Consider the following 115,343-nt stretch of genomic DNA (forward strand, 5'->3'; position numbering starts at 1 on the left):
CTTTCCGACGCTGCCGTCTTCGTTAACCCAATATTTCGGTACAATATACAGCCCTAAACCAGCTGATCCTTTACAGCCCTGAGGGGGTCGCGCTAACACCAAATGGATAATATTGTTACATATGGAGCCATCACCAGCGGTGATAAACATCTTAGTCCCTTTAATCTTATATACCCTAGGGTCATCTGTTGGATAGGACTTCGCTAAAGCATCTCCCACGTCTGAACCTGCAGAAGGTTCTGTGAGGTTCATAGTCCCTTGCCATTCACCATTCAACATTTTGGGAATAAACCTTTTCTTATCATCCTCCGTACCATAATTCAGAATCACATTAGCAGCACCCGAAGTTAATTTTATGTTCGAACCCATTGCCGGACAGGCCGCCGCAATCATCTCGAATACTGCTTTGTAAATGATTAAGGGCATGCCTCCTTCAACTTCAATACACTCACTACTGGAACCCCACCCGTTTTGCTGGATAAATTGAAATACTTCCTTATATCCTGGAGGAGATGTTACTACCCCATTTTCAAAGCGCACAGGGTTTTTGTCACCTGCAGCGTTAATTGGACTTATTACTTCACGGCAAACTTTATATCCTTCTGTTATAATTTGATCAATATCCTCAATGCTATAAAATTCCTTAAAACGGTCACATTCCAGGACTTCCTCAGTAGGCAACCATTCTTTTAAGATGAACTTTAAATCCCGAGTGTTGTATTTAAATTCCATGCAAATTCCTCCAATTCTAGTAAGCCTTCGCCCTTAGCAAAGGCAAACAATAAATGATTATATTACAAGAACCGTGCCAACCTTGGATAACGCATAGAAAATACTTTGTGCAATCTGGGAATCAGACTAAACCTAAGCCCCACAAAAAAGCATAAAAGGCTTGGCCTTCATAGCCTATGGAAACTTTAGAGAGACTCACTCTTTCTGTAATCTCGGCTTAATAAGGCCACTTTATTTTACAAATTTTTCTGCAGAGGGGTCTATCTTGTATAGAATTGGGACAGATATGCTAACTAATAGCCTTGTATTGTATATAAAACATACAGTATGCGGGGTATTTGTTATAATCGAAGTCATGATAAAATAGTCGTAATCTCAAATCAGTAGATGTGAAATGGACAACACTAATGACTCATTAAGGAGCGGAGATACCAATGGAAAAGCTGATAGTTTTAGGAACCGGTCATGCAGCAGTAACTAAATGTTATAATACCTGTTTTGCAATTACGAACGGGACTGACCATATTTTAGTGGATGCTGGGGGTGGCAATGGAATATTGGGAGTTTTAGAGAAGGCTCAGATCCCTTATCATAAAATTCATAACGCCTTTGTCACACATAAGCACACTGATCATTTGCTGGGTATGGTGTGGATTATTCGTAGAATTGCTATGTCAATTCTCGAGGAGCAGTATGATGGGAGCTTCAATATTTACTGCCATCCAGAGTTAATTGGCAATATAAGTGCCATAACAGCAGCGACCCTCGATAAGGTCATTACTGACTTTATCGGCAAAAGAATCCTCCTAATTCCTGTGGCAGATGGGCAGATTAAAAACCTAGCTGGTTACGATTTCACCTTTTTTGATATACACTCCACAAAGGCAAAACAATTTGGCTTCACTGTTAAACTGAACAATAGTAAAACTCTTACCTGCTTGGGTGATGAACCCTATAATCCGTTATGTCAGAAGTATGTAGAAAACAGTGATTGGCTATTATGCGAAGCCTTTTGTCTTCATCGGGATCGAGAAATATACAAACCATATGAGAAACACCACAGCACAGTGAAGGACGCTTGTGAACTTGCCCAAACGTTAAGCATCAAGAACCTAGTTCTATGGCATACAGAGGATCAGACGATAACACATCGCAAGGAATTGTATACCGCCGAGGGAAAAGAGTATTATGACGGCAATCTTTACGTTCCTGATGACCTTGAAGAGCTTTACCTTTGAAGTATGACAGGGGGACGGTCCTTTTTGACACACATGTGTGTCAAAAAGGACCGTCCCCCTGTCACGTATTGCCCTGGTCACGCCAAGGCTCGTCCCACGGCTTTTGCCACGGGTTCGATTCTTTCCATGAGTTCAGCAAAGTTTTTGAAGTTCAGGGATTGATCTCCATCGCTTAAAGCCAGATCCGGTTGGGGGTGTACTTCGATCATTAACCCATCTGCCCCTGCGGCAACCCCCGCTAACGCTACTGGGCTGACGAGTGACCATTTTCCTGTTCCATGACTAGGATCCAAAAATACCGGTAAATGAGTTAATTCTTTCAAGGCAGGAATTGCAGTAATATCTACCGTGTTTCGAGTATACGTTTCAAAGGTTCTGATCCCACGTTCACATAAAACGACCTGATCGTTTCCTTCGGCCATAATGTATTCTGCGGCATAGATCCATTCCTCTAGGGTTGAGGCCAAACCACGTTTTAGGAAAACTGGGAGTTTAGTTTTCCCCACTTCCGTTAGCAGGGTGTAGTTTTGCATATTACGAGATCCGATCTGAAACATATCAGCCACTTTCGCAACCTGCTCGATGTCACGAGCATCCATAACTTCCGTTACCACTGGAAGCCCTGTTAGGGCCTTAACCTGGGATATTGTTTCTAAGCCGATTTCCCTTTTGCCTCGAAAAGAATAGGGAGAAGTTCTTGGTTTATAGGCACCCCCTCTGAGCATTGTGGCTCCTAAACGTTGAACTTCCAGAGCGGTACTTAATAACTGCTCATAGCTTTCGATAGCACAAGGACCTGCAATAACGACCAACTCAGAGCCTCCGATGATAACATCTCCCACTCGAACCTTAGTGGTTTCCTGTTGTTCATCCTTCCGCCGAGCGATAAGTTTCATCGCGCTCCCCTTCTTCCTTACTAAAGCTTTCATCAACCTTACTAATTATCAGCATCTACCAGATCTTTGCGTAATATCACAGCATTACGCAAAAAGATGTGTCGGATTTCCCGTTGGCTACGAGTAGTATTAGCGTGTAAAAGTACACGTATGCAAAATGGAAGTGCACCCGGCACTGGAATTTCCGTCGAACAAAGAAGCGGTACTAACTGCCAGCCAATGGCTCTTGCACTTGAAGCAGGAAAATCCGCATTTAAATCTGGGGTAACCGTAAAAATAGCACTCACTAAATCGTCTGTACAAAGTGAGTTTTCCTTTAGAATCATTTGTAAAAGTTCTTGGGTTGCTTCCCGAATCTCCTCCGCATCGTTGCGACTGACGGTTGTCGCACCTCGTATACCTCGTTGCATATTCTCCCCCCTTATTCTTTGGGAGCCACGCGATGTCCCAATCCAACAGCTACTTCATCTAAATGTAAGAGCCCGATTCCAAAAAATACTGCCACACTTAAATGATCGTTCTGACGAGCGATTCCAATTTTTCCACCTATATTCAAGCCTATGGCTTTGTTCATTATTTGAGTTAAAGCTTCACGAGTAGCACCAGCTACCGCCCCTTCATCCCCATGGATCTCTTGAATTACCCCTTCTCGTTTCGAGGCTACTATAGCGCGCTCTACAATTTTACGAATCGAAGCCACATACTCACCACCGTAATCCACTGCGGCAGTCTTAACCCCATTCCTTAAATAGGACTCTTTTAAATGCATCTCTTCATCTCGGCTTTCTGTCATAGCCATCTTTAACGCAGCAAGTGCAATTTTTTTACTTTGTGCCATAATTATTCTTCCTCTCCTCTAAAATAAACTTGTTAACTCTAGCAAGAAAAAGACACCTCTCAGTGTCTTTGATTTCTTAAAAACCATCCCACCATTCTTCAACTATTAAGTTGCAAATTAATTGAATGGGGAAAATTCACAAGCATCCTGCATTAACTATAACTCATCCTACCATACTACCCTCCATTTCTCATCTATATTGTATGAGAAAACAGCCAAACACAATATTTACCAACAATTATAGTACGACATAGAGCGCTTTGCAACATTACGGTTTGACGATTAGATTCTGAATGTTCCCTTGCAATATGAACGTCTGATTTTGACGTGGTTCAAGCAATTGGGCATCTTTTCTTATAACCTGAACCTTAACGGTCTGGGCAATTCCTATACCATCCAATTGGATCTGCCCAGATTTAACTCCTATCTGTTGTTCTCCTTTTGTTAGGGTAGCAATGACTGTCCCATTTTGAACGACACGAATAGGAGCGGCTGGCGTCGCTTTCAACGTTATCTGCCAAGTCTTAACGGATTCTCCTAGCTCAGGTTTAGCGAGTGCCGGTAATTCCATAGCAGGAGCTTCAACCTCAGCTGCTACGGTCATATAGAAATCAAGGGGATCCCTTACAGCACTTAACTGCATTAATAAGAGTATAACAGATGCCAGAACCAAAACTCTGATAATTCGACGCTCTCCATGCTGAACCACATTCCAGAACCACTCTAATAGGCTTCCTCTTCGACGCACGTACATCACCTCGAGAAGAGTTTATGCAGGAAGCTTATCAATCAGACCATCTAATCTACAACATTCCCGACAGCTTGGCCTGCTCTGTAACCCATGGCAAAAGCGGCCTGAAGGTTATAACCACCCGTAATGCCGTCTACATCAACAACTTCCCCCGCCCAGTAAAGCCCTTCGACACATTTGGAGGCCATAGTTTTAGGGTTGATTTCCTTGACATTTACTCCCCCAGCCGTAACAATCGCAGTCTCAATGGAAAGGGTTTCGGTAATCGTGAGAGGTAATTCCTGAAATAATCGTATCAAACCCTTGCGTTCTTCACGGCTAATTTGATGCACTACCCCTTCAGGATTTATTCCACTTAGACGGATTAAAACTGGAATCAGACTTTGAGGCAAGAGTTCATCTAGAGCGTTCTTAAACTGCTTATTGCTAAATTTCTGGAAATCCCGTTGTACTCGAATGTCAAACTGTTCCGCCGAAAGAGCCGGTTTCAGATTAATCCTAAGCTCAACTTGTTTGTCTTCCCGAAGAGCATCCCCCGCTTGACGGCTCAACGTCAAAATAATTGGACCGGATACTCCAAAATGGGTGAACAGCATTTCTCCAAATTCTGCAGCCTTCTTCTTGCCCTCGATCCATAGCGAGCATTCGACGTTTCGCAGGGCAAGTCCCTGCAGCTCTTTCACCCACTCCTCGGCTGTTTTAAGGGGAACCAAGGCCGGCCGAGGAGTAATCACGCTATGGCCCAGTTTTCGGGCAAAACGGAACCCATCCCCGTTTGACCCGGTTGCTGGATAAGAGGATCCACCAGTACAAAGAATTACAGAGGGTGCATAATATTTTTTTGAACCACTTCCTCGTACCCCTACGACATGTCCATCCTCCACTAACACTTCTTCCACCGTGACTCCGGATTGTACCTTGACTCCCATATCCGACAGAAAGGTTGAAAGAGCCTCTACGATCTTCTCTGCATCATCAGATACCGGAAAAACTCGTCCTCCACGTTCGACTTTCGTCTCAACTCCATAACTCGAGAAAAATTCCCGTAAGGCTACGTTATCAAAACCTCGCAAAATGCCGTGTAAGAAGCGCCCATTTCCAGGATAATGACTAATAAAATCCGACACATTTTCTACATTTGTTATATTACAGCGTCCCTTGCCTGAAATTGCGATTTTCCTGCCTAGGCGTTCCTTCTTTTCTAGTAGAAGGACTTTTGCCCCTGCTTTTGCAGCTTGCCCTGCAGCCATCATCCCAGCGGCCCCGCCACCAACAACTATTACTTGATATTCGTTCATTATACATCCCTTTCTTACTGAACTTAACCCAGCCTTCTAATCTTATAGTTAGTATTAACCCTCCGGTCAAGCTTCTAATCTTGGCACTGATTACGGAGTATTTTTGCCCAAAAATCCAATCTGTGCTAAGATTGAGAGTAATCTATCACAGTTCAAAAATTTAGTTCAGGGGGAATATACTATGAGTCTTGATCATCGAACGACTATTGTAGCCCAGATTTCGGCTGCAGTAGCCTGTAATGCCCTAGCAGCGCTCCGTCTTGCCATTACTGAGGGATTAGATGCAGGTTTAACTAAAGCAGAAATCCAAGAAGTTATCAGCTTAGCTAAGGATGTTCAGCAACAACCTATTTCACATGTGAGCCATTTAACCAATCAAATTCTACGTGAGCCGCAGAAAAAAACCCACGAGCATAGTGCCCATTGTGGGTGTGGCGGACACCATGCTTAAAGGGAGAAAAATCCCCTGCTCTCCGGATCGCTAGTTGCACAAACTAAACATAACTCTCCATTATCAAAAATTCGCTTGCCGCATTGACTACAATATTTAGGACTGCCTTCATGGATTAATATTTTGCCCGTGAGGAGCCGATGCGTCAATGGCTTATAATTGAATTCCAAGGCTTGTGAACGACAAGTTTCCAGACAACGATGGCATTGTACACACTTCTGAGGTTCATAAATGAGCCGCAGGGATGTGATCTTTTCTTCTTTAGTAGGATCTAACCTTATCGGATCCGGGTTCCTTTCCTCCCGCTTTTGCAAAGCACCCTGGGGACAAATTGCTGCACAAACCCCACAGTTTGTACATGAATCAGCAATAGATATAGTGTGAAAAGGAATCTTCTCTTCCGAGGAAGCCTCGAAAGCTTCGATTAACCATTGCCGTGACTTTGGTATAGCATAGGCTTCATCTGCAGCCATACTGGGCAGCCATTCCTCGATTTTCTCTCGACTTTTCTGCCTCCAGCCAATTTGCGAATTCGTTTGACCAACAGAGTTTTGAGCTACACCTTCAGAGTTCCCTGACTCAATTGTATCCCCTTTATCAGGTCGGACTTGAATTTGTATTACAGGATGCTCCGGCCAGTCCGAATGAATTTGTTTAAAGGTCTCAACACTGGAAGCACATGCTTGTCGATCCGTGCAATCTGCACAAACTCCTGTAATGATTTTAGCTGGTTTGTCCTTAGCTAAGAGCATCAGAGTCATCCAACTATCTCGATCCAGCATTCCTATACAGGGAATCTCGAAACCGAGAGGGATTGCCTTTGGACAGCTTAAGATAACATCTTCCGCATGAAAAAGATAATCATGGAGCTTATCCATTGTCTGATCGGCAAAACCATCACTCGGACAGACCGCCATACAAACTCCACATTCTGTGCATTGTCTAGTATTTAGCTCTCGAAATTCGGAGATCGCTTGATGAGGACATCCCTCTATACATAGTTTACATGAACGGGCATAGGGTTTTTTTGTATTTAAACAATTGCCGTTATGGAAGACCATTTGACATGTCATATTAATATCCTCACTTATCGAGTACTTGTACTTGACTATTCGCTTTCAATCTCAGATTACCTTCCTATAGGATTACCTTTCACTATCACCCTCATTCGTAACCTTCAGTGTTTAGAAAACTTGGCTGGCGCCAAAGCCTTCAGGCGTAGGCGGCAGCCTTAGTTGCACTTATGCTTCAGACGAAGACACTGTCTTCGCACGTATTAGCCTTCTTGCAGTATCAACGAAAAGTTATACTTTCTGTCTAGTTCAAAAGAGGCAGGAGACACTTTAACAAAGTGTTTCCGCCTCTTTAATTCAATGGTAAGGCCCATTACTTCTACAAATTAGAGTGGTGCCACCCTACTAGGGTTTACCTATTATTTTAGAAGAAGTGCCTTGGCAAGATGGTTCTCAACGCCCACTAAGTGATCTAACATAAGCTTCTGAGCTTGCTCCGCATCACGGTTTTTAATAGCTTGAAAAATCGCTAAATGCTCTTGAAATAACTTTTCAGGGGTGTCTTCATGTTCATAGAGTTTGCTTCTACTACTCTTTAAGGCCTTTTTCATGGTATCCGAAAGGGTGTTCATGAGGCGGAAGAGGATCTTATTATGGGTTGCTCTGGCAATTGCGTAATGAAAATGATGATCTGCCTCTTCCCCTAGGTGATGGGATTCCAAATCTTTCCGCATGATTTCTAAAGCCTCAAACATCTCACTAATCTCATCTTCATCCGCTCGTTCAGCAGCTAAGCCAGCAGCCTGCACCTCTAGGATCTTACGTGCTTCATAAAGTTCTAGATCCGTATCCTTCTCTATAAATAACATCCAGGCTAAGGGAGTCACTACTGATTCTATATTAACCTGCCTGATGAACGTACCTTCACCAGAACGAACTTCGATTAATCCCATCATTTCCAGAGCACTAATAGCTTCACGTATTGATGCCCGACTGACTTGAAACCGTTCAACCAATTCCCGCTCTGAGGGTAGTCGGTCACCGGGTTTTAGCTGCCCTTGAGCGACCAGTTGACCAATCTGATCAACAATCTGCTCGTAGATTTTGCGGGTTCTAATGGGTTTTAATAACACCCTATTTCACTCCTTGCAAACGGTTGTATGGATTAAGTGTATCATAGGTCTCCGATATATGAAATATGGGAACACTTTATTATTAAAAGTGCTCCCATATTTTCAATGCTCTGTACTATTTCTTTTTACCATTTTTATAAGATTCCGCTAAGATCTGGATTGTATGCACAACCTCTTCTTCGATCCCGGCATTTTCTACTCCGCTTTTCAATTGTAAGCGACAAGCAGGACAACCAGTCGCTACTGTATCTGTATGGGTTAGCTCAATATCCGCTGTTTTTCGATCTGAAATCTGTACTGAGAGATCCGGATGCACTAGACTGAAGGAACCAGCCATTCCACAACAGCGGCCAGGCTCTTTCATTTCAATTAGTTCAACCCCGGGGATACTCTTTAAAATTTCTCGAGGTTCAGTATTAACCCCCTGCCCACGATTTAAATGGCAAGGATCATGATAGGTTACTTTCCGTTCAACCCGACCTAAGCCTTCTTTTTTAAAGGGAACTTTTTTAATCAGGAATTCCGAAATATCATAGGATTTACCAGCCCATTTATCCGCTAAGGCTTTAAATTCCGGCTCATTATCGAGCAATTCACCGAAAACATGCTTCCAAGCGGTTCCTCCAGATGAACAAGCCACAACTAACGCGTCTGCACCAAGCTTCTCAAAGGCTCTTAAATTTCGTTTTGCTAAGGCTGCAGCAGAGTGAACATCACCATTCACCGAGGCTGGAATACCACAACATCCCTGACCTTTAGGAATCACTACTTCAATGTCGTTTTCTTTGAGTACCTCGACGACAGCTTTTCCGATATCCGTATAGAAATAGTTAATCATACATCCAGTAAAGAAGGCCACTCTCATCTTCGGATTTTTTACTTTAACTACTTCCGGAAATTCAGAACGTAAGGTCCTACTAGCTAACATCGGGAATACTTTATCTGTACCTATACCAATGTCAAAACGCATCCTAGCAATACGGTCACTTTTGTGGGGTACATGCTTCAAGGCCATGCCCTGAAAAATGCTTCCGGTCTTCATCCCAAAATCAAACATGCGCTGCATCTTAAGTGCTGTAAAAGCTATCTTTTTGACTGGGTGTAAACCCTTTTTTCGAACCGCTTCTGCCCTTGCAGCCAGGATTATTTTATCGAATCGAACTCCACATGGACAGTTCGTGTTACAAGCCATACAGGTTGTACACAAGGAAAAGCGATCAGCCAGCTTTTCTGTCATTTCAAGCTCGCCTGAAAGGAGATACTGAACTAAGCTGATTTTCCCTCTTGCAACTCCTACCTCTTGGCGAGTTTCCTTGTATATAGGACAAACCTCCATGCAGTTTCCACATTTCATACAGTTATGGAGTTCTTCAGTAATCGAATCCAGCGAATTATATACGGACACGATTAGTCCCTCCTTACTATCTTCCCAGGGTTCAACAAATAGTTGGGATCCAGGGCTTCTTTCATTCTTCGCATTGCTGCGACTCCAGCTTCTCCAAACTCCCAATCAAGATATCCCATTTTAGCAATCCCAATCCCGTGCTCTCCTGAAAGAGTTCCTCCCAAGGATATTGCAGTTTTGAAGATTTCATCGACTGCAAGGTGAACACGCTTCATTTCATCCTCATCTCGCTCATCGGTTAAAATTGTAGGGTGAAGATTCCCGTCTCCTGCATGTCCAAATGTGGCAATCTGGAGATTGTGTTTTTCAGCAATCTTGCGAATTGCTTTAATCATATCGGGAATTTTACTTCTAGGAACCGTAGCATCCTCGAGTACTGTGGTTGGCCTCTTCTGGGCGAGAGCAGGAAGTGCCCTACGACGAGCTAACCATAGAAGATCGCGTTCTTGATCATTCTTAGCGATTTTTATTTCCACAGCCTGTTCTTCTTGCAAAATTTGTTCGACCAAAACGGCTTCCCGTTCGACAACTTCTTTATATCCGTCTACTTCAATCAGGAGGACTGCTTGAGCATCCATAGGGAGTCCTGCATGAACAAAGTTTTCAACGGTTTGAATCGTTACATTATCCATAATTTCCAGGGTTGCTGGAATAATCTTATTACGGATGATTGAAGCGATAGCCTTTCCTGCCTTATCAACGTCATCAAAAACAGCTAAAATACTCTTACGGGCTTCTGGAGCAGGAATTAGTTTGACGATAATTTCCGTAATAATCCCAAGGGTTCCTTCGGCTCCTGTAAAGAGTGCCACCAAATCATATCCGGTGACATTTTTAACGGTTTTTCCACCCCAACGGATAACTTCCCCATTGGCTAAGACAATTTGTAATCCCATAATATAATGCTTGGTTACCCCGTATTTCAGGCCACGTAATCCGCCCGAACACTCTGAAAGAGATCCACCCATGGTTGCTGTTTTGACTGTACCAGGATCCGGTGGGTATAACAAACCATGTTTTACCACTTCATCATTGAGTGTCTGAATGATTACCCCAGGTTGAACTGTAGCCGTTAAGTTATCTTGGTCAACTTCTATAATTTTATTGAGATTGAGCATTGAAAGAACAATGCCTCCACTTATGGGAATAGTTCCTCCACTAAGATTTGTGCCAGAACCGCGTGGATAGATCGGAATATTGTTCTTTGCAGCTATTTTGACGACTTCTGCCACTTGTTCAGTAGAATTGGGCGAAACTACAACATCTGGCTTATGATGTTTCATCGCGGCTGTCGCGTCATAAGCATAGGTCATTAAGTCTTCCTGCTCAGTGAGAACATTCTCCGCACCCAGCACTTGAATCAGTTCTTGTAAGACTTCACGAGCTAACATCCATCTACCCCCTATATGTTTGTGAAAATTATAATTATGCCTGACTGTCAGACCACCTAACCCATATATTAATGCAATTATCATTAAATTTCAACATGTAAAACAGTTTCTTCTTAATTTTAATGGGAAGGGTTAATTAAGTTATTAACCCTTCCCTCAATATTTCCCTAGATACCTAATTTATGGAGTAATTACTGAATTGTATAAGTTAACGTGAATATTTTTGTTCAAGTAATCTCAGTTCTTGTTGAAAGGATTGACTAAGCCGAAAGAGTAATCTCTCCATATCCAAACGATGAAGAGATATATTTTCAGGACTTAGAAACTCAATTTTACGAAACTCTGGTTTGATTAAAAGAGGCAGCAAATCGTCTACATTCTCAATACGCAGGGTTAAAATTATCGGAGCATAAGCTGCTTCATGGTTTCGTCGGCCATTCTCTTCTGTCACTGTATAAACGTCTAGACTCAAATCGACGTCTTCAATGATGATTCCTTGAAGGGGTACATTGCGCAGTAAGGCGACTTGTTGCTCTCGCATTGTTTCAGCCATTAGCTCCTTGCTCTTACCTCCAAAGAAAAAGCGTCCACTTTTGGATTCACCACGATAATCCACTCGGATCCGTACGCGAATGTGTTCTGTAAGGAGCTCATTCCCAATTCGAATCTTCATCTCTGGTTCTCTCCGTTTCCTCAATTCGATCATTTCTATCGTTTATTGTTGTCTTAATATTCTTCACAGGTTCAAATTTCTCCTGCAAGCCTTGCTTTAGGGTTGGAATTTATGGACATACTAAGAAAACTGCAAAAGGTAATTAATGTTTGCTTTAAAAGGAGGATCAGAACATGTCCATGTTAAGAACAGCCGTTGCAATTTTTAAAGGACCTCAACAGACGAAAGAGGCAATCGAAGAAATCCAAGGGGAATCCTTGGCAAATAGTAAAATATCCGTGGTGGTTCGCAGTGAATACCTCCATCAAGGAGAATTCCGTGAAGAAATCGCGCATGAATTAGCCTATTACCCCAGCGAAATCAACTTAGACCAATTTGACGCTTGGCTCGTTCAAGCTCCGCCCTTCATCGTACCAAATATTGGAGAAGTAGTAGCCGCTGGTCCACTAGCCAGTCAACTCATGCATCAACCTAAAGGACGTGGGCTTGTTGAAGAACTTTTCACCTACGGCCTTTCAGAAATACGAGCACGACATTACGAACATGAGGTACGCACAGGACATTGGTTTGTTCTGATCCAGACTGAACATGAAAAAATCAATTCCGTCTGTAATACTTTACGGAATTACGGCGGCAAAGACATCGAGATATGGAATAAGGAACTTGACCATCCGATCTATCCCCACTCATAATCCCACACTGTTGCGTAATTCCTTGATTTCCTCCTTCGTCAAGGCTCTATATGCTCCTGAGGAAAGGGTATTCCCCTGACTTAACGATCCAAACCGGACACGTTCCAGCTTTAGAACTGGATACCCCACCGCTGTAAACATTCGACGAATTTGGCGATTTCGTCCCTCATGAATGGTTGCTTCTAGGATTTCTAACTTCGTGTCCTTAGGTTGACTATTCGTTGTTCTTGAAACACCGCTCACGCGTACGACCTTGGCGGGAGCGGTGTTTCCATCTTCCAGTAAGACTCCTTGGCGCAAAGTTTCAAGAGCATTAATTCCTATTGGACCTTGTATCCAGACTCGGTAAGTCTTCTCAACTCCATAGGAAGGATGCATCAAGCGATGGGCTAATTCTCCATCATTGGTCAGCAATAATGCGCCGGATGTATCGTAATCCAACCGACCAACGGGATAAACCCGAACTGGAATGTCTTTCATTAAATCAATGACCGTAGGGCGCCCTTGTGGGTCAGACACACTAGTTATTGTGCCAACAGGTTTATTCAGCAAATAATAGTGTAACGATTCGGGATGTTCTACAGGCTTTCCATCGACTTCTATATAATCTTGTGTTTCGACTTTATGTCCTAAAGCACAGATCTTAGTTCCATTGACACTTACTCGACCTTCTAGAATAAGTTGCTCAGCACGTCGTCGTGAAGCTACTCCAGCTTTCGCCAGCACCTTTTGCAAACGTTCTCCACTCTCTTTTTCTTGAGTCACAGTCCTTTTCTCCCCTTCCTAATTGAGCAACTACATGGCAATTTAGGTACTTTGTCATTAAGCACGGCGAATAATCTTATTCACCCCAGTTTTCGGTTAAATCCGGATAGATTCTTCACAACTTTTCGTAGGGGCAATTCATGTTGCCCCTACCGCAAATCAAAAACTCCTGGTCCGATCTCAGGATAACTTTCCTCAACCTTTTTCCAAAACTGTTCGTTCTGACCGCTTCTCGGAAGATGCACAAGGTAATCTCCCTGAAATTTTTCCAGAACTTTAGAAGGAGTTTCCTGGTTGATTTTATTGATTAGACGAAATCCAACCCTTTGCGCATAGTAAAAGGTCATTGGCGGTGGATCGCTTAAAACCAAAATACTAGACGTTGGGGTATGCTCCTTAATCCAACGAGCTTGGGTGAGGTATTCCTGATTCCACTGATATTTCGGGGTTAAATCAGCATATGAACTCTTGTAGATGAGTACCAAGATCACTATTCCAAGCACGGTTCCAGGTAAAGAAGCCATCCAGTCAAGGGCATATGCACTTAATAAGGCGACTAAGGGTAAAACAGGTACTAAATAATAATCCAAGGGAATACTAGCACAAACCAATCCAATATATAAACTACCTATTGCTCCCCAAGTTAAGAGGGCGAAACGAACAGGGGAGGGAGAAAAGAAGAGGCGCAGCAGGCCCCCTCCCGAGAGGACTAAAACTAATACGGTAAATCCTCGTTGAATATTCCTAGTTAATAACTTCCAGTCTAAATTTGTAGAATTAGCAACTTGTCCAGTCAAAATTCCCGAGACAAATTGACTGGAAGAAGAGACGTTATAATGTACCCATAAATAATATACTATTGGAGGAATTAGTACAATTATACTATACTGGATAAGTTGCCTTACCCGTCCATTCTTCAAAGGCCAAAAACCAAGCAAGACAGCCACCGGAAAAAGCATAAGCTGGGGAAGTTTAGCTAAGACTGCGGCCGCCATTAACAAGGCTATTTTCCAGATTCCCTTTTCCTCTTGCTTAATCCTCCACCGCCAAGCCATAGCCAGTGCCCAAATGCTCCAGGCTTGGGCCATAGGTTCAGGCATTACAACTCGTCCATAATAAATTGATAAAGGCATTATGGAATATATAGCCGCTGCAAATAATCCCGCGCGGTGGTTAAACATATTCCGACCTAAATCATAGATTCCTACTATTGTAACCAAAGACAAAGTGACAGACCATAAACGCCCCCACAAATCTGACCAACCTAAAATTGTCCAGGTCCAAGCTAAAAGATATGGCAAAAAAGGAAACTCTAACTCGACATTCTGGGGTATAACTCCATCGTAATTAAGCTTAGGTAAGAAAACATTAGGAAAATTCAAGAGATGACCCATCATATGAGTCGCCATACTGGCGGTATCTGCCTGCCGCCAGGCTTGATCATCTAATAACGGGTTTGCAATTCCACGTAGACGTAGCAGCAAGGCAATCGAGAGAATTAAGGCCAAAGGGATGTATCGTTTTACGTTGCTTTCAGCGGGGCTTATTCTTCGGCCCATTCAACTGTACTCCACTTTTGGCGTTTTAACTGATAAATGAGTTGAATATACCCCCAAATTGTTGCCCCAATTCTCATTTTGCTGGCACCTTTTTTGAGTTCATAGTGAAGTTTTAAAGGGACTTCGGAAACGCGCTCTGCATAGGGAGCCAATTTTAGTAACAGTTCAACCATCCCTGAGAAGTTCCGGCTTTTAATAATATTTGGTCCATATTGCCGGGTTCCTTCAGCTAATAACTTAAGTCGATAGGCACGATAGCCGCATGAATAATCTCGAACTCCCTGAATAGGCGCAAAAAAACGCATAAATTTTCCCGCTCCCCAAGAAAGTCCCCTGCGCCCTAAAGACAACCCATGCTGTTCCCCGCCTTGAACATAACGAGAAGCGATAACAAGGTCAGCTCCGAAACAAATCTCCTCATACAGCAAGGGAATACAGTCTGCTGGTTGAGTGTTATCCGCATCCATTGTAATAACCACATCGGGCGCTTCACGAATCGTTTGATCAAGATTGCCAGGAAGATTCTCTAGCGAGTATTCCTCCCTGTACCTTGCCTCCGCGGGGCTAGATTCCTTCCTCATCGAAGTCTCGAGGTTGAACTTTAGTTGGGCAAGCTCATTTTGATATAAAACGTATTGAAAGCCGCTATTGATAGCTGCCCCAAGCCCTTGGTTCTGTTCATGATTCACTCCATGCACATTCTTGTGTGTCTGGGCATAGTTCTGGATGATATCAAAGGTATGATCTGTACTTCCATCATTGACAACAATGATTTGATGAGGAATAGCTGCACATTTGGTTTCGATATCTTCGAGCAAAGCAGGAAGTGCAGCATCTTCATTATAGGCAGGTAAAACAATATATAGCATACTAACAATGCCCCCTTTCGGTTCACTGTTAGTATGCACAAAGTAAGGTTCAATAAAACACTTTAGTGACAATCCAAATTGAAACTATCAAGCCTATGATATCTGCCAGTAACCCGATTTTAAGTGCGTAGCGATACTTCCTAATGCCAACAGAACCAAAATAAACTGTTAACACAAAGAATGTCGTATCAGTACTCCCTTGTAAAGTGGACGCTAAACGTCCTATGAAGGAATCAGGCCCGTATTCGTTAATAAGCTGGGTAGCTACTCCTAAGGCACCGGAGCCACTCAATGGCCGCATGATTGCTAAGGGAATAATTGCCGCAAAATTTTCTTCAAAGCCAAAGAACGAAAAGATTGGCTGCAACCAATAGGAAACAATATTCAGGGCCCCGGAATCCACGAACACTCGAATGGAAACCAGCATCCCAATTAAGAAAGGGAGAATTCGTACACCTGTTTTGAAACCTTCCTCTGCACCAGCTACAAAGGATTCATAAACAGGAACTTTGCGAAAATATGCTACTACCGGGACTAGCAATAAAATTAAGGGAATTGCCCAACGAGAAATCTCGGCAATTACGTTCATGTTTTCCTCCTGCGACGAATAAAGTAATCAACAAAAATCGCCACGAACATGGCAGATCCTGTCGCCACAATGGTCGTTCCGATAATCTCGGTTGGATTAGCAGAATTGGCGTTTAAGCGCACCCCAATAATCGTTGCCGGAATTAGGGTTATACACGAGGTATTAAGTGCCAGAAACGTGATCATTGCAGGGCTTGCTTCATCCGGTGTGGAGTTTTCTTTTTGGAGTTCTTGCATGGCCTTAAGTCCAAAGGGAGTTGCCGCATTACCCAGACCGAGTATATTAGCGCTTAGATTCATAATGATAGCTCCTAAGGCTGGACTATCCTGTCTAAGGGTTGGAAATAAACGACGAATTGCGGGCCCAAAGATCCGAGCGATCCCCCTAACAAGACCAGCTTCCTCAGCTAGGCGCATGATACCTAACCATAAACTCATAACTCCAATGAGTTCAATGGCGACCTGAACTCCAAGTTCTGCCGCTTTCATCGCTGATGTTGTCACGATTTCTATGTGTCCGTTTAAGGCAGAGACGATTATTCCGATCGCTAACATTAAAAGCCAGATGAGATTAACCATTTCCCACCCCCTGCCTAAATGTATGAAAAGGACAAACAAAAAAGAACGAGATCTTTCCCGTTCTTTCTGCTTGGTCTATATTCTTTAATCACGATCCGTTATTCGTGGGCAATAATTATTTCGTCAGACGCTCTTTTTTTCTTCTGAAACATTCCCGTGATTCTTTCCAGAAGATCTGGAACAGTGTCAATGAGCCTATCAACGACCACATTACTATCGACTGGAAGAAGTCGTATAGACCCGTTACCAACAACTAAAAAGGCGACCGGTTGGACTGAAACTCCCGCTCCAGCACCACCGCCGAAAGGAAGAGATGGTCCTTGACCCGGCGTACCGCCTCCGGAATTCCCAATCTCCTTGTCCTCCGGTGGAGCAAATTCACTACCGCCGGCTGCAAAACCACAAGAAACCTTAGAAATTGGAATAATTACAGAGCCATCGTGGGTTTCGACAGGATCCCCCACAATAGTATTTACATCGACAATTTGTTGGATGCTTTCCATGGCTGTTTTCATTAAGGATTCAATAGGATGATTCCCCACATTGTCTACCCCCTTCTACCCCGCTTAAACGTTCGTAATAGTGTCAATCCTACGAGAATAATATGACCTATTCTTAGATGGAATATGCATTGCACATCACAAAAGAAACCCTCTTTTTTAAACTGAGGTATAACCTCAATAACCGGGGATTTTACCTCCATTGTTACCTGTTTATAAAGATACGCAAGGGCATAGCCAAACATGGCCCAAAAAGAACCCGCTGCGATGGCTGTATGACATGCATCTTTATAGCCTATTTCAACTTTCCAATGGATCTTCTTACAATGAATCCCTCTGTAGAATTTCCTTTTAACACGATTGAAGTGTTTCAATAGGTAAGGTATATTAAGCCAAAGTCGACTTAACCATTCCAATCGTAAATAGCGAACTCGCGCTTTGGTCGTTGTTTTACGTACTCCGCCTTTTGATTCTGCAACTTGCTCGAATTCAAGCTGGGGACCCTTTTCCCACTCTAATTGCAGGGTAGGAATTTGATAGTTTGCTTGCCATAGTCCGTTAAACCCACGAAAACTAATATCAATATGGTCTTCCTCTTGGATTCGACGATATCGAAAGTCAACTTGAATTTTAAATACAAAGCTGATTAGTATTAGTAGAACCATAGCGAGGAAAAACGCTAAAACCCGCACCCAAACCCCTCCGTACTCCATACATCCTCATAGTGACTGACCCTAAATAAGTAAGATGTCCTATTTAATGCAGAATTATTCAATCGGGCTCTTCAACGAATTTCCTTAATAAACAAAATTCTGCAAGTATTTCCTGGTTGTAATCCGTATTTTAACCTGAAAGGTACAGAAACTAAACTTGATCATTAATTAGGAAGATGGAGGGTTTAGTTATGATGAAAATGAGAAAAGTTGATCCCGGTACATTTAGTTTTTTAGAGCCAGGCTGGTTTGTCTTACATGTCTTTGCTATATTTGGTATGATTATGCTCGGCATGTCCTTAGAACGAAGAAATTGATCCTAGGCATGGTTGATTAGGGTCGAAAAGATAATGGGCTGTAACAATCAGATTTGTTTGTTACAACCCATTTATCGCTTATGGATAGGATTTTAGATTATATCTTTCGCAGCATGTTATTTTTGTGTTTCAAGCGCTTTATCAGGTACTTGATGATGACCACTATACCTATACTCCCAAGAATAACGAAGGTATAGACAACCAGAGCAATACTATTTGGCTTACTTAGCAAAGCAAGGACATTGTTATTATGCTCGACTAGTTTCCTGCCCTGTATCTCCTTATAATACTGTGGAATCTGTGCTACTCCGGCCACTTTATCAAAGGACTTAAGATACTCAGCCGTTGCCAACCACTCTTTGATTTCATTGTTTCGTCCATTGACCTTATCCGTTATGATCTGTGCTTCAAAATCAGTTATCGGGTTACCATCCTTTATTTTGGGTACAATGGATAACAGTCCCAAGGATTTGTCCCCCACAACGGAAAGCATCTGGGCCGTGTATAAACTAGCAACAACACGGTATAGTTCTTGGTCGTCAATCTCTTGAACCATGCCATCCGGTTTTTGCAAGGTTGCCTGTGTAACTTTATTAAAAATTAAACGATTAGGATTAAACGAAAAATTCAAACCTGACATATAAAGTTGAGCATCATCCATAATGGGGGCAATCGATGCATCAACTTCACAAGCTGTTTTAAGCTCCTTGCCAGTCAAATAGACAGCTATCAGAGGATAACCTGAGATGCCATCCTTTCCTACCCCTAAAGAGCTCACCGCAAAGGTATCGGCAACCGTGATATCTCCTTGCAGAAAAGAGGACCGTAGGGTTCCTGAAGGTACAATTGCCACTGCAATTGGATCATAGTCAGCGCCTTCAGCTTGCTTTACCGCATGAATGAAAGCATCACTTATGAGGTTACCCAGTGTATCTTCAGCGTGTTTGCTCCCGATTTCCGAAGTAGCTACAAAATCAAAAGGTGAATTGGCTAAAACCTCATTAAACTTCATACCAAAGTTATCCAAGTACGTTTCTTGAACTTTATCTTGAAAATCATCTATCATCTTCGTAATATCCGGGTCAAGATTAAAACCCTTATCAATTTGCTTAAGAGTATAGCGATCTAATTTCCAAGCCGACTGGGAGTCCTGGGAAATTTTAAGCACTCCTAGATTCTCCCCATATTCTCCCGTCGAACCGATGATGGTTTTACCAACCAAAATCGGTTCAGTTAACTTCGAATGGGTATGAGCACTAATGATGACATTGATCTCCGGTACTTTCTCAGCTAGGATTTCATCTTCTGAATCCGATTTATCTGCCCATGTACCCAGATGGGAAAGACATACTACAAGATCGACCTGCTCTTCTTTTTTTAATTGATTGGCAACCCGTTTTGCATTTTCAATAGTATCCGTGAATTCAACCTCCGACATAGGTGCTTTGGAGGCAGCATCCCTACCCAACAAACCAAAAACTCCAACTTTTACACCGTTTCGTTCAATTACTGTATAGTCTTTCACACCATAATCGAGGGCTGATTGCTTAAGGTTGCTCAGAGACTCAGATAAATTGCCCTCTTTATCACTTGGATAGGAAAGATTCGAGATAACTATTTGGGGTAGTTTATCCCCGCTCTTTTTAGCTGCCTTTAGACTCTCTGCTAAACCGTTGGCTCTGAAGTCAAATTCATGGTTTCCCAGGGTTACTACGTCATATCCCAACTGACCCATTATTCTAAGTTGAGGTGCATCGCTGGCGTAGATCGATTGGAAGAGAGTACCCATGGAAAAATCTCCGCCATCAACCAAGAGCAACTCAGGTTCAAGTTCCTTTTCTTGATTAATTGCCGTCTGTAACCGTGAATATCCTCCGAATTCTTTGACTGTCCCATTATGATTTATCCTAAAGGGCCTGAAATGATCATGCAGGTCATGTGTGAAAAGTAGGGTCATGGTTTTACCGGTTTCTGCGGTATCTGCGGCTGTCAATTTATGAGTGGATCCTAGAAGTAATGAAATAGTTATGACGAAAAAAACAAAGCGAAGTTTCGTTTTCATTCTAAACGACCTCATTCCGGTGAAGTGCTAAAACTTCATAATACAGTACCTGACATGATTATTAGGATAGTTCCCATAAATATAATGACGCGACTGAGCCATAAGGAGAATATCGTTTTCGATATCCCTCAAATTTTTCCTTGGGAAGATCTTTGAGTCCGTATAGGTTCATCATACCTCTACAGATAGCTAAATCCTTGTAACTTACAACGTTAGGACGAGTCAATGAAAAGATAAGTAACATTTCTGCGGTCCAAACTCCCACACCATGCAGGGAGGAAAGGGTTTCAATAATCTCCTGATCCGGTAAGTTGTGAAGTCCTTTAAAATCTACCCTGCCCGTTATAGCAGAATCAGCAATCCCCTTGATGTATCCCGCTTTTCTCTCCGACATACCGCAGCTTTGAATTACAGACAGATCTTTTTCAGCGATGCTTTCCGGTGTAATCTGTCCCAGCAAGGTAACTAATCTGTTCCAGACAGTTTCCGCAGCCTTTTTCGAAATTTGCTGACTCACTACGCTTGATATAAGCGCAATAAAGGGGTCCGGTGTGATTCCACGTTTTATCACTCCTATCCTATCGATAGCTGCGCCTAGTTTTTTATCTTTAGCTTTTAGGTAATCCATTTCCTTTTGTCCATAGGGGAATGTTTGCATCATTGTCCTCCCAGATTCATGTCTAATAAAAACCAGTTAAAGTCATCTGTCCCTGTAGCCATGGACGGCGAGAAGGGACCTTAAAAAGTAAATAACGCAAGTAAATACTTTCTACTCTGAAAAAACTTAAGGACATGCAGAAGAATCCCTAGACCAGCAAGCAGGGCAGCTTCGTCCACAGAAGCGAACCCATTGCATGGAGAGGCGGTAAAAGTCCACAAGACGGTGCGGGGAGACGGAGCCACGGGTTCACATCAGGTACTACCCGGAGGTTTGGCGAAGTCCCGCACCGGCGAGTGGGCGAGCCTCGGAATGTTGGGTGAACGGATGTGGCGAAGCTGCCCGACCTAAGGGACCTTTTTCATCTTTTGCTGGTACCGCAGTAGCGGCATGAGGGTCTGAAAGTATAAGATAAACTATTCTACGTAGGTTTAACAAATCCTTCACAGTGTCATAAGCTAAAACTACTACAACCAAATTTGACAATTTATGCACCGTACAATGCATAGCCCCAATAATATGTAATAGGGGGTGGGATATGTATGTCCGTTCAGACAGGATCTCAAGACGAAATGAACATCATAAAAAAGGATGACGACTTAGGATTCTTATCTCAGGATATGGATAGTGAGGAACTGGAAAAACTAATCGAAATAGCTGGCTATTCATATGATTCTCTACAAGATATTTTCTATTCTACGTTGGATCCCTGGCAGAGAAAGGTTGGTTACTGTCGTTTGTATGATGAGGCGGCAGCTCCTATGGGGATGATCATAGATTGTGAACCAATTTACTTTGAATACAACGACAAAAAATGGATGATTGGCTTATGGAAAGGACAGTATGACTTAGTAACTGGTGCCGAAATAGGGGTCTATATTGGTGCATTAGATCTTAAGATACCCGGTGTTTTTATTGGTACCTTTTACAGTTGCGCAAGTGATACGGATCTCTTGCAAATGTCCTATACTTTAACGAAGAATGGTAAGACACTCTTTACAAGACAAGGAAAACACTGGTGGCTTACAGGTTTTAAGTTGGGTGAGTTTTCAGAGCCTTCAGAGCTTGTCATGAACATTAATATTACCTTAAAAGATGTACTCATGCGCGACGCCTTTGTGGTGGGTCTAAAAAATGCCGGTTATGCTGATGAGGACCTAATAATCTATTGTAATACGGTAAGCTTTAGGTTTGATATTCCACATACACCACAACCAGTGACAAGAAGACCTTCAACGGATCGACTTATACAAAAGAAAAACAAACTCTTATGCGATAAGTACCAAGAATTGACAAAGACCTTTGATAATCTGCAAGATAAACTGGGAGCCCTTGAAAAAGAGTCACCTGAAATGTATCGAAAAATTATGAATATCGGAAAGGCTAAGCCATTAGCTGAGATCTATGATTCGTTACTGAGTGTTGTGTTAGTTATGCTCGCCGTGTATCTTTCCTATAGGGTACTAAATAGTGGTGGTGAATAATCATAGTAACGAAACAGGAGCCGCCTTCATCCCACGACTTAAACCGTGGGCCTTCGGCTTCGTTTCTGTAAAGTAAAAGCAATCTCCATCATGCCTCGATGGAGATTGCTTTAATTTGAATCTTCTGTGCTTGCCGCCTCAGCCTCACTGAGGGAGGCCATTTCTAAGCTAGGCATATCATCTAGGGATCTTAAGCCAAAATGCAGTAGAAACTGTTCCGTTGTGGCGTAAAGAATTGGGCGACCCGGCCCCTCCTTGCGACCTACCTCTTTCACTAAACCCTTTTCTACTAAGGTGGCTAAAGCACGATCAGATTGCACCCCTCTGATGAAGTCCACTTCTCCCCGGGTCACCGGTTGTTTATAAGCAATAATTGACAATACTTCGAGAGCAGCATTGGAAAGAGCTTGGGCAGGCTGCTTATAAAGAGTCTCAATATAACGAGCTACTTCAGGCTTAGTCCCTAATTTATAACCGCCATTGATTTCTAGAAGGGTTAATCCACAGGAATCTATGGCGTAGCGATTGCGCAGCTCATAAAGAAGCTCTTCGATTTTCGCTAAGTCCAACTCCAGTAGTTCAACAAGCAATTCTGGAGTTAACGGGTCCTTGGCAACAAATAAAAGCGCTTCTAAGGCGGCCGTTTCCGGTTCCCTAAACAGCAATTCTATCTACTCCTCCTCTACCGTGAATTCCCACGCCTTCTTAGTTGGAAACAGCATAATATCACTTAATAAGGTAGTTTGTTCAGCTCGCACCTTTCCGGATTTCAAAAGTTCAAGCAAGGCCAGAAAAGAGACAATCATCTCCATGCGCGAGCCACTTCTCATAAGCTGACTAAAACGCATCCCTTTCGGATGAAGCACAACCCGACGCAACACATCCGCAAGCATCAGATCGATAGCAATTTCGTCCGGCTCAACATAGCGGATTTCGTCTCCACGCTCTGCGCGTTCTATGACTTTACAAAATGCTTGCCAAAGATCATCAAACTCAATCCCTTTAAGGGGATCTTCCGGTTTGACATTGGCCAATAGCCCTTCGACATTAACTTCATGATAATAGGATCGTCCTGAAGAAGTCTCTAATCCTTCTAATACTTTTGCCACTTGTTTGAAGGCTCGATAGGCAACTAACCGCTCAACGAGTTCTTGGCGTAGATCCTCCTCCTCAGCGGGATCTTGTTCGCTTTTAGGAGGTTTTGGCAAAAGTTCTCTAGACTTAATATAAAGTAGTTGGGCTGCAAGAACGAGGAATTCTGTAGTGACTTCCATGTCCATAGATTCCATCTGACGTACAACGTCCACAAACTGGTCAGCTATTCGCGCAATAGGAATATCATAAATATCTACCTTTTCTTGTTGAATAAGGGTTAACAACAAGTCAAGAGGACCCTGGTAGGCAGGAAGTTCAACTTGAGGGCTGGTGCTTTCATGCTCCATTTACAAACCCATGACGCAGCGTACTTCTTTCATGGTCTCCGAGGTTGTCACCCGCGCACGCTGGGCACCTTCTTCTAGGACTTTTTCTACCCGTCCTGGTTCTTCCCAATACGCACGTCGCTCCCTAAAGGGGCTGATCAGTTTCTCTAGATTCTCTGCAAGGTGACGTTTGCAGGCTACACAACCGATTTTTCCTGCGCGACATTTTTCTTCCACTTCAGCAACTTCTGGGGTGTAGATTTTATGAAATTTATGCACAACGCAAACTTCAGGATGCCCCGGGTCATCTTTCCGCAGTCTCTCGGGATCTGTAACCATTTGTTGTACGCGAGTCTTAATCTCTTCAGCAGAAGCTGCAAGGGAGATAGCATTATGATAGCTTTTACTCATTTTTCGTCCATCAACTCCAGGCAAGAGAGGTACTTTACCCACAAGTGCTTGGGGCTCGGGAAAGACGGTTCCGAAGAGGTGATTGAAACGACGGGCAACTTCCCGGCAAAGCTCAATGTGCGGAAGCTGATCTTCTCCAACGGGTACTACATTTGCTTTATATACTAAAATATCAGCAGCTTGTAAAAGGGGATATCCTAGAAAACCATAGGTCCCTAAGTCTTTGCCCTGCAGACTTAATTGTTGAATTTGATCCTTATAGGTTGGAACACGTTCCAACCAAGACAAGGGTGTAAACATAGAAAATAGCAAATGAAGTTCCGCGTGCTCTTTAATATCAGATTGTAAAAAGATAGCACTTTTCTGGGGGTCAATTCCCACACTAAGCCAATCTAGAGCAATTTCTCTTCTTAAACTAGGAAAGTTCAACTTATCTTCATATGCTGTTGTCAAGGCATGCAAATCAACAATTGAAAAGAAACTTTCATAATCATTCTGTAAGTTTACCCAGTTCTGAATTACACTTAGATGTCCAATATGCAACGCCCCTGTTGGACGCATTCCACTAAATATTCTACCTTTCACTATAAACAACCCCTTTAAACAATTTAGAGACACCTCTACTCCGAAAATAGGTTTATGTTGATGTCATCCCGAGCGATAGCGAAGGATCTAGGGCTTAAGATTCTTCACTTCGTTCAGAATGACAAGAGCGTACTGGATCTTTCCTTCATCAGTGGTCCCGCACAGCGGCATGGGGTCTGATAGCACTAGAAAAACGGGGTCAATATCAGCGATATGATTTTCTGATAAGCGTAAAATATCCCAATGACCGCGGGAGAAAGGATTTTCCCTAAAATATCAGTAAAGAGAAGTACAATTAAGATAATCATACCATATTGTTCAATCACCCGTAACTGAGGAGCAAATCGTTCAGGCAATAACCCCCCGAAAACAGTAAAACCGTCAAGAGGAGGGATCGGTAAGAGATTGAAAACTCCTAAGCCAAGATTCATAAGTACTGCCGACTGAAATACAAGAGAAATAATTCCGCTCCATTCGGAACCTTGAATCCCAAGCATGGTTATAAACCATAACAGCATTAGCACAAAAGCAATGACCAAATTCATGATCGAACCTGCTAAAGCAACTAATATTTGCCCTCGTCTTTTGTCTCCCCGGTAATAATGGGGATTCGTTATAACAGGCTTAGCCCAACCAAACCGATATAAAAGAGCCATGATCGTTCCAAACAGATCTAAGTGTACGAAAGGGTTTAAGGTTAAACGCCCCTGACTTCGTGGAGTTGGATCTCCTAAACGATCAGCAACCCAAGCATGGGCAAATTCATGAAAGGCAAATCCGATCATTAATGCGGGAATATTTGCAATAATGGTCGTTAAATTAAAATCGAACAAATCCCTACCCCCTTCTAACGCCGGTTATTAACCCACTGACGAGCCATTCCCTGCTCTTCCTCTGAGGAACTGATCCTACCCTCGAGCCAAGCCATGCGTACCTGATCCAGAATTTCTCCGATCTCTGGACCTTGCTTTACTCCCATCTGTATAAGAGCCTTTCCATCAAGGGACATTTTAATCCTTTGACCAGCCTCAAGGCATTCTCTTATTCGCTTATTAAACCGTTCATCCCGCGCTAAAGCGAGGACAACTCTCTTGGGGGCCTTGTTTAATAAGCGATCCATTTCACTTAAAGTTAAGGGTTCCTGTAACGACTCACGCAAGTGTACGAAGGCATTTGTTTCATCTCTAAGGGATTTATTTAGACTTACTCGTTCAAGCAGCCTTTGAATTTGGTTGGTTTCCATTTTGGAAACAGAGACTAACCACCTCATATTTAGTGACCAATCGAGACTCACCTCAGCATCATCTAGGTCAAAATTCCAAGCCAATTCCTCGCCAAACCACGCTTTGAACAAACCACTCTGAACTAGGCATTGGCCCATTGCCAGATAATTCATTTCTTTAAAAATAAGCATGATTTCCTCAGTAAAACGTTCAACACTGAGCTTGGAAAGAACGCCCGTCTCAATGGCTGTATGTAAGGCATCAAGAGTTTCTTTTGCAAAATTAAACTTATATCGTTCTGCAAATCGGATAGCTCTCAACATACGGGTTGGGTCATCAATAAAACTAATATTATGCAAAAAGCGAATCTTCCTTTGTTGTAAATCCTGCCTGCCGCCATAGTAATCGACAAGTTCTCCAAATCGCTCAGCATTAAGACAAATCGCCATAGAATTAACCGTAAAGTCCCGCCGAAACAGATCATCCCGTAGACAAGATTCCTCCACCTGGGGAAGGGCTCCCGGGAAAGAATAATGTTCCCATCTGGTACTGGCAATGTCAAGATGGCTTCCATCAGGAAAAATAATCTGGGCAGTTCCAAACTTTACATGATGAGTTAACTTTCCATTCGGTATACGACGCATCAAGGCTTGGGCAAATTGACCACCGCTGCCCTCAACGACAAAATCCAAATCTTGGGTTGGAACGGAAAGTAATAAATCTCGGACAAACCCCCCTACCAGATAGACTGAACACTCTTCTTCTCCTGCAGTATCTCTCACCGCTTCAAGAAGACTTCGTACTTCTTCGGGTAGACGGCCTATCAAATCCAAAATATCCTGACGCACAGCAGCACTGCGTTCCCGAGCAAGTTGTGCTTCAATCGGAACGGATCCACCATGAACAAGGCGTAATACATCTGACCTAGAAACAATGCCAACGAGATTGCCTTCTTCTACAACGGGCAAACGTCCGATATCATGCTGAATCATGAGTCGCTGAACTTCATCCCAAGGTGCCTCTACATCTACTGTTGCGACCCTAGTGGTCATAAAACCTTTTACAGGAGCATGTTGTAAGCCGTGTTTAATTGCCTTATCAACATCACGCCTGGAAATAATCCCTATTATATTTTGGCCTTCTGTAACCGGAACTCCTGTATGCCCATAGCGCAATAGAATTTGTTCAACCTCACCTAGCCGCGTCTCAGGAGATACGGTCTTAACTGGAAAGCTCATGATATCTCTCACAAGATGCGGTCGTTTTGCACGAGTCCGAATAGCTGAACGCAATTCTTTCAGGATCTCGGAAAGCTTAGCATCTTTGATGGTGGCAGACGCAGCTCTCTCATGTCCTGCACCTCCAAATAACTGAACTAATCCATTAACAGGCAAACCACGACCTCGAGAGCGGCCTACAATATAGACCCTGTTCTCCATCTTAACCAGCAAAAACCAAGTATCTGCGCCTTCAAGTTCTCCTACTCGATGAGCTAATAGAGCAAGTCCACCAACATACTCCTCGATCTCAGCATAGGATATATACACAGGTAGTCCATCAAAGACCTCTGTTTGTCCCTGATCTAATAACTGTTGCAAGAGTTCTTTCTGTTCCTCAGTGAGCGGGCGACGCAAATTTTTGGAGATTACCCCTAAATTCGCACCTTGTTCTAATAAATAAGCCACAGCGTGAACATCACGTACTGTGGTATTATCAAACAATAAGCTTCCGGTATCATCATAGATTCCTATAGCAATTAGTGTAGCTTCAAAGCTACTCAACGGTAACCCCATCTCCGCTAGTTTTTCAACTAGGAGGGTTGCGCAAGCCCCAACGGGTTCGATAACCATGCCTTGTTTAAGTTTTCCTGCATAAGGATGATGGTCGTAGATTTCCACCTCCACTCCAGGAAGCTTTGCTACCTTTTCCCCTAAGAATCCTACTCTATGAAGTTCATGAGTATCAACTAATATAACCCGAGAGACTTCTTCTAAATTAATATCTTGGGCCCTGCGAAACCTCAATTGATCTCTTGATAACGCCAAAAAGTCTTGAACAAAGACGCTCGGTTTCCCGTCCATGACCAAAACACTGTTTGGATAAATTTTTTGAGCAGCCACCATAGAAGCTAGCGCATCAAAATCGATTTGGCGATGTGCCAAAATGATATCCATATCTACATCCTCAAACTCCTATCCTCTTGGACTCAATCCACTTTAGGTCAATATTTAAAATTATACCATCTTTAGGTTACTTACAGCAACTTAGAAGGTTTCATTTCTATATTGAGCATTCGGAAAATGGTGTTTAAGCTGCCCTGTCGATGGTTTATCTCCCACAACCATCGAATAGACTACCATAGACAATAGAAAAATTAACAAAACAGTACTTATGGGTATCCGCTGGTTAAATAATAATCCGATTCCAGCCAATATAAGAATTAGAGGCCATAAATCGATGACATGTGTCCATAGCCCCCAGGATAAGTAGCCATAATTGAGCAGAAAGAAGATAATCCCTAACGCAATTAAGAGTAATCCTCGACTAAGGCTATCTGAGATTCTTCTCATTTTCTTCCCCCCCTCACAATTATGACGAGACCTAGGAAAATGAGAATGATCGGCCACATCTTACTCATATCAAACCAATAGGGAAACCAGCGCTCAAGCAAAAACACGATCCCCAAGACGACCAAAATTCCACCGGCAATTTTCGTGCGGTTTTCGTGATTCTCACGATTGTCAGGATACTCAGGCCTTCCAAACTCCTTAGCCGTCTCGTCGCCATTAGAAACTAGTTCCTTGACCTCAGCCCCGGCCTCACGTCTATAGGGATACCGTTCTTGTTCTGCAGGATCAATAGGTATAATCACCCAAGCTGCTAAATAGGCCAAAAAACCCACGCCCCCAGCAAATAAGGCAACTAGGGCAATAATTCGTACTAGGGTGACGTCAACTCTGAAATATTCAGCAAGACCTCCACAAACCCCTCCAATCATCTTGTCTCGCACCGACCTATAGACTCTCTCAGGCATGTTCGCTCCTCCATATCTTAGTCAAAATTTTACCTACACGTTTATTACGTATGAATGAGTGGGTTGAAATGTTTCCGATAAACTAAAAAAATAGAAGAAAACTTTTACCTGTGTAGGTAATACTTCTTCTATCTATCCTATCTTGCAGCGCCCACTTCTTCAAGTGGTATTATTATGATCCTCTTCGGTAACGTAAGTCTCCATTGGAGACTTACGTCTTATAGTCTGGTCTTCAACTTTAACCAACAATTCATTTGGATAATCGATTAATCAAATGTTCTCATTAATTTCTTCTGTCGCTTTTTCAATCTCCTCAGGAGACATTCCACTTTTGCCTAAGTTGAACTTAATAGCATCTGCCCAAAATCCGCTTTTGGCACTCATTTTTTTGAAAGCCTTGGCATTGACTTTACTCTCTTTTGCTCGTGCTTCCGCATTAGACTGCACGATGGAACAAATATAGAGAGCCTTTACGCGAGCATCATTATCCAGGTCATTAAACGTTAGGTTTAGTTCAGCAATTAGTTTCTGATAATACTGGGAAAACTCCTCAAAGGGAATTTCCGTCTCCATGTGTAAGTATTCTTTCAACTTCTCAAGCAGCTTATCCAATGTCCACCCTCCAAAAATTTACCTTCAAAATGAATCCTATATAGTATATAACCGTTTAACTAAAATGACAAGGGACTGTATTGGGGGAAAATTTGTGGATTGCCCTACTGAAAAAATACTGAAGCTGTTTTCCCCTCTTCTATTAACCGCTTTACAAGGGCAGGTGCCTTCCGAGGATTTACTTTCCAATAACTAACATCCTCTTCAATAAGAAAATTACCCGGTAAGGTCTGAGAGTTAATGTCTGGATTTTTAAAGCGCAGCAAAATATTTGACAGTGACCAAAGTTGCCCTACGGAAAGGTTGGTTTCTGTACATTTGGTAATCTGTGAAATCAGCCCCGGCAATTTTGGCAAGGTCTTAACTTGCAGAAACTCCTTCTGAACTGCTTTTAGAACGGATTGTTGCCGTGCAGTTCTTGAAATATCTGCCAAAGCATCTTGACGGAACCTTGCATATTGTAAGGCCTGAGTGCCATTTACACGCTGAGTACCCTTTTTCAAGTTGATAATACCATCTTCCTTGTCTCCTGTAACATAATACATGTCTTTATCAATCGTAAGAGTGATTCCTCCAAGAGTATCAATAATTGACTTGAATCCTGTGAAATTCGTTAGAACATAGCCATCGATAGGTTGGCCTATTAGTTCTTCAACTAGGGCTTCAGTTGTCTTAAGACCTTTACCTAATCGTGCAGCAGCATTGATTTTCCCCTTCCCATAACCAGGAATATTAACCTGTGTATCTCGGGGGATAGAGAGAAGAGTGACTTGACCATTCTCAGTATTGATACTGGCTACCAAAAGAGTATCCGTGTTACTGATGGTTGTTTCATTAGGTCGTTGATCTACACCTACTAAGAGTACTGAAAAGTGCTTTTTATTATAGGCGAGGATTGTCTCTTCAACGTCATCATTAGTATTATGAAGCATCGGATCTGGACTATCATTAGACCTGGAAGCTTCTGTCTCAAGGTCTTCTATATCTTGGGCTTCTTCTGTTATTTGGTTGTAGTTTGTCTCACCTTGATCGACTAAACTTGTTTCGATTGGGTTTTCCTTTTCCAGTCGGTTTGATTCTTCCCTCATCTTGGCGAGAGTAAGAGGGGTTTTTTCATTTCCAATAACCTGATTTGCCAGGAAAAACCCTAATACTAAGCTCATTCCTAAAAAGAATCCCAGCAGTAAGGGTTTTGTGTAGACTTCAATGACCCGGAAAAGCGTTTTAGCAGAGTTTTTAGTTTCTTTCATCCGAGTCCACTCCATTCTAACTCTTTTCCTTTAGCATCAAACAATCTCCTCGTAAATATTCCTGATCTGTAGCAAAAAAAAGAGAATAATCTTGGAAACCCTTATTGTTACGATCTTGATTTTGAATTCTTTACAAAAGGTAGCAGTTTGGAAAATATATACATATAATACCAATACAAGAGCTTCAGTCTTGATTTCTTAATCTTGGTATTTACAAAACCGATGTTCAATTAGAAAGGGGAGACGTGAATTGAATCATGGATACTCCCGTGTCAATACACCTGTTCTAAGGAATCCATGCCTCTTTCATCATTACTCAACTCGATCCACACCCACATATTATCCCCCGCAACAAGTCAATGCTAATAGAAGCAACGCCTATCACCCTACACCCTCTCTCTATACTCCTCAATCTTCCTACAGAGTTCAATCTCCTTACAGCGTTCTATCACCCAAGCCCTATGCCCCGCAACCTTATCCTTATTATCCTGCCCCATCCGGATACCCAAGCCCTTCCCCTATTCCCCTCTCCTCTTATTCTGTTCCCGCCTTTTCTTATGCACCAACGGTTTCCTCTAAAGGATTGGTCATTGTTCTGATCGCAACCCTTATCTTGGTTGCCCTCGATCTTGTCATTGTTCGTCCACAAAAAAGGACGTATTACGTTAATTAAACGTGCATACGTCCTTTTCTGTGCCATCCCGGTTCTGTCATAACCTTACTTGTTTAAGTTTTCTAACTGGACTCCTTCAACTAAAGATCAAGAAGTTATCTGCTTGCTATTTGCACTTGCTTTAACCGTTCAGGCAAAACATCGTTTCTCAACAAATCCGAGTGAGTTTCACGTTTTACAATGACATCCCCATGACCGTCCTTTACCAGGATAACCTCCGGTCGTGGAAGCAGATTGTAATTGGAGGACATAGAATAGTTATAGGCCCCCGTTGATAAAACGGCAAGCAGGTCCCCCGAGTTTATCTTTGGCAAATCGATATCCCAAATTAACATATCTCCGGACTCACAACACTTTCCTGTAATAGAAACAGTCTCCGTTGCTTCTTCATTCGATCGGTTCGCAACAACTGCCTCATAACGGGCTTGATAAAGTGAAGGACGAGGATTATCTGTCATACCTCCATCAACGGCAACATATTTACGAATCCCTGGAATTTCTTTGATTGAACCTATTGAATAAAGGGTTATTCCAGCTGTTCCCACGATTGAACGCCCCGGCTCAACTATAATTTTAGGGCGTGGGAAATTCAAACTTTGGCAAGCCTCCTCTACAGCAGCTTGAACCGTTCTAGCATAATCCGATATTTTAGCGGGTTCATCACCAGAGGCATAGTATATCCCAAATCCCCCACCTAGGTTCAATTCCTGTAGAAGGCAATTCCTGCGCGCATAAACACTTGCCATATACTTGATCATAATCCGAACTTCATGCCGATAGGAATCTAATTCAAAGATCTGCGACCCGATATGAGCATGAAGCCCTTTAACCACGAGATTGGAGTAATCTAACACTAAATCGAGTGCTTGGTCTGCAGTACCGTCCGATAACGTAAAACCGAATTTAGAATCGATTTGACCTGTTTGTATATACTCATGTGTATGCGCTTCAATTCCAGGGGTTATGCGAAGGAGAATGTCAACTTGTTGATTCAACTCTTTAGCTAAATCATTGAGTAGGCTCATCTCATAAAAATTATCAACGACAATTCTCCCTACTCCGGAATTGATCGCCATCGACAATTCTTCTTTGGACTTATTATTGCCATGTAAGTAAATATTTTTCACTGGAAAATTAGCTTGAAGGGCCGTGTAGAGCTCTCCCCCGGAGACCACATCTAAACCTAAACCCTCTTCTTCAATAATTCGGCACATTGCCAAGGTTAAAAATGCTTTTGATGCATAAATAACTTCTGCATTCTCCATACCTCTGACAAAGGAACGATGATATTGCTGGCAAGTGTCACGAATGTGGGCTTCATCCATGATGTATAAGGGGGTTCCAAACTCTCTAGCCAGTTCAACCGTATCGCATCCGCCTATTTCCAAATGACCCTGCTGATTTATGACTTGGGTTCCGTGCAACCTCACACTTTATGCCTCCTTCTCAAGGGTCCTCATATATTCGATACCTCTGCCACACTCCTAAAGAGATGAGGTAGTAAATCTTATTAAGAATAATAGACTTCATGCCATATGTTAATTTTTGCTACCCGGTGATGAATTTCAAAATCAAGCAATAAAAAAGTACTCTAAATAGGAAATAGCCCCTAAAAATCTGCACAGGTGAACCTCAGAACTCTAGGATAAGAAAAACGCTACGCGTCTTTTTACTATACATCTCTGCTATAAAAGCAACTTAAGCGCTATGTCATCCTGAAGGAGGGACGACTGAAGGATCTAGGTCCTTCGCTGCGCTCAGGATGACATGAGTGAAGAGGACCCTAAAGTTATACTTTATGATACGTAAAAATAGACGGTTTTTTAGCAATCACTTATATTCTAAAACCGTCTATTTATAATTTGAGGATCATCTTGACCCACTCTGTTTAACCTTATCCCTAACTCGCTAAGCTCCCCGTTTTTCTTCTTTTTGTTTTTCTTCTTTTAGGTTTACTTCACTTGTACCAGTAATAGTTCCGGTAACCCCTGCACCCGACCACTTGCCGCAGCGGTCTCCCCATCTGGCCAAGCTCGCTCCATCTTGTGTGATCTCAACAACTTCACATCGATTTGCACACCCTGTACAATCGAAGCTTTTCGCTTGGAATTGAGTCTCACCTAGATTTAAGCCACGAAATTGGGTCAATGTACCTGGACGTGATCCTACTTTTTCCTGAGCGAGATAAGCCGCACCTAAGGCACCCATGACGTCATAATTTTCGGGTACTATAATGGATTGACCTATCTCTTCTTCAAAGGCTTTACATATGCCTGGGTTGGCAGCCACACCCCCTTGGAAAAAGATAGGACCTCGAATGTCTTTGTTTTTACCGACATTGTTTAAATAATTCCGCACCATGGCCTGGCAAAGTCCTGCTAATATATCAGGAAGTGAATGCCCTAGCTGCTGTTTGTGAATCATATCGGATTCCGCGAAAACTGAGCAGCGTCCGGCAATCCTAACCGGATTTTTCGCTTCAAGGGCTAGAGGACCAAATTCCTCAATCTTAATTCCTAATCTAGAGGCCTGTTGATCAAGAAACGATCCTGTTCCGGCTGCACAAACGGTATTCATGGCAAAATCGGAGACAACACCGTCTCGGAGAATAATGATCTTAGAATCCTGTCCGCCAATTTCAAGGATGGTTTGCACTTGAGGGTTAACTCTAGAAGCGGCTACTGCATGAGCCGTTATCTCATTTTTCACCACATCAGCTCCTAATAACGTTGCCGCAAGCTGACGGGCACTGCCAGTAGCTCCCACGCCGATGATTTCAGCTGATTTCCCTATCTTAGACCTAATTTGTTTAATCCCTTCTTGAATGATTTGCATCGGACGTCCTTGTGTTCTTAGATAAAGCGCTTCTTTCACGGTATTGTCCGGTCTGAGTAAGACCATATTTGTGCTAACTGACCCAACATCAACACCAAGAAAGTATTTATCATCCACCAACACTTAACACTCCTTCTCTTGTTTCAATGCTCTCTCGCAGATGACGCGGACGTTCAAGCAGGTCAACGTAGGCTTCTAAGCGAGTTTGTATTCCTGCATGACCCGTATGCTCATCGACGATAAGCGTCATAATCGGTATATTATAAGCTTCTTGAACCTTCGGCAAAACACTGGCTGCTACAATTTCTGGCATACAAGACAACGGAAACACTTGAATGATTCCATCATACCCTTCCCGTGCATACTTTACGGCAGCACCAACAGTTTCCACACCATGCCCCCCTACAAAATGCGGCAAAAAGGGCTTAGCATGCCTAGGATAGGATCTAATTGAGCGATAGCCTGGTGCGATCCCTCGAAAGATATGACTTCCGACCCACCCTGAAAGATAAATAGAACGATCTACTTCCACCCCTAAGCGTCCGAGTTCTTCCTCTATACCCACTGAACTAAAGGGATCAAGAATTGTATATATCTCACCAACAATTCCAATTCTCAAGGGTTTATTAATTCTCTCTGAATTATTGACTGCCTCTTGACGTTCACGAATGCTCTCCTGCACCCAACGAACCGTATCCTGAATCCCTTTTTCCGACATTGTCTGGGCAAGCCGCTCCCTGGCCTGTTCATATAATTTTTCTGTAAGGATAGGTTCTGGAAGCCTCGGTCGAGCTGCGTGGATCAAATCTTCGACTCGGTCTAAAGCAACACTTTTTAAATAGGCAAATCGCATAGCTTTTAAAATCTTTGTCCAGGAATTCTTCGATCCAGCTAAAAAACGAATACGTTTGCCCAAGCCCAGTAAACTTCCATCAGGTGGTTCAAGTGTAACAACTTCGTAGTTATACCCAGCGTCGCGAAGGATCTGTCGTTCCACTTCCCCATAATAGCCAAATCGGCACGGGCCAATTCCTCCAGTAATTACAATCGTGTCCGCTCCTTGGCTAGCGGCCTCCAGATAATTGCCAAGGTTTAATTTTAATGGTAAACAGGCGGATTCTGGTGATAATTTTGTACCTAAATTTAACGTCCGTTTACTATTGAAGGGCGGGACTACGACCTCAACATTGAGGGATTCAAACAGTGTTTGAATTACGATCCAAGCATTCCCCATATGTGGAAACGTAACCTTCATGGGCCCTCCTCCTTTCCACCATATCCAAAAATGCTTCCAGCCGAGTGACTAAACCCGCCTCACCGCTATGTTCGTCTAAAGTAACCACCATATAGGGTTTATGTTGTTCTCTAGCTTTGTGTGATACAAGTTCTTGTACCATAGAGTCCGTTCCACATCCAAAACAAGTAAGATATATTATTCCATCAACCTTTTGATCCGCAACAAACTTCTTACCCGCACCATAGATTTGCTTCGAGTGACTCCAGAATAACTTTTTCCTCAGTCCAGATAAATGTCTCTTTACTTCTTCTTGATTAACGTTTTGAACTAATTCAACCGTTGCTTTCTCTCGAAGCCTTTTAAGAAGGTTTAGGTTGGCATAGGACTCGTGGGTTAAATAAGAATGACCAACTAAACCAATTCTCAGACGTTCCGTAGTCTTCTGATCAACTATCCGAGACTCAGGCGTATATTTGGATGTCCTGGCTGGCAGTTTTGCCAATACACGGTCTTTCAATCTAACGAGGGTGGGCACTTGATCACTTTCCGTTGAGTTCTTCCTAGCCCGGTTAATTTCTCGGATACTCTCCTCAAAATTCCACTCTGCTCCCATAGAGTCTTGATAGTTTTGCTGCCATTCTATACCTTGGCTGAAGGCCTTACGTATATCGGCCTTGCTTTTACCCAGTTGCTCTCCCAAAACCTCCAGGTCCTTCAGTACCTGACGCTTACCCTTTCGCCAGTTTAGATTGACGGTTAGGACGGACATTCCTGGAGGAATGGCCGGAAGCATGCTTTCCGGAATGCCAAGAAATTTCGGACAGGTGTAAGTATCTGCCTCGACACTAACGATACGGGGCAGAAAAATCCAATCAACATCCTTAAAGGCTTGAATATGTCCTGCTAAAAGTTTGAGGGGTAAACAGGTCTCATCACTAGCTTTTTTCAAACCTTGATCCATAATTTGTCGATGGGTGGGCGGTGAAGTCACTACTTCAATATCTAAGCAATGAAAAAAGCCAGCCCAAAAAGGATAGTAGTCAAAATAATATAGAGCACGTGGAAACCCAATTCTCACTAAGCTTGCATCCTTTCATATACCTTCCAAATTGTAAGATTTTTTCAAAAGTTTATTCTATCATCCTGTCGTTAGCGAAGGATCTAGATCCTTCAGTCGTCCCTCCTTCAGGATGACATAGCCCTTAGTTGCTTTCATAGCAATGACATTGCCCTCAATTACAGTCCCTTTGTATGATAAGTAAACCATCCTATTCCAGAATACAATTTTCAAGACTTATAAGTGTACCAGAATCGAACCTCGCACATCGAACTTCGTGCCTCGCTTAGGGTTGTCGATCTTTATCTTGAGGTTTTAGAATACTTGGACGCTGGTTTTTGATTGGAACTGGCGAACGTACCAGAATCGCCTTCATTGCTTTGTAATCAAAGGGAATGAGAGGCCAGAGGTAAGGTACGCCAAAGGATTTGGTCCGCCATAAAAGAAAGAATACCACTGCAAAACCGATCCAAAACCCAATGAAATTCAAGAGTCCCGTCATAATGATGAGGAACAATCGGGATAATCGGTTGGCTAAACCTAATTCATAGCTAGGTGTCGCAAATGTCCCCACCGCAGCAATAGCTATATACATGACAACCTCTGGGGTAAACAGTCCCACTTTCACCGCAATATCTCCCAGCATAAACGCAGCAATCAAACCTAAGGCGGTTCCTAGAGGACCCGGAGTATGAATTGTACCCATTCGCAACAGATCGACACCCAGCTCAGCCAATATGACTTGCATTAATAGGGAGACCTTTGTCGGTTCTGTGACACCGATAAACTGAAGTGGTTCAGGAAGTACATGCGGATTTAGGGCTGCCCCTAACCAAAGGGGTAAAAGAAAGAGTGCCGAAAAGATTCCTAAGAATCGTATCCACCGCAGATAAGCACCCACAATCGGTTCCTGCCGATACTCTTCCGCATGCTGAACGTGACTCCAGAAGGTCGACGGTGCAATCATGACCGAGGGAGAAGTATCTACAATGATTACAACATACCCTTCAAGCAAATGAATGGCAGCAACATCTGGGCGTTCAGTATAACGAACACGTGGATAAGGGTTCCAGAATTTACTTCCCAGAATGAATTCCTCAACACTTTTTTCCGCCATAGGAATTCCGTCAATTTTAATGCCTTGAATGTCGTTTTGGATTTTCTTAACCATATCTAAGTTGGTAATATCTTCAATGTAGGCAATACAAACATCCGTCTTCGACCGTCCGCCCACCTGAACTAACTCCATACGCAGTTTGGGATCTCTTAAACGTCTGCGTATTAAAGCTGTATTCATGACTAGTGTCTCAGTAAATCCATCTCGACTTCCCCGAGTGACTCGCTCAATATCTGGTTCCTGGGGCGTACGAGCAGGATAGGACCGCGCATCGACAATAATGGCTTTATCTTGTCCTTCGACAAAGATTGCCATGGGGCCTGACAAAACGAAATAGAACACTTTATCCATGGTTTGAGCTTCAGAAACTTGTAAATTAACGATACGCCCCTTGACGAGTTTATCTAAGGCATTGACAATAAGGTCTGAGCGTTCTAAGTCAATTAAAGCGTCAATAATTAGGCTTGCAACTTGGGTGTTGACCATCCCATTAACAGAATAGATGGCGACCTTCTTGCCGCCAATGGACATTTCCCTAAGTACGATATCAAAACAATCAGGTACTCCTAACTCCCTGTTGAGATAATCGACGTTTTCTTGATAATTTTTACTTATAGGAATGTTCTTCTCGCTTGAATTGTTATCCATTACATGCACCCCCTATTCGTGGTTCGATATTCGTGGTTCGAATGTAGATCTATGGGATCGTTCAGCTAAAGCTGAACGTTGAATGAACGAACATCGCTTCGAGCGGTTATCCTTTTGGTTTGAAGGCTACTGACATTATATAGCCAAAAAAAACGGCCGCTGCGATCCCTACTGCGGTTGCTTCAACTCCTCCGGAAAAGGCGCCTAAAATTCCACGCTTTTCAACTGCCTCCATGGCCCCTTTAGCTAGGGTATAGCCAAATCCTGATAAGGGAATCGTTGCGCCTGCCCCTCCGATTTTTACTAAAGGTTCGTATACTCCCAACGCCCCAAGAATTGCTCCCCCAGAGACGAATGAAACTAGGACATGGGCCGGAGTAAACGTCGGTTTTGTCAGGTCCATTAGAAGCTGCCCTATGACACAAATTGTTCCACCCACAATAAAGGCAGGAATAATCATCTCAAACATACGGTTACGATCCTTTCTTCTATCCCTCAATAACCACTGCGTGCCCAATGCCTGGAATAGATTCTCCTTGTAGTGCGGAGGTTGGACTATGAAGGGCACCGCTCCCTACCAGCATAACTTTTTGCAACTCACCTGCTTTAATTCTCTGCATAATATCTCCGGCAAAAACCACCGACGAACAGCCACAGCCACTTGCTCCTGCGTGTGAATCCTGGCTCTCATCGTAAATCATAACTCCACAGTCCGTGAAGCTCGTCCCCGTATCCAGACCGCTTTGCTTCAATAGCTCACAGGCAAGTGATAAGCCAATCTCTCCTAGATCTCCCGAAGCTATCAGATTATAGTCGACAGGCTTAAGTTGCATATCTTGGCAGTGATTTAGGATCGTATCAGCCACTGCGGGGGCCATGGCTGCCCCCATATTGTTGACATCTTTGATAGCAAAATCGATCACTCTTCCAATAGTTGCCGAGGTAACTCGAGGACCCTCTCCGCTCCTGCCAAGAAGCACACTGCCTGCGCCTGTTACTGTCCATTGTGCACTCATAGCCCTTTGAGCCCCTTGCTCCGTTGGCAAGCGGTATTGACGCTCAGCCGTATCATGGTGACTAGAAACCCCTACTAAAATTTTTTCGGCAAAACCGCCATCTATTAACATACTTCCTACTGCCAGACTTAAGGCCATTGTTGAACAAGCGCCATACAACCCTATAAAGGGTAATGCCATTTGACGCGCTGCAAAATTTGAAGAGATGATCTGATTAAGCAAATCTCCAGCTAACATAAAATCAATTTCTTCCTTTTGGACAGATGCTTGGTTCATTGCCCCTTGCATAGCCTCTTGAAGCATTTTGCTCTCAGCGACTTCCCAGGACTTTTCCCCATGGAGCCCGTCGTTCCAGACCTTATCAAAGGTTTTTCCGAGAGGACCTTTGCCTTCCTTTGGACCTACCACGGAATAAGATGATAAGATAACCGGGGGGTTATCAAATACCACAGTCTGATTTCCAACTCGTTTCAAGTTCACTGTTATATCATCCCCATTCATAAGTTGGAGTACTCCTACTGAGCAGCGACTAGTGTAAGAAGAAATAAACAAAACCCACAACAATCGACGTTGCGATGCCATACACTAGTACCGGCCCTGCAACAGTAAACAATTTTGCCCCAACACCCATTACATACCCTTCACGTCTAAATTCCATAGCAGGTGCAACGATGGAATTTGCAAACCCTGTCACTGGAACAATTGAACCTGCGCCGGCAAACTTTCCAATCTCATCATATACTCCCAAGCCTGTTAACAAGGCTCCTAGGAAAATCATGGTTGCGGTTGCTGCAGTGGATGCTTCAACTCGCACCATCCCGAGGGTAATAAAAAAATTGATGAATAGCTGCCCTATGGAACATATAATTCCTCCGACAATAAATGCTCTCACAACATTTTTAGAAATTGTCGGCTTTGGGGTATATTGCTGAGTTAATGCTTGATATTTTTCCGGGGTAACAGAGATTGAGGGCTTACGCAGAGTTTGATCAGCCACCCCAAATCCCTCCTTTCTTATCAACCACATACAAATTCTATTATTTGGCATAATAAGGATAATTATACTCCTTATTTTAGACTTTCTGCCCTGGAATGAGATCCTTCACTAGCGCTCAGGATGACACTGTACTAAGTCATACTGAACGTAGTGAAGTATCTTGACCCAATATTATTTTTCCATCCCTTAGTGATGCTGCTCATGAAAGTCTAATACTTCTTAATTCGACATAGCTTTCCAAGGAATTCTCTAAAACCTAGCAGGAAAATTATGGGTTATAGCGAAATCATTAGTATTGATAAAATTAGGGGGAATGGTCTTGAACCTTGAAAAAAAAATAGAACGCCTGACCCTACTTCTGCGCTTAGATGGTGAACTTGATATGCACACTGCTTCTACTCTACGACATGCTATTGATAGTGAGATTGAGAAACGAGGAATTCGTACAGTTATTCTTAATCTTCAAGGAGTTCAGTTTGTCGACAGTTCTGGACTGGGCGTGATCTTAGGCAGGTACAAGAAATTACTTCCCTTGGGCGGGAAACTTAAAATCACGAATGTGCCCCCTCATATTTATAAGATTATGGAATTGTCCGGTTTACCTAAAATCATCAGCTTCTATGTAGATGAAGCACACGCCTATGAGGAAGGAAGGGGAGCTTAATAATGAAATCAAACCAAATATCCCTCACATTTTCTAGTATCCCTGAAAATGTGAGCCTTGCCCGTTTACTTATTGCCTCTGTAGGAGGGCAACTAGATCTTTCACTTAATGACATCGAAGAATTAAAAGTTGCGGTTTCAGAGGCGGTCTCTAATGCAATCATCCACGGATATCAGAATGTCCCAAATAATATTGTTTACCTCGATCTAGACATTACCAATAATCTTCTTACAATTGTTGTAAAAGACGAAGGATGCGGGATCTCTAATGTAGAGCAAGCCATGCAACCTGCGTACAGTACGGATCCTGAGCGAATGGGCCTGGGCTTTGTCTTCATGCAATCTTTCATGGACGAACTTCAAGTAAAATCTGCACTTGAAGAGGGAACCATCGTCACCATGAAGAAGCACTTCAAGCAAACACCCATCTCCTCTCATTAGGGGGGCGCGATATGATTCAACGACTTTCAGAAATGAATCTTCCCCATTTTCCTTTACTCTCTGATAAAGAGATGATGGAATACCTTCATGCCGCCAAAGAAGGAGATACCGAGGCCCGCGAACGTCTCATTAATTGCAACTTGAAGCTCATTTTTAACTTAGTTCAACGTTTCTCCCATCGAGGGTATGAGCTGGAAGACCTCTTTCAGATTGGAACAATAGGACTGATAAAAGCCATCGACAAATTTGACTTCTCCTATGGCGTAAAGTTCTCAACCTATGCTGTTCCCATGATTATCGGAGAAATACGTCGATTTCTCCGGGATGATCACCCAGTGAAAGTTCCACGTTCCTATAAGGAACTTGTCTACAAAGTGAATCGAGCTCGAGATGAATTATCCGCCTCATTAGGTAGGGACGCGACCATCGGGGAAATCGCAGCGAATATAGGTGTTGATCGGGATGAGATCGTCGCAGCTCTTGAAGCTATCCAAAGCCCTACCTCTATCTACGATACGCTTTATCAAGACGACTCAGATCCCATCTACGTTCTCGATCAACTCTCTGAAGAAAAGGGTCTTGAATCTAGTTGGTTCGAAAAAATTGCCCTTAACGAAGTCTTGGACAAGCTGCCTGAAAGAGAAAAGCGTGTTCTTTTGATGCGATTCTTTGAAGATAAGACTCAGAGTCAAATCGCCAGCCTGCTTAATCTCTCACAAGTTCAGATTTCTCGCATTGAACGTGCGGCACTCCTTAGAATTCGTAAACTATCTGAGATCAACGATCGTTCAGATCTTGACAATCAAAACTCTAGCTCGGATTAGCCACCTTAACGCTAGAAACTGAAGACTCCTTTTATAGTTCGTGTCAACTGATCAACTAAGCCAGCCCTTGCCACTCCGTGATCGGCTATCAAGTTGACAGTGGCTTGTAATTGATCATTTTGGTAAAGGAGTACTTGTCCTAATGTCTGTCCCTTCTCAACAGGTGCACTGATTTCTGGGTTTAGCTTTGTCTCAACCCAGAAATTTTTGTCTTTTCCTTTTTCTACTGTGGCTCCTAAGGCAATTTCCGTAACAGCGACGATCTCGTCTTCGACTCCTTTACGAACCTTAACTACCCCTTGCTTTTGCTCAGCGGGGGCAAACTGTTTAAATTCGTATTTTGCAAATCCGTAATTGTAGATTTTCATAGATTCTGCAAAATGTCCTCTAACTTGGGGTACACCCATCACGACACAGATCAATCGTAAGCCATTTCTTTCCACAGTTGAAGCCAAGCAATATCTAGCTTCATTAGTCCATCCTGTTTTAAGTCCATCCGCTCCTGGGTACCACCATAATAATTTGTTGGTATTGTAGAGCTTAAACTTACCCTCCCGTAAGTCGTATTCCTTAATGCTGGTCAACTTACGAATCAGGGGATATTTGAGAGCTTCTCTGGAAATCACGGCTAAGTCATAGGCACTTGTATAATGCCCCTCAGCAGGCAGACCATAAGCATTGACAAAATGAGTATTCTTCAGCCCTAATTCTTGAGCTTTACGGTTCATATCTTCTACAAACGCTTCATGGGTTCCATTAATATGTTCAGCGACTGCGACACAGCCATCATTGGCGGACCCAACGGCTATGGCAATTAACATCTGCTCTAATGAAAAGGTTTCTCCTGGTTCGAGGTAGATTTGAGAACCTCCTAATTTACAGGCATTTTCACTAGCTGTAACAGTATCTGTCAACTTAACTTTTTCTTGGGCCACTGCATCTGCTGCGATTAGTAAGGTCATAATCTTAGTAACGCTTGCAGGTGCTAATTCTTTGTGGGATTCTTTTTCGTAGAGAATCCGACCAGAAACCGCGTCCATCAAAATTGCACTTGCGGCATCCGTCTCAATTTCGACTCCTTGAACTGGCTTTACATTAGAAAAGCCAAGGTTTCCCAGAACAATACCCATTGCTAAAACGATTGCCAAAACTTTGCGCATCTTTTGTCCCCCCTCATAATTAGTGTGAATTTATTATTCCCGAAAAAGTAAATTATATTGAAATCCTACTATAAAATAACAAAGAACCTTTGTGAAAAGGCTTCTTTAAACCTGAGGGAAGTAAAGGGTGGAAGCAAGGGAAGCAAGGGAACCGCCCCCCTTGCTTCCATTGCTTTCCTGCTTTTCTGCATACCTCTCCTTAATACCTACCAAAACGTTTCATAGGTACTTTAACATCTCTAAATCCATGCCAATAGCAAGGACTAAAATAGCGTAGACTTAGTTTAGATGGATAAATTCTATGCCGCAGCACACATCCCCGGATTACCTCAACTCCGGCATTGTCACACTCTTGTTGAAGGTCTTGGCTCCAGGTTTGTTCTTGGAACCATATCTTGCTGCATCCTGCGGAAACAGTATCCAGAACTAAGGATTTAAGGCTTTCAGGCAATAGACAGGGTACTACAACTGTCACTTTATCTGTAAGCTGAGCTAAGTTTGGATAAACCTTACTCCCGTCTATGCGAGCTAAGCCCTCTGCAACGGGATATACAACGCATCCAAAATCTTTCAATGCCCGCCAAACCTTCCAGGCATGTTTATGCTTCTGAAACTTTTGCGTATTCCCTAGCACGGCATATGTATCTTGAGTGGTTAACCCTCCTGCCAAAGGATAAATTTTTTTCTCACGTGCCATATAAAAACCTCCTTCCCTGTTGCAATAATATATGCATACGTGGAAAGGAGGTTTTTATGATTGACCCTTGTCCATTGAACTAAGGATGAGTCGATTACTGTATTACTTCCTCGATCAAAGGAAGCTGTTCAGGAGTTTCGCTTCCAATGGGAATTAAATCCTGAGCGAGAAGAAGCCCCTCGGCTAAGGATTCCTTATCTCTTCCATAGAGCTGCAAGAGAGGTTCTCCCGCTTCAATCCACTCTCCTGTCTTTTTGACCAGCAAAACCCCAGTTCCTAAGTCAATAGGACTATCCTTTGTAACTCTACCTGCTCCGAGGGTCATAGCTAAGATCCCTATTTTATGGGCATCAATTGATTGAACATACCCCGAATCAGCTGCAAGGATTGGTAGACTCCAGGGAGCAACCTGTAAACGTCTATCGACAACCGCTTGGTCATCTCCTCCCTGTGCCGCTATAAAGTTTAGGAATTTATCCCAAGCTGCACCACTTTCTAAGCTTTGGAGCAAGCATTTCTTTCCTGTATCGACATCGGGTACCGAGTCTCCGGCCACCAGCATCCAAGCCCCTAATTCCAGACATACTTTTATTAAATCATCTGGCCCCTTACCCTGCAGGGCATCTGCTACTTCAAGAATCTCCAGGCTATTCCCTACAGCACGCCCTAACGGCTCATTCATATTGCTCAATACGGCAATTGTTTGACGCCCTAAGGCCTTGCCGATATCAACCATCGTCGTTGCTAACCTTCGAGCATCTTCAATTGTCTTCATAAAGGCTCCCGAGCCGTACTTTACGTCCAAAACGATCCCCTGGGCTCCGGCTGCAATTTTCTTACTCATGACTGAAGAGGCGATTAAGGGAATTGAACTAACAGTTCCGGTGACATCACGAAGAGCATATAGTTTCTTATCGGCTGGGACAAGGTTCCCCGTTTGAGCAATAACAGCTATACCGATTTTCTTGACTTGCTCTAGAAACTCTTCCTGACTAAGCTCTACCCTAAACCCCGGTATAGAACTAAGCTTATCTATTGTTCCGCCGGTATGCCCCAGCCCTCTGCCGGACATTTTTGCCACCGGCACACCACAAGCTGCAACCATGGGTCCCAGCAGTAAGGTGGTCTTATCGCCAACACCACCGGTACTGTGTTTATCAACAAATCGCCCTCCAAGTGTTGAAAGATCGAGTTGTTCTCCGCTTTTAGCCATCGTTGAGGTAAGTTCGGCGGTTTCCTCAATTGACATACCTTGAAAGTAAACAGCCATCGCCCAAGACGACATCTGATAATCGGGAATATCTCCTTGCACATATCCCTCGATAATAAAGTGGATTTCCTGCTTAGAAAGGGGTTCCCCATCCCGTTTCTTTTCGATAAGATCTACCATGCGCATACGAAATCACTCTTTCTATCAATTAACACTTTATTAGTTATAGTTCTTAGTTCACTCTTTGAATTTCCCGCCTTTTATGTACACCCTCTTTTGTCGTGAGGTTTCCTAAAGCACCTTCATAAGTCCTTGTACAAAGTTCACAAATTTCTTCTCAACTCGTACAGCAGTCTCCATAACTTCTGTATGACTTAGTTTTTGAGGTAGTATACCGGCTGCCATATTGGTGATACAGGATATCCCTAAAACCTTCATACCCCCGTGATTAGCAACAATCACTTCAGGAACCGTACTCATGCCAACCATATCTGCTCCAACCGAACGAGAATAGCGAATTTCTGCCGGAGTTTCATAGCTAGGGCCGCTCATTGCTACATACACCCCTTCTTGTGGGCGAATCTCATAGTCCTGCATGATGGCTAACGCCTTTTGGCGCCACTCAGGATGATATGCCTCGCTTAGGTCAGGAAAACGCGGGCCTAGATTGGATAGGTTTGATCCACGCAAAGGATTTTCGCCCATGAGGTTGAGATGATCTTTGATGAGTATTAAATCTCCTGGTTGAAACTCTGGATTGATTCCACCCGCGGCATTGGTGACAACAAGACCCTTGACGCCTAAGACCTGCATCACCCGAATTGGAAAGGTTACTTCCTGCATTTTATATCCTTCATAGTAGTGAAAGCGCCCTTGCATTACCACCACCGATCGACCTTCAACCGTTCCAAAAACTAATTGACCTGCATGCCCCTCAACTGTTGATATTGGGAAATGCGGAATATCTCTGTAACGAACGATGACCCTATCCTCGACTAAATCTGCAAAGGCACCTAACCCCGAACCCAGGATGATACCAAGTTCAGGCAGTGAAGGAGCTCGCTCCGCAAGGTAACTCCGTGCTTCTTCTAATTTATGTTCCATTTTCATTTCTGAAAACATTACAATCCCTCCTTTTTTATCAAAGTGTAAAAACTATTCCCATTGATCAGCGGTTCCGCTTCTAGGTATTCAGCCACTGTTGCTCCTAAATCAGCAAAGCTCGATCTCACGCCCAGATTAATTCCCTTTTTTAAGGCCGGTCCGCAAACAAGTAACGGAACATATTCCCTACTGTGATCTGTACTAGGCATGGTTGGATCACATCCGTGATCAGCGGTAATAACGAGCATATCCTCTGAGCGCAAAGCAGCATAGATCTCTGGTAAGCGAGAATCAAATTCCTCTAAGGCCCGAGCATACCCGACCACATCGTTACGGTGACCATAAATCATATCGAAATCCACTAGATTGGTCATAATTAGACCCTTTTCAACCTTAGCCATATAATCTAATGTTTTATCGACACTCTCCATGTTTCCCTTGGAAGTTACATGATCAGTCACACCTCGTCCGGCATAAATGTCGTTGATCTTTCCAACTGCACAGACTTCTAGTCCATGTTCTTGCACATATTCAAATAATATTTTCTGGGGGGGTTCAAGGGCAAAATCGTGCCGGTTTGGAGTACGGTAGAAGTTTCCGACTTCTCCGAGGAAGGGTCGGGCAATCACCCGCCCAACTTGAAGTTCATCTTTCAGCATGGTGCGTGCAATCTGACATATGCGCATCAGTTCCGGCAGCGGGATTATTTCTTCATGCGCTGCAACTTGAAATACAGAGTCTGCTGAAGTATAAACGATGGGCATTCCTGTTCTTACATGCTCTTCGCCAAGCCGTTGTATGATCTCTGTTCCAGAAGCTACTTCGTTTCCCATCACCTTTCTCCCGATGGCCGCCTCATAACCTTTAATAAACTCCCTAGGAAAACCCTGAGGGAAGGTCGGAAGTGCTTTCTCCAAAATCACCCCCGCTATTTCCCAATGTCCACTGGTCGTATCCTTCCCTCGTGATCGTTCTGCCATTTTTCCAAAACAGCCTTCCGGGTTGAGGGCTGCAGGAACTCCTGTAATAGAATGTATCGTTCCTAGTCCAAGTTTTTCTAAATTAGGCAGATTGAGTCCGCCGCGCTGCCTAGCCAGGTTACCTAATGTGTCGCTTCCTAAGTCCCCATAGTCCCCAGCATCCGGCAGTTCTCCAATTCCAACGCTGTCTAAGACAATAATTACAACTCTTCGCGGCATATATCTTCCTTCACTCCTTACTCTTAAGATCCGCTCGTGGATGAGCTTTTTGAAAGACATCTAACAAGCGTTTTCGTGTCAAATGGGTATAGATCTGAGTTGTCGAGATGTCAGCATGCCCCAACATTTCTTGAACAGAACGTAAGTCAGCTCCATGATCCAGGAGATGGGTTGCGAAACTATGACGAAACATGTGGGGGGAAACTTTTTGCTCAAGTTGATGATCCTTTGCCCAATTATTTAGAATATGAACCACTCCTTGTCGAGTCAGGGGACGCCCATGGACATTCAAAAAAAGACGATCACTTTTTTGTTTGCCACATAAACGAGGACGTGATCCATCTAAGTACCGCTCCAAATCACGAATCGCAGGTTCGCCCAGGGGTACAATCCTCTCCTTATTCCCTTTTCCGATACAACGCACATATCCCACATCTAATGCCACATCTGACACACGTAAACTAATCAATTCAGAAACCCTCAATCCACTACTATAGAGGACCTCTAGCATTGCTAAATTTCTCATGGTTAGAAGGGTTTCTTCCTCTGATTTCAATAGTTTGTCCATTGTAGCTTCCGACAACACCTTCGGAAGTGGTTGATTTAATTTTGGTGTTACTAAATAAGTACTTGGATTATCATCACGTAGTCCTTCATCCAGCAAAAACGCAAAAAATCCTCGGAGTGTCGCATTACATCGTGCAATCGTTCGAGGTGCTTTGCCATCTTCTTTGCATTTTAGCAGAAATAAAAACAAGTCATTGCCCTCACATATGGAAATGTCCGTACCCCGCTGTTTAAGGTAAATCATTAGCTGACGCAAGTCGCGCTCATAGGCCTGCCTCGTATTTTCAGAAAGCCCCCGCTCTACATGCAAGTATGTTAAATACTTTTTCAAAGTTCTTTCTTCGGAGGTCACAATATCCCCCCCTTTTCTTACTATGTTCTACATCGGACGGGGATATTCCTTTATCAACCATTTATCTCTGTTGAGATAGTAGATTCTACTCGCAAGGGGTTCCCATGGGGTTTTTGATCATTATGCAAGAGTGAAGACATCCAACTATTACACACTGCTACTAGTTTTGGTAGTAGGACTGCTAGTAAAATTAGAAGAACAAAAACCCTTCCAAGATATAGAAAAAAATCTCCCCAGCGTTTTGTTGGTTGCATCACGCTCCCCCCTATCCTTAAAACCTATGCGCCTCCTGATTGTCCTTATCCTAGAAAAAAGCAAGGACCGAATATATAATCGGTCCCAATTGCTCTGAATCTACCGTAGGTCATAACGAGGATTAAAGGGTTGTGGAATTCCAATCTGGCGTTCTAAACGCTGCAACCATGCAGGTTCAAATTGCTCTTCAAAAAGTTCCCACCAAAGCGGTTCTTTCCCAGGTAAAAAGCCCATACGTTTCTCCATTTTTCTAAGCCATCGAGGTTCAAACTGTTCTTCAAATCGTTCCCACCAAGCAGGTTCGTACCCTCCTTTATAGTTTAGGGGATACCAACGTACTTGATACGGATAATGACCGTATATAGGAACGACATTTGTTCGGGTATGATGCAATGCCCTCACTCCTTGCCAAATAATTCTTAATTATACCCAATAACCGATTACAATACCATTTTATTCCTTTTGGTATAGTTCGAAAGTTGCCATTCTCGTCTAAACTTAAAAGTCATTTAAAAAAACGAGCAGAACCGAAGATCGGGTTCTGCTCGTTTAAGTTATATTGATGTTCCTCGTTCAGCAATTTACTGACGAGCTACTACTATAGTAAGGCTTCTTCTAAGGGGGTATACATTATGTTCAGCGATTCTGCCACAGCCTTATAGGTTAACTTGCCATTAATGACGTTAACCCCTTTACGCAAGGAACGGTTTTCTTGAATTGCTTTAAAGTAACCCTTGTTTACGATCTCAAGAGCATATCCAAGGGTAACATTAGTCAGAGCATAGGTTGAAGTTCTTGCAACAGCTCCAGCAATATTGGCAACTGCGTAATGAACCACTCCATATTTAAGATAGGTGGGGTCATCATGGGTTGTAACTCGGTCAATGGTTGCAATACTGCCACCTTGGTCAATTGCCACATCAACTATAACACTTCCAGGTGACATTGCTTGGACCATCTCTTCAGTAACGAGGTGAGGAGCACGGGCGCCGGGAATAAGTACAGCTCCAACCAGCAAATCCGCTTTTGCAACACTGTTAGCAATATTAAAGGGATTTGAGGCCAAGGTTCTTACTCGACCGTTGAACATTTCATCAATATCTCTAAGCCGTTGTGTGCTTTTTTCAATAATCGTAACTCCTGCACCTAGTCCAACAGCCATTCTCGCAGCGTTTGTACCGACAATTCCGCCACCGATAATGGTTACGTTTGCAGGGGTAACCCCAGGGACTCCACCAAGTAGAATTCCTTTTCCGCCGCTGGGTTTTTCTAGTAATTGAGCACCAATTTGAATTGCCATGCGCCCTGCAACTTCACTCATGGGAGTGAGCAAAGGCAATGAACCATTATCCAATTGGATAGTTTCATAGGCGATGGCCACAACATTTTTCTCCATGAGAGCCTTTGTCAATTCCGGTTCTTTAGCCAGATGTAAATAAGTATACAATATTTGTCCCGATTTAAAATAGCCATATTCTTCGGCTATAGGTTCTTTAACCTTTATCACTATGTCAGCTTTCCAAACATCTGCGGCTGAATCAACGATCTGAGCACCAGCATCGATGTACTGTTCATCAGTGATGCCGCTGCCTTCGCCAGCAGACTTTTCTACGAGAACCTGGTGACCAGTCAATGTAAAAGCATGGACACCTGCCGGTGTAATAGCGACACGACTCTCATTATTTTTTATCTCCTTGGGTACTCCAATCAGCATGATTAAACCTCCATTATCTCTGCATTAGCACGTTTATAGTTGTATTTATAGTTGTATTATAATGCAATTATTGTCCCGTTAGCAAGCGTTGTAATCTTCCAACAAATTTACACCCACTTCATCCGGTTCATTTCCTTAAAAAGCACTCCTACTAAAGTTTCAATAAGCGCAGTCCGAGGATAGAGAAATACCCTTGAGCAACTCCAACTGCGACTGCACCAATAGAAACAAACGCAGCTGCCGCAGTATAATAGAGAAACTCTCTGCGCAACGATTCTCCTCTGGCTTTCCCGCGAAGTAAAAGAAACGAAAAGATCGTTGCTAGTCCTGCCCCGAGGAGCAATAATGGAATTCCAAAAATAGTTGGTATAAAAACCGTTGTTAACACGAGTGCTATTCCTAGGGTTCCTTTTGCTCCAATAATAAAGCTAATGGTAAAGCCAAGAATAAACCCCCTCGTAAAGACAATTAGATAAATCAAGGGAGCCCCAATAATCGTCAGTCCTAAGATCCATATTCCAGCCATCATAATGAACATATCCCTAGCAAGTTGTCCTAGAAACGCTGGTTCAAACGTTGTAGGTTGAGATTTTAGAAGTGTATCTAAAAATTTCCCTAGTTGGGAGGTTTCAGACACTCCTAAGGCATTGACTCCAACCCCTCCGAACACCACTCCGGCGAGATAAACACTTGAAAGCGTTAGATAAATGACCCAATATTGACGAATGTGTTCGCCAAGTTGTTTCCACATCCTGCACACCCCTTCCCATAGTCCCCTATGGGATTTTATTCCACAGCAGGAGAAAGTATGTCCACAACTCTACCAAATAGACCTCCACCACCCGCTTCCACCTGTAATTCTCCATGACGGGCTCTGATAATCCATACCGCGACCTTTTCTCCAGCTATACCGCGCAACTTCTCCTCGTCAACATGATGAAGTATGGCCATTTCTGTACCAAAAGCCTTTAAGAGTCGATCATACATTTTAGGCCCAATTCCAGGAAGCTGTCGCAGTGGAACTTGATGGATATAGCTTGAGGCATCCTGTTTCCCCATAGGACGATCCGCTATACTTACTAAGCGATCCAAGACGCCCATGACAATATGCGTACTCCCACAATTTGAACAGGTCAATTGTGGAGGGGAAGAACCGACAATTCTTTCACAGCTTAGACAATAGGTACGATGATATTTACCAACTCTGGGGGGTAAACCATAATTTCGAACAATGTCCTTGGATTTCCCTGAAATTACATCCAACAACCCTCCAAAGGAGGGATCTGCGCAAGCAAACGAGTTATACTCCCGAGCAATATTTGGTAAAGAGTGGGCATCTGAGTTACTAAACATAACCACTGAGTCTAGTTCACTTATACTTTCAGCCATAGCACGATCCGCACTAAGCCCAATTTCAATGGCTTTAGGCAAGACAGGAAGAACCTCTCTCAATCGCCGACAACAATTTCCATAGATACCCTTATGCGGAGTGAAAACATGGGCCGGAAACCAGATTCCCTCTGCTTTGCTAACTGCCTCAAGCCACAGTTCGATTGGCAGAAAGCCTCTTTGAGTACTTAATTGCCAGTTTTTAATACTATGTCTTATGGACCTGACATACTGTTCTACTTGTTCAATGTAAGGGAAATAGGCTAAAAAATGAGCATTCCCCTCTCCCACCTGTAACTCAATTTCATGACCAGGTATCAGTGTTATACCGTGGGCATCGTACCCTCCTGCAGACATTGACCGTAAATCATTCGAAGCAAGTAACCTCTTAAAATCCTGTTGGACACCCGTGGAATGTGAATCAACAATCCCAACCAGAGAAAGTCCTTTGACTTCTCTGGCAACTTGAAGAATATTGGGCAGGGTTAAGGTCTTAGCTCCTGTAATCTTGACATACTTCCCATCTAAACTTTGTCCAATATGAATATGTAGATCCGCGAAGATCATCCAAGCCGCCCCTGAACAAGTAAAATCCCAAGAATCGTTTTAGCGTCATTGAATTTATTCTGGTGTACCCCTTGCACGGCATCTTCCCACGAAATTCTCTCCACCCCAATAAATTCGTCATCATCCGGGGTGAGAGGATCCCAGACCAAATCCCGAGCTAGAAAAAGATGCATCACCTCATCCGTAAAACCAGGTGTGGTATAAAAGGTACTGATATGTTCCATAGTGCCCCGATAGCCGGTTTCTTCGCGAAGTTCTCGGACAGCGCATTCAAGGGGCGGTTCCTTGGGATCAAGTTTCCCGGCAGGGATTTCTAAGGTTTCCTGAGCAATAGCATATCGGTATTGGCGAACTAGAAGTAATTCTTGGTCCTGTATAGCAACAATCCCTACCGCTCCCGGATGCCTAACAACTTCGCGGGATGTTTGAAGTCCATTAGGTAAACGGACCGTATCCCGGTCCAAGCGGAGCATTCTTCCCTCAAAAAGCACTTCTCCTTCGAGGCGTTCTTCTTGTCTGTTTTGTTTTTCCAATCAAGTTCCCTCTTTCCTTAACCATACTCCTATACTTATTTTACCCTATGTTCTGCCCATAATGCCAAGAAACGTGACTGAAATAAAAATACAGTTGGTTGTGAAAACAACCAACTGCTTACAATCCTCGATCAACCACAAGATCTAAGATGGAGGATTTCTGTTTTTGCTACCTTCATCCCGGTCTCCAGGGCCCGACGGTTCAGGGGAATAAGGTTATGGCGGTACTCCGGCAGAACTTTCTTTAAGGCCCCGAGGACGGATTCTAGGGTTACCGAGCGAGTTAACTCAATAAAAGCGCCGAGAATAATCATATTAGAAACTCGTGTATTCCCTAACTTTTCTTGAGCAAGCTCGTTCACTGGTATTTTTAATACTTGAAGATCCTGGCGTTGAGGCTCTATATCAATCAGTGACGAGTTAATGAGTAATCGTCCTCCTGGTTTAACATCCTGCTCAAACTTCTCTAGGGAGGGGCGATTCAGCACAATAAGCGTATCTGGTTCGGCTATGATGGGAGAACTTACCTCTTCATCTGATATTGTGACAGAACAGTTAGCTGTTCCGCCACGCATTTCCGGACCATAGGAAGGAATCCAACTGACCTGTTTCCCTTCTACTAGGCCCGCATAAGCCAGCAGCTGTCCCATAGACATAACCCCTTGTCCTCCAAAGCCAGCCAAGATAATTTCTTGCGACATTAGATCGACACCTCTCTTTGCATTTTTTTGACACCGAGGGGATAAACAGGAAGCATATTTTCAACTAACCACTTTAATGATTCTGTGGGGGTGCACCCCCAATTCGTAGGACAGGTGGATAGGACTTCAACTAAGGCAAACCCGATACCTGCCATCTGATATTCAAAGGCAGTCTTAATAGCTTTTTTAGCTTTGGACACTTCCTGGGGATTGTGCACTGACACTCGTGCAATATAAGCTGCACCGTCTAGAGTGGCGAGCATTTCAGATACTCTAATGGGATATCCTTGAGGAGCGGCCTCTCTCCCTTTGGGAGACGTCATGCTCTTTTGGCGGAGAAGAGTTGTAGGGGCCATTTGTCCTCCTGTCATACCATAAATGGCATTATTGACAAAAATCGTCGTGATTTTCTCACTGCGGGCAGCGGCATGCACAATTTCAGCCGTTCCAATAGCGGCCAGATCTCCATCCCCCTGATAGGTAAACACTACCTTTTGGGGATGTACTCGTTTAATTCCCGTGGCAACAGCTGGTGCTCTGCCATGTGCGGCTTGTTGCATATCGAGATTGAAGTAACTATAGGCTAAGACTGAACATCCCACCGGAGATACGCCAATGGTCTCTTCTCTAACTCCCAGTTCGTCAATTACTTCAGCAATTAGGCGATGAATAATTCCGTGGGTACAACCGGGACAATAGTGGGTTTTGACCGCAGTTAGTGCTTCCGGTCGATGGAAGACAGGCCTCATAGGTTTCCACCTCCCTCTCCGCTATTAACCCAACGTTTAACCTCTTCAAGAACTGAGCGGGTAGTAGGAACCATGCCTCCAACACGCCCATATAGGTGGACCGGAACCTTGAATTCTAGATTATAACGAACATCTTCTACAAGTTGTCCCATGCTCATCTCAACGGTGAGAACATGATTTGCTTGCTTACAAGCTTCCTGTAAAGCGTTTTTCGGAAATGGAAATAAGGAGATGGGTCGGAATAACCCAGCCTTAATTCCTTGTTCTCTTGCTTGATCTACTGCAGCTTTTGCTATCCTGGCTGACGTACCGTACCCAACCAAAACCAGTTCTGCGTCCTTTGTTTTATAGTTTTCCCAGAGCGTTTCTTGGGACATTCTGTCATACTTAGTTTGAAGATGAAGGTTGTGCTTTTCAAGTTCTACGGGATCAAGAAATAACGAAGTAATTACATTAGGGCTTCGCCCCTTGGCACCAGTCGTTGCCCACGGCTTCTCCATTCTTTGAGTATGATTTTGTTCAGTGAATTCAACGGGTTCCATCATTTGTCCGAGAATACCATCTCCCAAAATCATGACGGGATTGCGGTACTCATCTGCTAAGTCAAAAGCTTTCCCCATCAAATCAAACATTTCTTGAACGGTAGCCGGAGCAAGCACAAGCAGTTTATAATCCCCATGTCCTCCACCTTTGACTGCCTGGAAATAATCAGATTGGGCAGGCTGAATGCCGCCAAGCCCGGGCCCTCCTCGTTGAATATTCACAATGACACAGGGGAGCTCCGCACCCGCGATATAGGTGATTCCCTCCTGTTTGAGGCTAATACCCGGACCTGATGAGGAGGTCATCACACGTGCTCCAGCACCCGCCGCCCCATAGACCATATTAATCGCCGCGATCTCAGATTCAGCTTGAACAAATACCCCTCCGACTTCCGGAAGACGTTTAGCCAAATACTCGGGAATTTCATTTTGTGGAGTAATAGGATACCCGAAAAAATAACGACAACCAGCGCGAATCGCCGCTTCTGCTAAAGCCTCATTACCCTTCATAAGGACCTTCGCCATGAGATTTTTCCTCCTTTCGCACTGTAATTGCAACATCCGGACACATCCTAGCACAAAAACCGCAGGAAATGCACGCTTCTTCCTTCACTACTGTCGCAGGATGAAAGCCCATAGCATTCAAGTGATCAGCCATTAGAATAATATGTTTTGGGCAAGCCTCTACACAAAGCTCACATCCTTTACAGCGCTCTTCATCGAACTCAACCTTACGCATAGACGCTCCTCCTGTCTCGGAATAAGCTACAGTTCTTATATTACCTACACTTATTGAATGCAATATAAATGCCATCGACGTACATAAATCTAAATTTTATCCCCAATCTGGAATTATTTTAGAATTTTCTGAAATAATCAGGACTCCGCTCCCCAGGACAATAGTATAAAAACACTGGGCATTAGGGAGTTCAACGTTTTGCCGACTTGTCTTTAATGCAAAAAAATTCATGGTAGGCAATAAACTGCATGCAAGAAATTGCACGCTAGATTGCATACCATGAACAATTAAAAAGTCCTCTTTTGATATTCCTCTAGACGAGGGCGTGTCGCTTAAGTTTGTAGTAGAAATTCCGTATGGACATTTTTAGATCCTGAGCTGACTTTGTTTTATTGCCCCCATTTTTTTGGAGTGTAGCTAAAAGGATGGAGCGTTCCCACTGTTTATACAGACCCTCGAATCCCTCATCTTCCCTCGTCAATGAAGGCTGCTGTGGGTTGACGAAAGCTAGCTCTGGATTAGCATTGGGGTTAGCCAAAATCGGAAGATGGTGCAATTCTACAACCGTTTCTCCGATCCGCATGTTTATTATAGCTCTTCCTATAATGTTTTCTAATTCTCGAACATTGCCCGGCCAATGATATCCCATCAAGATTTGTAAAGCCTCATTACTAATTCTCTCTACACAACGGCCATAGTCTTGATTAAAACTCCCAATAAGATGTTGAATAAGTAAGGGAATATCTTCACAACGCTGCCTCAAGGGGGGGATAATAACTGGGATTACATTTAACCGATAATACAAATCCTCACGAAATCTACCGGCACGCAATTCCGCTTCTAAGTTTGCATTTGTAGCCGTAATAACCCGCACGTCTATATTAAGGGCACGATTATCTCCGACTTTTACAATTTCACGTTCTTGTAGTACGCGCAAAAGTTTTGCTTGAAGGTTCAGACTGATTTCTCCAATTTCGTCAAGAAAAATCGTTCCCCCATTGGCCTCTTCAAAAAGGCCTGCTTTACCACCACGTTTGGCGCCTGTAAATGCTCCTTCAACATAGCCAAATAGTTCACTCTCCAGAAGTCCCTCCGCTAAGGCTGAACAATTCACTCGAATAAACTGTCCTTTTTGTCGTTCACTCGAACGGTGAATAGCATGAGCAAAAAGTTCTTTACCTGTCCCACTCTCTCCACGCAATAGGACAGTAGCCGGTGTCACCGCTGCACGTCTCGCTTGTTCAATCGCTGCCATAATCGCTTCGCTTTCACCGATAATATCCCTAAAAGTATACTTTGCTTCCAAATGACGAATCAAACGTTTAGCACTTTCTAACTCCTCCGAGAGTTTATGAATCTCAGAGATATCGTGAAGCACCCCTACGCTTCCCCGCAACTGCCCAGAAACAATGATTGGAGCAACGTTGACAATTACTTCTTTACGCTTAGGTCCAACTTTCATAAGGACTCCTTTAACAGGAAGACGGGTCTTTAGGACCTGCATATGCATACTTTCCCCTTCTGCAATGTCAACGGTAGGAGGTTTACCGATGACATCATTCGCCGTAAGGCCTGTCATTCGCGTGTAAGCCGGGTTTATTAATAATCCGAGTCCGTTTTCGTCCACCACTGAAATCGCATCCTGAGTGGAATCAATAATTGCAGAAAGTAGAATGCGAACTTCTTGCAACGTGTTTACTTTGGCCCTTAGCTCGTCAAATTCCTCCATATTCCACTCTCCCATCAGTACAAAACATGCTAGTAATACGTTTTAATGAACATCATATAACTATTTTACCATTTGAACCTTCATGAGACGAATCTCAATGGTTAACATTGATTTTGTTAGGGCAATATCTGCTAATTATGAAACATCTTAGAAACTTTAGGTTTGGGGATATTTTTGATTCAATCATGAGTCCTGTCGATTATTGCTTTTCAGAATGGATAAACTAAGCACTGGAGGTGAACGAGTTGAATGAGCGGTTTAAAAAAGATACTCTGCTTATAGGAGCAGTTGCGGGTACTATTGCCAAAGTTATTCAGGATGCTATTGGGTTTATTATAATAACGTTCTTTTTACCAACATACATAAACTGCGTTCGAATTGCAGGAGGTCTTTTATTGACACCCAATGAAATGATGAGTGGTGGTTTTTGGCCAAGTCTCCTTGGCTTTCAGATTGACCTCATTGTGAGTATTGTTGTTGGAATCATTTCCGTATTGATACTCCAGCATTGGGGACATGATTATTATCTCTTTAAGGGTGCTATGATTGGGTTGGTCTGTTGGGTACTTTTATATATTGTACTTAGTAAACTGCTAAGTTCAGTTTATCCCTTTGGCTCAATACTTCATGCAGAGATATCCTTTATAAAGCATATCACTTATGGAATTGTGTTAACTTGGGTAGCAGTATGGTTTGGAAAGCTTTCTGACAATAGGGTCTAAGGTCATGACGAAAACTTTCATCACAGTGTTGCATGATCATATGGGAATAAAAGAAGAATGCTTATCCCAATAGGCAATCGACCCTCGCTAAAGACCAATGTACCTGCTTAAAAGAACCTCCATTTGTATCGACAAATGGAGGTTTAATACTGTACCCGGAACTATATAAAGGTTTACAAAAATCTATTGTTAATATATATGCTAATAAGTGTATAATCACCAATAGCGGTGCATTGATTTGAACTATTATTCAATTGGTAAATTTGCCAAACTTATAGACAGAACAAACATTAAGGTGCCATCCATAATAAAACACCTCCAAGTTTTTCAACACAGAGATGTTTGCGGACAGAAAGTTTTTTTCAATGTTTAGTACATAATGGACATACGCAGTTTATCAGCTACCATTGCTACGAATTCTGAATTGGTGGGCTTTCCACGATCTACATTAATTGTATAGCCAAAGAACCGATTCATGAAGTCTACATTGCCGCGGTCCCAAGCTAGTTCAATAGCATGACGGATGGCGCGCTCTACACGACTTGGAGTGGTTTGATATTTAGATGCAATCATTGGATACAGTTCTTTGGTAACTGCTCCGAGCAGTGATACATCGGTTACTACGTTTACGATAGCATCACGTAAATACTGGTAACCTTTAACATGAGCGGGTACTCCCATTTGATGAATCATTCTTGTGACTTCTACCTCAAGGTTTTTAGAGTTTGATGGTAAAACCCCAGTGGAAAACTGGGAATTCATACTTGGAATCGGATTCGGATTAGGATTCATGGTTGTAGTTGTGTTTGAATTATTATTTCTATTGGATACGGGATTAACGTTTGCAGCAATGTTTAAGTTATTGGAAAAATCATCTTGTAATTGGCGAATTCGTTTACCTAAGATATCAAGATCGAAAGGTTTTAAGATATAGTAATTTGCACCAAGACTTACAGCACGTTGGGTCATTGATTCCTGACCAAAGGCTGTTAATATAATAATTTTCGGTCTAAGAGGCGCATTTTGTAATTTTTCAAGTACTCCTAAACCATCAAGATGAGGCATAATAATATCTAAAAGTACAACATGAGGTTCCTCCCGAGATATTAATTCCAGGGCCTCATTTCCATGATATGCTACCCCAACAAGGCTCATATCCTCCTGCCGCTCAATATACTCTTTGACAACCTCGACAAATTCTCTGTTGTCATCTGCTAATAAGACTCGTATAGGCCTTTGCATTTCCCAGGATCCCCCTCATTTCTACCGCTTTCACTTTATTCTTTTCGACAATTGTTTAAATACTCCTTCTTTTATCCATGGAAATTTGTACTTTTTATTTCAAAAGAAAGAGCAGCCATAAAAGGCTACTCTATTCTTTGATTTTTATTATTTCACCTTAAGCAGCTTCTTTTTTAGTCAGCTGGTTGCTATCATTTAGCATATTTTGGATAAACACTCCGTAGCCCCTCTGGGAATCATTTACAAAAACATGAGTCACGGCTCCAATTAGCTTTCCATTTTGAACTATCGGACTTCCACTCATTCCTTGGATGATCCCACCGGTTACTTCAAGCAGTCTTGGATCGGTGACTCGCACAATCATATTTTTACTGTCTGTTCGATTATGCATAACACGATCAATATTAACATCAAACTCCTCAATCTTTTCTCCTTGTATTACCGTATAAATCTTGGCCGGACCTACTTTGATATCGGATTCCCATCCAACGGGTATTGCTTCTTTGAAATATGGATTCTCGATTTGTCCACTCATCCTACCAAAAATTCCTGTCATTGTGTTTCGTTCAATCGTTCCGCTAAAAGCAGAGTTGGGAATGAACGAACCAATTTTTTCGCCCGGATGTCCACGTTTGCCTTTTTCAATAGCGTAGATTGTTGATCCTATGATTTTACCATTATAGACTTCAATTTTTTGATTGGTATCAGCATCTGTAATCACGTGCCCCAGGGCTCCATATAGTTTAGAAACTGGATCTAAGAATGAGAGGGTACCAACACCTGCAGCTTCATCGCGGACAAATAAACCGATGCGATATCTTCCGGTTTCAACGCAAAAAATTGGATGGACTGTTTTCTCGACAATCTGATCCTCGTGCTTGAATAGTACATTAGCACTTCCTTTTTGTTTTCCGGCTAAATTTATTGCGTTGGATACTTCTTGATCCGTTTTAACTTCCTGATTTTCAATTTTTAATAGGATATCTCCTACCTGAATGCCAGCCTCTTTTGCGGGAAAGCTATCCTTACCATTCTTGTCTACAACAGGAGCTTGTCCAACGACCATTACACCTTTTGTCTGTAAGGTTACACCGATAGATTGGCCACCAGGTATTAACTTCATGGGATTCATCACTTCAACTTCAGCAGATCTTAAAGGAAAAATCCCAAAAAGTTTGTAGGAGACTTCTAATCTTTCTGAAATTTGGGTCGCAGACATTCCGGAAGATACAGAGACAGTCGGACTTGATGAAATTTTTTCGACTTTAATGATACTGGACCAAATGCCTTTTAGGTTAGGTTCCATTTGACTAACTTGAGTTTGATGAATCTGAGGTAATTCAACTAACAGTTGAAGGAAGGTACAGAACAAGAGACTGATTAATAATAGAATGCTTCTTTTTTTCACTCTCTTATCATCCTCCACTCTTTTCTCCCCATTTAATCTCCCCTTTTTCCTCTATTAAGAGCGGTACATAATAAGTGAAGTGAACGTTTAATTGTAAAACACTAATCTTAAATTATCCAAATCGCTAATGTTTCATCCTGCCAAAAGTGTTCCAGATTCCTAAATCAATGGCAAATTAGGCAAAATAAAAAGACTGCATAAATTAATTTACGCAATCTAAAAACAAAATCCAATTATGGGTTATTATTTTTTAATTATTTAACCTGTAACTATACAGTACGATTCGAGCATCGCGCATCGTGCCTCGTGCCTCGCCTTGATCGCTGCCATAATTCCTGGGCATGTTTACGGGTTATCTCTATTTCTCCACCCCCAAGCATTCGTGCGAGTTCTTCAATACGCTGAGACTCTGATAGTGAGTCCACTATTGTTCGAGTCCTATCACCGTTTACCTCTTTTATAATACCATAGTGAGCGTCTGCAAAGGCAGCGACCTGCGCTGCATGGGTAATACAAAAAACCTGTTTATCTTGGGCGATTTTGGCCAACTTTTCACCAACTCGATGTATGGTTCTGCCTCCCACTCCGCTGTCTACCTCATCAAAGATAAACGTACCAACTGACTCGACCTTAGCTAGGAGGCTCTTTAAAGCCAACATCAAGCGTGACATTTCTCCTCCAGAGGCCACTTTTGCCAGAGGTTTGGGAGGCTCTCCGAAATTGGCTGAGAAATAAAACTCTGCTGTTTCTGCGCCACCGATTGCGGGGTCCTCATTTGGCATAAACCGAACTTCGAATCGGCTTTTTTCCAGGCCCAAATCTGCTAGTTCAACCGAGAGGCCATTTTCTATTTTCCTTGCAATTTTTTGCCGTTTAGAGCTTAACCGCTCTGCTAGGATTTCATAGGCTTGGCGTGCTGTCTGCTTTTCGTTATGAATGGTTTCGAACTGCTCCTGAACATGAGTGATTTGCTCCAGCTCTTGATACATGGTTTCTCGTTTTTCTAAAATATCTTGGATATTCGCCCCATATCTATGTAGTTTTTTCAGGAGAATAAGTCGTTCTTCAATCTGTTCAAGCCGCCCTGGTTCAAATTCAAAATTGTCACGATAGGTTCTTATTTGTTCAGCCAAGTCTTCTGCGGCATAATAAATAGACTCAATTTGCTCGTAAATCGTAAATTCGTCATCTAAACGTTCAAGTTCTTGAAGAGCTTTACGGGTTTGACCCAACATATCAAAGGCTGCAAGTTTGCCTGACGAGCCTTCGTAAAGTGCTCCATAAGCTTCAGAAACTAAACTCGTAATACGTGCAGCATTGCTTAATCGTTTTTTTTCCTGAATCAGGTCTTCTTCTTCACCTGGAATGGGGTTAACCCGGTCGATTTCCTCGATTTGATAACGAAGGAACTCTTCACGCTTCTGACGTTCTTCTTCTGAAACAGACAGCTCTTTTTCTCTGCGGATAACCCGTTGGTATGCTTTGGCTGCTTGGTTTACAGATTGAACTTCCTCATGGAGTCCCCCTAAGGCATCCAAGAGATCTTGGTGTGTTTCAGGGCTAAAGAGAGATAGATGTTCTATTTGTCCGTGGATGTCGACAAGACCTACACAAAGGGATCGATAGAGGGTTAAAGGAATGGATCGACCTTGAACACGGCAAATATTTTTTCCAGTGGCGTTGATTTCCCGAAAAAGAAACAATTGGCCCTCTTCAGCCGGATATCCAGCCTCTTTAAGTCGAAGTAAGCATTCTGCTGGTAAATCTTCAAAGACGCCTTCAATCCGCGCCCGGGTTTCACCATGCCGGATAAGATCTGTGCTGGCTCGTCCACCTAAGAGAACCCCAAGGGAGTCAATCAGCATGGATTTTCCGGCACCAGTTTCTCCTGTATATACAGTTAAACCATACCCTAAATTCAGACGTACTGTCTCCATAAGCCCAAAATTCTCTACGTGTAGCTCTGCTAACATAACATAACCTACCCTCCTATCAAAGCAAGGTGCTGATCCGTTCTAAGACCGTCTGAACGGCTTCCTTTGGCTTAATAACCAAGAGAATCGTATCATCTCCAGCTACTGTACCAATGACCTCTTCCCAATTGCTATTATCCATCACAGCAGCTAAGGCATGTGCATTTCCTGGTATAGTACGAATGACAATCAGACTTTCTGTGTCATTGATGGAAACGACCGTTTCTCTCAACAAACGCTTTAAGCGATCCTGCAAGTTGATTGGATGAGCCTCTGTCGGAACAGCATAGCGATATTCATCATCTGCACTGGGAACCTTGATCAGGCCCAATTCCTTAATGTCCCTAGAAACGGTTGCTTGTGTAACATCATAACCAGCTAAACGCAGTCTTTCTGCAAGATCCTCCTGGGTATGAATAATTTCCTTCGTGATAATTTCCTGTACCTTCATTTGGCGACGTGCTTTCATACCAAGCCTCCTTTCGCGATGCACGAGGTTCGAGGCACGAAGCCCGAACCTCGTGGCATTACCATCCTTAATTCGTGCCTCGAGCATCGCACATCGTGCCTCGCGTTTATTCGTGCCAACGATCTCTTAACTTTTCTCGCACCACCTGGGGAAAACTACGAGCACCTAAACGTATTAGCAATGCTTTGATGGGAGCAGTTTTAATAATTACGGTCTGTCCAGCATGAAGCACGATACTTTGACGTCCATCGAAAGTTACCATGCATTTTTCCCCGTTTGCTAATAGAATTTGAATTTCTTCCTCATCTGAGACAAGCATGGGACGCGCAGACAAAGAGTGTGCTGCTAAAGGAGTTAGTAAAATCGCTTGGACATTAGGACTAATGATCGGCCCACCAGCAGAAAGGGAATAAGCTGTAGAACCTGTCGGAGTGGACACAATCAAACCATCTGCCGGATAACTAACCGTGGGTTCTCCAGAAAGGTTCGCCTGAAGGGTAATTAATCCTTCTCTGCCTTCTCTGGAAAAAACAACATCATTTAAGACCAATTGAGAAATATTGTCCTGACCGTCCTGCTTTATAACCGCACTTAACATTAAACGTTCTTGAATCTCAAAATCTTCGCGCAGAATCTGCTCTAAGGCTCTAAAGACTTCTTCCCGTTCTATTTCACATAGGAACCCTAAACGTCCAAAATTAACCCCTAATACTGGGATTTTATAGGAGGAAGCTTCTCGAGCTGCCTGAAGAAGAGTACCATCTCCTCCTAAGGATATTAGAAAGTCAGGCTTGGACCGGGTGATGTCTTCCCATTCAGTTAAAACGGTCCAACCACGAGCTTGAAACCAATCCTCTATCTGGGGAGCCAAGGCCAAGGCTTCCGGTTTAGTCATATTACGCCATAAACCAACGATTCTTTCCATTCCTTATTCCGTCTCTTTCTGAGCATTGTGAACGATGTGTTCCAGCTCTGAATGCCAATCTATTCCCGATATAGATTGTAACCCTAACCAGGCTAAATATTCAATATTTCCTTCTGGGCCACGAATCGGTGAATAGTCTAACCCTAAGACTTTAAATCCTATACCTTCTGCTTGACCAAGGACAGTTTCCAGAACCTGTTTATGTATGTTACTATCTTTAACGACTCCTTTTTTACCAACATGCTCTCGCCCAGCCTCAAATTGGGGCTTGATCAGAGATAATACTTGTCCTTCCTCTTTAAGAATGGCAATCATGGCCGAAAAAATCTTGGTAATTGAAATAAATGCTACGTCTGATACCACCCAATCTACCTTCTCTGGCAGAGTATCTTTGGTAAGATAACGGGCATTAACTCGTTCCATGGAAATGACCCGCGGATCTGTCCGAAGTTTCCAATCTAACTGCCCATACCCTACATCAACGGCATAAACCCGTTTTGCTCCATTTTGCAACGCACAATCTGTAAAGCCACCGGTTGAAGCACCTATATCGACGACAACTTGATCCTTAAACGAAATTGGAAAGGCTTCTAAGGCTTTAGCTAACTTTAACCCGCCGCGGGAAACAAAGGGTAGAATGTCTCCTTTTAATTCAATCAATGTCTCTAGCGGTAATTCTACTCCTGGTTTATCCACTCGTTGCCCACCGACAAACACAATCCCTGACATCACCATTGCTTTAGCTTTTTCCCGACTGGCGGCCAATCCATTCTTAACGATTAAAACATCAATTCGTTCTTTCCCTTTAGCCATTGTATCCCATCCTTTTGTCCATGAGCAAAACCATCCTAGGATTGCGCGGCACGGGGAAACAATCTTAATCGTTCAGCTGCCTGCACTATTCCTTTAACTGATAGTCCATGGGTCGTTAAGAGTTGGGGAATAGGTCCTTGATCCACAAAACCTGGATATCCCAAACGTTCAACAGCCACCCCATTGATTCCTTCTTCCTCAAGGAACTCTAAAATTGCGCTTCCCATACCTCCTTTTAGAGAATGGTCTTCTATTGTGATTATCTTTGTTGTGAGCTTAGCATAGTGTGACAATGTGTTACGGTCCAGGGGAGAAATATATCGTAAGTTGATGACCGCTGCATCAATGCCTAGATGACGCAATTCTTGAGCCGCAAGAAGGCAAGTGCGTACCATAGGGCCGATTCCAATCAAGGTGACATCCCGACCATCTCGCAGGACTTCTGCTTTGCCGATAGGGATTTCAGTTAATGTCTCCTCTGATGTTAAACCCTGACCTGCGGATCTCGGATAACGCAAGGCTATAGGTCCATTATGTTTTAACGCTGTATAAAGCATATGACGCAACTCGTTTTCGTCTTTAGGAGCCATAAGAACTAAGTTGGGAATTATTCTAAAGAAGGAAATATCAAATACCCCATGATGAGTTGGTCCATCATCCCCGACCACTCCTGCACGGTCGATGGCTAAAACAACATTAGCTTGCTGTAAACAAACATCATGCAAAACTTGATCATAAGCTCTCTGATAAAAGGTAGAATAGATCGGGACAACCGGTTTTAATCCCCCGAAGGCTAATCCCGCAGCAAATGTTACAGCATGTTGCTCAGCAATTCCAACATCAAAAAAGCGGTCTGGGAATTCATCTGCAAATTTATTAAGACCTGTCCCGCTGGGCATCGCTGCAGTAATAGCTACGATCTTTGGGTCATCCTGGGCAAGCTTGCAGAGGGTCTCCCCAAAAACTGCCGTATAAGTTGGCGGGGATGATTTCTTTGCCACTTTTCCGGTAACGGGGTCAAAGGGACCTATCCCATGAAAAACATCTGGATTTTCCTCCGCAGGTTTGTACCCTTTTCCTTTGCAGGTCACGACATGAACAAGGACAGGGCATTTTTTGTTTTTGGCCTGGTCTAATACTTGTTCGACTAAGGCTTGATCATGTCCATCGATGGGTCCCAAATAGGTGAAGCCTAATTCTTCAAAAAGAAGTCCCGGCACCAGCAAGTATTTTAAGCTGTCCTTGGCTTTGGCCGCTAATTTTGCCACTTGGTTGCCAATTCCAGGTATTCGTTTTAATAAGTACTCCAGATCCTCTTTGCGTTTGTCGTACATTGGATCTGTTCTGAGTCTATTTAGATATGTCGACATGGCTCCCACATTGGGGGAAATGGACATTTCATTGTCGTTTAAAATTACGATAACTTTTGTTTCGCTATGACCCGCATGGTTTAAGGCTTCATAGGCCATTCCGCCGGTCATCGCTCCATCTCCAATGACAGCCACAACATGGTGGTTCTCTTTAAGGACATCTCGTGCCATAGCAAAGCCCACCGCTGCTGAAATCGAAGTACTGGAATGACCTGTTTCAAAACTGTCATGAGCGCTCTCTCCCCGTTTGGGAAAGCCAGACAACCCCTTATATTGGCGAATGGTTTTAAACTGTTTCAATCGTCCGGTTAAAAGCTTATGTACATAGGTCTGATGACCGACATCCCAGACGATCTTGTCGTGAGGGCTATCAAATATTCGGTGTAACGCCAAGGTAAGTTCCACGACTCCTAAATTAGGCGCTAAATGCCCTCCATTTTTGGAGACCACTTCAATCATTTCCTGCCGAATCTCCTGTGCCAAGGTTTTAAGTTCAGGTAGATCTAGCGCGCGCAAGTCCCTCGGTTCGTGAATCTTTTCGAGTAGTCCCATCCTTTATGCCCCCTCGTAATTAGGTCATTTATTTTTTACAGGACTGTTTATCTAAATTAGCAGTCCCACAATAATTCCAACCATCACACCCCCAAAGACCTCTAAAGGGGTATGTCCAATGAGCTCTTTCAATTGTTCTTGAGTAAGATCAGGGCCATGGTATAATCGCTCAACTAACCGATTAAGAACCTCTGCTTGCTTCCCGGCAGCCCGCCGTACCCCGGCAGCATCGTACAGGACAATCATCCCAAAAACAGCTGCGACTGCAAAGATTGGCGAATCCCATCCATAGTATTTCCCAATTCCTAAGGCTAAAGCACTAACCGTGGCAGAATGGGAACTGGGAAAACCACCTGAGCTAACAATCATACTAAAGCTTAAGTTTTTTGATAAAATTATATTTATGACAGCCTTTAGTAACTGAGCTATAAACCAAGCAGTCACTGCCGAGATCAGGATTGCATTATTGAAAATCCCTGGGACTATTGTCATAATAACAACCTCATTTAATGTTTACGTTCTTCAATATAGTGTGCCAGCTCATTAAGAAAGATTGCCCGTTCCGCAAATGGCTTCAAGGCAGATAGTGCTTTCAGAGTTTGGGCATGCAATTGTTGGCCTGCGCCCTCCAATCCTAGTAAAGAGACGTAAGTGGACTTACCTTGTCGAAGGTCGCTTCCAGTAGGTTTTCCGAGAGTTTCACTATCCCCGACGATATCTAAAATATCATCTTTAATCTGGAAGGCCAAACCTAAGGCTTGGGCATATTCAGTCAAAGCTCCAATCTGTTCCTCTGTGCCCCCTGCTAAGATTCCCCCCAAGCGAGCTGAAACTGTCAATAAGGCCCCTGTTTTAGCTTTATGAATCTCTTCTATTTCGTTTAGAGTAAGGCTTTTTCCCTCTGCTGCTACATCAGCAACCTGACCTCCAACCATCCCGTCTTTTCCAGCAGCTACAGCCACCTCACGTATAATGCGCAGCTGTCGCTCAGGCTGTCCGAGCTCTGAATCAGCGAGCAATTCAAAGGCATAGGTCAACAGAGCATCTCCAGCTAAGATTGCCTGGGCTTCCCCGAAAACCTTATGATTGGATAATCTTCCCCGTCTATAGTCGTCATTATCCATCGCTGGTAAATCATCATGTATTAAGGAATATGTATGAATAAGTTCTAGAGCCACCGCAGCACGTAGAATGTTTTTCGGATTTCCACCCACTGCTTCTGCTGAGGCTAAAGCTAACACTGGTCTAATTCGTTTCCCTCCTCCAATGAGGGAATAATGCATACTCTCATACAGACTATTCTTATCCCAAGGTAATTGGGTAAGAGTTTCGTCAATCATCGTAAGATAGCGTTGAAAGGTTTCCTTAAACACGATTTACGTTCACCCTTCCACATTAAAACTAGCAGGCTTGATTTGCAACTGTCCATCCGGAGCTTCAAGCAAAATTTCCATTTGTTTTTCAGCTTGATCCAAAACCTTAGAACAATACTGAACAAGACCGACCCCTTCTTTAAATAGGTTTAAGGCTTTGTCTAAGGGAAGATCTTTTTGCTCAAGTGCTTTGACGATGGTTTCCAAATCTTGAAGCCCCGTCTCCAGGGATTTCGGTGCTTCCGTAGTGTTTTTATTTATTTCATCTTGCTCTAGGTCAAAAAGGTTCTCAGTCCATCGATCTGTACTCATAGATCAAATCTCCTTCTCCAACACTTGGCATTGTAAACTTCCTTCTCCTAAACGAATCCGGACTTGATCACCACGCTCTGCTTGGCTTGCAGAGCGTATAAGCTGTCCTTCTGCGTTGTAAGTCAGCGAGTATCCTCTTCCTAAAATGGCCAATGGGCTCAACAAATCGAGCTTAGCAGCCAATAGATTTAGTATACCATTTTTATCGATTACAAATCTAGTCATACCCTCCTGAAGGCGCATTTGCAGGGAATCAAGGCGTTGTCGATTCTGATCAATACGCCAGAAAGGGTCTTTGAGCGGTCCTTTGTTGGCAATTCCTTCAAGATACAGGCGTTTACGCTGGATGAGTTCTCTCATGGCACTCTGAAGCTGAACACTCAGTTGAGTTACATGGTATTGTAGATCTAATAGTATCGGTACCGCCAATTCAGCGGCAGCTGAAGGGGTCGGTGCTCGTAAGTCTGCCACATAGTCTGAGATCGTCACATCTGTTTCATGACCCACGGCTGAAATAATCGGTATCACGGATGCCGCAATAGCACGAGCGACGATATCCGTATTAAAGGCCCACAGTTCTTCCAAAGAACCTCCACCACGACCAACAATGATGACATCCACGTTCCCATGGCGATTAAGTCGAGCAATAGCTTGAGCTACTTCACGGGGCGCTGCTTCTCCTTGGACTGCTGCAGGTGCCAAGATCCACGACATTCCCGGATGCCGGCGTTCGATAATATTGAGAATATCTCGGATCGCTGCACCCGTTGGGCTGGTTACAATTCCAATTCTCCGTGGTAATTTTGGTATACTTTTTTTTCGTGTCGGATCGAACAAGCCTTCCTCGGCAAGTTTCTTTTTCAGCTGTTCAAAGGCCAAATAAAGTTGACCTAGACCACTGGGTTCCATCTCTTCTCCGTATAGCTGAATCGTTCCATCCCGCTCATACATACGAATATTTCCACGTATCAAAACTTTTAAACCATCGGTTGGGACGAAACGTACACGTTCTGACCGACTTTTAAACATAACCCCTTTAAGGCTGGAAGACTCATCCTTAAGGGTGAAATACCAGTGTCCTGAAGCTCGATGATTTTTAAAGTTCGAAAGTTCACCACTGATCCAACAGTTTTGCAACTCTGTACGTTCCTGCAGGGCTTGCCCAATTCGGCCCACTAACTCAGAAACTGTCCATATTTTCGGCACAACCTTCACCTCAAACCTATCATAACATAAAAAAAAGAGTGGTGGAAATACTCATGTCATCCTGAAGGAGGAACGACAGGATCTGGATTCTTCGCTGTGCTCAGAATGACTGTCACAACAAAAAGAGGCAAGGAATTATATCCTCGCCTCTTTAGTCATTCAAGATAATTACATTCTACTTTGAACGACAGCCACTGTTTCAGCACAAATGATGGCAGCCTGCTCGAAGAGTCTGGCTCGTTCAGCCTTAACACGCTCTTGATAAGCCTCATCTTTAATCCCTGGAAGGTTGATATCAACGCTCAACATAGCCGATTTGAGGGCACTTTCCGCTAAATAAGCGGAAACCCCGACATCGCTGATGGCCCCTTTGTTTCCGATGGGTGCCAGCTTTTGAGCTAATTGCAGAACTCTAAAACAATTTTGGGAAATTCCCAGCGGTGTATCAGTAGCGGAAACCAAGACTTCTTGCATTTTTGCAGCACGTGCAGCTTTTTCTTCGTCAGTGCCTTTTGGTAATTTTAAGACATCCATGAAATTGGAGAATTCAGCGATATCTTGACTCAATCCAGTCTTTAGGTTGTTTAAGACTGTTTCTGCCTCAGCCAAGATCTCTTTCGCTTCAGGTTCTACCTCTTTATACTTTTCCTTACCGATGGTGAGGTTAGCTACCATACAAGTCATTGAGGCAGCAAGTGCTCCGACATAGGCAGAAACACTTCCGCCCCCAGGTGTTGGTGAGGAACTTGCAGACACGGTTAAAAATTCTTCCGTGCTCCACTCCCAAATTTTATTCATATCCATTAGCGAGCCCCTCCTTGCAGAACGATTCCCTTTAGAACATTACGCATAATTAGGGCTGTGGTTAAGGAACCCACGCCACCAGGAACTGGAGAAATCCGATCGGCCACTTCTTGTACTGCTTCGAAATCCACGTCTCCGCAAATTCCTCCAGGAATTTCATTAATCCCTGCATCGACAACGATAGCCCCGGCTTTGACCATATCCTTCTTAATCAGTTTTGCGCGGCCCACAGCAGCAATTAAAATATCTGCCTGACGTGTGTGGGCACCTAAGTCCGGAGTTCTTGAGTGACAAATGGTTACAGTCGCATTGTGCTTGAGAATTAGGAAAACTAATGGTTTGCCAACGGTTTCTCCACGGCCGACGATAACCACATGTTTACCGGCAATTTCAACACCTGAACGCAGAAGTAACTCAATACAGCTTTGAGGGGTCGCTGGAAATAGTCCGTCCTCACCGCTGAGAATATATCCACGATTAATTGGGTGAACTCCATCGACGTCCTTGTCTGGGCGAACTGCAGCCATTACCTTTTCCTTCTGAATTCCTTTAGGAAGTGGGAGTTCAATCATAATACCATGAATACTTTGATCATTATTGAGACTTTCAATCTTTGCTAAAATGTCTGCTTCGGGCGTAGAACCGGGCATTTCAAAAAGCTCAAAAGCCATACCTATGCCCTCACATACCTTTTGTTTAGACCGTGCATACACGACGGATGCGGGGTCATCCCCCACTAAAATCACTGCAAGTTTAGGTTGCACTCCCTTTTCTTTCCACTGTGCAATCTCCTCGCGTATTTCTTCCTTAAGGATTTTAGATACTGCTTTACCATCTAGTAATTGTGCCAAAATACACACCCCTTTCGAAATATTATGATTTTTGTACTTCCAGGACCCCCACGTTATTAGTGAGAGCCCGGATTTCACTGAAATGAGCCTTTGCTAGAGCGAGCTTACTTTCCTTTGAGATAATTATCTATACCAGCGGCAGCCTTTTTGCCAGCGCCCATAGCCAAAATAACGGTTGCAGCACCTGTTACGATGTCTCCACCTGCGAAAACGCCTGGTTTTGATGTCATCAGTGTTTCTGGGTCTGCGACAATATTCCCTCGCTTATTTAACTCCAAGCCAGGGGTTGATGTTGTTACGAGAGGATTTGGACCCTGTCCGATTGCTACGACTACCGTGTCCATAGGAATTTCAAATTCGGATCCTTTAATGGCAATAGGGGAACGTCGTCCAGAAGCGTCTGGCTCTCCAAGTTCATAACGCAAGCAGGTCAGGCTTTTTACCCATCCACGCTCGTCCCCTTCGATCGCAACAGGATTCGTTAGCAGACGGAATTGGATTCCTTCTTCTTCTGCATGTTCAAGCTCTTCTTTACGTGCCGGCATCTCATCACGTGAACGACGATAGATGATGTAAACATTTTCTGCACCTAAGCGTAAGGCAGTACGTGCAGAATCCATAGCAACGTTTCCGGCACCCAGCACTGCAACATTTTTGCCTACTTTTACTGGTGTCGCATAATCAGGGAATTTGTAACCCTTCATCAAATTTGTCCGAGTTAAAAACTCATTAGCTGAATAGACTCCATTTAAGTTTTCTCCGGGAATATCCATGAAGTACGGAAGTCCGGCGCCTGTGCCAATAAATGCTGCGTCATATCCATTTTCCAGGAGTTCGTCCACAGAAGTGATTTTACCAACAACTTGATTCGTAAGAATTTCAACACCCATTTCCTTGAGGTTGTCAATTTCTGTTTGGACAATCTCCTTCGGCAAACGGAATTGTGGAATTCCATACATTAGTACGCCCCCGGCAACGTGTAAGGCTTCAAAAACAGTCACTGCATGTCCTGCTTTTGCTAAGTCTCCAGCACAGGCTAATCCAGCAGGGCCAGCTCCGATGATGGCGACACGTTTACCGCTTGGTTCAGGTTTTTCAAACTCGGATTTACCAGCTTTCATGCCGAAGTCGGCTGCAAAGCGTTCTAGTCGACCAATTGCCACAGACTCTCCTTTGATCCCTAGGATGCACTTGCTTTCACATTGGTTTTCTTGCGGGCAGACTCGACCACAAACCGCTGGCAAGGAATTTTTTATCTTCAGTACATTCCCAGCTTCCTGGAAATCACCTTCGGCAATCTTTTTAATAAAATCCGGTATAAGAACGGACACAGGGCATCCGGCAATACATTTAGGGTTTTTACATTGTAAGCAACGCTTTGCTTCTTCTATAGCTGTTTCTTCTGAGTAGCCTAACGCGACTTCTTCAAAATTACGTGCTCTTACCTCAGGTTCTTGGCAAGGCATTTCATGACGAGGGATTTTTACTTTTTTTGTGCTTTCAACTTTCTCTGTCATTAGTGATGCCCTCCTTCTTTACCACAATCACATTCTAGGCGTGCCTTTGCCTGGTTTTCTTCGTCCTTATAAAAAGCTAGGCGTTTCATAGCTAAATCAAAATCAACTAGGTGTCCATCAAACTCAGGTCCATCGACACAGGCAAATTTAGTTTCATTGCCTACACTAATACGGCAAGCACCACACATTCCTGTTCCATCAACCATGATTGGGTTCATGCTTACAATCGTTTTAATACCTAAGGAACGGGTATAATCTACAACGGCTTTCATCATAATCATAGGACCAATTGCCCAAATCGCCTTAACCTGATGTCCTTGAGCCAAAACTTCTGCAAGCCCGTCCGTAACGAACCCCTTAACCCCTTTACTCCCGTCATTGGTGGCAATTACAACTTCACTGCTTGCGGCGCGCATTTCATCTTCTAAAATCAATAAATCCGCACTTCTCGATCCTAAGACAGATATGACGTGATTTCCGGCCTCTTTCAAAGCTCGAGCAATTGGATGAACAGGAGCAATACCTAAACCTCCCCCAATGCAAACAACAGTGCCATAATTTTCAACTTCTGAGGCAACTCCCAGAGGCCCTACAAAATCTTGGAATTCATCCCCTTCGTTCATACGGGTGATGATGGCTGAAGAATACCCTACATCTTGTACAACAATCGTGATAGTTCCCTTTTCACGGTCAAAATCCATTACAGTCAACGGAATACGCTCACTTAACTCGTCTAAACGGACAATTACAAATTGCCCTGGCTCCACTTTCGCGGCCACGGCCGGTGCATTGACTTCCAGCAAGGCAATACCGGTTGCCAACAATCTTTTTTTAACAACGTGGTACATTTGTCTCCTCCTCAAAATAATTATTCATGGTCTTAACTTAATTCGTTATCACTTAATTCGATATCTTTACTAATTATCCTTCATAGTTGTCATAGTATTTTAAAAAAAACAAGTAAAGTGATTATTTCACAAAAAACTCCTATTAGTTAATATCAATAATATTTTTGTAATAGGGATTTTAATAGTCAGACTATTCTAAATAAATAGATTATTTTGGAACTTCTATCTTGATTATAGGTTTAAAATAGTTTCTTAAGATTTACTTGAATCAAATCCCTTTTGTTCTACTTTCATGGCATTGTCCACAATCCGATCTAAAATACCATTAACAAACTTTGCAGATTCTTCCCCACCAAAACGTTTTGCTAATTCAATAGCTTCGTTGAGACTTACTCGACCAGGGATATCCGAACGAAAAAGAATTTCGTAGGTAGCCAAACGCATAACGTTTCGATCTACATTTGCCATACGGCTGATCGTCCAATCTTGAGCATAGGAGGCGATGGTTTGATCGATTTCCTCCTGATGGGCTATTGTCCCATCGACAAGTTCCTGTGCAAAGACCCTGCTAGGTTCGGGCACAACAAATTCTTCAGCCCAACGTTGCACTTCTTTATCTGTAATCACTGGTTCTTTTGTCAGGTCCCTTTGAAAGAGCACTTGTAATGCCGTTTCTCGAGCTAGTCTTCGACTCAAGAAAATTCCTCCCTAAAGTTACAATAGTTTATTAAGCTAGCAGTTGCTAGAACTTATTAAAAGTTTTCTCAAACCACGTAGAAATATCCTTATAATCATCTTGACGCTTACCCAAGAAAAATCCAAGCACTGAAAAGGTGGTCACTACTAGTGTTCGCCAAAATCCAAGGGTTACCAGTAGTAATCCTAACAAAAATCCTAATGATGTTCCCAAGAACTTACCAGGATGGCTGTCCAAGGCCCAAACTAAAAACGTCGAAATTTTCGCTCCAACCTTCGACCAAAACCCGCTCATCGGACGCGTACTGAGCGAACCTTTTCCAAATTACGCACCAGCACTTTCACCTCTGCTACAATAATTCCCGTATAGAGTTCGACATCCTCTTTGACTTTGGTTAATATTTCTCCGGATACTTGAGGTATCAGGACACCCTGCTCAAACTGACACATTACAATAATTTCAAGTCCAGCTTCACGCTGTCTGAGGCTTGATTTCACTTGGACTACTCCCTGCAAGGATTTTGCACTGCGAGCAATAATCTCCTGCAAAGCATCCTGAGAAATTCGAACATCACCATTTTTGGAGGACGTTCGAAATGAATGGTCTGTGCTTGCACGCGGTCGCAGGAACAATAGCAACCCTAGCAAGAGTAAAACTCCAGCCACAACGATACTTTCCCATGGGTTTACTCTTAACCAGTTTAACCCATCAGCGATCAAAAAATATGGAAGTCCCCATCCTGTGGCGATGGCTAATATCCAAAGTGCCACAAGGATCAGAAGGAATCCAAACGTGTAGACCAACATCGTCGTCCCTTCTTTCAGAAACCCCCCCTGGTGTTTCCAGAGGGGGTTTTCTTAAGTTTTTTTATTTCAGACGTAAATCTTCCTCTTTGGTTTCAGGTAATGGTTTAAAATTTACCCCTTGCACATGAACATTAGCTTCTACAACTTTCAGTCCAGTCATACTTTCAATGGCATCTTTGACTGCTTCTTGCACACTAAATGCCACATCGGGAATCGATACCCCATACTCAACTACAATAAATAAGTCTACGGCTACCTCATGTTCGCCGACTTCGACCTTAACCCCTTTAGACAGATTTTTATTTCTCCCTAACATGTTCGCGAGATCCCCTACCAGACCTCCACTCATGCCTACTACGCCCTCTACCTCAGAAGCAGCTAATCCGGCAATAACTTCCACCACTTCATCTGCAATTCGAATAGAGCCCAGGGAATTATCTGTTCCTAAACTTTCCATGCCCTCACCCCCTAGTTCGAAGTTCGATATTCGATATTCTTGGTTAGAATATCCAATATTGGACTTCACATATTACGTTAAGTAAACATATCCCTCTTTACCAGATAAGTCAACTAAACTATAGATGGAGTGTTACACTCCATCTATGATAAGTTTCCATTATCTACATGACGTTGATATTATACCAAATTAAGGCGGGCCTGGCAAAGGCTATATTGATAATTTGTGCTTCCGGTCCGCAGTTGGTCCGTAGTCAGTGGTTCTGATCCGGTTATGAAAGCAACTCTAGCGCTATGTCATCCTGAAGGAGGAACTACTGAAGGATCTAGTACTTCGCAGGCAAAATTATTCGCACGCAAGATTCTTCGCTACGCTCAGAATGACAAACATCGAACCACGAATTTACTCTCCTAGGATACGGCGCTGTATAAAGTTCGTATACACTTCTCCACGTTGGTAGAAAGCATTGTCCAAAACTTTCAAGTGGAAAGGGATCGTCGTATGAATTCCTTCAATGACATATTCCTCTAGCGCACGCTTCATACGAGCAATGGCCTCTTGCCTAGTGGCTCCCCAAACAATCAACTTCCCAACCATTGAGTCATAATATGGGGAAACCGTATACCCTTGGTAGACTGCGCTATCGACTCGAACTCCTGGTCCACCCGGAGCATGGTAGAGATTGATTAACCCCGGTGAAGGCATAAAGTTTTTATCCGGATTTTCCGCATTAATTCGACACTCGATTGCCCAGCCTCGAAGTTGAATATCCTCTTGAGTATAGCCCAGCGGTTCGCCTGCTGCTAAACGAATTTGCTCTTTGACTAGGTCCAGCCCGGTTACCATTTCTGTCACCGGATGCTCCACCTGTATACGCGTATTCATTTCAATAAAGTAAAAGTTCCCATGACGATCTAACAAAAACTCGATGGTTCCGGCATTTGAATAGTTAGCAGACTTGGCTGCTTGGACCGCTACAGAGCCCATTTTTGCTCTCATTTCTGGAGTTAAAGCACTTGAAGGAGATTCTTCCAGAAGCTTTTGATGACGACGTTGTAAAGAACAATCTCGTTCTCCCAAATGAACCACATTACCATAGTTATCCCCTAGTATCTGAATCTCGATGTGTCTAGGTTCTTCTACGTATTTCTCAAGATAAACCTCGGAATTTCCAAAGGAAGCCTGGGCCTCGTTTTGAGCTGCCTGGATGGATTTGCTCAATTCTTTAGGATTCTGAGCAACTCGCATCCCCTTTCCTCCGCCTCCTGCTGAAGCTTTGATTAAGACCGGGTATCCAATTTCTTGAGCAACGATGGCCGCCTTTTTTTCGTCTGTAATAATATCTTTAGAACCTGGAACGACAGGAACGCCACCCTCGATCATTGTTTTTCGGGCCATGGCCTTATCTCCCATAGTTTCAATAACTTGACGGGATGGTCCAATAAATGTGATATTACACGACTCGCATATCTCTGAGAATCGGGCATTTTCAGAAAGGAAACCGTATCCTGGATGAATTGCATCCGCCCCGGTTAATTCTGCAGCGCTGATGATGTTAGGGATATTCAGATAACTCTTAGCACTTGCCACAGGGCCAATGCAGACCGCTTCGTCCGCGGCCTTGACGTGCAACGCTTCCCGATCCCCCTCGGAAAAAACGGCGACGGTCTCAATATCAAGCTCGCGACAGGCTCGAATAATGCGCAAAGCAATTTCTCCGCGATTCGCGATCAGGATTTTCTTAAACATGCTTACTTCTCCTTATTTTTCAATGACGAACAACGGCTGACCATATTCTACAGGCTGACCGTTCTCAACAAGAATTTGAACTACGTTCCCTTCAACCTCGGACTCAATTTCATTCATAAGTTTCATGGCCTCAACGATACAAACAGGTTGACCCACTTCAACATGCTGCCCAACTTTTACATAGGGAGGCGCTTCAGGGGATTGTGAGCTGTAGAAGGTCCCTACCATGGGAGATGTAATAGTTTCGGTATTCGCGCTAATCACAGGTTCCGGCGCCGCTTTGATGGCTGTCTCAAGCTTTTGAGTTGATTGACCAGGCTCGCTTGTGGTAACTACTGGGCTCACCTCTTGCCGGGCAACGGCGGTAACTGGGACACTTGTAATGATACCTGGTCCTTTGCGAATTGCAATTTTTACGCCATCGCTTTCAAGATTTAGTTCGCTTATTTCTGTCTCATCTATAATTTGGATTAATTCTTTGATTTCTTGTAAATTCAATTTCGAATCCTCCTTAGATAACAAAGTAGTCCGTGTTTCCTTGACCACTTTTGTTTCCAACTTTGATACAACTCCACGCTCTCGCTCTTCAAAAAACTTCTTAGCTATCTGAGGGAAAAGTGCATAACTCACGACATCTTCTGCAGATTGAGCTAACTCAATGCTGTCGAGCTTTGCCTTCACCATACCAGGCTCTAAACTATCTGCCGGACGACCAGACAAGGGTTCTTCATCTCCGATAATTTTGTGTTGAATTTCGGTGTTAATCGGCGCTGGAGGATTGCCATATAATCCACGCACATAGCCTTTGACTTCACCTGGCACTAATTTATATCTTACCCCACTAAGGACATTTAATACTGCTTGTGTCCCTACTATTTGACTGGTAGGGGTTACTAAGGGCGGAAATCCTAATTCTGCGCGGACCTTCGGGATCTCCTCTAAGACATCATGTATGCGTTCTAAGGCCCCTTGTTCTTCCAATTGAGACACTAGGTTGGAGATCATTCCTCCTGGAACCTGATGTTCAAAGACTCTCATATCCGAGATCCGAGTGATACCACGTTCGAAGCCACGATTTTTACGCAGTGCTTCGAAATATTTTGCTATATGAAACAGTTTTTTCAAATTTAAGCCTGAATCAAATTCGGTGTCTTGAAAGGCCCGAACCACGGTTTCGACAGGAGGCTGGCTTGCACCAAAGGCTAAGGGAACACTGGCGGTGTCTACGATATCCACCCCTGCTTCAGCTGCCTTTAAGTAGGTTCCGACAGCCATTCCACCAATATAATGACTATGCAAATGAATCATAATTCCTAATTCTTTTTTCAACAATGAAATTAGTTCATAAGCCTTAATCGGAGTAAGCAATCCGGCCATATCTTTAATACAAAGGGAGTCTGCGCCGAGCTCAGCAAGTGCTGTAGCTGTTTCCAAGTAATGTTTTGTGGTATGCACAGGACTAATCGTATAAACAACGGATGCCTGAACATGGGCTCCTGACTTTTTGGCTGCTTCGATGGGAACAACCATATTTCGAACATCGTTAAGCGCGTCAAAAATCCGGATGATATCGATACCATTTTTAACACTCAATTCCACAAATTCGCGCACAACATCATCGGGATAATGCTGATAACCGACTAAAGACTGGCCTCTCAGCAACATTTGCAAGGGCGTCTTTTTGACGCGACTTTTGATTTGTCTTAGACGTTCCCAAGGATCTTCACCCAAAAAACGCAGACACACATCAAAGGTGGCTCCTCCCCATACCTCCAGAGAGAAATACCCTGCCTCATCCAGTTCAGTTAGGATGGGCAGCATATCTTCTGTACTCATCCGAGTCGCCCAAAGACTTTGGTGAGCATCTCGTAACGTCGTATCTGTAATCTTAATTGGTTTCACTGCCGTCATCCCCTCTTTTTATATGCGCCCATTCTGTAAGTTTCTATAATGGGAGCTTCTCACTTCTTATTCTATATAATGAAACAGCTATGTACTATTATATGGGGGTACCTAGTCTTTTTCAACAAAATGAGTTTAAGTATACAATAAACACCTTATTGTGATCACTATTTAAGTATTCATGGTTTAATTATGTTGCCTAATATAGCAAATTTGGCAATTCAAAAAGCTGTCTCCTATCATAAAAGGTAACAGCTTTTATTGTTTCCAAAGTGGGGACTATTCATTTTGTTCAATTCTTTAGATGTTTAACCACCGTATTAAGCAATTTCTCAGGTTGAAACGGTTTTGCCACAAAGTCAACTGCACCCTGGTTCAAGGCTTCCTGAACAATGTTTTCATTAGCCACAGCACTACAAATAACCACTTTAGCCATCGGATCAAAGCTCAAAATCTCCTTAAGAGCCGCTAATCCATCAAGTTCAGGCATGGTAATATCCATCAGCGTTAGGTCTGGTTTAATCGACTTAAATTGTTCTACTGACTGGCGACCGTTTTCAGCCTCTATAATGTCGGTTAAACCCTGCCGAGCAAGAATCTGACGAATCATTAGACGCATAAAACTCGCATCATCAGCAATGAGAATTTTGCTCATTTTCAGTGTCTCCCACCCTCTCGTCCTGGGACTTTCGTCCTACTATATCAAGTAGTTCGCTTTGACAGAGTCATTTTCCTGCTTAATAATGATAGAACTTTTTGAACTATACCTATTTCTTAGATGATATTGTAATTTTATCTAAGCTAACATTGGTTACTCGAACCACAATTTCTTGTATAAGATCCCTTTCATGAGGAGTTAGTGTTGGCGCATAGACAATCACCGTGACATGTTCAGGAAAAACATCTGCCACTGCATCTTCAAACCCTTTTAGTTTAAGTAAATTTTCAATTTCTTCTTCTCTTTGTATTTTAGAACTGAGTTCTAGCCATTTCTCTTGTGCTTGTGCTTTGCTTTTCTCAACGGTCGAGTCCAGCAACTTTGAAAGCATTGCTTTTGCCTCTTGGCGAAGCTGTTCTCGTTTTAAGCGATAATTGACGAAATAATCTCCCCCTGCGTCATTAGGTTTGACAGTTTCAACTTCAAACTGAATTGAGGGATCGACCACTTGAGCATTAACAGGTAAACTTGCTTGTCTTGACAGATACGCGTGGGGCTCGTAGGTGATGAACCTCACACCAATTATTCCCATTAAAGCTACAAGTCCAATAATGCCTATTATCCATAACTTAGATTTATGCCCAACCAATAAAAGGATCGGCCTGCTTATATGCTTTAACATCATGCTCCACCCATTGGTACGACAGTAATTCTAGCGCTGGGAATATTCAATAAGGTTTGAACCGCTGTATGAATCCCTTCCCTTACTTTTGGGTCTCGTGCCCCCTCAGCAATAATTAATACTCCACCAATTTCCGGACGATCTTCCATCACGATAACTGGTTGGGCGGAACCACTGGGCATGACAACTTGGTGATTTTCTGTAATCTCCGTCGTTTCACGAGTACCACCCGTCTTATCAGTTTCTTTATTTGTTCGTTTAGTGACATTGTTATTTCGAACATACTCATTCTTTAGCCCAGTTAAAAAATTTACAGAAACTTGAACCTTGCCTACCCCATCCATCATCAGAATATTAGTTTGCAGTTTATTTTCTAACTCCTTCTCTAAAACACCAATCTTTGTACTTGGACTTGAAATACTTGTTGTCGCAGCTTCTGTTTGTGGGCTCTGAATAGATCCAGGTCCCTTTCCGAGATAAATAAAGGCCATACCTATTGCTACAAGAGAGACTAAGCTTACCAAAAGTTTATCCGATGAAATCTTTTTCATCCAATCCACAAGTTTACCTCCTCCCAAATTATCCACAACTATTTAGCTTTCTTGAACGAAGACTTTCTCTTTAGCCAAATTCATAAAGGTTGCAATTCGTTCTCTCACCTCTTCTGCCTTTGGAGAATGTATACCCACTGTATCCTGTGCTTCCCCAATAATTACAGGTTTTACTAATTGAATTTCTTGGGCAGACGTTAACGAGACATGTATCTCGTTAATCCTAGGCTGGTCGATCATTCCTCCTGCACCCTCTTCAAATCGAACCTCAACCTCCGCATCTCCAACCCCTGAAACTCCCATAGCTAGCGCTTTAATTTGGTTAATTAGAATCTGACGATATTGTTCCTGAACAGCATCCCTCCCAATTTGGGCCCCTTGGCCTTCGACGGCTATTGCTGGTAAATCCTGAGGAGTTGTGATAGTCCAAGCTGGAATATCCATGGACAATGGAGTATGTAGAAACGTGGTAATTGGAGTGAGAATCGCCGAGATCACAAATAGTCCCATCACCATCTGAACAAACCCGCGCATGGATTTATTAGGCAAAAGCATTTCTAAAAAAGTAGCTAGTAATAAAATTAATGCCAAATTACGCACAAGTGTTTGTAACGTCTGCACGGCACTCTCCTCCTTAGTGCAACATCACTGAAAAGGTTCCCGTCCCAACTGCCACGGCTACAGCCATAAAAAACATAATTGCTACTGAAGCAACCGTGACCAATATGAAGATTAAACTTTTTGACATATCTTGAAGACTATCTGCAAGGGGCTTTTCACCAAGAGGCTCTATAAGTGCAGCAGAAATGCGAAATACTAGGATCATTGCTAAGATTTTTACCAGAGGCCCTAAGCAGATAATAATGATAGCAATTAAGGCAATGATTCCCACGGCATTCTTCATAAGCAGTCCTGATGTAATCACTAGTTCAACGGCATCTTTAAAAAACTTGCCTACCACAGGAACTAAATCGGCAGAATACTTGGCCGTCCGAAAAACGACACTATCGGCAACCCCTCCGGTTACCCCCTGAACTGTCATGACTCCGATAAATACGGTCATAATTACACCTAAGGAAAGCTTACCAGCGAATTCAAACAGTCCAGCCAGTTTGCTTAGCTTGAATTGCTCCGAGATATGATTAAAAAGCTTAAGAACAGCTGCTAGAAAAAAAAGCGGCAATATAACCGTCTTAATAATCGTTGCTAATACTGTCAAACTACCCATAATCAGAGGTTTAAACAATGCTGCGCTGGTTAGATTCCCCATGGTAATTAGTAAGGTCAAAATAACCGGAAACATAGTTTGCATGAGACCGACCATTCGATCAATAGCTCCTGTAGCAATATTCAAAGACTCTCTAAAGGAGGTTATAGCTAAGCTTAAAAGGACGAGATAAGTCATGACTTGGGCAATTTTACCGACATTTCCCCCAAAAGCAACTTGAAGTTGTCCAAGTACGGCACCTAGTACAGCTAACATGAGTAGTTTTCCAATCAAGGGTGCAGTCCCTAGAATTTGATGACCTAATACGGAAAGGAACGTCTTTCCCAAGTTTTCTGGTTTTAGGCTCAGCTCTCCACTCTTAAGATCCTCAAATGTTCGTACTAAAGAAAAACCTGGCATTGCTTTCTGAACGTCGCTATCCAACTGTTCCAGAAAGCCCCGCATTTGACTCAAGTCGACCTCTTGTAAAAGATCGACCTGTCCCAAGGGTTGAGGGGCAACCTCCTCTGCTAAAACCGTCGAAGTTGTCCCACTAAAGATGAAAACTAATAGTACCAAACTGACCATGAATCGTGGCAAATACATCACCTCACGGAACGAGTCGTACCAGTGACTCTGTAATGGCTACAATAATAGGTATCGCTATGAGAATAACCCCGACTTTTGCCGCTAGTTCAATTTTAGTGGCTAAGGCACTTTCTCCCGCATCCCGGCAAATTTGAGCACCGAATTCGGCGAGATAGGCGACACCGACAATTTTTAGAATGATAAGTAAATAGTAAGAACTAATATTGGCCTGGTCTGCAAGAGTCTGAAGCAAATCCACAATAACTCTGATTTTACTAATAACAAGAATAAAGATGGATGCTCCTGCTAAAATTGAAAGTTGTAAGGCAATTTCCGGTCGAATCTGCTTAAGAACTACACCAAGCACGGTAACTATTAGGGCTAGTCCCACGATTTGCCAAATTTCCACGCTTTAGCCCCCTAATAAAGGTTAAAAACACTCTTAACCAAAGTAAATAATTCGGCTATTGATTGTACTACAATATAGAGAACCACTATAACACCCATGATTGTAACACCCTGAGCCATTTCACTGCGCCCGGATTGATTTAGGACAGTTGCTAATACTCCTACCAAAATACCAATACCTGCGACTGTTATAATTAAGTTAAAGCTCATTAACCCAACTCCTCTCCTTGGTTAAATCAAAACGAGCACTCCTGCAATTCCACCAAGAAATCCTAGATACGACCACATTTTCGCTTGTTTCCCTGACCAAATTTCCGCTTGCTCCTTCATTAAAATAAGTTGCCGTTGAACAAGTTCGATCTGCTTGTGCTGTTCCGTCCGATCAGACCGTCCCAATCCTTTTCCAACATCAGCGATTATCTGCCAATCCTCTGGCTTTAGACAAAAGTGTGCATTCTGAATTATCACCGTCTCTTTCCAAGCTGTACTTGCTGACTCCCCCCGTTGCAATCGCTCCTGGAGTTCTTCAAAAAAGCCTTGCCAAGGTGTATCTGTCCGTTCTTTTACTAAGCAGAATGCCTCAGGCAAAGGAGTCGCTCCCCAGACTATTTCAGTATCTAGAAGTGCTAAGGCCATCGAACATTCTCGCAATTCTAAAGGTCGTCGTCGTATTCGATGGGCAAACCAAAGTCCCAAACATCCACACCCAGCAATGAGCGCAATACATCCTAGTACCAGCATCACAGGATCCTCCCTGTTCTCAGATCATAAACTCCATCTATCGTTCCAGGTCCATGTCGTCTGCTTAAGACAACTAAACGTTCAAACACTCCTTGATCTAAGAGATGTTTAATAACAGGTCTACTCCGTGCTTCCTCAATCGAGCTGGCGTGAGCCGTACTTAGAATCTGCACCCCCGTACGTAAAGCATCCGTTATAGCGTTAGCATCGTCGGCATGCCCAATCTCATCCATAGCCAACACTTGAGGGGACATGGAACGCACCAGCATACTCATCCCACTTGCCTTTGGGCATCCGTCCAGAACGTCTGTCCGATATCCCAAATCATAGGTCGGAACCCCCTGCCACATTCCAGCAAGTTCTCCACGTTCATCCACAACTCCAACAGTCTGCCCGTTTAATCCTACTTGAGGAACTCCATTGCTGATCGAACGAATAAGATCTCTCAAGAGAGTTGTTTTACCAGCACGGGGAGGGGAAATCAACAAGGTATGATAAACTGTCCCAGCCATACTAAGTAGCAATGGCAAGATCTTCTGGCTCAATCCAGGAATATCCCTTGCAATACGTAGATTTAAAGAAGAGATATGCTTCATTGTTTGAATTTTACCTTGCTGCAGAACTACTTCACCTGCTACACCTACTCGATTCCCTCCGGGAAGGGTTATAAAGCCCTGCTTGAGATCCTCTTCAACTGCGTAAACCGAGCTATGGGTCATCCGTTCAAGGGCACAGGCCAAATCTTCATGTTTTATGAAGTAGGCATTATTGGGACTTGTTATCTCACCTTCCTGATTGATAAAAAGATCTCTGTCTAACGTTCGTAGCAAGAGTGGCTTACCCACTCTTAAGCGCAGCTCTTCGATCTTCTGATAATCCACACCCTTAAGGCTGACTAAAATGAAACGTATGTCGTCCCCAAACCACTTAGCCATGTCTGTCCACAAAGCTGCGCTCTTGCTAAGCTCAGGATGACTCCCATTCTTTTGTGGAGGGATTGACTTCAGTAAGGTTGACATAACTTTTGGTTCCTGAACAACAGATAGAGTATAATGTAGCGACACTTTAATGCCCCCCCTTGTTAGAAGGTATGTCCAACCTTTTGGTTTTAGACATGTTTCCTTTGTAAAAAGAGAGGAAGTTTCTTAGCACGTTCGCACAACGTTCCATTGCTATTCGCTTGTCGCTCAGGCTAAACCGCAAAACTTCTGGGCTTTCTGCATGTGAACAGTTGCGGTTCTTCACGCCTGATCAACTGCGCTCATTGACGCAATTCCACTAATCGTGCTCTCTAAGCTAAGAAACTTCCTCTGGCGTTGGAGTCGCCGGGGGGAGTAATACGGCAAAACAGACCAGAAACTAGTACGCAAATGAGGGACGGCTCTGGACTTGCAGAGCAATGGTCACGATCACACGGCGAGAAACCTTTGCTTGAGTCGTAGCCAAACTCGGCTTTAAATTGACTTTCTTAAAGCAGGGCGGAACACACGGACGTGTTCCGCCGACCATGCGACAAGGATGTCGCTTTGGTCGGGAACCCTGCCCGCTTTCATCAGGATTTAAAGCCCTAGTTTGGCACGACGAACGCATGGTTGAACAAGTGTGCTCGCGACCCTCTCCTCTCCTGATTGCCCACTTCCTAGCAACTGATCGCACGCGTCGCTTCTCCAATGAAGAAAGCCGGGCACATGACAACTCATGTACCCGGCTTAAAAGAACGACATCCGTGTTTAGTTTAGTTGGAAGTCCGAACAAATAACCTTTCGGCTTCTTCCGTTGGGACCGCTTTACTAAATAGGTATCCTTGCATTTCGTCACACAATCTGTCTTTGAGAAAGGCTCGTTGGTTGATCGTTTCTACCCCTTCTGCAATAACTTTTAAGTGTAGGTTTTTAGCAAGCTGGATTATAGCTGTGACAACTTCCTCCCCATTTTCTCCGGTACTGATATCATTAATAAAGGATCGGTCAATTTTCAGGGTATCGATAGGCATGCGCCTTAAATAATTTAGTGAGGAAAAGCCCGTTCCGAAATCATCGATTGAAATTCGTACGCCTAACTGTTTAAAGGCACTCAACATTTCCAGTGTGGTTTCACCTTTTTCCATGGCAATGCTTTCGGTAATCTCCAGTTCCAGCCAGCGTGAATCTAGTTCGGTCTCCTCGAGAATTTGCTGTACCAACTTGATAAAATTCGGTTCTTGAAATTGCCTAGCGGAAATGTTTACCGACATACGCACAGGCTCGTATCCTTGAGTTTGCCAGAGCTTATTTTGAGCACAGGCTGTACGTAAAACCCACTCTCCAATTGGTACGATCAAGCCGGTCTCCTCAGCGATAGAAATAAAATCCTCTGGAGAAACCATTCCGAGCTCGACAGAATTCCAGCGTATGAGGGCTTCCAGTCCCACAATGACTCCACTCTCTAAATCCACCTGGGGTTGATAGTGGAGGACAAATTCACCACGGACTAAGGCTTTACGAAGACTGTTTTCCGTCGAAAGCCTTTGATTAGCTTTAATATTAAGTCCAGCAGTAAAAAACTGACAATTGTTTCGTCCCTTCTCCTTTGCATAGTACATTGCAGTATCTGCCTGCTTCACCAAGGCTTCTAAATCATTCCCATCAGTCGGATAAAGACTAATTCCAATACTTGCACTTATGTAAATTTCATTGCCCTCTAATATAATTGGTTGAGCAAAGATTCCACAGATTCGTTCGGATACTGAAGCTGCTTCTAACTCATCCCTGATCTCCGGTAGTAAAACCAAGAATTCATCTCCGCCCTGCCTAGCAACGGTATCTCCCTCACGTAAAGTTTGACGAATCCGTTCAGCAACGTGAATGAGCAGTTGATCCCCCAGGTTATGCCCCATGGTATCATTAATGAGCTTAAAGCGGTCCAAATCCAAAAACATAACCGCTAACTTGCCCTTTTTGCGCTTGGCTTGTGCAATTGCTTGCCTTAAGTGCTCATTAAACAGGAGTCTATTAGGAAGCCCAGTTAAGGCATCATGTTGGGCTTGATGGGCAAGTTCTTTCATGTGATTTCTCTTATAACTAACATCACGAAAAACGAGAACTGCACCTATAACTGTATTTTCTCTATCACGTATGGGGGCAGCGGATTCTTCGATGGCAAGAGTAACCCCCGCTTTATTTATTAGCGCTGTATTATCAGATAGACAGACTACACGTCCTTCTCTAAGACTGCGGACAATGGGAATTTCCGCGGCTTCACCAGTTTCTTCATTGACAGTCTTAAAAATCGACTCTAAGGAAAGTCCCGCCGCCTCGGCATTTGACCAACCTGTTAAGGCCTCAGCAACTGGGTTAATATACTCTACGTTCATGTGAACATCCGTGGTGATTACTGCATCTCCGATGGACTCTAGAGTGACTTGAGCACGTTCTTTCTCCAACCAGACTTCAGCCTCGACCTCCTTACGTTTGGAAATATCCCGAATGAGACTAATAATAATTGGTTTGCCATTCGAGGTTGCGCCCTTGGCGCTGATGTCAATAGGAAAAACACTTCCATCTTTGCAAATATGCTTCAGCTCAAACTGCATTCCTTTTGGTGCATTTTGGAGAAAGTAGGGAACGGTTGAATGGTCCTCTGGCAAACGAAGCTTACTGAAAGGCATATTCGTTAATTCATCACGAGAATAACCATATCGCTTCACTGCCGCCTCATTAGCATCAATAATCTGCCCTTCCGGGCTGATAAATATTATAATATCCAGCACCTCATCTGCCAAAAGCCGATAGCGCTCTAAGACTGCGCGATCTTTGATGAGAGCTTGCTCTGATTTCTGGAGGGTTTTATATCCGTAATGAATAAGTAGGTAAAGCAAGATTGACGTCACAAGGATAAAGAGTCCACCTTTAAATGTCGATAACTGAAGTAATTTCTGATCATTCGTTTCTATTCTTCCTAATAAACGGTCAGAAAAAAGAATCCATAACCAGCCAACGAGCCCATAAAGAATGGAAATACGCAGAGGAGTGACCTGGCTAAAATTCCACTTATAGTTCATTTCCCAAGCACTCCTTTCTGTACTATCAGACTTCCATGCCGCTTGGCGGCGTCACCACTGATGAATGAAAATAGGTCCTTTGGGTCGGGTAGCTTCGCCCACATCCGCTCACCGCAGCATTCCGAGGCTCGCCCACTCGCCGGTGCTGGACTTCGCCAAACCTCCGGGTAGTACCTGATGTGAACCCGTGGCTACGTTTCCCCGCACCGGCTTGTGGGCTTTTACCGCCTCTCCATGCAATGGGTTCGCTTCTGTGGACAAAGCTGCCCTGCTTGCGGGTCTGGGGAATCTTCAGATTGTTTTGGAGCTTTCGGGTTCCTTTTTTCAGGGCAGACCCCCATGCCGCTTCGCAGCACCATCAGATGATGAAAAGGGCAACTGAAGGCTGCCTGAGATTTTTACTAGCGCCAACTGAGTATTTTTCGTTAAAGCATTAACGTTCAAATATCTTATCTATTTTATTCTGCAATATTAATCATTTTTCCTGCAATTACTCTTAAGTTCCACAAAAGAAAACTGCAAGTGGTATTCTTCGTAAAAGTCTAAAGCAAAACTAAGAGCGCTTCGGTCAATTCTGCCGCAGCGCTCTAAACCCAGGGAAATTCCATAAGTTAGTTCTAATAGTGCAATAATACAGGAAGAATCATAGGGCGTCTCCGAGTCTTATCCCATAAGTATTTGCCAAGACTGTCGCGAATATTTGCTTTTAAGACCCCCCATTCTATTTGATCTTTCTGAAGTTGTCTTTCCAAGGTATTCGTTACTTCCACCTTAGCTCCGTCCACTAAGATTTCAGCTTCTTTCATAAATGTAAATCCTCTGGAGATAATATCTGGCCCAGATATTATCTTATAGGGCTTAGCTTTTGAAAGCGCGGCTACAACCACAACTACTCCATCTTGCCCCAATTGTTGACGATCTCGTAAGACAACCTGTCCTACATCGCCCACACCCAGCCCATCGATATAGACACTTCCTGCTTGAACATGTTCACCAAATTCCATTCGATCTGGAGAAAGTTGAACACGTGAACCTAGCTGAGTGATGGCGATGTCTTGATCAGTATAACCAAGGGAATGTCCAATTCTTCTAAATCCAACTTGATGCCGGATTTCACCGTGATGTGGTATAAGAAAACGTGGTTGGACGAGACGAATGATTAGTTTAATTTCTTCTTGATTGGCGTGTCCGGAAACATGGACCTGCCCCATTTCCTTAGTAACGACTTCAGCACCGAGCTGATAAAGATGGTTGATCGTCTTGCCAACTAGTTTCTCGTTCCCTGGAATCGGCGTTGCCGCCATAATGACCATATCCCCGGCTTGTACATTGATCTGACGATGGCTCCGTGTTGCCATTCGTGTCAAAGCTGCCAGGGGCTCTCCTTGACTTCCAGTAGTGAGCACAAGTAATTTCTCAGAGGGCATATTACCAACCTCAGCACTGGGAACTAAGATGCTCTCATCCGGCAGTTTCAGATACCCTAATTCTGTTGCTGTTCGAACGACATTTTCCATACTTCTTCCTACAACACAAACCTTGCGTCCAATATCGGAGGCTGCATCAATCGCTTGCTGAATTCTGTGGACATTCGAGGCAAAGGTTGCCATAATAATCTTCCCTTTAGCCCGTTCGAACCACTCTCGCAAGGACTTCCCAACCGCCATCTCTGAAACAGTTACGCCGGGTCTTTCTGAATTTGTAGAGTCACAGAGCAGTGCTAGTACCCCTTCCTGCCCCCAAGCAGCTAGTTTTCCCAGGTCCATGTCCTGACCGTCTATGGGAGTGTAGTCTACCTTGAAGTCTCCAGTGTAAATCACTCGCCCCACTGGGGTAAGTAGAGAATACCCTACAGCATCAGGAATACTATGAGTTACCCGAAAGGTTTCTACAAGAAATGCCCCTGCTTGGATGGGTTGGCCTGGCTCTAGAATGTGCATTAACGTTTCGGGGTAAGGGGTTCGTTCCTGAAACTTAGCCTGTACTAATCCCATGGCTAACTTAGTTCCATAAATAGGTATATTCAGTTTGGGCAAAATGAAGGGAAGCCCACCAATGTGATCTTCATGTCCATGAGTAATAAAAAGGCCTTTAATACGATCACGGTTTTTCTCTAAATAGGTTATATCAGGAATTACTAAGTCAATACCAAGCAGTTCTTCATCCGGGAACTTTACTCCCCCATCAATTAATACAATAGAATCCTCATATTCAAAAACAAGCAGGTTCTTACCAATTTCTCCGGTTCCTCCCAGGGGAATTACACTAAGCTTTGACGTCTTATTGGGCAACACAAAAAACACCTCCTATGTAGCACTAGATTTACTTTGCCCCATTGAAGGTGTTTTCATGTTTAAATTAAGAACATCTAAATTTAAAAGGCTCCAACTGACTACTGTTACTACTGTGCCCGTTGCACATAGCTTCCCGTTCTTGTATCAATAATCAGGACATCCCCTTCATTCACAAAGAATGGGACTTGCACTATAGCACCTGTTTCTAAGGTTGCGGGTTTTGTTCCACCGGTTGCCGTATCTCCCTTAACTCCTGGTTCAGTCGCTGCAACCGCCAGTTGGACTGAATTTGGCAGATCAACTCCGATAACCTGTACCCCGAAGAAAAGGACCCCTAATGTCATATTTTCTTTCAACCACTTAACACCGTCTCCAATTTGAGCTTCTGTCAGAGAGGTTTGCTCATAGGTTTCCTTATCCATGACAACAAAGTGTTCTCCATCTTTATAGAGGTAGTCCATCTCGCGTCGCTCAACATGCGCTTTTTCAACTTTTTCACCGGCATTAAACTTTCGCTCAACGACTCCACCTGTCTTGACATTTTTTAGTTTAGTACGCACAAAGGCTGCACCTTTACCAGGCTTAACATGTTGGAACTCAACCACTGAAAATACATCACCATCTATTTCAATGGTTAAACCTGTCTTAAAATCATTTGTAGAAATCATGTTTATCTTCCCCCTAATATTCTTACTCTAAAATAATAAAGTCTTTCGGTGCTTTTGTTAAGACTTCACAACCGTTTTCAGTTACTAAGACGATATCTTCAATCCGAACGCCGCCCCAATCTGGAATATAGATGCCTGGTTCGACGGTAATAAGCATGCCTGGTTCCAGAATGCGCTCCTCACGCTTATTGAGATTAGGACCTTCATGGATAGCCAACCCCACGGAATGTCCCAAGCCATGTCCGAAATAATCTCCGTAGCCGGCTTTTTCAATAATCCCACGGGCTACAGCATCAACTTCTTTTCCAGATCGCCCTGGTGCAACTGCTTGAATCCCTGCCAATTGTGCGGCCAAGACAGTTTCATAAACATTGCGATGCTTGTCCTCAGGATCACCGAGAAACACGGTTCGTGTAATATCCGAGCAGTAGCCCTGATAAATAGCTCCAAAATCCATTGTCAGGAACTCTCCTGATTGAATTCGCTTCAAACTAGCCGTTCCATGAGGCATAGCTGAACGGATACCTGAAGCCACAATAAAGTCAAACGAACCTCCACTTGCCCCGGCACGTCTCATCGAGAATTCTAAGTTTAGCCCAATTTCTTCCTCAGTTTGCCCGATTTCGATGGTCTTTAATACTTCGTCAAAGGCAGCGTCTGCAATCTTCACAGCTTGCCGAACCAGCTCGATTTCGGAAGCATCCTTTACTGAGCGCAAGTAATTAACAAGGTCTGGCAAAGATAAAAGTTCTGCTTGTGAAAAGGCATTTTTCAGTTTGCCAAAATCCAGATATGTGATGAAGTCCCCCTCGAACCCAACCCTCTGAGCCCCTTGCCCAATCTCTGCTAACTTTGTAAAGTGATCATGTTGTCCAGCATCAACAATTTCAAAATCAGGAGCCTGCGCCTTAGCTTGTTCTATGTAACGAAAGTCGGTTAATAAAAGGGCTTTTTCTAAAGTGATATACAGGGTTGCTTCTCCACCGGAAAACCCGCTTAGATATCGTCCATTTTCTGGGCGCATCACAACATAAGCGTCTATATTATCCATATGCATCGTTTGACGCATTTGTTGTAGGCGACTCATTAATGTCTCCCCCTTTTCGTTGTTCGTGGTTGTAGTTTCATGTTAAAATACCAAATTCAGGGCTTTGAGTTTCGAACTTGGTGTTTGATGGCATAACGCATCGCTAATTCATAACTCTCTGCACCAAGACCCGAAATTTGTCCGATACAGACCGGGGCGATCATTGAATTGGCTCGAAATGCTTCTCGTGCATGTATATTAGATAGATGCACTTCAATAGTTGGAACTCTCACTGCACTAATAGCATCCCGAAGGGCATAACTAGTATGCGTCCAAGCCCCAGGATTGAGAATTAAAAAATCAGCAGGTGTTAAGGCTTGAATCCAATCTAAGAGAACTCCCTCATGATTGGTTTGCCGACATTCGGCGCTTATTCCTGCCTCATTTGTTAATCTTAACATTTCCTGATCAATCTCTGCCAATGTGCTTGACCCGTAATGTTCTGGTTCACGCAGACCCAATAAATTTAAATTAGGACCATTGAATACCCATATCTTACCCAATTAATCACTTCCTCAACTCACCTATAAAATTTTAACACAATTTCCTACTGTAGCATAGTATTTTCCACTATGAGAGTATTTTACTTAGAATTATTTGCTCTGAAAATAATTTAGGTTTGTCATCCTGAGCTCATTCATCAGTGGTACCGCGAAGCGGTATGGAGATCTTTATAACTTGCACATCAGCTGTGATTTAGCTTCTAGTATATGAATGGAGAAAAAGGGTATGTAACGAAACTATTAGGTTTCATTACATACCCTTTCTGATTTAAGTTCGTGTTACTAAACATGGGTTTTACAATAGCCTTGGCCTACTTACCCTACTTACTGGCTACACTCAAAACTTTAGCTCTACCAACCTAACTGTTAAAACGTCGGTTGCGCTCCTTGGCCATATTGAGGGGCATTACCGAATTGGGTTTGTTGGCTTTGCTCCTGCTGTTGAGGCTGAGATAGCTGCGGAGTTGTTTGTTCTTGGGTTTTGGTCTGTACCTGCATTTTGCCTTGTTCTGCACTATCTCCATTTCCACTCACTAGGCGAGGGGAGAGCACGACGTTCAAGTTACTCAACATAATTTGTACTTCTGTAGGTCCACACGGTCCTGCTGGCTGAATTTTACGTATCTCAGTTCGAGGGAGGATTAAATGAATCTCATGGGGGGTTTTAGGTTCACCAATCCGCTTAAGACGAACACGGACTCCTTCAACTTCCATTTCAACTTCATCTAGATATTCCCCTGCAAACTGATGTGCTACATTCTCACTAATATCTGCATATTGTTCTACGCCCTTACTTCCTTTAAATTCGGGAAGAACAATCTTTTGTCCAATTTGAAGTCTAAGTGGATCAACATTTGGATTGACCATTAAGAAATCCTCACAGGTCCCACCCAAACGTTGAGCTAAGGCATGGAAATTATCCCCGGGTTGAATGCAATATTCCCTACCCATCACACATCCCCCTCCTCTCCATTAGACTATGGAAAACAGGGAATGTCTTGTTACAAATTGTTTCAATACTTTCCTTGATTTACCTTACAATCCCCATATAATCTCCTGAGCAAAAATAAATCTGCAGAAGAGCTTCCCCACCCTCCTTAGCTAACACTACCTCCTGAGCATGAACGCTTACCTCTTGCATTTCCTCAAGTGCTTTGAGAGCCGAGACGATCCCCTGCCATTGGCCGTGTAAGCGCAAGCGAACTAAAGAGTAATCTATACTTGCACCTTTTCCAACTTCTCTCCGCTCCCCAAAACGCTCGACATTTAAGGAAACCACGTCCACACCTTGGTTTACAAATTCACCACGACACAGCTCGATCATAGCGGGTAACTGATCCATCGTGGGGATATCGGCGCCAGTATAGGTTACTCCCGTCTTTAATACTTTTTCCCAATGAGTCTTCTCTTCTCGTAAGGAGTCTAGTCTGTAATACGCAGGTTGCCAAAGCATTATAAACATGATGACAACACAGGCAAAAACCCCCACGATGATACCCCTTAGACTACGTAGGGAAAGACGCCGCCACAGGGGATTTGTAGAAGATTTAGCGATTGGTTTAACCTTTATCTCACTTAAGGAAAAAGCCATAAATACCGCCCCTACTCACTAATTTTGCTTTCCTTTGCACTCAAGGCGAACTCGACCATGTTTTGGTTCGTTATTCTAAAGCTAGACAAGGCGGGGTCTTCCCAGCCCAAGTCTCGCAAATTTCGGATCATGTCCTGAACAATTTTGGACTCATTGGCGCTTCCCCGCACAGAGAGGATACCTTGTTTATAACCCACCTGCTCAATCTTAAGTTTCGTGTCAGCCAAATCTTGAACCGAGGCGAGTCTCTTTCCAATTTCGCCCGGGTGTACACTTACCTTATTCCAGGCCTTTGCTAGATCAGTCTGAAGTTCGTTCTGCTCCTCGAGCCTTATTCCTTCACGTGAAAGCAGAGCAACCTCCTGCTGCAAAGGAGATGCCATATGTAAGAGGGAGATCCAGAGCAAGGTTCCCACCATGAAAAGTGCTACCGCGAAAAACGCTAATCCTAAATAGGTTTGCTTTACCTTATAGTCTTTAATCGGCTGCCACCAAAGATTAAACCCGGGACGATGTGAGGAGATTCTCAGAGCATACCCAACCGAGACCTCACCAAACCCAGGGTTCTCTCCAATCCCCTTCTGCCATGTGTCGGGGATATCCTTCAACCTAGCTCTATGAACGGTAAAATCCTGATAGGAAGCGGATAGCCTCTGAGCCAGCTTATCAAGCACCGAGTTTCCACTCCAAACTATGCGTCTTAAGTTAAGGTCCGGGTACTGGGTTCGGTGGTAGAAGAGGAACCGCTTAATTTCGTTTTCCCATAGTTCAATCTGTTCTCTTAGGGCTTCCTCACTCCCATCCTCAAAAGGGGGAAGGGATAAAGCACGAACACTATCCGGAACAGTTCCTCTAAACAAAACCAATTGTAAACCTTTAGGCTCCTCCTGAAGGTAGAGCACGTCTTCATTTGCCTCAAAGCCTAAAGCCTGTCCAACAATAGACAAGCCAAAATCTACTCCACTTATTATAAAGCCAGCTTCTTTGAAGATAAAAGCATACTGCTCGAGTATACTTCGTCTAGTCGCACCTAGCAAAACTTTCAGGCTTTTGTTCTTCTCCTCCCCAAGGACAAAGAAATCATAGAACAAATCCGACCTTGCTATGGAAATCTCTTCATCGACTAATAAAGAGATGGCAGATTTTCTGTCACGTTTGGGAAGCCAAGGGAGGGTATAGGCCTGGATAAATCCTTGTTGAAGAGAAATAGCCAAATATCCCATCTGATTGTTCACAGGTTTCTGTGACCCATAGGTTGATAAAATGCCGATCAAGGCGCCTTCGTCACGCACGGTTCCCTGTTCGATGATTCCAGTCGGTATTGGTATACGGTCAAATTTGACTACGGTAGAACTATGACCGAGTTTCGGAAATCGAGGGACCGAAAACCAAAACGCTCGAATTTCTGAATCCATTATTTCAAAAACCACTGAACTCTTCTTCATGGTTCACCTCCCCAAATCGAGGTTAGAGTTCGAAGTTCTAGTTAGATTTCATGCCCGTGCATCGTGCATCGCGATTATCTAACCCACGCCCAATACCATTCAAAGAGCTGGCTTCCCCATAATAACGCCAGTATCGCCCCTAACGCTAGATAGGGTCCAAAGGGGATCTGTTGACGAAAACTCTTCTGTGCAGTGATAAGTTGCAAACTCCCAACCACAGCCCCTATAAGACTTCCAAGAAAAACTGCTAGAAAGATTGAAGGAAATCCTAGGAAGGCACCCATTGCCGCAACCAACTTTACGTCCCCAAGACCCATTCCTTGGGGATAAACAAGGGCAATAATCAAGAATAAACCGCCTGCACCCAGGGCACTAAGTAGGCTCTCCCAACCAGTAGGATTTCCTGGAAGGAAAAAGGCACCTAATAAACCGAGACCTAGAAGGGGAAGGGTAAGCACATCCGGTAACCGAAAGGTGTCAAAGTCAATATAGGATAAAACGATTAGAACCGCTACAAAGACCAGGTTTAAGAATAATCGAGCCGAAGAAATTTGCGAATAGAAACTTAAGGATGCGGTAAGAAAGAAGAGGGCGCCAGTTAGAAGTTCTACAGCAGGATAGCGCCAAGAAATTGATGTGTGGCATTCACGACATTGCCCTTTTTGAATGATAAAGCTAAAGACAGGAATCAGTTCCCAGGCCCGTAAGGCATGTCCGCAAGCAGTACAATGAGAACCCGGGGATACGATGGATTCTCCACGAGGAACACGATAAATGACCACGTTCAGAAAACTCCCAATCAGAAGCCCTAAGAGCCCTATTGTTATACTTATCCAATCCAATGAGGTACCTCTTTTCAATCGATTTACCGCTATTTTCACTGATGGTCATGGATGACTTGAGAATGGGGGTAGTATATAGTTTTTGCAGCAGATAATATTGTTAGTTAGCAGAAGTCCAGAGGACCTCATCTAAAGCCGCATTATACGCCCGAACTTCGGCGCCCAATCCATTTCCAAACAAATAAATCATTACTATATTCGTAGGCTCGTCATCTTCTATTACAAACAGGGTTTCATCTGTTCCATCATCAAGTAGGGATTTAACTCCGAAACCTTCTTTACCTTCTGCAACCTGCTGGGTTGTCGTTTTGTCCAGCTTACTTATGTATTTAGGAATGAGTTTAGTACTTGTTACTGTTCCTCCGCTCGCTGATATTTCTGTACTTTTTGGATACATCCCATTTTCAACCTGATAGCGATCTAAAGCGGCTTTAACTTGATGCGCTGTCGCCACATCAGCTTTTTGGCGTGCATTTGCCGTACTTGAGGCTAATTTCGGAATCGCAATAGCAGCAAGCCCTGCAATAATAATGATGACTGCCAATACTTCAATTAAGGTAAACCCTTTGTCCCGCTTGAGATAATTCATCATATTTTACCTCCTTCACATCATAACGACCGGGCATAGCCCACTTACTTTTTCTAAGGTAATTCGCCATCTGACCTTTGGCCTCTGACGTATGTCCTTTGATTATGCCTCAGATTGCTGTTATTAAAGATGTGAACTAAGATCAAAAACAGGAAGCATGACACCCCCAGCTACTAGACCAATTAGCCCAGCCAAAAGGAGAATAAGAGCGGGGCCAATCATTCGGGTTAGACCGTCGAGCTTACTTTCCAGTTCACGGCGGAACATTTGAGTGACATATTGCAGCATTTGATCTAACTGCCCTGCTTCCTCAGCAACTCCGATCATTTCAGCTCCTTCCTTGGGAAAAATTTTGCTGGCACGCAACAAAGGCGCCATTCGCTTCCCTTGACGAACATTTAATACGAGTTGGTTCGTTAACTCCAGCATCTCCGGACTACGCAACATTCCTGCTGTGAGGCGTAGTGCTTCTAGTAAGGGAATTCCTGCGCTTAATAAGCGACCTAACATACGACTGAACTGAACAAAATCCCGATAGTGGTAGAGCTTTCCGATGAAGGGACTTCGTCCTACCAGGTTCCCAACAAGAATTCTCCATCGATCTTGGTTCGTGAATTTTAGAATCAGTAAACCCCCACTAACCAAACCAACCAAACTCCACAAGAAGAGGGGAAGTTTTTGACTGCTGGCAAAAATGACCTTAGTCAAAAATGGCAGTTCTGCACCACCTACACTTAGGAAGAGTTTTTCGTACATTGGAAGGACCCAAACAGAGAGGATGTAGACTACTAGGACCACCGCAGAGAACAATAACATGGGATAGGCTAAAGCGGACTTAATTTTTTGTTGATATTCATGCTCTTGATCTAATTCATCCGCCACTTCACTAAGGGCCTTTCCGACGGTTCCCGTGTATTCCCCTGCTTTGATCATCGAAAGCATAAAGGAGTTGGGGGACGGGTTAAGGCACGCTAAAGCCTCTGACAAGTCGCTCCCTGTTTCCACTCGGTTCTTAACACTATTCCATTGTTCCTGGACTTGAGTAAATTTACGTTCATGAAAGGTCATCAGATCCAAAGCCTGAAGTAAAGGAATCCCCGCTTCCAGTAACGTGGATAACCGGCGGGCGAAGCTACTCCACTTAAAATTCACTTTGGATGAGAAAAAGGTCTCCCAATTTAGAGTTGAACGTACCCATACAGGAAAGTAACCGTCTTTCCGCAGGCGTGCTTGAACCTCAGAAATCCTTTCTCCCATCCATACTCCGTGCAGGATCTTTCCATTTAGATCCACCGCTTTCCAGATGAATCGTTGCCTGCTCATCTCCGTAAGCTATCAGGGTTCTGTAACTTTTCCCGCGCAACCTCGTAAGCTACTAAACCTCTTTGAACTAAATCCATAATTGCCTTATCCATGGTTTGCATCCCTAACTTGGCATTGGTTTGAATAACCGTCGGAAGTTGATGAGTTTTTCCCTCTCGTATGAGGCTGCGAACGGCTGGGGTAGCTGTCATAACCTCTATAGCAGCGACTCTTCCTTTGCCATCTGCCCTAGGAAATAATTGCTGGGACATAATTCCCTGTAGAACTGCCGCCAGTTGCACACGGATTTGTTGCTGTTGATGGGGAGGAAAAACGTCAATCATACGATCCACTGACTGGGTGGCATCATTTGTATGAAGCGTACTGAAAACTAAATGTCCGGTTTCAGCAGCTGTCACGGCAGTCGCAATGGTTTCTAAATCTCGCATCTCCCCGACTAAAATCACGTCCGGGTCTTGCCTTAAAACGGCGCGGAGAGCATTCGTAAAGGAATTAGTATCGTTACCAACTTCTCGCTGATTGATTAAGCTCAGCTTGTGCCGATGTAAATATTCAATGGGATCTTCGATGGTTACGATATGACATGCCCGTGTGCTATTAATGTAATCCAACAAGGAAGCCAATGTTGTCGATTTACCGCTTCCCGTGGGGCCTGTTACCAGAACTAATCCTTTATGTAACTTTGCTAACTCAATACTTACGGGGGGGAGTCCCAAGTCTTGAGGGCTTGGGATCACAAAGGGAATCAAGCGTATAACCACCCCGATAGATCCCCTTTGGCGAAACATATTCACACGATAACGTCCAACACCGGGGAGACTATAGGATAAATCTAATTCACCACATTCGGCAAATCGTTTAGCCTGAATTTCATTCATCATGGATTTGGCAAATTTCTCTAATTCCGCCTGAGAAAGCTTCGCCATGGCTTGTTGCACCAATGAACCATTAATCCGTAGTACTGGGGGACTCTCCACCGTTAAATGAATATCTGAGGCCTTTTTTTCTCCAGCCAAGACCATAAGTTCTTGAAGTGAAATCATCGTTTTTGTCTCCTTATCCTTCTATACTCGAGGTAACTCGTAATACTTCCTCCACCGTCGTAAGTCCTTGGATCACTTTTAACAGACCATCCTCGTACACAGTAAGCATCCCGGAAACGATCGCTTGCTGTTCAATGTCTCTGGCATTTTGCACTGAAAGTACTAATTCTTTAATCTCCTGATCATAGAGCAAGAATTCATGTATACCAATTCTCCCCCTAAATCCGGTCTCCAGACAATCGAGACATCCCACAGCACGATACAGTTGGGAGACTGAGGTCGGAATTCGAAGTGCTCTTTTCTCAGCCTCTGATACCTTATATAAGGTCTTACAGTGTTCACATAATCTACGCACTAAGCGTTGGGACAAAACTCCACTAACCGCTGAGGCTAGCAAAAACGGCTCTACCCCCATATCAATAAGTCGAGCTAAGGCCTCAGCTGCTGTGTTTGTATGTAGGGTTGATAAAACTAAATGTCCTGTGAGGGAAGCGGTGATGGCAATTCGTGCGGTTTCTTCATCTCGGATCTCACCAATCATGATGACATCGGGATCCTGGCGTAAGCTATGTTTCAACCCGACAGGAAAGGTGAGCCCCGCCGGAAGATTGACTTGCACTTGGTTTACCCCTGTTAGTTTATATTCTACAGGTTCTTCAATCGATATAATATTTTGCTCCTCAGCATTTAACTCCCTGAGCAGTGCGTAAAGGGTCGTGGTCTTACCACTTCCTGTTGGCCCGACCACTAACAGCAGACCATTGGGGCGTTGCAATAAAGTCTGGACCCCTTTTTCGACCTCTGACCTCATCCCTAAATCATTGAGTGAACGTTGAGCCATCTCTGGATCTAAAATACGTACCACAATTTTCTCTCCATACACCGTTGGCATGGAGGACATTCGAAGATCAACTCTCCGAAGTCCCGCACTAAAGGTCATTCGCCCATCTTGTGGAAAACGGCGCTCTGCAACATCCATTTGTGCCATGACCTTTAAACAGGAGACGATACTTCGTGCAACCTTTGCAGATAGATCATGTTTTCTAATTAATTTGCCGTCAATACGATAACGCACGACAAAACCACTATTTCGAGGTTCCCAGTGAATATCGCTGACTCCTTGCACAACTGCCTCATGTAATACTGAATACACAAATTTAAGGGTTGGGACCTCACCCTCTTGAGGGTCGAATTCAGTTGTTTCAGAAGACTCCATGGACCAAATGTTCTGGTCTTCAAAAACACGGTCTGCGTAATGAACAAGGCGAGCAACGGATTGTTCTACTGTCAAGAACTTACGAATAGCAGCCTCAATGTCCTCAGCCCTGGCGAATACCGGCTCAACATCTAACCCGGTAAGCATTCGAACATCCCTAAGGGCTCGTTCGTGAGTGGGATCAAGCATAGCAACTCTTAAAACTCCCGATCGTCGTTCCAAGGGAATCAGAGTATATCGGCGAGCAATTTCTTCAGGAATTAGGCCTGCTACGGAAGAGTCAATGTTGACTCTAGTCAGATTAACTTCCGGGATGCCCAAATATCGACTGACAGCTTCAGATAACCTTGATTTAGGTAAGACACCCCTACTCATAAGAACATCCACAAGGGATTCTCCATTTTGCGACGCTAATTCTGTTCCTACAGACAATCCCTCTTCATCGACATAGCCCTGAGCGAGTAAAAACTGACCAAATCCATCATAGTTCTGCATGATCGTCACCAATGAAGCTCCTGATAACCTAGGATGATCCAAGTTCCATTCTCCACCTGTAGTCGTTCCTCAATTTTTCGAACAGCAAGCCCGGAAAGTCCTTTAGCCGTCACAATATACTCTCCTTCACTCAATTCTATTAGGATGTCAACCTGCCCCGTTTCGAAGGATAAGCTCCCTCGCCGCAAACCTGGATTAGCCGGTAGATGCGCTTTAGCCCACTCAATCCCCCCCTCAGCAAGGTAAAGGGCCTGCCTGCTTTGGGTCTCCCTTTTTACCATGCGATGCTCCGCATTTGCCTTGAGATAACCTTCCATCCCTAATCCTGAAAACGACGTCAGGAGCAGGAGGATAAGTAGACTAACATAACCTCTAGGCCTTTGCTTGCCGAAATAATTGGACCCAGTGAAGTTATTCAAAAACCCTAAGGAGATAGCCTCTGCCGTATGAGGCATTGCCAAGTCACGATTTGCCCATCTGCATCTGCTTTTAGGACGATTTCCCACAAGCCTGGTTCCACCTCCACACAGTTCCAGCCAGTCACATAACTTGCCACTGGTTGAGAAACCCCCAAGTGTTTCCAATAAAGATCCCTTTTCCCATCCCGGTCTAAGTCATCGATGAAATACGAATCAAGTGTAGGTAAGGGGTTAACATCATCTGGCAAGGGTAAAACCCTCAAGACCCTGGACTCCATTGTCCAATTCACAGTTTCGGCCATCCGGACTGCGTCAGAAACTGTTTTCCCAGCCGTCATGACGGCATAATGCGCTTCTAAGTGATCCTTAAGTGCCCTGGATCCCCGCCACTGATCTGTTAATAAACGCATAGCAATCATTAAGAAAATGCCGGAGATCAATAGGGCAAATAATACTTCCATAAGGGTTAACCCTCGCTCCGAATGTCCCCTCCTATTCAACAGCATAAAGACTCTCCAGTTTGTACTGATAGGGGTTTCCTCGTTCCATCCAATGGACTTCCACCCCGACTTCCAAAAGCTCAGGGCTGTCGTGCCATTCTGAACGGATGAGCCAATGGAATCTCCCGTCGGTTCCTTCCACAATCCCACCTGGGACACAGTCACGCCGAGCAAAATTATCACTCCACTCATGGGCTGCCAGGCGATCCATCTTACTCTGGGCAAGGTTGGCCCCCTCCATTAGATTCGAGGCTTGGCCTGATTCATATAGCGCTCCCACCGTCAATCCAAAAAGGGCTGCAAAACCTAAGGAAAAAAGAAATAGGGCTAGTAACACATCGAATAAAACATATCCTTTCGTAGGTACGAAGTTATGGTTTTTGATGGCATCTACCCCCTTATGGTCTCGCTCAAGAACGTTGTAAGTAAGATGCTAGGAGTTTTTAACTAGCCCCGAAGAATCAAGCTCATATCCCTGCTCTGAATTAAACGGATTAATTGGAATTTCCTTCAAATACGGGCCTTGCCAACGAGTCGAACCCATGGGAGATTCAAGCAAATCTGTAACGCTTAACGGATAAGTTCCAACATCAATCCGGTAAAGCTGGGCAGAACCTTCGATACTCTGTATGTTCGCTCGATTCATTTGCATTCGAAGGTGGTTAGAAGCCGAACTAAAATGCGGTGTGCACAAGATTAGGATCACTCCCATAAGGAATAGGACCACGATAAGTTCCCACAATATAAAACCGGAATGTTCTACTTTCTTCGCCCTTTGCAAAGCCGCTTTTATTCCATATTTCACGGTTCTCAACGTTATTTCACATCTTTCAATGATATAAAAATTATTTTTTACTTATAATTCTTCTTGATTTCTCTATCCATTCTAAAATCCCTTCTTCTCTCGACAGATCTTCCTTGAAAATATGTTCAATTGCCCTTCTCCCTTGTAATACTCTTTATTACTCCATCAACAGACAGATTACTCCTCCGTAAAATGCAAAAATCTGACAAAGACCCTTTGGCCTTTGTCAGATTTCATATAGTTCCCTCGCTCAACTACAGTTAAAACCGCTAAGCTTCTTTATATACTTTGTGTTAAGAAATAACCTTTTGCCAGGCAGCTAGAATTTCGGAATCAGTGCATTCCTTGGAAACAATCGCATGCCCTATTCCCTTAGGCAGGATTAGAATCTTTCGGCCTCCTTGGTTTTTCTTATCCGCTTGCATGCGTTGCAACAAAGCTTGAGGATCTTGTTCTTTAATCATAATCGGCAAGCCAAAAGAATTAAGCAAACGTTTGATTCGATCAACTTCTTCAATGGTCATTAGGCCTTTAGCGTTTGCTAGATAGGTGGCTGCCATAATGCCAATGCTAACCCCTTGCCCATGAGTTATACCGCGATAGTTCATCTCAGTCTCCAAGGCATGTCCGAAACTATGTCCCAGATTTAGTAGGGCACGCACTCCCTGTTCTCGTTCATCTTGGGAAACAATTTTTACCTTGACAGCGGAAGACCGTGTCACCATTTCGCTCCAAATCGATTTTTCCCGTTGCTTGATCCTCTTTTCTTCCTTCTCAAAAAACTCAAAAAGGTCCCGGTCTGCAATCAAGGCATGCTTAATGCTCTCAGCTAAGCCGTTTTCAACTTCTTCCCAAGGTAAACTTTCGAGGGTTGAAAAATCTGTCCAAACCGCTTGTGGAGGATAAAAGGCTCCCAATATATTCTTACCTGCCGGATGATTGACTGCTACTTTTCCACCAATGCTACTATCCACTTGCGCTAACAACGTAGTAGGGACTTGTATCAAACGAATCCCCCGCATGAAGACACTGGCAAAGAAACCCGCCAAATCCCCGATAACCCCACCTCCCAGAGCAATAACCAAGGTTTTGCGGTCGGCTTCCCAACTAAGGGCCGCTGTTGTAAGCTGACTCAAACGTTCTAGAGACTTTTCCGTTTCTCCAGCGGGGACAATTAATTGATCCACACGGTAGTCAAGAAGCCCTTGCTTGAGAGGTTCGGCGTATAAATCAGCTACTACCTGATGTGAAATAATAAGAATGTGCTCTAAGTCCTCAAACCGAAGGTGTATGTAATCGCCTAACTCTTTAAGGGATGACCCTAAAAAAATTGGGTAGGGTTTATCCGCCGTTACTTCAATTTTTGGCCATTTCGCTAAACTCATTCTTCCCCATCCCCTCTAGTAGTGTCAGAATCTCTTTCACCACTTCATCTACGTTTTTTTGCGATGTATCTATGATGAAGTTTGCCTGAGAGTAACACTTTTGCCGTTCCAACCACAATTTCTCGATGGCTTCTCTCGGACCTTTGAGAAGTGGACGGTCGTTTTTATGCCCAATCCGTGCAAGAATTGCTTCTAGGGAAGCATGCAGAGCTATGACGATCCCATTCTGAGCTAAAGCATTCCAGTTAAGGGGGTTTAATACCGTTCCTCCACCCGTTGCAATGACAAGTCGCTCTTGCTGACTAAGCCGTGCCACCACGATGCTTTCTTCTGAACGAAAACGTGTCTCCCCATGCCTCTTGAAAATTTCACTGACACTTAAGCTAGTCACTTCTCCAATTTCATAATCTGTATCAACAAAATCCCAAGCGAGCGACTGAGCTAAGCGTTTTCCGACCGTGCTTTTGCCAGTTCCCATAAATCCAATGAGAACAATGTTTCGCATGGAGATCCTTCCTCTCATATTCGATGTGGGGGTGCGAAGAGTCAAAGCTCTATCCCCAGTAGGGAACTTTTATAATCTTGCCAAGCTGTTTGTAATTCTATAAAGCTATCTGCAGGAAATTTCTCAAGTACTGCTTCGGCAATAACCCAAGCCACTACATGTTCCAAGACTACCAAAGCGGCCGGCACGGCACAGATGTCAGAACGCTCGACAGTTGCCTTAACAACTTCTTTGGTCTCAAGATGTACGGTATCTAAAGGTTGGTAAAGGGTAGGAATTGGTTTCATAACCGCTTGGAGAATAATAGGTTCTCCGTTGCTCATGCCCCCCTCAATTCCTCCGGCATGATTGGAGGCTCTTCTATAACCTTGCCCCTCTTCAAAACGAATTGGATCATGAACCTTAGACCCCAGACGTTCTCCAGCTTCAAACCCTATCCCAAAGGAGATCCCTTTCATTGCTTGCACTGAGAGAACGGCTTGAGCCAATTTGCCGTCTAATTTTCGATCCCACTGGACATGTGATCCCAATCCTGCAGGGACTTGATGCACCTGTACTTCTAAGAGTCCGCCCAGAGATTCCCCTTGTTCCCGTGCAATGCTAAGCCTTTCCCACATCCCCTGTTCAGCAACCGGGTCTCCTACAGACCACTCAGATTGTTCAACTCGCTGCCAGTAGTCTTCCTGTTCCACATAGTCTGCCCGAATACCCCCTACAGCCAGCACATGCCCCCTGATCTCCACTCCAAGGGCATTTAGTACCTGTCTGGCAATACTCCCGATTGCCACCCTCATGGCGGTTTCTCGGGCACTAGCTCTCTCGAGGATATTTCGTACTTCTGTACGATATTTTAGAGCTCCTGTTAGATCCGCATGTCCCGGACGAGGAGTCATAACTTTGCGACTCTCTAAGTCAGCGTCGTCTCTCCAAGTCATGATTTTCTCCCAGTTTTCCCAATCACGATTAAGAATCTCCAAAGCGATAGGGGCTCCAGTACTTAATCCCCCTCTTACGCCGGAAATAAGCTGGACTTCATCTTGTTCAATCGCCATTCGCCCACCACGTCCCGGGCCTCGCTGACGTTTTCTGAGAACCTCATCGACTTGAGCCTTGGAAACTTTCATACCCGAAGGAAGGCCTTCGATAATTCCCACTAGTTTTTGACCATGTGATTCCCCTGCCGTTAAAAATCGCACGTTTGTCCCTTCTCTCTATTCCCTACTTTTCGCGTATGCGCATACCCACTGGGGCAATAATGACACTTTTTTGCTCACCCAATGAATTTTTCAGAGTGATGGTGGTTCCCGCACTTCGCCCTAAAGCGTTAAAGGTTAAATCCTGTGGGGTTCCCAAGAACTCGATCCCATCCTGAAGATAAGTATTTTTTATCAATTTACCTTGTCTGAAAATCTGATAATGGGGATCTCCCATATAATAAAACTTGACCACATAGGAGATATTCTCAGCCAATGCAGCCTGACGGGTATCTCGTATGTCCTCTAATAATTTGGTTGACTCGAAGGCTAGATCTTGTTTTTCAACGTTCACTGGAAGCTTAATAAGTAGATAAAACCCTGAACCCGCTAAGAGAATTAAAACGAGCAATATCTCCAGCAATGTAAATCCTTGATCATCAGCCTTTACTTCGCTCATTTCCCTCTTCCCCTATTTCCACTTGCTTCTACTTACTTTTATATCTCTAAGGCATCTACAATACAAGACCAAGATTCTCAAACTAACAAAACCAAACTTCTATTCACCTTTACTCTTTATAAAACATCCGCTCTAGGAGTCGTTGCTTCAATGCCTGCCGCATCTCCTCGACGGGAGCTTGTCCATCAAACCAGAACTCCCAGGCCAACGCTCCTTGATATAAAAGCATCCCTAAGCCATTCTGGGTACGACACCCCAGTTTCTTCGCCTCTTTTAAAAAAGGAGTTTCCATTGGGTTAAATATGATATCTACAACCAGCGCCTGGGCAGAGATCCCAGTCAATGGAAATGGAAAGGGTTCTCTTTTAAGCCCTACCGAGGTTGTCTGAACTAAAAGGTCTACATCCCTAAGCCACTCTCCTGGAGAAAACTCTCCTGATGTTGCAGTTCCTCCCTGGCCTTGGATGACTTGAGCCAGGTCCTTCGCCTTACCCGGGGTGCGATTAAGAATATGTAAATTCATTCCTTGCTCGGCTAGGGCTAGAGCAATTCCTTTAGAGGCCCCACCTGAACCTAAAAGGACTGCCTTTTTCCCCTTAAATTCCTTAAGTTCCTCAGCCACGGAACGAACAAACCCGTCCCCATCCGTATTGTGTCCAATCAGTTTTCCTTCATGAATTTTAACGGTATTGACCGCCCCGGCACGCATAGCTTGGGGAGTAAGGACATCCAGGTATGCAATAATGGACTCCTTGTGGGGTAAGGTTACATTCCAACCGGAGAAACCCAAGGCCTGGAGACCTTTTACCGCTTTCGCTAAAAGGCCGGCCTGGACCTGAAAGCGCTGGTACTGTGCATCGACTCCCAGGGCCTGATACCCTGCATTGTGCATTATAGGGGAGAGCGAATGCTCAATTGGATCACCGATAACTGCATAATGTTTTTCCACAGATCACATTCCTTTTCTTAACCTTTGAAACAAGTTGAAACAAGAGGATTGTCATTCTGAACGAAGTGAGGAATCTACCCTGTTTAATCCGAAAGCAGGGGTAAAGAAGATTCTTCGCTGTGCTCAGAATGACAAAGTACTTAGTATCGAGTATAAGGGGGACCCTGTACTTATTCTATCTGATACGTAAAAGACATGCGTGTAGTACGAAAAAGGAATGGCCGAGCCATTCCTAGATGCTTAATGAATTTTCGGGCTGAAGGGTTTGGCCGAAGCAAAATGCTTCATGATCCAAACAAGCACCTTCTCCATTCGACGCATAATCCGCGTTCCGATAAACTCATGATCATTAATGGGCGTGACCAAAATCGTATACAAACCGAGACGATTTCCGCCTAAAATATCTGTAAACAACTGATCCCCTATAACAGCGGTGTCCTTTTGTCCGGTTTGCAAAAGTTCCATTCCCGCCTGAAATGCTCTGCGTCGCGGTTTTGTCGCCCCAAAAACAAAGGGAATTCCTAATCGATCAGCAACCACGGCTACGCGCTGCCGCTTACTATTATTAGACACCACACACGCTCGAATTCCGGCAGCCTTAACTTTCTTAAACCAAGCTTCCACTTTGGGACCTACTTCTACATTATTCCAGGGGGTCATCGTATTATCTAAGTCAATAATCAGCCCTCGAATTCCATCCTGATCAAGTTGTTCTATCGAAATAAGATCGAGCGAATTAGCTTGACGTGTCGGTCGAAAATACTCTAACATAGAATCCTCCAAAGCACATAAGTTTATATCATTATACTCTAGAGAATGCCGCAAGAGCAAGTAATGGACTTACCTATTTGAATCAATCTTTCCCATCTCTTCCATCAATTTTTGAATGGCCTTCTTTTCAATCCTTGAGACATAGGATCGAGAAATCTCCAGAGCCTTGGCAATCTCTCGTTGGGTGCGCTTCGGACTGTTCATCAAGCCATAGCGCAATTGAAGAACTAATTTTTCTCGCTTTGTCAGCTTCTTAACAAGTTCGAGCAAAGCCTTTTGCTCAGCCTCGTTTTCAACTTTTAAAGAGATATCCTCTTCATTCGAACCAAGCACATCAATCAATGAAATTTCGTTACCCTCTTTATCCGTACCAATTGGATCATAGATTGAGACTTCGCCGCGGGACTTTTTCAAGGACCGCAAATGCATTAAAATTTCGTTTTCGATACACCGTGCGGCGTAGGTGGCAAGTTTAGTCCCTTTATTGGGATCAAAGGTATTAATCCCCTTGATTAAACCAATGGTTCCAATGGAGATCAAATCATCTCCATCTTCTCCGGTTCCATCAAATTTTTTGACAAGATGAGCTACTAACCGCAAATTATGTTCTACTAAGGTATTGCGCGCGTTTTCAACTTCGGGAGTTAGAGTAAAGGGTTCAGTTTTGCTTTCAGCGAGGATCTTTAAATAACGTGCTTCCTCCTGCTCATTTAAGGGCTGAGGAAATGCATTATTGTTGATATACGAGACTAATAAGGTAACTCCCTTTAGGACAGAGAGTGCAATACTGACAAAAAAGAGTTCCGCAAGCATTATCTCACCCCTTTCGCACTGTGTTTTAATACCTATGCTTAAAGGGAGAAAAATTTGCTTATCCACTTTATTAAATTCGCCTTTGGCATTTTTGAATTTTTGTTTTAAACAATAGTAACTGAACCGCTATAATACGTGCAATTGCATAAATAGAATGCTAATCTTCTTTAAGATAGATACGCCAAAAATCATTCAAAGAACGTTCGACATCCTCATGCTCCGGATTAGGTAAGGCGTTAAATTGACGAACAGACGGATAAGTTATTTGATTCGATTTATTTGCCTTATAGAACATCCAAAAAAAAGTCGTAGTTAGTATAAACACTATAAGGATTATAAGAGTTACGTACTTGATCTTTCTCAACCTTTTGACCCTCTATCCCTTTTTCGTATAATCCACAGACTACCAATCATGAGTAATAATACAACTCCAACAATCATTACATATCCAAGAACTGGTTTTCGCTTAATAATTCCCGGTTTACCAATAAGCGCATCACGAGAAGAAGTCAATGATGTAATACTTCCGTCGTTAGAGATGATACTTAATTGTCCGCTTAACTTCTCAGCGATTGTACTATTAGAGAGAACTTCACTGACTTTACCTAAAGAATCCGTGTTTGTGCCAAGGACTACATAGACTGCTTGTTGTTTATTCCAAGGAGATGAAGACACCTCAATCAGGGCAGCAATATTATTTTCGTCAGGGATAAAACTAACAAAAGGTGCAACCTCATAGCCTCCATCGTGATCCGGCCAAGCTGGGAGATATCCCCTTAATGCATCTAAGCGCTCCTTTTCGTGCTTATAGACGAGCATCACCACAGGACCCTTATCTGCTAACTGATCGGTTTCTGATCCCATCACAACGTTCCAATCGATGATTTGCCCTTTCTGAGCTGCTCGTGCAGCAATTATTGTTGCCAGTGTAAGTTCCTCGGAATCCGGACTTTCGGATAACCACATTGTCGCCTTTATAGTGGATTCCCCTGGATTGGAAAGTATTGGGAATTCTCTTAATTCCCATGAACTATTATATTCCCCTGGAGCCAAATAAATTTCGGTTTCTTTGTTAAGTACGGACCAAGCCACCTCATCATAACGATTCTGACAACCATCTACGTCGATATAATTCATAAATGCAAACCTGATTGTCCAAAAAGATTTATTTAATTCCGATTCCGGAATCTTAACGTGGAGTATACCATGATCGATATTATTCGTATCTAATGGAGTGTTCTTTACTGGAATTTCGTTTATATATACAGTAAGAGCTGACTTTGTAGGATCTAATTGAGCAGAATGCCTGAAATGTACATCAATATAACTCGCGTCACCAGGCCGCCAATTCAGCGGGCGATTAAAGACTATACTAGTGTCCTGATGGAAGATACCTGTCAAAGCAATATCTGAATAACCCAAATCAGATAAGGTGTAGGCGCCAGCTAATCCTACACTATTATTTCGAGGCAAGGTCGGAGCTAGGGTATCTTGAACGAATAGAGAATTACCCTTGATCTGCTGAACAGTCTCAGGACTACTTAGAGTGGAAGTTGCTTTAAATAGACCAACAGGATCAGTACCAGAAATAAGAAGGGTATCCCCATCCCCTTCCTGGTCATATTGTTTAAATGAAAGAATCCCTACTTCAGAGGGCAAATCAGTATTTTCCATGCCCGGCCATTCTTTGAGTTGCCCAAAAAGAATCTTATTTCCACCATCCGCATTAACCTTCCCCACCTTAACTTGGAACTTAAGCGATCGATAACGTTGTTTTACACCCCAATCGGAAGCTGTCTCTAACATCGCTTCGATATTGCTGACAGTCGTATTATTTGGTAAATACCAGATGCTTTGAATGGGTTGCACTGAAATAGGGTCTAGGAAAGGGTAAGGATATGTAGATAAGCTTGTCGGACCCGTTAGTAATTCTAAATGCAAATTCGAGCGTGGAGAAAGAACGACCCAATTCCCCTCATTGTCAATATCCTGACATCTCGATCCGTTTGTACTTTGTTTAGTTGCAATCTCGATTCTATTTATCCCATGTACAAAATTATGAATAGGTAAATCAACCCTCCATGAGCCATTTTCTTTATCCTCATTCGAAAAATGTCGACTCCCTACGGGTATGCCGTTAATGTGAACCGTAATATTAGATGCTTCATAATCAAGGATATCGGAATGAGTATACACTAAATCAAGGAAACAATGTTTATCAGCTTGAGAAAAAGGTTGCAAGGTAAAGTAAAACGATGCATGATTAAAAGGTGCCTTAAATACTTGCTCACTAGAAAAAAGACTCAAATTGGAAATCTGCAACCTTTGACTTTCTACCGCCCTAACTGTACCGGGAAATAGGATTAACAACAAAGACCACAAAGCCATTAAAATCAGTTTTTTAGACATTGAAACTAACCTCCAGACCGTTCAGTCTTGTACCAAAGTGCCTTTGAACCTGATATACGATCACTCAAGGCTGCAAAAGCTGCCTTCAAGACAATAAAAAGCCAGAGCTGACAATAGGTAAAATACATTAGACAAATAAGCAGTAGATTTTGGACAGTTCCCTCCCCACTTTCAAAGTTTACAGAGATAAATGTTTCAAAGATAAACATGGCATAGGCCAGTAGCCAAATAACAGTAAATGGTCCCGTTAAAGTAAGTCCACTTTTACCCAATAACCCTAGGACGAAAATTAGATCTGAAATAATTATGGCAAAAAAGAAAATCCCATAGGTAAAGAAAAAATAGATAATATCTCCGGCGATTCGTTTATTACTCAATTTAAAGATGTTCCTCATATAGTAGTTGATTACCCATAAGTTTCCACGAGCCCAACGGGTCCGTTGCTTGATCCAAACACCCCATTTCTCGGGTTCTTGCTCCCAAGTCACAGAATCAGGTATCCAAGTAATATGATAACCCTGATCATAAACCCGTACCGTCAACTCGGTGTCCTCGGTCAAAGCATTAATGTTCCATCCCCCAATTTTCTCCAATATACTTCGCCTTATAAGAAAGTTTGTACCAGTAATTGTAGTGAGGCCAAAAAGACTGCAACGTCCAGCTTGAACGATCCATTGAAAGTTAAGAGTTTCAATGTTTATAAAACGAGTAAGCATATTAACATCTCGGTTACGAGTACGAAATTTTCCTACCACTGCCCCTATAGAAGGGTCGTTTACTATTGCCTCAACCAACCTACGAACAGCGCGCCTTTCCGGGGTATTATCGGCATCATAGATAACAACATACTCTCCATATGAAGCTAAAAAACCTTGGTTAAGAGCATTTGACTTTCCCTTGGCTCCCAAAGGAGGGTTAATTGTGACTACCTTTAGAAAAGGATATAGTTTCTGCTTTTCTGCCAATACATTACCTGTACCGTCAGTAGAACTATCGTTTATAACGATAATTTCTATACACTCTTTTGGGTAATCTAATCTAGCCAAAGCCTCTACGGTACGACCAATGACCCTTTCTTCATTATGAGCTGGTATAAGGACTGATACGATTGGGTAAACTTGTAGATTGTCAAGCTCTAAATTCGCTTCATCATAAAATGATGACTTAAACCTTTGATACCCAGCATAGGTAAGAATTACGTGGTAAAGAAGCAGCAACCAGATTGCTACAATGGTTGAAATAAATAACCAATCCGCCAAAGAAAGACTCCCCATTTTAAAGCCTCCTTTGTTCGTAAATAATGGTCTTGTTCCGCCGGAGTCGAGATAGAATTATAATAAATGATGCAATGATAAATACAATTAATACAGTTAATACATAAAACCAGTTGCGCAATGACAATCTCAGGCCCCTAAGCGAGTGGTCAAACGATATTATGGGTATGTCTGAATTAATATAGCGATGACCATTTTGCCCCACGATTAAAATTTTAGGAGTTGTTACCTGATAATTTTTGTTACGTAAATCGGCAAATTGGAAATCTAATAAGCGCAGCCCTTCTATGATTGGTACTAAGTTATTGGATTCAATATAACTGTGAAAATAAAGACCAGCACTACAATCAGGAACAACCGACAATTCATAGGCTTTAGCCAGAATAGCGCCTGCAGGATCTAATAGTCTAGGATCATAATAGCCTAGATTTTCAGGATATACTATCATTCCTGACCGTTTAGATCGAAACGTAAACGGAGCATCTAAGGTTAGAGAGGCTGATGTGTCATTAAGTTGAACCCGTCCCGACAAAGTACTAAAATGCTGATTTAAAATCTGGTACCCGTCACGCGATATGGCGGATCCCGGTACTTCAAAAGCAACTGGATACAAATCTAACTCGGCTAAACATTCTATGCCTTGACTAATCTTGCTAAGGGCAATGCTTTCTTTGACCTCCTCAAGGGGCTTATCATGATTGGCATCCCAATACTCTAACTCGTTCTCATAAGTAGCTTCATACCCTTTAAGGATAAAACACCCGCCGTTTGATTCAACAGTCTTTAACACCTCAAGTAAGTTGGGGTATTCTGCCAAAGTAACAACTTTTCCATTACTTATGGTAGTTGGGGTTAAGGCTATTGCATAGGGAACCCGTGCAACAGCTAAGGTGTTTATCAACTCGGATAGCGTATCCGGTGAAGTGAGCGGTTGAATATCTTCAATCCTCAGCAATACCTCTCTAATTTCAACCTGGTCTCTGCCAATAATCTCTTCTAGAACGCTAGCTAATATTAAGTTCAAAGGATTATGAAAGTCTAGTCGACTAATGTACACGATATTGTCCTTTTTCCAAGCGAAAGGAACATGCTCATGTAAATTATCAACCATTACTAAGTTATTCCCATCAGTTGGATAGGCACAGTATAATTCCTCACTAGGACTGATCGATAGATTTCGTCCCCTATAGTGAAGGGAAACAAATTGATTTTTCAAACCCAAAGTCTTAAAATCTGGCCATCCTTTTAGATTTGCATACTGTTCAATGTTCTGCTCAAACCAAAAAAGCACACTGACATAACTCAGTTCAAGGAGCAATTCTGCAGGGAGCTTTGCCGATTTATGTCCTAAATAAAAAATATAATCGTATCCCTTAGAACAACCCGTTGACCAATGAGAACGGTCCATTTCTTCAACCTGAATATCAAAGTGTCCTAAGTACTCACTAAGAGCATTAACGAGGGGGAAAGTTTCGCCAAACCTCGTCTTACTTTCATATAACACTAAGGCTTTGGTTTGAGGCTGCAAACCCGTCCATGGTCCTGAAGCCTCACCACGAGCTATCGATACCGATACGACTATGGCTATTAGAGGAATGCTAACCCAGATCATACTTCGTTTCTTCCAAAGCACGGTCAAAAAGCGCAAAAATATCGTCCTCACCTATCCTCACTTCAGCTTTCCCCAGTTTAAACCTTAGTTTAATTATTTTTTTCTTACCATTTATTATTACACTAATTCTGTCCAAGGCATGATTAAGCTTTTCTAAAACTAAGGCAGCCCCTTCAAGAGGAGTTCCCGGGAGGATTATGGCCGTTGTCTCTGAGTCCAAACAACCCTTCAAGTCTATGATTCGTGTCTGTTCCTCAATTATTCTGGCCATCTCCTTAATAATGTCACTCATCCCTCTTTGTCCGTAAACCGTTCGCATCTCTGTCTCGTTGACCAGGACAATTACAATAAGGGTTAATGGTTGTATAAATCGTCGTGAACGGGACACTTCTTCTTCTAACTTTAAGAAAAAAGCCTTTCTGTTGA

The 115,343-nt window shown here is 43.3% G+C and carries 124 protein-coding genes (1 of these 124 running past the window's edge); 10 read left to right on the top strand and 114 right to left on the bottom strand.

Annotation, left to right across the window (positions count from 1 at the left end; all coding sequences use genetic code 11):
* Window positions 1-732, bottom strand: a 732-nt coding sequence (locus tag HGJ98_RS09900; RefSeq protein WP_291350936.1) for an acyl-CoA dehydrogenase family protein, incomplete at its 3' end; no start/stop codon positions are given.
* 434 nt (window positions 733-1,166) lie between these two features.
* Between HGJ98_RS09900 and HGJ98_RS09905 the strand changes: the two genes are divergently transcribed.
* A complete protein-coding gene (locus tag HGJ98_RS09905) occupies window positions 1,167-1,970 on the top strand; it encodes an MBL fold metallo-hydrolase (protein WP_291350938.1) in 804 nt (267 codons plus the stop codon).
* 77 nt (window positions 1,971-2,047) lie between these two features.
* On the opposite strand, the gene aroF is transcribed toward HGJ98_RS09905, so the two are convergent.
* From aroF to HGJ98_RS09930, 5 genes are all read right to left on the bottom strand, one after another.
* Window positions 2,048-2,866 carry a 3-deoxy-7-phosphoheptulonate synthase gene (aroF, locus tag HGJ98_RS09910; protein WP_291350939.1) on the bottom strand — a complete coding sequence of 273 codons (819 nt, stop codon included), beginning with the start codon at window positions 2,864-2,866 and terminating at the stop codon, window positions 2,048-2,050.
* A 41-nt stretch (window positions 2,867-2,907) separates the two neighbouring features.
* Entirely contained in the window at window positions 2,908-3,276 is a 369-nt protein-coding gene (gene aroH / locus HGJ98_RS09915; RefSeq protein ID WP_291350941.1) for a chorismate mutase, read from the bottom strand.
* An 11-nt stretch (window positions 3,277-3,287) separates the two neighbouring features.
* Complete coding sequence (locus HGJ98_RS09920; RefSeq protein ID WP_291350943.1) at window positions 3,288-3,704, bottom strand: HutP family protein; 417 nt, start codon at window positions 3,702-3,704, stop codon at window positions 3,288-3,290.
* Between the two features lie 268 nt (window positions 3,705-3,972).
* Window positions 3,973-4,458: a hypothetical protein gene (locus HGJ98_RS09925; RefSeq protein WP_367142710.1), complete on the bottom strand. Its 486-nt coding sequence runs from the start codon at window positions 4,456-4,458 to the stop codon at window positions 3,973-3,975.
* A 44-nt stretch (window positions 4,459-4,502) separates the two neighbouring features.
* Window positions 4,503-5,753 (bottom strand): NAD(P)/FAD-dependent oxidoreductase, encoded by a 1,251-nt coding sequence (locus HGJ98_RS09930; RefSeq protein ID WP_291350947.1) that lies wholly within the window; start codon window positions 5,751-5,753, stop codon window positions 4,503-4,505.
* A gap of 181 nt (window positions 5,754-5,934) precedes the next feature.
* Here HGJ98_RS09930 and HGJ98_RS09935 point away from each other — a divergent pair, with 181 nt between their 5' ends.
* A complete protein-coding gene (locus HGJ98_RS09935) occupies window positions 5,935-6,204 on the top strand; it encodes a hypothetical protein (RefSeq protein WP_291350949.1) in 270 nt (89 codons plus the stop codon).
* Here HGJ98_RS09935 and HGJ98_RS09940 read toward each other — a convergent pair.
* The 5 genes from HGJ98_RS09940 to HGJ98_RS09960 all read right to left on the bottom strand — a co-directional run bounded on the left by HGJ98_RS09940 (window position 6,201) and on the right by HGJ98_RS09960 (window position 11,819).
* Window positions 6,201-7,277, bottom strand: a complete 1,077-nt coding sequence (locus HGJ98_RS09940; RefSeq protein ID WP_291350950.1) for a 4Fe-4S dicluster domain-containing protein — start codon at window positions 7,275-7,277, stop codon at window positions 6,201-6,203. The genes HGJ98_RS09935 and HGJ98_RS09940 overlap by 4 nt on opposite strands.
* Window positions 7,278-7,636: 359 nt before the next feature.
* On the bottom strand, window positions 7,637-8,350 hold the full coding sequence (locus HGJ98_RS09945; protein WP_291350952.1) for a FadR/GntR family transcriptional regulator: 714 nt from the start codon (window positions 8,348-8,350) through the stop codon (window positions 7,637-7,639).
* 115 nt (window positions 8,351-8,465) lie between these two features.
* Window positions 8,466-9,755, bottom strand: coding sequence for a (Fe-S)-binding protein (locus tag HGJ98_RS09950; RefSeq protein ID WP_291350955.1), 1,290 nt, complete (start codon window positions 9,753-9,755; stop codon window positions 8,466-8,468).
* Window positions 9,756-9,757: 2 nt separating this feature from the next.
* Window positions 9,758-11,146, bottom strand: a complete 1,389-nt coding sequence (locus HGJ98_RS09955; protein WP_291350957.1) for an FAD-linked oxidase C-terminal domain-containing protein — start codon at window positions 11,144-11,146, stop codon at window positions 9,758-9,760.
* A 208-nt stretch (window positions 11,147-11,354) separates the two neighbouring features.
* Window positions 11,355-11,819 carry a hypothetical protein gene (locus tag HGJ98_RS09960; protein ID WP_291350958.1) on the bottom strand — a complete coding sequence of 155 codons (465 nt, stop codon included), beginning with the start codon at window positions 11,817-11,819 and terminating at the stop codon, window positions 11,355-11,357.
* A gap of 179 nt (window positions 11,820-11,998) precedes the next feature.
* Between HGJ98_RS09960 and HGJ98_RS09965 the strand changes: the two genes are divergently transcribed.
* Entirely contained in the window at window positions 11,999-12,511 is a 513-nt protein-coding gene (locus tag HGJ98_RS09965; protein ID WP_291351220.1) for a hypothetical protein, read from the top strand.
* Here HGJ98_RS09965 and HGJ98_RS09970 read toward each other — a convergent pair.
* The 7 genes from HGJ98_RS09970 to HGJ98_RS10000 all read right to left on the bottom strand — a co-directional run bounded on the left by HGJ98_RS09970 (window position 12,506) and on the right by HGJ98_RS10000 (window position 18,084).
* Window positions 12,506-13,276: a pseudouridine synthase gene (locus tag HGJ98_RS09970; RefSeq protein WP_291350960.1), complete on the bottom strand. Its 771-nt coding sequence runs from the start codon at window positions 13,274-13,276 to the stop codon at window positions 12,506-12,508. The two genes, HGJ98_RS09965 and HGJ98_RS09970, sit on opposite strands and share 6 nt — an antisense overlap.
* A 149-nt stretch (window positions 13,277-13,425) precedes the next feature.
* The gene (locus HGJ98_RS09975) at window positions 13,426-14,835 is read right to left on the bottom strand and encodes a glycosyltransferase family 39 protein (RefSeq protein ID WP_291350962.1); all 1,410 of its coding nucleotides are present in this window, start codon (window positions 14,833-14,835) and stop codon (window positions 13,426-13,428) included.
* Window positions 14,820-15,704: a glycosyltransferase family 2 protein gene (locus HGJ98_RS09980; RefSeq protein ID WP_291350964.1), complete on the bottom strand. Its 885-nt coding sequence runs from the start codon at window positions 15,702-15,704 to the stop codon at window positions 14,820-14,822. Before HGJ98_RS09980 ends, HGJ98_RS09975 begins: the two co-directional genes overlap by 16 nt.
* Before the next feature lie 49 nt (window positions 15,705-15,753).
* Window positions 15,754-16,293 (bottom strand): spore maturation protein, encoded by a 540-nt coding sequence (locus tag HGJ98_RS09985; protein ID WP_291350965.1) that lies wholly within the window; start codon window positions 16,291-16,293, stop codon window positions 15,754-15,756.
* The gene (locus HGJ98_RS09990; RefSeq protein ID WP_291350967.1) at window positions 16,290-16,871 is read right to left on the bottom strand and encodes a nucleoside recognition domain-containing protein; all 582 of its coding nucleotides are present in this window, start codon (window positions 16,869-16,871) and stop codon (window positions 16,290-16,292) included. Before HGJ98_RS09990 ends, HGJ98_RS09985 begins: the two co-directional genes overlap by 4 nt.
* A gap of 98 nt (window positions 16,872-16,969) precedes the next feature.
* Window positions 16,970-17,413 carry a GerW family sporulation protein gene (gene ytfJ, locus HGJ98_RS09995; RefSeq protein WP_291350969.1) on the bottom strand — a complete coding sequence of 148 codons (444 nt, stop codon included), beginning with the start codon at window positions 17,411-17,413 and terminating at the stop codon, window positions 16,970-16,972.
* 5 nt (window positions 17,414-17,418) lie between these two features.
* Window positions 17,419-18,084: a DUF2953 domain-containing protein gene (locus HGJ98_RS10000; RefSeq protein WP_291350971.1), complete on the bottom strand. Its 666-nt coding sequence runs from the start codon at window positions 18,082-18,084 to the stop codon at window positions 17,419-17,421.
* A 191-nt stretch (window positions 18,085-18,275) separates the two neighbouring features.
* Between HGJ98_RS10000 and HGJ98_RS10005 the strand changes: the two genes are divergently transcribed.
* Entirely contained in the window at window positions 18,276-18,401 is a 126-nt protein-coding gene (locus HGJ98_RS10005; RefSeq protein ID WP_291350973.1) for a hypothetical protein, read from the top strand.
* A gap of 97 nt (window positions 18,402-18,498) precedes the next feature.
* Here the strand turns inward: HGJ98_RS10005 and HGJ98_RS10010 are convergent, their stop codons facing one another.
* From HGJ98_RS10010 to HGJ98_RS10020, 3 genes are all read right to left on the bottom strand, one after another.
* The gene (locus HGJ98_RS10010; RefSeq protein WP_291350975.1) at window positions 18,499-20,463 is read right to left on the bottom strand and encodes a bifunctional UDP-sugar hydrolase/5'-nucleotidase; all 1,965 of its coding nucleotides are present in this window, start codon (window positions 20,461-20,463) and stop codon (window positions 18,499-18,501) included.
* A 61-nt stretch (window positions 20,464-20,524) separates the two neighbouring features.
* Window positions 20,525-21,121, bottom strand: coding sequence for a DNA-3-methyladenine glycosylase (locus tag HGJ98_RS10015; protein ID WP_291350977.1), 597 nt, complete (start codon window positions 21,119-21,121; stop codon window positions 20,525-20,527).
* A gap of 261 nt (window positions 21,122-21,382) precedes the next feature.
* Window positions 21,383-21,607, bottom strand: coding sequence for a hypothetical protein (locus HGJ98_RS10020; RefSeq protein WP_291350978.1), 225 nt, complete (start codon window positions 21,605-21,607; stop codon window positions 21,383-21,385).
* 56 nt (window positions 21,608-21,663) lie between these two features.
* Between HGJ98_RS10020 and HGJ98_RS10025 the strand changes: the two genes are divergently transcribed.
* On the top strand, window positions 21,664-22,605 hold the full coding sequence (locus HGJ98_RS10025; RefSeq protein WP_291350980.1) for a DUF4474 domain-containing protein: 942 nt from the start codon (window positions 21,664-21,666) through the stop codon (window positions 22,603-22,605).
* A gap of 110 nt (window positions 22,606-22,715) precedes the next feature.
* Here the strand turns inward: HGJ98_RS10025 and scpB are convergent, their stop codons facing one another.
* From scpB to spoVAC, 17 genes are all read right to left on the bottom strand, one after another.
* Window positions 22,716-23,270, bottom strand: a complete 555-nt coding sequence (gene scpB / locus HGJ98_RS10030; protein ID WP_291350982.1) for an SMC-Scp complex subunit ScpB — start codon at window positions 23,268-23,270, stop codon at window positions 22,716-22,718.
* Window positions 23,271-23,276: 6 nt separating this feature from the next.
* Entirely contained in the window at window positions 23,277-24,047 is a 771-nt protein-coding gene (locus HGJ98_RS10035) for a segregation/condensation protein A (protein ID WP_291350984.1), read from the bottom strand.
* Window positions 24,048-25,022, bottom strand: a complete 975-nt coding sequence (trpS, locus tag HGJ98_RS10040; protein WP_291350986.1) for a tryptophan--tRNA ligase — start codon at window positions 25,020-25,022, stop codon at window positions 24,048-24,050. It lies immediately after the preceding gene.
* A gap of 185 nt (window positions 25,023-25,207) precedes the next feature.
* Window positions 25,208-25,855, bottom strand: a complete 648-nt coding sequence (locus HGJ98_RS10045; RefSeq protein WP_291350987.1) for a site-2 protease family protein — start codon at window positions 25,853-25,855, stop codon at window positions 25,208-25,210.
* Window positions 25,856-25,869: 14 nt separating this feature from the next.
* The gene (locus HGJ98_RS10050; protein ID WP_291350988.1) at window positions 25,870-28,419 is read right to left on the bottom strand and encodes a CBS domain-containing protein; all 2,550 of its coding nucleotides are present in this window, start codon (window positions 28,417-28,419) and stop codon (window positions 25,870-25,872) included.
* Window positions 28,420-28,509: 90 nt separating this feature from the next.
* The gene (locus HGJ98_RS10055) at window positions 28,510-28,815 is read right to left on the bottom strand and encodes a DUF5668 domain-containing protein (RefSeq protein WP_291350990.1); all 306 of its coding nucleotides are present in this window, start codon (window positions 28,813-28,815) and stop codon (window positions 28,510-28,512) included.
* A complete protein-coding gene (locus tag HGJ98_RS10060) occupies window positions 28,812-29,279 on the bottom strand; it encodes a PspC domain-containing protein (RefSeq protein ID WP_291350992.1) in 468 nt (155 codons plus the stop codon). Before HGJ98_RS10060 ends, HGJ98_RS10055 begins: the two co-directional genes overlap by 4 nt.
* 270 nt (window positions 29,280-29,549) lie before the next feature.
* The gene (locus tag HGJ98_RS10065; RefSeq protein WP_291350993.1) at window positions 29,550-29,891 is read right to left on the bottom strand and encodes a hypothetical protein; all 342 of its coding nucleotides are present in this window, start codon (window positions 29,889-29,891) and stop codon (window positions 29,550-29,552) included.
* 104 nt (window positions 29,892-29,995) lie between these two features.
* The gene (locus HGJ98_RS10070) at window positions 29,996-31,141 is read right to left on the bottom strand and encodes an LCP family protein (RefSeq protein ID WP_291350995.1); all 1,146 of its coding nucleotides are present in this window, start codon (window positions 31,139-31,141) and stop codon (window positions 29,996-29,998) included.
* Between the two features lie 768 nt (window positions 31,142-31,909).
* Window positions 31,910-33,244 carry a diaminopimelate decarboxylase gene (lysA, locus tag HGJ98_RS10075; protein ID WP_291350996.1) on the bottom strand — a complete coding sequence of 445 codons (1,335 nt, stop codon included), beginning with the start codon at window positions 33,242-33,244 and terminating at the stop codon, window positions 31,910-31,912.
* A 478-nt stretch (window positions 33,245-33,722) separates the two neighbouring features.
* The gene (locus tag HGJ98_RS10080; protein WP_291350998.1) at window positions 33,723-34,769 is read right to left on the bottom strand and encodes an acyl-CoA dehydratase activase; all 1,047 of its coding nucleotides are present in this window, start codon (window positions 34,767-34,769) and stop codon (window positions 33,723-33,725) included.
* On the bottom strand, window positions 34,759-35,904 hold the full coding sequence (locus HGJ98_RS10085) for a CoA protein activase (RefSeq protein WP_291351000.1): 1,146 nt from the start codon (window positions 35,902-35,904) through the stop codon (window positions 34,759-34,761). The genes HGJ98_RS10080 and HGJ98_RS10085 overlap by 11 nt, the downstream gene beginning before the upstream one ends.
* The gene (locus HGJ98_RS10090) at window positions 35,846-36,964 is read right to left on the bottom strand and encodes an acyl-CoA dehydratase activase-related protein (RefSeq protein ID WP_291351001.1); all 1,119 of its coding nucleotides are present in this window, start codon (window positions 36,962-36,964) and stop codon (window positions 35,846-35,848) included. Before HGJ98_RS10090 ends, HGJ98_RS10085 begins: the two co-directional genes overlap by 59 nt.
* A gap of 265 nt (window positions 36,965-37,229) precedes the next feature.
* The gene (locus tag HGJ98_RS10095) at window positions 37,230-38,708 is read right to left on the bottom strand and encodes a spore germination protein (RefSeq protein ID WP_291351003.1); all 1,479 of its coding nucleotides are present in this window, start codon (window positions 38,706-38,708) and stop codon (window positions 37,230-37,232) included.
* A 106-nt stretch (window positions 38,709-38,814) separates the two neighbouring features.
* The gene (gene spoVAE, locus HGJ98_RS10100) at window positions 38,815-39,177 is read right to left on the bottom strand and encodes a stage V sporulation protein AE (protein ID WP_291351004.1); all 363 of its coding nucleotides are present in this window, start codon (window positions 39,175-39,177) and stop codon (window positions 38,815-38,817) included.
* A gap of 19 nt (window positions 39,178-39,196) precedes the next feature.
* Complete coding sequence (gene spoVAD / locus HGJ98_RS10105; protein WP_291351222.1) at window positions 39,197-40,204, bottom strand: stage V sporulation protein AD; 1,008 nt, start codon at window positions 40,202-40,204, stop codon at window positions 39,197-39,199.
* Window positions 40,205-40,253: 49 nt separating this feature from the next.
* A complete protein-coding gene (gene spoVAC, locus HGJ98_RS10110; protein ID WP_291351006.1) occupies window positions 40,254-40,721 on the bottom strand; it encodes a stage V sporulation protein AC in 468 nt (155 codons plus the stop codon).
* A gap of 319 nt (window positions 40,722-41,040) precedes the next feature.
* Here spoVAC and spoIIAA point away from each other — a divergent pair, with 319 nt between their 5' ends.
* Genes spoIIAA through sigF form a run of 3 tightly spaced genes read left to right on the top strand, consistent with a single transcriptional unit; the run spans window position 41,041 to window position 42,649 of the window.
* Window positions 41,041-41,385, top strand: a complete 345-nt coding sequence (gene spoIIAA / locus HGJ98_RS10115) for an anti-sigma F factor antagonist (RefSeq protein ID WP_291351008.1) — start codon at window positions 41,041-41,043, stop codon at window positions 41,383-41,385.
* A 2-nt stretch (window positions 41,386-41,387) separates the two neighbouring features.
* The gene (spoIIAB, locus tag HGJ98_RS10120; RefSeq protein WP_291351009.1) at window positions 41,388-41,825 is read left to right on the top strand and encodes an anti-sigma F factor; all 438 of its coding nucleotides are present in this window, start codon (window positions 41,388-41,390) and stop codon (window positions 41,823-41,825) included.
* Window positions 41,826-41,836: 11 nt separating this feature from the next.
* Complete coding sequence (gene sigF, locus HGJ98_RS10125; RefSeq protein ID WP_291351010.1) at window positions 41,837-42,649, top strand: RNA polymerase sporulation sigma factor SigF; 813 nt, start codon at window positions 41,837-41,839, stop codon at window positions 42,647-42,649.
* Window positions 42,650-42,660: 11 nt separating this feature from the next.
* Here the strand turns inward: sigF and HGJ98_RS10130 are convergent, their stop codons facing one another.
* The 17 genes from HGJ98_RS10130 to HGJ98_RS10210 all read right to left on the bottom strand — a co-directional run bounded on the left by HGJ98_RS10130 (window position 42,661) and on the right by HGJ98_RS10210 (window position 57,856).
* Window positions 42,661-43,809 (bottom strand): D-alanyl-D-alanine carboxypeptidase family protein, encoded by a 1,149-nt coding sequence (locus tag HGJ98_RS10130; protein ID WP_291351012.1) that lies wholly within the window; start codon window positions 43,807-43,809, stop codon window positions 42,661-42,663.
* Window positions 43,810-44,008: 199 nt separating this feature from the next.
* Window positions 44,009-44,506 carry a CoA-binding protein gene (locus HGJ98_RS10135; RefSeq protein WP_291351014.1) on the bottom strand — a complete coding sequence of 166 codons (498 nt, stop codon included), beginning with the start codon at window positions 44,504-44,506 and terminating at the stop codon, window positions 44,009-44,011.
* A gap of 94 nt (window positions 44,507-44,600) precedes the next feature.
* A complete protein-coding gene (locus HGJ98_RS10140) occupies window positions 44,601-45,902 on the bottom strand; it encodes a pyrimidine-nucleoside phosphorylase (RefSeq protein WP_291351016.1) in 1,302 nt (433 codons plus the stop codon).
* Between the two features lie 105 nt (window positions 45,903-46,007).
* Window positions 46,008-46,838, bottom strand: coding sequence for a purine-nucleoside phosphorylase (locus HGJ98_RS10145; protein ID WP_291351017.1), 831 nt, complete (start codon window positions 46,836-46,838; stop codon window positions 46,008-46,010).
* Complete coding sequence (locus HGJ98_RS10150) at window positions 46,838-48,019, bottom strand: phosphopentomutase (protein WP_291351019.1); 1,182 nt, start codon at window positions 48,017-48,019, stop codon at window positions 46,838-46,840. Before HGJ98_RS10150 ends, HGJ98_RS10145 begins: the two co-directional genes overlap by 1 nt.
* A gap of 10 nt (window positions 48,020-48,029) precedes the next feature.
* Window positions 48,030-48,938 carry a site-specific tyrosine recombinase XerD gene (xerD, locus tag HGJ98_RS10155; protein WP_291351021.1) on the bottom strand — a complete coding sequence of 303 codons (909 nt, stop codon included), beginning with the start codon at window positions 48,936-48,938 and terminating at the stop codon, window positions 48,030-48,032.
* A 53-nt stretch (window positions 48,939-48,991) separates the two neighbouring features.
* On the bottom strand, window positions 48,992-49,192 hold the full coding sequence (locus HGJ98_RS10160) for a hypothetical protein (protein WP_291351023.1): 201 nt from the start codon (window positions 49,190-49,192) through the stop codon (window positions 48,992-48,994).
* A 100-nt stretch (window positions 49,193-49,292) separates the two neighbouring features.
* Window positions 49,293-49,586 (bottom strand): hypothetical protein, encoded by a 294-nt coding sequence (locus HGJ98_RS10165; protein WP_291351025.1) that lies wholly within the window; start codon window positions 49,584-49,586, stop codon window positions 49,293-49,295.
* A gap of 205 nt (window positions 49,587-49,791) precedes the next feature.
* Entirely contained in the window at window positions 49,792-50,907 is a 1,116-nt protein-coding gene (gene ald / locus HGJ98_RS10170) for an alanine dehydrogenase (RefSeq protein ID WP_291351027.1), read from the bottom strand.
* Between the two features lie 151 nt (window positions 50,908-51,058).
* On the bottom strand, window positions 51,059-51,658 hold the full coding sequence (locus HGJ98_RS10175) for a stage II sporulation protein M (protein ID WP_291351028.1): 600 nt from the start codon (window positions 51,656-51,658) through the stop codon (window positions 51,059-51,061).
* Between the two features lie 35 nt (window positions 51,659-51,693).
* Window positions 51,694-52,863 carry an endonuclease Q family protein gene (locus HGJ98_RS10180; protein WP_291351030.1) on the bottom strand — a complete coding sequence of 390 codons (1,170 nt, stop codon included), beginning with the start codon at window positions 52,861-52,863 and terminating at the stop codon, window positions 51,694-51,696.
* A complete protein-coding gene (locus HGJ98_RS10185; RefSeq protein ID WP_291351032.1) occupies window positions 52,860-53,396 on the bottom strand; it encodes an NUDIX hydrolase in 537 nt (178 codons plus the stop codon). Before HGJ98_RS10185 ends, HGJ98_RS10180 begins: the two co-directional genes overlap by 4 nt.
* A 131-nt stretch (window positions 53,397-53,527) precedes the next feature.
* A complete protein-coding gene (locus tag HGJ98_RS10190; protein WP_291351033.1) occupies window positions 53,528-54,097 on the bottom strand; it encodes a 2-oxoacid:acceptor oxidoreductase family protein in 570 nt (189 codons plus the stop codon).
* Entirely contained in the window at window positions 54,097-54,846 is a 750-nt protein-coding gene (locus HGJ98_RS10195) for a thiamine pyrophosphate-dependent enzyme (protein ID WP_291351035.1), read from the bottom strand. The genes HGJ98_RS10190 and HGJ98_RS10195 overlap by 1 nt, the downstream gene beginning before the upstream one ends.
* Entirely contained in the window at window positions 54,843-55,913 is a 1,071-nt protein-coding gene (locus tag HGJ98_RS10200; protein ID WP_291351037.1) for a 3-methyl-2-oxobutanoate dehydrogenase subunit VorB, read from the bottom strand. The genes HGJ98_RS10195 and HGJ98_RS10200 overlap by 4 nt, the downstream gene beginning before the upstream one ends.
* Window positions 55,888-56,127, bottom strand: a complete 240-nt coding sequence (locus HGJ98_RS10205; RefSeq protein ID WP_291351039.1) for a ferredoxin family protein — start codon at window positions 56,125-56,127, stop codon at window positions 55,888-55,890. The genes HGJ98_RS10200 and HGJ98_RS10205 overlap by 26 nt, the downstream gene beginning before the upstream one ends.
* Before the next feature lie 313 nt (window positions 56,128-56,440).
* Window positions 56,441-57,856 (bottom strand): sigma 54-interacting transcriptional regulator, encoded by a 1,416-nt coding sequence (locus HGJ98_RS10210; protein ID WP_291351041.1) that lies wholly within the window; start codon window positions 57,854-57,856, stop codon window positions 56,441-56,443.
* A gap of 245 nt (window positions 57,857-58,101) precedes the next feature.
* Here HGJ98_RS10210 and HGJ98_RS10215 point away from each other — a divergent pair, with 245 nt between their 5' ends.
* A complete protein-coding gene (locus HGJ98_RS10215; RefSeq protein ID WP_291351042.1) occupies window positions 58,102-58,578 on the top strand; it encodes a hypothetical protein in 477 nt (158 codons plus the stop codon).
* Window positions 58,579-58,947: 369 nt separating this feature from the next.
* On the opposite strand, the gene spo0A is transcribed toward HGJ98_RS10215, so the two are convergent.
* The 19 genes from spo0A to HGJ98_RS10310 form a co-directional block, all read right to left on the bottom strand.
* On the bottom strand, window positions 58,948-59,820 hold the full coding sequence (gene spo0A / locus HGJ98_RS10220) for a sporulation transcription factor Spo0A (protein WP_291351044.1): 873 nt from the start codon (window positions 59,818-59,820) through the stop codon (window positions 58,948-58,950).
* Between the two features lie 157 nt (window positions 59,821-59,977).
* Window positions 59,978-61,246 (bottom strand): SpoIVB peptidase, encoded by a 1,269-nt coding sequence (gene spoIVB / locus HGJ98_RS10225; RefSeq protein ID WP_291351045.1) that lies wholly within the window; start codon window positions 61,244-61,246, stop codon window positions 59,978-59,980.
* A 251-nt stretch (window positions 61,247-61,497) separates the two neighbouring features.
* Complete coding sequence (recN, locus tag HGJ98_RS10230) at window positions 61,498-63,201, bottom strand: DNA repair protein RecN (protein WP_291351047.1); 1,704 nt, start codon at window positions 63,199-63,201, stop codon at window positions 61,498-61,500.
* Between the two features lie 19 nt (window positions 63,202-63,220).
* The gene (gene argR / locus HGJ98_RS10235) at window positions 63,221-63,670 is read right to left on the bottom strand and encodes an arginine repressor (RefSeq protein WP_291351049.1); all 450 of its coding nucleotides are present in this window, start codon (window positions 63,668-63,670) and stop codon (window positions 63,221-63,223) included.
* A gap of 106 nt (window positions 63,671-63,776) precedes the next feature.
* Complete coding sequence (locus HGJ98_RS10240; protein WP_291351051.1) at window positions 63,777-64,595, bottom strand: NAD(+)/NADH kinase; 819 nt, start codon at window positions 64,593-64,595, stop codon at window positions 63,777-63,779.
* Between the two features lie 3 nt (window positions 64,596-64,598).
* Entirely contained in the window at window positions 64,599-65,408 is an 810-nt protein-coding gene (locus HGJ98_RS10245; RefSeq protein ID WP_291351053.1) for a TlyA family RNA methyltransferase, read from the bottom strand.
* Between the two features lie 35 nt (window positions 65,409-65,443).
* The gene (gene dxs, locus HGJ98_RS10250) at window positions 65,444-67,330 is read right to left on the bottom strand and encodes a 1-deoxy-D-xylulose-5-phosphate synthase (protein WP_291351054.1); all 1,887 of its coding nucleotides are present in this window, start codon (window positions 67,328-67,330) and stop codon (window positions 65,444-65,446) included.
* A gap of 51 nt (window positions 67,331-67,381) precedes the next feature.
* Complete coding sequence (locus HGJ98_RS10255) at window positions 67,382-67,822, bottom strand: divergent PAP2 family protein (protein ID WP_291351056.1); 441 nt, start codon at window positions 67,820-67,822, stop codon at window positions 67,382-67,384.
* 14 nt (window positions 67,823-67,836) lie between these two features.
* On the bottom strand, window positions 67,837-68,703 hold the full coding sequence (locus HGJ98_RS10260) for a polyprenyl synthetase family protein (protein ID WP_291351058.1): 867 nt from the start codon (window positions 68,701-68,703) through the stop codon (window positions 67,837-67,839).
* A gap of 9 nt (window positions 68,704-68,712) precedes the next feature.
* Window positions 68,713-69,015 carry an exodeoxyribonuclease VII small subunit gene (gene xseB / locus HGJ98_RS10265; RefSeq protein WP_291351059.1) on the bottom strand — a complete coding sequence of 101 codons (303 nt, stop codon included), beginning with the start codon at window positions 69,013-69,015 and terminating at the stop codon, window positions 68,713-68,715.
* A 3-nt stretch (window positions 69,016-69,018) separates the two neighbouring features.
* Entirely contained in the window at window positions 69,019-70,221 is a 1,203-nt protein-coding gene (xseA, locus tag HGJ98_RS10270) for an exodeoxyribonuclease VII large subunit (protein WP_291351061.1), read from the bottom strand.
* 168 nt (window positions 70,222-70,389) lie between these two features.
* Window positions 70,390-71,025, bottom strand: coding sequence for a cyclodeaminase/cyclohydrolase family protein (locus HGJ98_RS10275; protein WP_291351063.1), 636 nt, complete (start codon window positions 71,023-71,025; stop codon window positions 70,390-70,392).
* Window positions 71,025-71,876 (bottom strand): bifunctional 5,10-methylenetetrahydrofolate dehydrogenase/5,10-methenyltetrahydrofolate cyclohydrolase, encoded by an 852-nt coding sequence (locus HGJ98_RS10280; protein ID WP_291351064.1) that lies wholly within the window; start codon window positions 71,874-71,876, stop codon window positions 71,025-71,027. The genes HGJ98_RS10275 and HGJ98_RS10280 overlap by 1 nt, the downstream gene beginning before the upstream one ends.
* A 104-nt stretch (window positions 71,877-71,980) precedes the next feature.
* Window positions 71,981-73,393, bottom strand: coding sequence for an NADPH-dependent glutamate synthase (gene gltA / locus HGJ98_RS10285; RefSeq protein ID WP_291351066.1), 1,413 nt, complete (start codon window positions 73,391-73,393; stop codon window positions 71,981-71,983).
* Window positions 73,393-74,241: a sulfide/dihydroorotate dehydrogenase-like FAD/NAD-binding protein gene (locus HGJ98_RS10290; protein ID WP_291351068.1), complete on the bottom strand. Its 849-nt coding sequence runs from the start codon at window positions 74,239-74,241 to the stop codon at window positions 73,393-73,395. The genes gltA and HGJ98_RS10290 overlap by 1 nt, the downstream gene beginning before the upstream one ends.
* Window positions 74,242-74,493: 252 nt before the next feature.
* A complete protein-coding gene (gene nusB, locus HGJ98_RS10295; protein ID WP_291351069.1) occupies window positions 74,494-74,937 on the bottom strand; it encodes a transcription antitermination factor NusB in 444 nt (147 codons plus the stop codon).
* A 46-nt stretch (window positions 74,938-74,983) separates the two neighbouring features.
* Complete coding sequence (locus tag HGJ98_RS10300) at window positions 74,984-75,232, bottom strand: DUF2273 domain-containing protein (protein WP_291351071.1); 249 nt, start codon at window positions 75,230-75,232, stop codon at window positions 74,984-74,986.
* Entirely contained in the window at window positions 75,229-75,744 is a 516-nt protein-coding gene (gene amaP, locus HGJ98_RS10305; RefSeq protein ID WP_291351073.1) for an alkaline shock response membrane anchor protein AmaP, read from the bottom strand. The genes HGJ98_RS10300 and amaP overlap by 4 nt, the downstream gene beginning before the upstream one ends.
* 61 nt (window positions 75,745-75,805) lie before the next feature.
* Window positions 75,806-76,201: an Asp23/Gls24 family envelope stress response protein gene (locus tag HGJ98_RS10310; RefSeq protein WP_291351075.1), complete on the bottom strand. Its 396-nt coding sequence runs from the start codon at window positions 76,199-76,201 to the stop codon at window positions 75,806-75,808.
* Between the two features lie 225 nt (window positions 76,202-76,426).
* Here HGJ98_RS10310 and HGJ98_RS10315 point away from each other — a divergent pair, with 225 nt between their 5' ends.
* A complete protein-coding gene (locus HGJ98_RS10315) occupies window positions 76,427-76,615 on the top strand; it encodes a hypothetical protein (RefSeq protein WP_291351077.1) in 189 nt (62 codons plus the stop codon).
* Here HGJ98_RS10315 and accC read toward each other — a convergent pair.
* The 40 genes from accC to HGJ98_RS10515 all read right to left on the bottom strand — a co-directional run.
* Window positions 76,604-77,950 (bottom strand): acetyl-CoA carboxylase biotin carboxylase subunit, encoded by a 1,347-nt coding sequence (gene accC / locus HGJ98_RS10320; RefSeq protein WP_291351078.1) that lies wholly within the window; start codon window positions 77,948-77,950, stop codon window positions 76,604-76,606. The genes HGJ98_RS10315 and accC overlap by 12 nt on opposite strands.
* Window positions 77,951-77,962: 12 nt before the next feature.
* Entirely contained in the window at window positions 77,963-79,852 is a 1,890-nt protein-coding gene (accB, locus tag HGJ98_RS10325; RefSeq protein WP_291351080.1) for an acetyl-CoA carboxylase biotin carboxyl carrier protein, read from the bottom strand.
* Window positions 79,853-80,144: 292 nt separating this feature from the next.
* Window positions 80,145-80,507, bottom strand: a complete 363-nt coding sequence (locus HGJ98_RS10330) for a response regulator (RefSeq protein WP_291351081.1) — start codon at window positions 80,505-80,507, stop codon at window positions 80,145-80,147.
* Between the two features lie 112 nt (window positions 80,508-80,619).
* Window positions 80,620-81,192 carry a SpoIIIAH-like family protein gene (locus HGJ98_RS10335; RefSeq protein ID WP_291351083.1) on the bottom strand — a complete coding sequence of 191 codons (573 nt, stop codon included), beginning with the start codon at window positions 81,190-81,192 and terminating at the stop codon, window positions 80,620-80,622.
* A complete protein-coding gene (locus tag HGJ98_RS10340) occupies window positions 81,192-81,752 on the bottom strand; it encodes a stage III sporulation protein AH (protein WP_291351085.1) in 561 nt (186 codons plus the stop codon). Before HGJ98_RS10340 ends, HGJ98_RS10335 begins: the two co-directional genes overlap by 1 nt.
* A 33-nt stretch (window positions 81,753-81,785) precedes the next feature.
* Window positions 81,786-82,364, bottom strand: a complete 579-nt coding sequence (locus tag HGJ98_RS10345) for a stage III sporulation protein AF (protein WP_291351087.1) — start codon at window positions 82,362-82,364, stop codon at window positions 81,786-81,788.
* A 13-nt stretch (window positions 82,365-82,377) separates the two neighbouring features.
* Window positions 82,378-83,550 carry a stage III sporulation protein AE gene (gene spoIIIAE, locus HGJ98_RS10350; protein ID WP_291351088.1) on the bottom strand — a complete coding sequence of 391 codons (1,173 nt, stop codon included), beginning with the start codon at window positions 83,548-83,550 and terminating at the stop codon, window positions 82,378-82,380.
* A 10-nt stretch (window positions 83,551-83,560) separates the two neighbouring features.
* The gene (gene spoIIIAD, locus HGJ98_RS10355) at window positions 83,561-83,947 is read right to left on the bottom strand and encodes a stage III sporulation protein AD (RefSeq protein ID WP_291351090.1); all 387 of its coding nucleotides are present in this window, start codon (window positions 83,945-83,947) and stop codon (window positions 83,561-83,563) included.
* Window positions 83,948-83,958: 11 nt separating this feature from the next.
* Entirely contained in the window at window positions 83,959-84,156 is a 198-nt protein-coding gene (spoIIIAC, locus tag HGJ98_RS10360) for a stage III sporulation protein AC (protein WP_291351092.1), read from the bottom strand.
* 21 nt (window positions 84,157-84,177) lie between these two features.
* Window positions 84,178-84,687: a stage III sporulation protein AB gene (locus tag HGJ98_RS10365; protein WP_291351094.1), complete on the bottom strand. Its 510-nt coding sequence runs from the start codon at window positions 84,685-84,687 to the stop codon at window positions 84,178-84,180.
* Entirely contained in the window at window positions 84,687-85,751 is a 1,065-nt protein-coding gene (spoIIIAA, locus tag HGJ98_RS10370) for a stage III sporulation protein AA (RefSeq protein ID WP_291351096.1), read from the bottom strand. The genes HGJ98_RS10365 and spoIIIAA overlap by 1 nt, the downstream gene beginning before the upstream one ends.
* Window positions 85,752-86,046: 295 nt before the next feature.
* Window positions 86,047-86,343, bottom strand: coding sequence for a hypothetical protein (locus HGJ98_RS10375; protein ID WP_291351097.1), 297 nt, complete (start codon window positions 86,341-86,343; stop codon window positions 86,047-86,049).
* Window positions 86,344-86,422: 79 nt separating this feature from the next.
* Window positions 86,423-88,726, bottom strand: coding sequence for a bifunctional diguanylate cyclase/phosphodiesterase (locus HGJ98_RS10380; RefSeq protein ID WP_291351099.1), 2,304 nt, complete (start codon window positions 88,724-88,726; stop codon window positions 86,423-86,425).
* A gap of 617 nt (window positions 88,727-89,343) precedes the next feature.
* Window positions 89,344-91,020, bottom strand: a complete 1,677-nt coding sequence (locus tag HGJ98_RS10385; RefSeq protein WP_291351101.1) for a ribonuclease J — start codon at window positions 91,018-91,020, stop codon at window positions 89,344-89,346.
* Between the two features lie 107 nt (window positions 91,021-91,127).
* Complete coding sequence (gene efp, locus HGJ98_RS10390) at window positions 91,128-91,688, bottom strand: elongation factor P (protein WP_291351102.1); 561 nt, start codon at window positions 91,686-91,688, stop codon at window positions 91,128-91,130.
* 22 nt (window positions 91,689-91,710) lie between these two features.
* Window positions 91,711-92,775, bottom strand: a complete 1,065-nt coding sequence (locus tag HGJ98_RS10395; RefSeq protein ID WP_291351104.1) for a Xaa-Pro peptidase family protein — start codon at window positions 92,773-92,775, stop codon at window positions 91,711-91,713.
* A 56-nt stretch (window positions 92,776-92,831) separates the two neighbouring features.
* Complete coding sequence (gene aroQ / locus HGJ98_RS10400) at window positions 92,832-93,278, bottom strand: type II 3-dehydroquinate dehydratase (RefSeq protein ID WP_291351106.1); 447 nt, start codon at window positions 93,276-93,278, stop codon at window positions 92,832-92,834.
* A gap of 366 nt (window positions 93,279-93,644) precedes the next feature.
* Window positions 93,645-94,229 (bottom strand): LysM domain-containing protein, encoded by a 585-nt coding sequence (locus HGJ98_RS10405; protein ID WP_291351107.1) that lies wholly within the window; start codon window positions 94,227-94,229, stop codon window positions 93,645-93,647.
* A 79-nt stretch (window positions 94,230-94,308) separates the two neighbouring features.
* A complete protein-coding gene (locus HGJ98_RS10410) occupies window positions 94,309-94,869 on the bottom strand; it encodes a hypothetical protein (RefSeq protein ID WP_291351109.1) in 561 nt (186 codons plus the stop codon).
* 11 nt (window positions 94,870-94,880) lie between these two features.
* Window positions 94,881-96,314 carry a competence protein ComA gene (locus HGJ98_RS10415; protein ID WP_291351111.1) on the bottom strand — a complete coding sequence of 478 codons (1,434 nt, stop codon included), beginning with the start codon at window positions 96,312-96,314 and terminating at the stop codon, window positions 94,881-94,883.
* A gap of 74 nt (window positions 96,315-96,388) precedes the next feature.
* Entirely contained in the window at window positions 96,389-97,156 is a 768-nt protein-coding gene (locus HGJ98_RS10420) for an A24 family peptidase (protein WP_291351113.1), read from the bottom strand.
* Between the two features lie 100 nt (window positions 97,157-97,256).
* A complete protein-coding gene (locus HGJ98_RS10425; protein ID WP_291351115.1) occupies window positions 97,257-97,745 on the bottom strand; it encodes a type II secretion system protein in 489 nt (162 codons plus the stop codon).
* Window positions 97,746-97,868: 123 nt separating this feature from the next.
* Window positions 97,869-99,068 (bottom strand): type II secretion system F family protein, encoded by a 1,200-nt coding sequence (locus HGJ98_RS10430; RefSeq protein ID WP_291351117.1) that lies wholly within the window; start codon window positions 99,066-99,068, stop codon window positions 97,869-97,871.
* Window positions 99,065-100,111 (bottom strand): type IV pilus twitching motility protein PilT, encoded by a 1,047-nt coding sequence (locus HGJ98_RS10435; protein WP_291351119.1) that lies wholly within the window; start codon window positions 100,109-100,111, stop codon window positions 99,065-99,067. Before HGJ98_RS10435 ends, HGJ98_RS10430 begins: the two co-directional genes overlap by 4 nt.
* Window positions 100,112-100,124: 13 nt before the next feature.
* On the bottom strand, window positions 100,125-101,822 hold the full coding sequence (locus tag HGJ98_RS10440) for a GspE/PulE family protein (protein WP_291351224.1): 1,698 nt from the start codon (window positions 101,820-101,822) through the stop codon (window positions 100,125-100,127).
* Window positions 101,823-101,827: 5 nt separating this feature from the next.
* Window positions 101,828-102,103, bottom strand: coding sequence for a hypothetical protein (locus tag HGJ98_RS10445; RefSeq protein ID WP_291351121.1), 276 nt, complete (start codon window positions 102,101-102,103; stop codon window positions 101,828-101,830).
* A 143-nt stretch (window positions 102,104-102,246) separates the two neighbouring features.
* Complete coding sequence (locus HGJ98_RS10450; protein WP_367142716.1) at window positions 102,247-102,747, bottom strand: type II secretion system protein J; 501 nt, start codon at window positions 102,745-102,747, stop codon at window positions 102,247-102,249.
* Window positions 102,734-103,078 carry a hypothetical protein gene (locus tag HGJ98_RS10455; RefSeq protein ID WP_291351125.1) on the bottom strand — a complete coding sequence of 115 codons (345 nt, stop codon included), beginning with the start codon at window positions 103,076-103,078 and terminating at the stop codon, window positions 102,734-102,736. Before HGJ98_RS10455 ends, HGJ98_RS10450 begins: the two co-directional genes overlap by 14 nt.
* Window positions 103,079-103,174: 96 nt before the next feature.
* Window positions 103,175-103,546: a type II secretion system protein GspG gene (locus HGJ98_RS10460; protein WP_291351226.1), complete on the bottom strand. Its 372-nt coding sequence runs from the start codon at window positions 103,544-103,546 to the stop codon at window positions 103,175-103,177.
* Window positions 103,547-103,839: 293 nt separating this feature from the next.
* Window positions 103,840-104,931, bottom strand: coding sequence for a 3-dehydroquinate synthase (gene aroB / locus HGJ98_RS10465; RefSeq protein ID WP_291351127.1), 1,092 nt, complete (start codon window positions 104,929-104,931; stop codon window positions 103,840-103,842).
* Window positions 104,903-105,436, bottom strand: a complete 534-nt coding sequence (locus tag HGJ98_RS10470) for a shikimate kinase (RefSeq protein WP_291351129.1) — start codon at window positions 105,434-105,436, stop codon at window positions 104,903-104,905. The genes aroB and HGJ98_RS10470 overlap by 29 nt, the downstream gene beginning before the upstream one ends.
* Before the next feature lie 41 nt (window positions 105,437-105,477).
* Complete coding sequence (gene aroC / locus HGJ98_RS10475) at window positions 105,478-106,632, bottom strand: chorismate synthase (RefSeq protein ID WP_291351131.1); 1,155 nt, start codon at window positions 106,630-106,632, stop codon at window positions 105,478-105,480.
* A 22-nt stretch (window positions 106,633-106,654) separates the two neighbouring features.
* Complete coding sequence (locus HGJ98_RS10480) at window positions 106,655-107,089, bottom strand: prepilin-type N-terminal cleavage/methylation domain-containing protein (RefSeq protein WP_291351133.1); 435 nt, start codon at window positions 107,087-107,089, stop codon at window positions 106,655-106,657.
* Window positions 107,090-107,198: 109 nt separating this feature from the next.
* On the bottom strand, window positions 107,199-108,038 hold the full coding sequence (gene aroE, locus HGJ98_RS10485) for a shikimate dehydrogenase (protein ID WP_291351135.1): 840 nt from the start codon (window positions 108,036-108,038) through the stop codon (window positions 107,199-107,201).
* A gap of 240 nt (window positions 108,039-108,278) precedes the next feature.
* Window positions 108,279-108,809: a YqeG family HAD IIIA-type phosphatase gene (locus HGJ98_RS10490; RefSeq protein ID WP_291351137.1), complete on the bottom strand. Its 531-nt coding sequence runs from the start codon at window positions 108,807-108,809 to the stop codon at window positions 108,279-108,281.
* A gap of 69 nt (window positions 108,810-108,878) precedes the next feature.
* Window positions 108,879-109,622 carry an RNA polymerase sporulation sigma factor SigK gene (sigK, locus tag HGJ98_RS10495; RefSeq protein WP_291351139.1) on the bottom strand — a complete coding sequence of 248 codons (744 nt, stop codon included), beginning with the start codon at window positions 109,620-109,622 and terminating at the stop codon, window positions 108,879-108,881.
* Between the two features lie 360 nt (window positions 109,623-109,982).
* Entirely contained in the window at window positions 109,983-112,031 is a 2,049-nt protein-coding gene (locus HGJ98_RS10500) for a cellulose biosynthesis cyclic di-GMP-binding regulatory protein BcsB (RefSeq protein WP_291351140.1), read from the bottom strand.
* A 5-nt stretch (window positions 112,032-112,036) separates the two neighbouring features.
* Entirely contained in the window at window positions 112,037-113,305 is a 1,269-nt protein-coding gene (locus HGJ98_RS10505) for a glycosyltransferase (RefSeq protein WP_291351142.1), read from the bottom strand.
* Between the two features lies 1 nt (window position 113,306).
* Window positions 113,307-114,917 carry a DUF2334 domain-containing protein gene (locus tag HGJ98_RS10510; protein WP_291351144.1) on the bottom strand — a complete coding sequence of 537 codons (1,611 nt, stop codon included), beginning with the start codon at window positions 114,915-114,917 and terminating at the stop codon, window positions 113,307-113,309.
* On the bottom strand, window positions 114,904-115,343 hold the 3' portion of the coding sequence (locus HGJ98_RS10515; protein WP_291351145.1) for a diguanylate cyclase. Its footprint extends 430 nt past the window's final position; only the last 440 of its 870 coding nucleotides appear in the window; its start codon lies off the right edge, out of view; it ends in the stop codon at window positions 114,904-114,906. The genes HGJ98_RS10510 and HGJ98_RS10515 overlap by 14 nt, the downstream gene beginning before the upstream one ends.

It is taken from the genome of Desulfosporosinus sp., from assembly GCF_014237355.1.
Lineage (GTDB): Bacteria > Bacillota > Desulfitobacteriia > Desulfitobacteriales > Desulfitobacteriaceae > Desulfosporosinus.

Bases quoted from the DNA above. Each gene is read 5' to 3' on its own strand.
- HGJ98_RS09905 (WP_291350938.1), top strand. From the start codon at position 1,167: ATGGAAAAGCTGATAGTTTTAGGAACCGGTCATGCAGCAGTAACTAAA.
- aroF (WP_291350939.1), bottom strand. From the start codon at position 2,866: ATGAAACTTATCGCTCGGCGGAAGGATGAACAACAGGAAACCACTAAG.
- aroH (WP_291350941.1), bottom strand. From the start codon at position 3,276: ATGCAACGAGGTATACGAGGTGCGACAACCGTCAGTCGCAACGATGCG.
- HGJ98_RS09920 (WP_291350943.1), bottom strand. From the start codon at position 3,704: ATGGCACAAAGTAAAAAAATTGCACTTGCTGCGTTAAAGATGGCTATG.
- HGJ98_RS09925 (WP_367142710.1), bottom strand. From the start codon at position 4,458: ATGTACGTGCGTCGAAGAGGAAGCCTATTAGAGTGGTTCTGGAATGTG.
- HGJ98_RS09930 (WP_291350947.1), bottom strand. From the start codon at position 5,753: ATGAACGAATATCAAGTAATAGTTGTTGGTGGCGGGGCCGCTGGGATG.
- HGJ98_RS09935 (WP_291350949.1), top strand. From the start codon at position 5,935: ATGAGTCTTGATCATCGAACGACTATTGTAGCCCAGATTTCGGCTGCA.
- HGJ98_RS09940 (WP_291350950.1), bottom strand. From the start codon at position 7,277: ATGACATGTCAAATGGTCTTCCATAACGGCAATTGTTTAAATACAAAA.
- HGJ98_RS09955 (WP_291350957.1), bottom strand. From the start codon at position 11,146: ATGTTAGCTCGTGAAGTCTTACAAGAACTGATTCAAGTGCTGGGTGCG.
- HGJ98_RS09960 (WP_291350958.1), bottom strand. From the start codon at position 11,819: ATGAAGATTCGAATTGGGAATGAGCTCCTTACAGAACACATTCGCGTA.
- HGJ98_RS09965 (WP_291351220.1), top strand. From the start codon at position 11,999: ATGTTAAGAACAGCCGTTGCAATTTTTAAAGGACCTCAACAGACGAAA.
- HGJ98_RS09975 (WP_291350962.1), bottom strand. From the start codon at position 14,835: ATGGGCCGAAGAATAAGCCCCGCTGAAAGCAACGTAAAACGATACATC.
- HGJ98_RS09980 (WP_291350964.1), bottom strand. From the start codon at position 15,704: ATGCTATATATTGTTTTACCTGCCTATAATGAAGATGCTGCACTTCCT.
- HGJ98_RS09985 (WP_291350965.1), bottom strand. From the start codon at position 16,293: ATGAACGTAATTGCCGAGATTTCTCGTTGGGCAATTCCCTTAATTTTA.
- HGJ98_RS09990 (WP_291350967.1), bottom strand. From the start codon at position 16,871: ATGGTTAATCTCATCTGGCTTTTAATGTTAGCGATCGGAATAATCGTC.
- HGJ98_RS10000 (WP_291350971.1), bottom strand. From the start codon at position 18,084: ATGGAGTACGGAGGGGTTTGGGTGCGGGTTTTAGCGTTTTTCCTCGCT.
- HGJ98_RS10005 (WP_291350973.1), top strand. From the start codon at position 18,276: ATGATGAAAATGAGAAAAGTTGATCCCGGTACATTTAGTTTTTTAGAG.
- HGJ98_RS10010 (WP_291350975.1), bottom strand. From the start codon at position 20,463: ATGAAAACGAAACTTCGCTTTGTTTTTTTCGTCATAACTATTTCATTA.
- HGJ98_RS10015 (WP_291350977.1), bottom strand. From the start codon at position 21,121: ATGCAAACATTCCCCTATGGACAAAAGGAAATGGATTACCTAAAAGCT.
- HGJ98_RS10025 (WP_291350980.1), top strand. From the start codon at position 21,664: ATGTCCGTTCAGACAGGATCTCAAGACGAAATGAACATCATAAAAAAG.
- HGJ98_RS10035 (WP_291350984.1), bottom strand. From the start codon at position 24,047: ATGGAGCATGAAAGCACCAGCCCTCAAGTTGAACTTCCTGCCTACCAG.
- HGJ98_RS10050 (WP_291350988.1), bottom strand. From the start codon at position 28,419: ATGGATATCATTTTGGCACATCGCCAAATCGATTTTGATGCGCTAGCT.
- HGJ98_RS10055 (WP_291350990.1), bottom strand. From the start codon at position 28,815: ATGAGAAGAATCTCAGATAGCCTTAGTCGAGGATTACTCTTAATTGCG.
- HGJ98_RS10060 (WP_291350992.1), bottom strand. From the start codon at position 29,279: ATGCCTGAGAGAGTCTATAGGTCGGTGCGAGACAAGATGATTGGAGGG.
- HGJ98_RS10070 (WP_291350995.1), bottom strand. From the start codon at position 31,141: ATGAAAGAAACTAAAAACTCTGCTAAAACGCTTTTCCGGGTCATTGAA.
- HGJ98_RS10085 (WP_291351000.1), bottom strand. From the start codon at position 35,904: ATGAAGGTTACGTTTCCACATATGGGGAATGCTTGGATCGTAATTCAA.
- HGJ98_RS10095 (WP_291351003.1), bottom strand. From the start codon at position 38,708: ATGGATAACAATTCAAGCGAGAAGAACATTCCTATAAGTAAAAATTAT.
- spoVAE (WP_291351004.1), bottom strand. From the start codon at position 39,177: ATGTTTGAGATGATTATTCCTGCCTTTATTGTGGGTGGAACAATTTGT.
- spoIIAB (WP_291351009.1), top strand. From the start codon at position 41,388: ATGAAATCAAACCAAATATCCCTCACATTTTCTAGTATCCCTGAAAAT.
- sigF (WP_291351010.1), top strand. From the start codon at position 41,837: ATGATTCAACGACTTTCAGAAATGAATCTTCCCCATTTTCCTTTACTC.
- HGJ98_RS10130 (WP_291351012.1), bottom strand. From the start codon at position 43,809: ATGCGCAAAGTTTTGGCAATCGTTTTAGCAATGGGTATTGTTCTGGGA.
- HGJ98_RS10135 (WP_291351014.1), bottom strand. From the start codon at position 44,506: ATGGCACGTGAGAAAAAAATTTATCCTTTGGCAGGAGGGTTAACCACT.
- HGJ98_RS10140 (WP_291351016.1), bottom strand. From the start codon at position 45,902: ATGCGCATGGTAGATCTTATCGAAAAGAAACGGGATGGGGAACCCCTT.
- HGJ98_RS10145 (WP_291351017.1), bottom strand. From the start codon at position 46,838: ATGTTTTCAGAAATGAAAATGGAACATAAATTAGAAGAAGCACGGAGT.
- HGJ98_RS10150 (WP_291351019.1), bottom strand. From the start codon at position 48,019: ATGCCGCGAAGAGTTGTAATTATTGTCTTAGACAGCGTTGGAATTGGA.
- HGJ98_RS10160 (WP_291351023.1), bottom strand. From the start codon at position 49,192: ATGCAACCAACAAAACGCTGGGGAGATTTTTTTCTATATCTTGGAAGG.
- ald (WP_291351027.1), bottom strand. From the start codon at position 50,907: ATGCTGATTGGAGTACCCAAGGAGATAAAAAATAATGAGAGTCGTGTC.
- HGJ98_RS10175 (WP_291351028.1), bottom strand. From the start codon at position 51,658: ATGTGGAAACAACTTGGCGAACACATTCGTCAATATTGGGTCATTTAT.
- HGJ98_RS10180 (WP_291351030.1), bottom strand. From the start codon at position 52,863: ATGATCTTCGCGGATCTACATATTCATATTGGACAAAGTTTAGATGGG.
- HGJ98_RS10190 (WP_291351033.1), bottom strand. From the start codon at position 54,097: ATGTCGCAAGAAATTATCTTGGCTGGCTTTGGAGGACAAGGGGTTATG.
- HGJ98_RS10195 (WP_291351035.1), bottom strand. From the start codon at position 54,846: ATGAGGCCTGTCTTCCATCGACCGGAAGCACTAACTGCGGTCAAAACC.
- HGJ98_RS10200 (WP_291351037.1), bottom strand. From the start codon at position 55,913: ATGGCGAAGGTCCTTATGAAGGGTAATGAGGCTTTAGCAGAAGCGGCG.
- HGJ98_RS10205 (WP_291351039.1), bottom strand. From the start codon at position 56,127: ATGCGTAAGGTTGAGTTCGATGAAGAGCGCTGTAAAGGATGTGAGCTT.
- HGJ98_RS10210 (WP_291351041.1), bottom strand. From the start codon at position 57,856: ATGGAGGAATTTGACGAGCTAAGGGCCAAAGTAAACACGTTGCAAGAA.
- spo0A (WP_291351044.1), bottom strand. From the start codon at position 59,820: ATGCAAAGGCCTATACGAGTCTTATTAGCAGATGACAACAGAGAATTT.
- recN (WP_291351047.1), bottom strand. From the start codon at position 63,201: ATGTTAGCAGAGCTACACGTAGAGAATTTTGGGCTTATGGAGACAGTA.
- argR (WP_291351049.1), bottom strand. From the start codon at position 63,670: ATGAAAGCACGTCGCCAAATGAAGGTACAGGAAATTATCACGAAGGAA.
- HGJ98_RS10240 (WP_291351051.1), bottom strand. From the start codon at position 64,595: ATGGAAAGAATCGTTGGTTTATGGCGTAATATGACTAAACCGGAAGCC.
- HGJ98_RS10245 (WP_291351053.1), bottom strand. From the start codon at position 65,408: ATGGCTAAAGGGAAAGAACGAATTGATGTTTTAATCGTTAAGAATGGA.
- dxs (WP_291351054.1), bottom strand. From the start codon at position 67,330: ATGGGACTACTCGAAAAGATTCACGAACCGAGGGACTTGCGCGCGCTA.
- HGJ98_RS10255 (WP_291351056.1), bottom strand. From the start codon at position 67,822: ATGACAATAGTCCCAGGGATTTTCAATAATGCAATCCTGATCTCGGCA.
- xseB (WP_291351059.1), bottom strand. From the start codon at position 69,015: ATGAGTACAGATCGATGGACTGAGAACCTTTTTGACCTAGAGCAAGAT.
- HGJ98_RS10275 (WP_291351063.1), bottom strand. From the start codon at position 71,025: ATGGATATGAATAAAATTTGGGAGTGGAGCACGGAAGAATTTTTAACC.
- gltA (WP_291351066.1), bottom strand. From the start codon at position 73,393: ATGACAGAGAAAGTTGAAAGCACAAAAAAAGTAAAAATCCCTCGTCAT.
- HGJ98_RS10290 (WP_291351068.1), bottom strand. From the start codon at position 74,241: ATGTACCACGTTGTTAAAAAAAGATTGTTGGCAACCGGTATTGCCTTG.
- HGJ98_RS10300 (WP_291351071.1), bottom strand. From the start codon at position 75,232: ATGAGCGGGTTTTGGTCGAAGGTTGGAGCGAAAATTTCGACGTTTTTA.
- amaP (WP_291351073.1), bottom strand. From the start codon at position 75,744: ATGTTGGTCTACACGTTTGGATTCCTTCTGATCCTTGTGGCACTTTGG.
- HGJ98_RS10310 (WP_291351075.1), bottom strand. From the start codon at position 76,201: ATGGAAAGTTTAGGAACAGATAATTCCCTGGGCTCTATTCGAATTGCA.
- accC (WP_291351078.1), bottom strand. From the start codon at position 77,950: ATGTTTAAGAAAATCCTGATCGCGAATCGCGGAGAAATTGCTTTGCGC.
- HGJ98_RS10330 (WP_291351081.1), bottom strand. From the start codon at position 80,507: ATGAGCAAAATTCTCATTGCTGATGATGCGAGTTTTATGCGTCTAATG.
- HGJ98_RS10335 (WP_291351083.1), bottom strand. From the start codon at position 81,192: ATGTTAAAGCATATAAGCAGGCCGATCCTTTTATTGGTTGGGCATAAA.
- spoIIIAC (WP_291351092.1), bottom strand. From the start codon at position 84,156: ATGAGCTTTAACTTAATTATAACAGTCGCAGGTATTGGTATTTTGGTA.
- HGJ98_RS10365 (WP_291351094.1), bottom strand. From the start codon at position 84,687: ATGCTGGTACTAGGATGTATTGCGCTCATTGCTGGGTGTGGATGTTTG.
- HGJ98_RS10380 (WP_291351099.1), bottom strand. From the start codon at position 88,726: ATGAACTATAAGTGGAATTTTAGCCAGGTCACTCCTCTGCGTATTTCC.
- efp (WP_291351102.1), bottom strand. From the start codon at position 91,688: ATGATTTCTACAAATGATTTTAAGACAGGTTTAACCATTGAAATAGAT.
- HGJ98_RS10395 (WP_291351104.1), bottom strand. From the start codon at position 92,775: ATGAGTCGCCTACAACAAATGCGTCAAACGATGCATATGGATAATATA.
- HGJ98_RS10405 (WP_291351107.1), bottom strand. From the start codon at position 94,229: ATGGGTAGGGAATATTGCATTCAACCCGGGGATAATTTCCATGCCTTA.
- HGJ98_RS10410 (WP_291351109.1), bottom strand. From the start codon at position 94,869: ATGGCTTTTTCCTTAAGTGAGATAAAGGTTAAACCAATCGCTAAATCT.
- HGJ98_RS10415 (WP_291351111.1), bottom strand. From the start codon at position 96,314: ATGAAGAAGAGTTCAGTGGTTTTTGAAATAATGGATTCAGAAATTCGA.
- HGJ98_RS10425 (WP_291351115.1), bottom strand. From the start codon at position 97,745: ATGAATTATCTCAAGCGGGACAAAGGGTTTACCTTAATTGAAGTATTG.
- HGJ98_RS10430 (WP_291351117.1), bottom strand. From the start codon at position 99,068: ATGAGCAGGCAACGATTCATCTGGAAAGCGGTGGATCTAAATGGAAAG.
- HGJ98_RS10435 (WP_291351119.1), bottom strand. From the start codon at position 100,111: ATGATTTCACTTCAAGAACTTATGGTCTTGGCTGGAGAAAAAAAGGCC.
- HGJ98_RS10440 (WP_291351224.1), bottom strand. From the start codon at position 101,822: ATGCAGAACTATGATGGATTTGGTCAGTTTTTACTCGCTCAGGGCTAT.
- HGJ98_RS10445 (WP_291351121.1), bottom strand. From the start codon at position 102,103: ATGGTAAAAAGGGAGACCCAAAGCAGGCAGGCCCTTTACCTTGCTGAG.
- HGJ98_RS10450 (WP_367142716.1), bottom strand. From the start codon at position 102,747: ATGCTGTTGAATAGGAGGGGACATTCGGAGCGAGGGTTAACCCTTATG.
- aroB (WP_291351127.1), bottom strand. From the start codon at position 104,931: ATGAGTTTAGCGAAATGGCCAAAAATTGAAGTAACGGCGGATAAACCC.
- HGJ98_RS10470 (WP_291351129.1), bottom strand. From the start codon at position 105,436: ATGCGAAACATTGTTCTCATTGGATTTATGGGAACTGGCAAAAGCACG.
- HGJ98_RS10480 (WP_291351133.1), bottom strand. From the start codon at position 107,089: ATGAGCGAAGTAAAGGCTGATGATCAAGGATTTACATTGCTGGAGATA.
- HGJ98_RS10490 (WP_291351137.1), bottom strand. From the start codon at position 108,809: ATGTTAGAGTATTTTCGACCGACACGTCAAGCTAATTCGCTCGATCTT.
- sigK (WP_291351139.1), bottom strand. From the start codon at position 109,622: ATGCTTGCGGAACTCTTTTTTGTCAGTATTGCACTCTCTGTCCTAAAG.
- HGJ98_RS10500 (WP_291351140.1), bottom strand. From the start codon at position 112,031: ATGTCTAAAAAACTGATTTTAATGGCTTTGTGGTCTTTGTTGTTAATC.
- HGJ98_RS10505 (WP_291351142.1), bottom strand. From the start codon at position 113,305: ATGGGGAGTCTTTCTTTGGCGGATTGGTTATTTATTTCAACCATTGTA.
- HGJ98_RS10510 (WP_291351144.1), bottom strand. From the start codon at position 114,917: ATGATCTGGGTTAGCATTCCTCTAATAGCCATAGTCGTATCGGTATCG.